At 61.3% G+C, this 115,343-nt stretch carries 99 protein-coding genes, 11 tRNA genes and 2 pseudogenes (2 of these 112 cut by a window edge); 92 read left to right on the top strand and 20 right to left on the bottom strand.

Going from position 1 to position 115,343, the window contains the following annotated elements:
- The 9 genes and pseudogenes from CAY82_RS18280 to CAY82_RS18240 form a co-directional block, all read left to right on the top strand.
- Positions 1 to 927 carry the 3' end of a DNA internalization-related competence protein ComEC/Rec2 gene (locus CAY82_RS18280; RefSeq protein ID WP_087502505.1) on the top strand. The gene continues 1,287 nt to the left of window position 1, outside the view, so 927 of the gene's 2,214 nt are visible here — the last part of the coding sequence; its start codon lies beyond the left edge, outside the window; its stop codon occupies positions 925 to 927.
- A 160-nt stretch (positions 928 to 1,087) separates the two neighbouring features.
- Positions 1,088 to 1,723 (top strand): MotA/TolQ/ExbB proton channel family protein, encoded by a 636-nt coding sequence (locus CAY82_RS18275; protein WP_170931100.1) that lies wholly within the window; start codon positions 1,088 to 1,090, stop codon positions 1,721 to 1,723.
- Positions 1,720 to 2,154 (top strand): biopolymer transporter ExbD, encoded by a 435-nt coding sequence (locus CAY82_RS18270; protein WP_087502476.1) that lies wholly within the window; start codon positions 1,720 to 1,722, stop codon positions 2,152 to 2,154. The genes CAY82_RS18275 and CAY82_RS18270 overlap by 4 nt, the downstream gene beginning before the upstream one ends.
- On the top strand, positions 2,154 to 3,155 hold the full coding sequence (gene lpxK, locus CAY82_RS18265; RefSeq protein WP_087502475.1) for a tetraacyldisaccharide 4'-kinase: 1,002 nt from the start codon (positions 2,154 to 2,156) through the stop codon (positions 3,153 to 3,155). The genes CAY82_RS18270 and lpxK overlap by 1 nt, the downstream gene beginning before the upstream one ends.
- 44 nt (positions 3,156 to 3,199) lie before the next feature.
- Positions 3,200 to 3,385: a Trm112 family protein gene (locus tag CAY82_RS18260; protein WP_003247142.1), complete on the top strand. Its 186-nt coding sequence runs from the start codon at positions 3,200 to 3,202 to the stop codon at positions 3,383 to 3,385.
- Positions 3,382 to 4,146, top strand: coding sequence for a 3-deoxy-manno-octulosonate cytidylyltransferase (gene kdsB, locus CAY82_RS18255; RefSeq protein WP_087502474.1), 765 nt, complete (start codon positions 3,382 to 3,384; stop codon positions 4,144 to 4,146). The genes CAY82_RS18260 and kdsB overlap by 4 nt, the downstream gene beginning before the upstream one ends.
- A complete protein-coding gene (locus CAY82_RS18250; RefSeq protein ID WP_087502473.1) occupies positions 4,146 to 4,610 on the top strand; it encodes a low molecular weight protein-tyrosine-phosphatase in 465 nt (154 codons plus the stop codon). Before kdsB ends, CAY82_RS18250 begins: the two co-directional genes overlap by 1 nt.
- Entirely contained in the window at positions 4,607 to 5,626 is a 1,020-nt protein-coding gene (gene murB / locus CAY82_RS18245; protein WP_087502472.1) for a UDP-N-acetylmuramate dehydrogenase, read from the top strand. The genes CAY82_RS18250 and murB overlap by 4 nt, the downstream gene beginning before the upstream one ends.
- Before the next feature lie 84 nt (positions 5,627 to 5,710).
- Positions 5,711 to 5,893 (top strand): annotated as a pseudogene (locus CAY82_RS18240) (UDP-N-acetylenolpyruvoylglucosamine reductase); the annotation flags it as partial.
- Positions 5,894 to 6,076: 183 nt separating this feature from the next.
- On the opposite strand, the gene rne reads toward CAY82_RS18240, so the two are convergent.
- Positions 6,077 to 9,352 carry a ribonuclease E gene (rne, locus tag CAY82_RS18235; protein WP_087502470.1) on the bottom strand — a complete coding sequence of 1,092 codons (3,276 nt, stop codon included), beginning with the start codon at positions 9,350 to 9,352 and terminating at the stop codon, positions 6,077 to 6,079.
- A gap of 798 nt (positions 9,353 to 10,150) precedes the next feature.
- On the opposite strand from rne, the gene rluC reads away from it, so the two are divergent.
- The 3 genes from rluC to sppA are packed head-to-tail and all read left to right on the top strand — an operon-like array spanning position 10,151 to position 12,781.
- Complete coding sequence (gene rluC / locus CAY82_RS18225) at positions 10,151 to 11,107, top strand: 23S rRNA pseudouridine(955/2504/2580) synthase RluC (protein ID WP_013971570.1); 957 nt, start codon at positions 10,151 to 10,153, stop codon at positions 11,105 to 11,107.
- A 3-nt stretch (positions 11,108 to 11,110) separates the two neighbouring features.
- A complete protein-coding gene (locus CAY82_RS18220; RefSeq protein WP_087502469.1) occupies positions 11,111 to 11,785 on the top strand; it encodes an HAD family hydrolase in 675 nt (224 codons plus the stop codon).
- Positions 11,786 to 11,791: 6 nt separating this feature from the next.
- Complete coding sequence (gene sppA / locus CAY82_RS18215) at positions 11,792 to 12,781, top strand: signal peptide peptidase SppA (protein ID WP_087502468.1); 990 nt, start codon at positions 11,792 to 11,794, stop codon at positions 12,779 to 12,781.
- A 541-nt stretch (positions 12,782 to 13,322) separates the two neighbouring features.
- Here the strand turns inward: sppA and CAY82_RS18210 are convergent.
- On the bottom strand, positions 13,323 to 13,901 hold the full coding sequence (locus CAY82_RS18210) for a nucleoside triphosphate pyrophosphatase (RefSeq protein ID WP_087502467.1): 579 nt from the start codon (positions 13,899 to 13,901) through the stop codon (positions 13,323 to 13,325).
- Positions 13,902 to 13,997: 96 nt separating this feature from the next.
- On the opposite strand from CAY82_RS18210, the gene CAY82_RS18205 reads away from it, so the two are divergent.
- The 30 genes from CAY82_RS18205 (at position 13,998) to CAY82_RS18065 (ending at position 45,902) form a co-directional block, all read left to right on the top strand.
- A complete protein-coding gene (locus CAY82_RS18205) occupies positions 13,998 to 14,525 on the top strand; it encodes a YceD family protein (protein WP_012313431.1) in 528 nt (175 codons plus the stop codon).
- Between the two features lie 13 nt (positions 14,526 to 14,538).
- On the top strand, positions 14,539 to 14,721 hold the full coding sequence (gene rpmF, locus CAY82_RS18200; protein ID WP_003247154.1) for a 50S ribosomal protein L32: 183 nt from the start codon (positions 14,539 to 14,541) through the stop codon (positions 14,719 to 14,721).
- Positions 14,722 to 14,724: 3 nt separating this feature from the next.
- Entirely contained in the window at positions 14,725 to 15,735 is a 1,011-nt protein-coding gene (gene plsX / locus CAY82_RS18195; RefSeq protein WP_016715138.1) for a phosphate acyltransferase PlsX, read from the top strand.
- A 127-nt stretch (positions 15,736 to 15,862) separates the two neighbouring features.
- Positions 15,863 to 16,801: an ACP S-malonyltransferase gene (gene fabD / locus CAY82_RS18190; protein WP_087502466.1), complete on the top strand. Its 939-nt coding sequence runs from the start codon at positions 15,863 to 15,865 to the stop codon at positions 16,799 to 16,801.
- Between the two features lie 15 nt (positions 16,802 to 16,816).
- Complete coding sequence (fabG, locus tag CAY82_RS18185; protein WP_003247160.1) at positions 16,817 to 17,557, top strand: 3-oxoacyl-ACP reductase FabG; 741 nt, start codon at positions 16,817 to 16,819, stop codon at positions 17,555 to 17,557.
- A gap of 203 nt (positions 17,558 to 17,760) precedes the next feature.
- Positions 17,761 to 17,997, top strand: coding sequence for an acyl carrier protein (gene acpP / locus CAY82_RS18180; protein ID WP_043214413.1), 237 nt, complete (start codon positions 17,761 to 17,763; stop codon positions 17,995 to 17,997).
- 188 nt (positions 17,998 to 18,185) lie between these two features.
- Positions 18,186 to 19,430: a beta-ketoacyl-ACP synthase II gene (gene fabF / locus CAY82_RS18175; protein WP_010952938.1), complete on the top strand. Its 1,245-nt coding sequence runs from the start codon at positions 18,186 to 18,188 to the stop codon at positions 19,428 to 19,430.
- Positions 19,430 to 20,245 (top strand): aminodeoxychorismate lyase, encoded by an 816-nt coding sequence (gene pabC / locus CAY82_RS18170; RefSeq protein WP_087502465.1) that lies wholly within the window; start codon positions 19,430 to 19,432, stop codon positions 20,243 to 20,245. Before fabF ends, pabC begins: the two co-directional genes overlap by 1 nt.
- Before the next feature lie 4 nt (positions 20,246 to 20,249).
- Entirely contained in the window at positions 20,250 to 21,446 is a 1,197-nt protein-coding gene (gene mltG, locus CAY82_RS18165; RefSeq protein ID WP_087502464.1) for an endolytic transglycosylase MltG, read from the top strand.
- Between the two features lie 9 nt (positions 21,447 to 21,455).
- Positions 21,456 to 22,088, top strand: coding sequence for a dTMP kinase (gene tmk / locus CAY82_RS18160; RefSeq protein ID WP_087502463.1), 633 nt, complete (start codon positions 21,456 to 21,458; stop codon positions 22,086 to 22,088).
- Positions 22,081 to 23,067, top strand: a complete 987-nt coding sequence (locus CAY82_RS18155) for a DNA polymerase III subunit delta' (RefSeq protein ID WP_087502462.1) — start codon at positions 22,081 to 22,083, stop codon at positions 23,065 to 23,067. The genes tmk and CAY82_RS18155 overlap by 8 nt, the downstream gene beginning before the upstream one ends.
- 30 nt (positions 23,068 to 23,097) lie before the next feature.
- The gene (locus CAY82_RS18150) at positions 23,098 to 23,880 is read left to right on the top strand and encodes a TatD family hydrolase (RefSeq protein ID WP_087502461.1); all 783 of its coding nucleotides are present in this window, start codon (positions 23,098 to 23,100) and stop codon (positions 23,878 to 23,880) included.
- A 1,382-nt stretch (positions 23,881 to 25,262) separates the two neighbouring features.
- Positions 25,263 to 26,180: a radical SAM protein gene (locus tag CAY82_RS18145; protein WP_218190839.1), complete on the top strand. Its 918-nt coding sequence runs from the start codon at positions 25,263 to 25,265 to the stop codon at positions 26,178 to 26,180.
- Positions 26,181 to 26,216: 36 nt separating this feature from the next.
- A complete protein-coding gene (locus tag CAY82_RS26740) occupies positions 26,217 to 28,172 on the top strand; it encodes a radical SAM protein (RefSeq protein WP_170931099.1) in 1,956 nt (651 codons plus the stop codon).
- Positions 28,162 to 29,337 carry a cupin-like domain-containing protein gene (locus CAY82_RS18140; RefSeq protein ID WP_170931098.1) on the top strand — a complete coding sequence of 392 codons (1,176 nt, stop codon included), beginning with the start codon at positions 28,162 to 28,164 and terminating at the stop codon, positions 29,335 to 29,337. The genes CAY82_RS26740 and CAY82_RS18140 overlap by 11 nt, the downstream gene beginning before the upstream one ends.
- Before the next feature lie 11 nt (positions 29,338 to 29,348).
- Positions 29,349 to 30,752, top strand: a complete 1,404-nt coding sequence (locus CAY82_RS18135) for a cytochrome P450 (protein ID WP_218190838.1) — start codon at positions 29,349 to 29,351, stop codon at positions 30,750 to 30,752.
- A gap of 8 nt (positions 30,753 to 30,760) precedes the next feature.
- Complete coding sequence (locus tag CAY82_RS18130) at positions 30,761 to 31,132, top strand: hypothetical protein (RefSeq protein WP_087502457.1); 372 nt, start codon at positions 30,761 to 30,763, stop codon at positions 31,130 to 31,132.
- 2 nt (positions 31,133 to 31,134) lie between these two features.
- Entirely contained in the window at positions 31,135 to 32,013 is an 879-nt protein-coding gene (locus CAY82_RS18125) for an ester cyclase (protein ID WP_087502456.1), read from the top strand.
- The gene (locus CAY82_RS18120; protein ID WP_087502455.1) at positions 32,010 to 32,654 is read left to right on the top strand and encodes a glutathione S-transferase family protein; all 645 of its coding nucleotides are present in this window, start codon (positions 32,010 to 32,012) and stop codon (positions 32,652 to 32,654) included. The genes CAY82_RS18125 and CAY82_RS18120 overlap by 4 nt, the downstream gene beginning before the upstream one ends.
- A 69-nt stretch (positions 32,655 to 32,723) precedes the next feature.
- Positions 32,724 to 33,695 (top strand): RimK family alpha-L-glutamate ligase, encoded by a 972-nt coding sequence (locus CAY82_RS18115; RefSeq protein ID WP_218190837.1) that lies wholly within the window; start codon positions 32,724 to 32,726, stop codon positions 33,693 to 33,695.
- A gap of 49 nt (positions 33,696 to 33,744) precedes the next feature.
- Entirely contained in the window at positions 33,745 to 34,536 is a 792-nt protein-coding gene (locus tag CAY82_RS18110) for a gamma-glutamyl-gamma-aminobutyrate hydrolase family protein (RefSeq protein ID WP_087502454.1), read from the top strand.
- Positions 34,526 to 35,734, top strand: a complete 1,209-nt coding sequence (locus tag CAY82_RS18105; RefSeq protein ID WP_087502453.1) for a hypothetical protein — start codon at positions 34,526 to 34,528, stop codon at positions 35,732 to 35,734. Before CAY82_RS18110 ends, CAY82_RS18105 begins: the two co-directional genes overlap by 11 nt.
- Before the next feature lie 42 nt (positions 35,735 to 35,776).
- Positions 35,777 to 36,988: an aminotransferase class V-fold PLP-dependent enzyme gene (locus CAY82_RS18100; RefSeq protein WP_087502452.1), complete on the top strand. Its 1,212-nt coding sequence runs from the start codon at positions 35,777 to 35,779 to the stop codon at positions 36,986 to 36,988.
- A 14-nt stretch (positions 36,989 to 37,002) separates the two neighbouring features.
- A complete protein-coding gene (locus CAY82_RS18095; protein WP_087502451.1) occupies positions 37,003 to 38,358 on the top strand; it encodes a glutamate-cysteine ligase family protein in 1,356 nt (451 codons plus the stop codon).
- A gap of 79 nt (positions 38,359 to 38,437) precedes the next feature.
- Complete coding sequence (locus CAY82_RS18090; RefSeq protein WP_087502450.1) at positions 38,438 to 39,472, top strand: IS630 family transposase; 1,035 nt, start codon at positions 38,438 to 38,440, stop codon at positions 39,470 to 39,472.
- A gap of 175 nt (positions 39,473 to 39,647) precedes the next feature.
- The gene (gene leuS / locus CAY82_RS18085) at positions 39,648 to 42,452 is read left to right on the top strand and encodes a leucine--tRNA ligase (protein WP_087502449.1); all 2,805 of its coding nucleotides are present in this window, start codon (positions 39,648 to 39,650) and stop codon (positions 42,450 to 42,452) included.
- Positions 42,453 to 42,856: 404 nt separating this feature from the next.
- Entirely contained in the window at positions 42,857 to 43,492 is a 636-nt protein-coding gene (locus tag CAY82_RS18080; protein WP_003260720.1) for a TetR/AcrR family transcriptional regulator, read from the top strand.
- Positions 43,493 to 43,690: 198 nt separating this feature from the next.
- Entirely contained in the window at positions 43,691 to 44,659 is a 969-nt protein-coding gene (locus CAY82_RS18075) for a GTP 3',8-cyclase MoaA (protein WP_087502448.1), read from the top strand.
- Positions 44,660 to 44,725: 66 nt separating this feature from the next.
- Positions 44,726 to 45,331, top strand: coding sequence for a DUF4823 domain-containing protein (locus CAY82_RS18070; protein WP_063911729.1), 606 nt, complete (start codon positions 44,726 to 44,728; stop codon positions 45,329 to 45,331).
- A 10-nt stretch (positions 45,332 to 45,341) separates the two neighbouring features.
- Positions 45,342 to 45,902 (top strand): DUF1285 domain-containing protein, encoded by a 561-nt coding sequence (locus CAY82_RS18065; protein WP_087502447.1) that lies wholly within the window; start codon positions 45,342 to 45,344, stop codon positions 45,900 to 45,902.
- Between the two features lie 79 nt (positions 45,903 to 45,981).
- Here CAY82_RS18065 and CAY82_RS18060 read toward each other — a convergent pair.
- Positions 45,982 to 46,057, bottom strand: a tRNA-Asn gene (locus CAY82_RS18060).
- A 62-nt stretch (positions 46,058 to 46,119) separates the two neighbouring features.
- Positions 46,120 to 47,316 carry an amino acid aminotransferase gene (locus CAY82_RS18055; RefSeq protein ID WP_087502446.1) on the bottom strand — a complete coding sequence of 399 codons (1,197 nt, stop codon included), beginning with the start codon at positions 47,314 to 47,316 and terminating at the stop codon, positions 46,120 to 46,122.
- Positions 47,317 to 47,604: 288 nt separating this feature from the next.
- Between CAY82_RS18055 and uvrB the strand changes: the two genes are divergently transcribed.
- Positions 47,605 to 49,620, top strand: a complete 2,016-nt coding sequence (gene uvrB / locus CAY82_RS18050) for an excinuclease ABC subunit UvrB (RefSeq protein ID WP_087502445.1) — start codon at positions 47,605 to 47,607, stop codon at positions 49,618 to 49,620.
- Positions 49,621 to 49,751: 131 nt separating this feature from the next.
- Here uvrB and CAY82_RS18045 read toward each other — a convergent pair.
- Positions 49,752 to 50,168, bottom strand: a pseudogene (locus tag CAY82_RS18045) (EmrB/QacA family drug resistance transporter); the annotation flags it as partial.
- A gap of 88 nt (positions 50,169 to 50,256) precedes the next feature.
- On the opposite strand from CAY82_RS18045, the gene gltX reads away from it, so the two are divergent.
- The 12 genes from gltX to CAY82_RS17985 all read left to right on the top strand — a co-directional run bounded on the left by gltX (position 50,257) and on the right by CAY82_RS17985 (position 56,565).
- Entirely contained in the window at positions 50,257 to 51,738 is a 1,482-nt protein-coding gene (gltX, locus tag CAY82_RS18040; RefSeq protein WP_025338230.1) for a glutamate--tRNA ligase, read from the top strand.
- A 289-nt stretch (positions 51,739 to 52,027) separates the two neighbouring features.
- Positions 52,028 to 52,103, top strand: a tRNA-Ala gene (locus CAY82_RS18035).
- Between the two features lie 72 nt (positions 52,104 to 52,175).
- Positions 52,176 to 52,251 (top strand) — tRNA-Glu (locus tag CAY82_RS18030).
- 52 nt (positions 52,252 to 52,303) lie between these two features.
- Positions 52,304 to 52,379, top strand: a tRNA-Ala gene (locus tag CAY82_RS18025).
- Between the two features lie 42 nt (positions 52,380 to 52,421).
- Positions 52,422 to 52,497: transfer RNA gene (locus CAY82_RS18020), tRNA-Glu, on the top strand.
- A gap of 61 nt (positions 52,498 to 52,558) precedes the next feature.
- A tRNA-Ala gene (locus CAY82_RS18015) sits at positions 52,559 to 52,634 on the top strand.
- 42 nt (positions 52,635 to 52,676) lie between these two features.
- A tRNA-Glu gene (locus CAY82_RS18010) sits at positions 52,677 to 52,752 on the top strand.
- Between the two features lie 173 nt (positions 52,753 to 52,925).
- Entirely contained in the window at positions 52,926 to 53,465 is a 540-nt protein-coding gene (locus tag CAY82_RS18005) for a TetR/AcrR family transcriptional regulator (protein ID WP_087502444.1), read from the top strand.
- Between the two features lie 15 nt (positions 53,466 to 53,480).
- Entirely contained in the window at positions 53,481 to 54,314 is an 834-nt protein-coding gene (locus tag CAY82_RS18000; RefSeq protein WP_087502443.1) for an alpha/beta fold hydrolase, read from the top strand.
- A 116-nt stretch (positions 54,315 to 54,430) separates the two neighbouring features.
- A complete protein-coding gene (locus CAY82_RS17995; RefSeq protein ID WP_087502442.1) occupies positions 54,431 to 54,865 on the top strand; it encodes a thioesterase family protein in 435 nt (144 codons plus the stop codon).
- A gap of 51 nt (positions 54,866 to 54,916) precedes the next feature.
- Positions 54,917 to 55,888 carry a tRNA-dihydrouridine synthase gene (locus CAY82_RS17990; protein WP_087502441.1) on the top strand — a complete coding sequence of 324 codons (972 nt, stop codon included), beginning with the start codon at positions 54,917 to 54,919 and terminating at the stop codon, positions 55,886 to 55,888.
- Positions 55,889 to 56,121: 233 nt separating this feature from the next.
- Complete coding sequence (locus CAY82_RS17985) at positions 56,122 to 56,565, top strand: Hsp20 family protein (RefSeq protein WP_087502503.1); 444 nt, start codon at positions 56,122 to 56,124, stop codon at positions 56,563 to 56,565.
- Between the two features lie 99 nt (positions 56,566 to 56,664).
- On the opposite strand, the gene CAY82_RS17980 is transcribed toward CAY82_RS17985, so the two are convergent.
- The gene (locus CAY82_RS17980; protein WP_087502440.1) at positions 56,665 to 59,961 is read right to left on the bottom strand and encodes a PAS domain S-box protein; all 3,297 of its coding nucleotides are present in this window, start codon (positions 59,959 to 59,961) and stop codon (positions 56,665 to 56,667) included.
- Positions 59,962 to 60,023: 62 nt separating this feature from the next.
- Positions 60,024 to 60,902 carry a LysR family transcriptional regulator gene (locus CAY82_RS17975; RefSeq protein WP_087502439.1) on the bottom strand — a complete coding sequence of 293 codons (879 nt, stop codon included), beginning with the start codon at positions 60,900 to 60,902 and terminating at the stop codon, positions 60,024 to 60,026.
- 130 nt (positions 60,903 to 61,032) lie between these two features.
- Here CAY82_RS17975 and leuC point away from each other — a divergent pair, with 130 nt between their 5' ends.
- From leuC to CAY82_RS17870, 21 genes are all read left to right on the top strand, one after another.
- Positions 61,033 to 62,466 carry a 3-isopropylmalate dehydratase large subunit gene (leuC, locus tag CAY82_RS17970; RefSeq protein ID WP_087502438.1) on the top strand — a complete coding sequence of 478 codons (1,434 nt, stop codon included), beginning with the start codon at positions 61,033 to 61,035 and terminating at the stop codon, positions 62,464 to 62,466.
- Positions 62,463 to 63,107, top strand: coding sequence for a 3-isopropylmalate dehydratase small subunit (gene leuD, locus CAY82_RS17965; protein ID WP_087502437.1), 645 nt, complete (start codon positions 62,463 to 62,465; stop codon positions 63,105 to 63,107). Before leuC ends, leuD begins: the two co-directional genes overlap by 4 nt.
- A gap of 148 nt (positions 63,108 to 63,255) precedes the next feature.
- The gene (locus tag CAY82_RS17960; RefSeq protein ID WP_087502436.1) at positions 63,256 to 64,020 is read left to right on the top strand and encodes a class I SAM-dependent methyltransferase; all 765 of its coding nucleotides are present in this window, start codon (positions 63,256 to 63,258) and stop codon (positions 64,018 to 64,020) included.
- A gap of 54 nt (positions 64,021 to 64,074) precedes the next feature.
- On the top strand, positions 64,075 to 65,157 hold the full coding sequence (leuB, locus tag CAY82_RS17955; RefSeq protein ID WP_087502435.1) for a 3-isopropylmalate dehydrogenase: 1,083 nt from the start codon (positions 64,075 to 64,077) through the stop codon (positions 65,155 to 65,157).
- A gap of 63 nt (positions 65,158 to 65,220) precedes the next feature.
- Positions 65,221 to 66,333 carry an aspartate-semialdehyde dehydrogenase gene (gene asd / locus CAY82_RS17950; protein WP_087502434.1) on the top strand — a complete coding sequence of 371 codons (1,113 nt, stop codon included), beginning with the start codon at positions 65,221 to 65,223 and terminating at the stop codon, positions 66,331 to 66,333.
- Positions 66,334 to 66,846: 513 nt separating this feature from the next.
- Positions 66,847 to 67,851, top strand: a complete 1,005-nt coding sequence (locus CAY82_RS17945) for an aspartate-semialdehyde dehydrogenase (RefSeq protein WP_087502433.1) — start codon at positions 66,847 to 66,849, stop codon at positions 67,849 to 67,851.
- A 71-nt stretch (positions 67,852 to 67,922) separates the two neighbouring features.
- Positions 67,923 to 70,628: a FimV/HubP family polar landmark protein gene (locus tag CAY82_RS17940; RefSeq protein ID WP_087502432.1), complete on the top strand. Its 2,706-nt coding sequence runs from the start codon at positions 67,923 to 67,925 to the stop codon at positions 70,626 to 70,628.
- 139 nt (positions 70,629 to 70,767) lie between these two features.
- Entirely contained in the window at positions 70,768 to 71,622 is an 855-nt protein-coding gene (truA, locus tag CAY82_RS17935; protein ID WP_218190836.1) for a tRNA pseudouridine(38-40) synthase TruA, read from the top strand.
- A 61-nt stretch (positions 71,623 to 71,683) separates the two neighbouring features.
- Entirely contained in the window at positions 71,684 to 72,304 is a 621-nt protein-coding gene (locus tag CAY82_RS17930) for a phosphoribosylanthranilate isomerase (protein WP_087502430.1), read from the top strand.
- A gap of 221 nt (positions 72,305 to 72,525) precedes the next feature.
- Positions 72,526 to 73,419 (top strand): acetyl-CoA carboxylase, carboxyltransferase subunit beta, encoded by an 894-nt coding sequence (gene accD / locus CAY82_RS17925; RefSeq protein WP_087502429.1) that lies wholly within the window; start codon positions 72,526 to 72,528, stop codon positions 73,417 to 73,419.
- On the top strand, positions 73,419 to 74,726 hold the full coding sequence (gene folC / locus CAY82_RS17920; protein ID WP_087502428.1) for a bifunctional tetrahydrofolate synthase/dihydrofolate synthase: 1,308 nt from the start codon (positions 73,419 to 73,421) through the stop codon (positions 74,724 to 74,726). The genes accD and folC overlap by 1 nt, the downstream gene beginning before the upstream one ends.
- On the top strand, positions 74,710 to 75,390 hold the full coding sequence (locus tag CAY82_RS17915) for an SPOR domain-containing protein (RefSeq protein WP_087502427.1): 681 nt from the start codon (positions 74,710 to 74,712) through the stop codon (positions 75,388 to 75,390). The genes folC and CAY82_RS17915 overlap by 17 nt, the downstream gene beginning before the upstream one ends.
- 158 nt (positions 75,391 to 75,548) lie before the next feature.
- A complete protein-coding gene (locus tag CAY82_RS17910) occupies positions 75,549 to 76,106 on the top strand; it encodes a CvpA family protein (RefSeq protein ID WP_087502426.1) in 558 nt (185 codons plus the stop codon).
- A 42-nt stretch (positions 76,107 to 76,148) separates the two neighbouring features.
- Positions 76,149 to 77,654, top strand: a complete 1,506-nt coding sequence (gene purF / locus CAY82_RS17905) for an amidophosphoribosyltransferase (RefSeq protein WP_087502425.1) — start codon at positions 76,149 to 76,151, stop codon at positions 77,652 to 77,654.
- Between the two features lie 16 nt (positions 77,655 to 77,670).
- Positions 77,671 to 78,882, top strand: coding sequence for an O-succinylhomoserine sulfhydrylase (locus CAY82_RS17900; protein WP_087502424.1), 1,212 nt, complete (start codon positions 77,671 to 77,673; stop codon positions 78,880 to 78,882).
- Positions 78,879 to 79,652, top strand: coding sequence for an SDR family oxidoreductase (locus CAY82_RS17895; RefSeq protein WP_087502423.1), 774 nt, complete (start codon positions 78,879 to 78,881; stop codon positions 79,650 to 79,652). Before CAY82_RS17900 ends, CAY82_RS17895 begins: the two co-directional genes overlap by 4 nt.
- Positions 79,653 to 79,891: 239 nt before the next feature.
- Positions 79,892 to 79,967, top strand: a tRNA-Val gene (locus tag CAY82_RS17890).
- A gap of 66 nt (positions 79,968 to 80,033) precedes the next feature.
- A tRNA-Asp gene (locus tag CAY82_RS17885) sits at positions 80,034 to 80,110 on the top strand.
- A 100-nt stretch (positions 80,111 to 80,210) separates the two neighbouring features.
- Positions 80,211 to 80,287, top strand: a tRNA-Asp gene (locus tag CAY82_RS17880).
- Positions 80,288 to 80,428: 141 nt separating this feature from the next.
- Positions 80,429 to 80,505, top strand: a tRNA-Asp gene (locus CAY82_RS17875).
- 199 nt (positions 80,506 to 80,704) lie between these two features.
- Positions 80,705 to 81,535: a DUF2242 domain-containing protein gene (locus CAY82_RS17870; RefSeq protein WP_087502422.1), complete on the top strand. Its 831-nt coding sequence runs from the start codon at positions 80,705 to 80,707 to the stop codon at positions 81,533 to 81,535.
- 40 nt (positions 81,536 to 81,575) lie between these two features.
- Here the strand turns inward: CAY82_RS17870 and CAY82_RS17865 are convergent, their stop codons facing one another.
- The 6 genes from CAY82_RS17865 to CAY82_RS17840 form a co-directional block, all read right to left on the bottom strand.
- A complete protein-coding gene (locus CAY82_RS17865) occupies positions 81,576 to 82,568 on the bottom strand; it encodes a LacI family DNA-binding transcriptional regulator (protein ID WP_087502421.1) in 993 nt (330 codons plus the stop codon).
- Positions 82,569 to 82,643: 75 nt separating this feature from the next.
- Positions 82,644 to 84,146: a glycoside hydrolase family 32 protein gene (locus tag CAY82_RS17860; protein ID WP_170931097.1), complete on the bottom strand. Its 1,503-nt coding sequence runs from the start codon at positions 84,144 to 84,146 to the stop codon at positions 82,644 to 82,646.
- A complete protein-coding gene (locus CAY82_RS17855; protein WP_087502419.1) occupies positions 84,143 to 85,288 on the bottom strand; it encodes an ABC transporter ATP-binding protein in 1,146 nt (381 codons plus the stop codon). Before CAY82_RS17855 ends, CAY82_RS17860 begins: the two co-directional genes overlap by 4 nt.
- Positions 85,289 to 85,315: 27 nt before the next feature.
- Complete coding sequence (locus CAY82_RS17850) at positions 85,316 to 86,158, bottom strand: carbohydrate ABC transporter permease (protein WP_087502418.1); 843 nt, start codon at positions 86,156 to 86,158, stop codon at positions 85,316 to 85,318.
- Entirely contained in the window at positions 86,155 to 87,117 is a 963-nt protein-coding gene (locus CAY82_RS17845; RefSeq protein WP_087502417.1) for a carbohydrate ABC transporter permease, read from the bottom strand. Before CAY82_RS17845 ends, CAY82_RS17850 begins: the two co-directional genes overlap by 4 nt.
- 21 nt (positions 87,118 to 87,138) lie before the next feature.
- Complete coding sequence (locus CAY82_RS17840; protein ID WP_087502416.1) at positions 87,139 to 88,413, bottom strand: ABC transporter substrate-binding protein; 1,275 nt, start codon at positions 88,411 to 88,413, stop codon at positions 87,139 to 87,141.
- Between the two features lie 166 nt (positions 88,414 to 88,579).
- On the opposite strand from CAY82_RS17840, the gene CAY82_RS17835 reads away from it, so the two are divergent.
- The gene (locus CAY82_RS17835) at positions 88,580 to 90,142 is read left to right on the top strand and encodes a carbohydrate porin (RefSeq protein ID WP_087502415.1); all 1,563 of its coding nucleotides are present in this window, start codon (positions 88,580 to 88,582) and stop codon (positions 90,140 to 90,142) included.
- A 92-nt stretch (positions 90,143 to 90,234) separates the two neighbouring features.
- Positions 90,235 to 91,137, top strand: a complete 903-nt coding sequence (locus CAY82_RS17830; RefSeq protein WP_087502414.1) for a carbohydrate kinase — start codon at positions 90,235 to 90,237, stop codon at positions 91,135 to 91,137.
- Between the two features lie 296 nt (positions 91,138 to 91,433).
- Here the strand turns inward: CAY82_RS17830 and CAY82_RS17825 are convergent, their stop codons facing one another.
- The 3 genes from CAY82_RS17825 to CAY82_RS17815 all read right to left on the bottom strand — a co-directional run bounded on the left by CAY82_RS17825 (position 91,434) and on the right by CAY82_RS17815 (position 94,732).
- Entirely contained in the window at positions 91,434 to 92,474 is a 1,041-nt protein-coding gene (locus CAY82_RS17825) for an AraC family transcriptional regulator (RefSeq protein WP_087502413.1), read from the bottom strand.
- A 4-nt stretch (positions 92,475 to 92,478) separates the two neighbouring features.
- The gene (locus tag CAY82_RS17820; protein WP_087502412.1) at positions 92,479 to 93,597 is read right to left on the bottom strand and encodes a nitrilase-related carbon-nitrogen hydrolase; all 1,119 of its coding nucleotides are present in this window, start codon (positions 93,595 to 93,597) and stop codon (positions 92,479 to 92,481) included.
- A 169-nt stretch (positions 93,598 to 93,766) separates the two neighbouring features.
- Entirely contained in the window at positions 93,767 to 94,732 is a 966-nt protein-coding gene (locus CAY82_RS17815; RefSeq protein ID WP_087502411.1) for a GlxA family transcriptional regulator, read from the bottom strand.
- Positions 94,733 to 94,828: 96 nt separating this feature from the next.
- Between CAY82_RS17815 and CAY82_RS17810 the strand changes: the two genes are divergently transcribed.
- From CAY82_RS17810 to CAY82_RS17800, 3 genes are all read left to right on the top strand, one after another.
- Positions 94,829 to 95,278, top strand: coding sequence for a tautomerase family protein (locus CAY82_RS17810; protein ID WP_087502410.1), 450 nt, complete (start codon positions 94,829 to 94,831; stop codon positions 95,276 to 95,278).
- 204 nt (positions 95,279 to 95,482) lie between these two features.
- Positions 95,483 to 97,519 (top strand): NADPH-dependent 2,4-dienoyl-CoA reductase, encoded by a 2,037-nt coding sequence (locus tag CAY82_RS17805; protein WP_087502409.1) that lies wholly within the window; start codon positions 95,483 to 95,485, stop codon positions 97,517 to 97,519.
- Between the two features lie 51 nt (positions 97,520 to 97,570).
- Positions 97,571 to 98,464 carry a 1-aminocyclopropane-1-carboxylate deaminase/D-cysteine desulfhydrase gene (locus CAY82_RS17800; RefSeq protein ID WP_087502408.1) on the top strand — a complete coding sequence of 298 codons (894 nt, stop codon included), beginning with the start codon at positions 97,571 to 97,573 and terminating at the stop codon, positions 98,462 to 98,464.
- On the opposite strand, the gene CAY82_RS17795 is transcribed toward CAY82_RS17800, so the two are convergent.
- Positions 98,455 to 99,000 carry a cytochrome b gene (locus CAY82_RS17795; RefSeq protein WP_087502407.1) on the bottom strand — a complete coding sequence of 182 codons (546 nt, stop codon included), beginning with the start codon at positions 98,998 to 99,000 and terminating at the stop codon, positions 98,455 to 98,457. The genes CAY82_RS17800 and CAY82_RS17795 overlap by 10 nt on opposite strands.
- Before the next feature lie 221 nt (positions 99,001 to 99,221).
- A complete protein-coding gene (locus CAY82_RS17790; RefSeq protein ID WP_087502406.1) occupies positions 99,222 to 100,154 on the bottom strand; it encodes a DUF1853 family protein in 933 nt (310 codons plus the stop codon).
- A gap of 88 nt (positions 100,155 to 100,242) precedes the next feature.
- Here CAY82_RS17790 and CAY82_RS17785 point away from each other — a divergent pair, with 88 nt between their 5' ends.
- The 11 genes from CAY82_RS17785 (at position 100,243) to CAY82_RS17735 (ending at position 112,279) form a co-directional block, all read left to right on the top strand.
- Positions 100,243 to 101,133 (top strand): NAD(+) kinase, encoded by an 891-nt coding sequence (locus CAY82_RS17785; protein WP_025338255.1) that lies wholly within the window; start codon positions 100,243 to 100,245, stop codon positions 101,131 to 101,133.
- Positions 101,133 to 102,104 (top strand): metallophosphoesterase, encoded by a 972-nt coding sequence (locus CAY82_RS17780; RefSeq protein WP_087502405.1) that lies wholly within the window; start codon positions 101,133 to 101,135, stop codon positions 102,102 to 102,104. The genes CAY82_RS17785 and CAY82_RS17780 overlap by 1 nt, the downstream gene beginning before the upstream one ends.
- A complete protein-coding gene (locus CAY82_RS17775) occupies positions 102,101 to 102,979 on the top strand; it encodes a rhomboid family intramembrane serine protease (protein WP_087502404.1) in 879 nt (292 codons plus the stop codon). Before CAY82_RS17780 ends, CAY82_RS17775 begins: the two co-directional genes overlap by 4 nt.
- A 13-nt stretch (positions 102,980 to 102,992) precedes the next feature.
- A complete protein-coding gene (locus tag CAY82_RS17770) occupies positions 102,993 to 103,253 on the top strand; it encodes a YeaC family protein (protein WP_003260154.1) in 261 nt (86 codons plus the stop codon).
- Positions 103,250 to 104,080, top strand: coding sequence for a DUF2797 domain-containing protein (locus CAY82_RS17765; RefSeq protein ID WP_087502403.1), 831 nt, complete (start codon positions 103,250 to 103,252; stop codon positions 104,078 to 104,080). The genes CAY82_RS17770 and CAY82_RS17765 overlap by 4 nt, the downstream gene beginning before the upstream one ends.
- Before the next feature lie 13 nt (positions 104,081 to 104,093).
- Positions 104,094 to 106,751, top strand: a complete 2,658-nt coding sequence (gene pepN, locus CAY82_RS17760) for an aminopeptidase N (RefSeq protein WP_087502402.1) — start codon at positions 104,094 to 104,096, stop codon at positions 106,749 to 106,751.
- A 264-nt stretch (positions 106,752 to 107,015) separates the two neighbouring features.
- Positions 107,016 to 108,044 carry a YCF48-related protein gene (locus tag CAY82_RS17755; protein ID WP_087502401.1) on the top strand — a complete coding sequence of 343 codons (1,029 nt, stop codon included), beginning with the start codon at positions 107,016 to 107,018 and terminating at the stop codon, positions 108,042 to 108,044.
- A gap of 20 nt (positions 108,045 to 108,064) precedes the next feature.
- A complete protein-coding gene (locus CAY82_RS17750; protein ID WP_087502502.1) occupies positions 108,065 to 110,440 on the top strand; it encodes an RND family transporter in 2,376 nt (791 codons plus the stop codon).
- Between the two features lie 150 nt (positions 110,441 to 110,590).
- On the top strand, positions 110,591 to 110,881 hold the full coding sequence (locus CAY82_RS17745) for a DUF5629 family protein (protein WP_087502400.1): 291 nt from the start codon (positions 110,591 to 110,593) through the stop codon (positions 110,879 to 110,881).
- Positions 110,847 to 111,977, top strand: coding sequence for a lactonase family protein (locus tag CAY82_RS17740; protein WP_087502399.1), 1,131 nt, complete (start codon positions 110,847 to 110,849; stop codon positions 111,975 to 111,977). Before CAY82_RS17745 ends, CAY82_RS17740 begins: the two co-directional genes overlap by 35 nt.
- Before the next feature lie 122 nt (positions 111,978 to 112,099).
- A complete protein-coding gene (locus CAY82_RS17735; protein WP_087502398.1) occupies positions 112,100 to 112,279 on the top strand; it encodes a hypothetical protein in 180 nt (59 codons plus the stop codon).
- An 85-nt stretch (positions 112,280 to 112,364) separates the two neighbouring features.
- On the opposite strand, the gene CAY82_RS17730 is transcribed toward CAY82_RS17735, so the two are convergent.
- Positions 112,365 to 112,958, bottom strand: a complete 594-nt coding sequence (locus CAY82_RS17730) for a glutathione S-transferase (RefSeq protein ID WP_087502397.1) — start codon at positions 112,956 to 112,958, stop codon at positions 112,365 to 112,367.
- Positions 112,955 to 115,343: the 3' portion of an AAA family ATPase gene (locus tag CAY82_RS17725; protein ID WP_087502396.1), read on the bottom strand. The gene runs 1,256 nt beyond the window's last position; the window shows 2,389 of its 3,645 coding nt (coding positions 1,257-3,645); the start codon falls outside the window, past its right edge; the stop codon is at positions 112,955 to 112,957. Before CAY82_RS17725 ends, CAY82_RS17730 begins: the two co-directional genes overlap by 4 nt.

Below are 115,343 nucleotides of genomic sequence, written 5' to 3'. Positions count from 1 at the left end.
CTGGCGCTGGTGGCGCAGCAACAGCCGGCATGGGTACCGCCGGCCTTGCCGTTGTGGGCCTGGCTGCTGGTCTGCCTGGGTGCGCTGCTGGTTCTGATGCCCCATGGCGTACCACTGCGTGGGTTGGGTGGAGTGATGTTGCTGGCGCTGTGGGTACCCCGGGAGACGGTGCCGTTCGGCGAGGTCGAGGTCTGGCAGCTGGACGTCGGCCAAGGATTGGCAGTGCTGTTGCGCACCCGCCATCACAACATGCTTTACGACGCCGGGCCGGCCAAGGGAGAGAGCGACCTGGGCGAGCGGGTGGTGTTGCCGAGCTTGCGCAAGCTGGGGGTTGGCAGCCTGGACCTGATGCTGATCAGCCACGCCCATGCCGACCACGCCGGTGGTGCTGGCGCAATCCTGCGTGGTCTGCCGGTCAAACGGGTGATCGGCGGCGAAGTGCTGGATGAGATGCAACTGCAACCTTGTGTCAGCGGCGAGCAATGGACGTGGGATGGCGTGCGCTTTTCGCTGTGGCGCTGGGCTGATGGGCAGAGCAGCAATGACCGTTCTTGTGTGCTGTTGGTCGAGGCGCAGGGTGAGCGGTTGTTGCTGGCGGGTGATATGGAGGCCGGTGCCGAACGGGCCTGGATGGCGGCTACCGAGGCGCCGCGTATCGACTGGTTGCAGTCGCCGCACCATGGCAGCCGCAGTTCGTCCAGCGAGGTCTTCATCCGCGCCACGGCGCCGCGCGGGGTACTGATTTCGCGGGGGCGCAACAACAGCTTCGGGCACCCGCATGCGCAGGTGGTCGAACGTTACAGGCGGCATGGGGTGGTGATGCATGACACGGCGGAACAGGGGGCGTTGCGGTTGGTGCTGGGGAGGCAAGGGGAGGTCGAGAGTGTGCGGGGGCAGCGGCGGTTTTGGCGGGTTTGGGTGCAGTGAGGTGTAGTGGCTTGCAGGCGCTGCAACTGTCATGGCGAACCCTCACCCCTCACCCCTCACCCCCCGCAACCCCTCGCAACCCAATTCCCTGACCTCCGGCAGATGAGCCCCCGGCGCGCCTATGGTAGAGTGGCGGCCTTTTTCCGAAGGGGCGTTTACTGTGTGGGAATTGGTCAAGTCCGGTGGTTGGATGATGCTGCCGATCATTCTGAGCTCCATCGTTGCCATGGCTATCGTCGTCGAGCGCCTGTGGACCTTGCGCGTCAGCCGCGTCACCCCGCCGCACCTGCTCGGCCAGGTGTGGATATGGATCAAGGACAAGCAACTGACCAGTGACAAGCTCAAGGCCCTGCGCGCCGATTCGCCACTGGGCGAAATCCTCGCCGCCGGCCTGGCCAACTCGCGCCATGGCCGCGAAATCATGAAGGAATGCATCGAGGAAGCCGCTTCGCGCGTCATTCACGAACTGGAGCGCTACATCAGCACGCTCGGCACCATCGCCGCCATGGCCCCGCTGTTGGGCCTACTGGGCACCGTGCTGGGCATGATCGACATTTTCAGCGCCTTCATGGGCTCGCAGATGACTGCCAACGCCGCAGTGCTGGCCGGTGGTATATCCAAGGCCCTGGTCACCACCGCGGCCGGCCTGATGGTTGGTATCCCGGCGGTGTTCTTCCACCGCTTCCTGCTGCGCCGCATCGATGAGCTGGTGGTGGGCATGGAGCAGGAGGCGATCAAGCTGGTGGAAGTGATCCAGGGCGACCGCGAAGTGGAAGTGGCCGGAGGCAAGGCGTGAAGTTCCGGCGCAATCGCCAGCGGGAGAACGTCGACATCAACCTGGCGTCGCTGATCGACGTGGTGTTCGTCCTGCTGCTGTTCTTCGTGGTCACCACCACCTTCACCCGCGAGACCCAGCTGCGCGTCGAGCTGCCCGAAGCCGCCAGCGCCGAACAGGCGCCGCCCGACCAGGGCAAGCTGGTGGAAATCACCATCAGCGCCGAAGGCGTGTACTCGGTGAACAATCACCTGCTGCCCAAGAGCGACCTGGCCACCCTGAGCGAAGCGATCGAGCGTGAGTCGGGCGGCGACAACAAGCTGCCGCTGGCCATCAGCGCCGACGGCAAGACCCCGCACCAGGCTGTGGTCACCGCAATGGATGCCGCCGGCAAGCTCGGTTTCAGCCAGTTGCGCATGACCACCGTCGAGGCGGCCCAGGACACGCCTTGATGGCCTTCGCCGACCGTCTGCTCGCCGCCTGGTACGCCGGGCATCCGGCCTTGGCGCTGCTGCGCCCGCTGGAGGCGTTGTATCGCCGCGTGGTCACGCGCAAGCGAGCGCGTTTTCTAAGAGGCGAAAGTGCCAGCTACCGGGCCCCGGTGCCGGTCATCGTGGTGGGTAACATCACTGTCGGTGGTACCGGCAAGACGCCGATGATCCTCTGGCTGATCGAGCACTGCCGCCAGCAGGGGCTGAAGGTGGGTGTGGTCAGCCGTGGCTATGGCGCCAAGCCGCCGCAGCTACCCTGGCGCGTGCAGGCCGACCAGGCTGCCGAGCAGGCCGGCGATGAACCGCTGCTGATCGTGCAGCGCACCGGCGTGCCGCTGATGATCGACCCCGACCGCTCTCGCGCGGTGCAGGCACTGCTGGCCAGTGAACCACTCGACCTGATCCTGTGTGACGACGGTATGCAGCACTACCGCCTGGCCCGCGACCTGGAGCTGGTGCTGATCGATGCCGCCCGCGGCCTGGGCAATGGTCGCTGCCTGCCGGCGGGGCCGTTGCGTGAGCCGGCCGAGCGCCTGCACGAGGCTGATGCGGTGCTGTTCAACGGCGCCAGCGCAGACCGTACCGATGGCTTCGGCTTCCGCCTGCAGCCGTCCGCCCTGGTCAACTTGCGCACTGGCGAGCGCCGCGCGCTTGACCATTTTCCGGCAGGCCAACGCCTGCACGCGGTGGCCGGTATCGGCAATCCGCAGCGTTTCTTCAATACCCTGCTGGGGCTAAACTGGCAGCCGGTGCCGCATCCCTTTGCCGACCATGCACAGTTCAGTGCCCAGAGCCTGGCCTTCAGCCCGCCGTTGCCACTGGTCATGACCGAGAAGGATGCGGTGAAATGCCGGGCCTTCGCCGCTGACGACTGGTGGTACCTGGCCGTCGAGGCGCAGCCCACGCCGGCCTTCAGCGCCTGGTTCGACAACCAGCTGCAACGCTTGCTCCGCAAGCCCTGAGCCCGTTTTCAATTTCCGGCCACCTGGCCTAAAGGAAGCCTCCCATGGACACCAAACTGCTCGATATCCTGGCCTGCCCGATCACCAAAGGCCCGCTCAAGCTCAGTGCCGACAAGACCGAGCTGATCAGCAAGGGCGCTGGCCTGGCCTACCCGATCCGCGACGGCATCCCGGTCATGCTGGAAAGCGAGGCGCGCACCCTGACCGACGACGAGCGTCTGGACAAATGAGCCTGAACTTTACCGTGGTGATCCCCGCCCGGCTGCGCTCCACACGCCTGCCAGGCAAGCCATTGCTGCCGATTGCCGGCAAGCCGATGGTGCAGCATGTGTGGGAACAGGCCCGCAAGAGCGGTGCAAGCCGCGTGGTCATCGCTACCGACGACGCCAGCATCTTGGAGGCCTGCCAGGCCTTCGGCGCCGAAGTGCTGATGACTCGTGCCGACCATGAGTCCGGCACCGACCGCCTGGCCGAGGTGGCCACACACCTGGGCCTTCCGGCTGATGCCATCGTGGTCAACGTGCAGGGCGACGAACCGCTGATTCCGCCGGTTATCATCGACCAGGTCGCAGCCAACCTGGCGGCGCATCCGGAGGCCGGTATCGCCACTTTGGCCGAGCCGATCCATGAGCCGGAAACCGTATTCAACCCCAACGCGGTCAAGGTGGTCAGCGACAAGAGCGGCCTGGCCCTGACCTTCAGCCGTGCGCCGCTGCCGTGGGCCCGCGATGCCTTCGCCAGGGAGCGAAACGTGCTGCCAGAAGGCGTGCCGTATCGCCGTCACATCGGCATGTACGCCTATCGCGTCGGCTTCCTGCAGGACTTCGTCAGCTGGGGCCCGTGCTGGCTCGAGCAGACCGAAGCGCTGGAGCAACTGCGCGCCCTGTGGCACGGCGTACGCATCCACGTCGAAGACGCCATCGAGGCGCCTGCCGTGGGCGTGGATACCCCTGAAGACCTGGAGCGCGTACGGCGCTTGCTGGAGGCCTGATGCGTGTCCTGTTCGTCTGCCTCGGCAATATCTGCCGCTCGCCTACCGCCGAAGGCGTGCTACGTCATCAATTGCAGGTTGCCGGGCTTGCCGACCGAGTGCATGTGGCCTCGGCCGGCACCGGCGACTGGCATGTCGGCAAGGCGCCTGACAGCCGCACCTGCAAGGCAGCGCTGGCGCGTGGCTATGACCTGTCGCAGCAACGCGCCCAGCAGGTCAAGGCGGTGCACTTTGCCGAATATGACCTGATCCTGGCCATGGACGAGAGCAACCTTGGCCACTTGCGCGCGATGCGCCCGCACACGGCAGTGGCGGAACTCGACCTGTTCCTGCGCCGCTATGGCGCAGCGCTGGATGAAGTGCCAGACCCGTACTACGGCGGCGCCGACGGCTTCGAGCAGGTGCTCGACCTGGTGGAAGCGGCGTGCCAGGCGCTGGTGCTCGAAATCAAGGGGCGGCTATGACAGTGCGATGGCAGGAGCAGGTATCGCTCAAGCCGTACAACACCTTTGGCATCGACGTGAAGGCACGGTATTTCAGCCAGGCACATGATGACCAGGAGGTGCGCCAGGCGCTGGCCCAGGCACAGCAAGGCGGCGTGCCGGTACTGGTGATTGGCGGCGGCAGCAACTTGCTGCTGACTCGCGATATCGATGCGCTGGTACTGCATATGGCCAGCCGTGGCAGGCGCGTGCTTAGCGATGATGGCGAACGTATTGTGGTCGAGGCCGAGGCCGGTGAGCCATGGCACCCGTTCGTGCAGTGGACACTGGCGCAGGGGTATTGCGGGCTGGAGAACCTCAGCCTGATCCCAGGGACCGTGGGCGCCGCGCCGATGCAGAACGTGGGCGCCTATGGCGTGGAAATCAAGGACGTGTTCGCCGGCCTGACCGCCCTGGACCGCGAGACCGGCGAGCTGCGCGACTTCGGTTTGGCGGAGTGTGCCTTCGGGTATCGCGACAGCTTGTTCAAGCGCAGCCCCGGGCGTTGGCTGATCCTGCGTGTGCGCTTTGCCTTGAGCCGCACGCTGCAGGCCCACCTGGACTACGGCCCGGTGCGCCAGCGCCTGGTGGAGCAGGGCGTGACCGAGCCGACCGCACAGGCGATCAGCGAGGCGATCTGCAGCATTCGCCGCGAGAAGCTGCCAGACCCGGCTGAGCTGGGTAATGCCGGGAGCTTCTTCAAGAACCCGGTGGTATCGGCTGAACAGGTCGAGCGTATTCGTGCGCAATACCCGGGGGTGGTGGCTTATCCCCAGGCCGATGGCCAGGTGAAGCTGGCGGCGGGCTGGTTGATCGAGCAGGCTGGCTGGAAGGGCCATCGCGAGGGGGATGCCGGGGTGCATCGTTTGCAGTCGCTGGTGCTGGTCAACTATGGCCAGGCGAGCGGGGCACAGATGCATGCGCTGGCGCGGCGGATCCAGGCCGATATCCTCGAGCGGTTCGGGGTTGAGCTGGAGATGGAGCCTAACCTCTACTGATTCATTGCCTGGGCTGGCCCTTTCGCGGCTAAAGCCGCTCCCACAGGGACCTCACAGGGCCTGAGGGTAGTGAGGTCTCTGTGGGAGCAGGCTGGCTGGAAGGGCCATCGCGAGGGGGATGCCGGGGTGCATCGTTTGCAGTCGCTGGTGCTGGTCAACTATGGCCAGGCGAGCGGGGCACAGATGCATGCGCTGGCGCGGCGGATCCAGGCCGATATCCTCGAGCGGTTCGGGGTTGAGCTGGAGATGGAGCCTAACCTCTACTGATTCATTGCCTGGGCTGGCCCTTTCGCGGCTAAAGCCGCTCCCACAGGGACCTCACAGGTGAGGGTAGTGAGGTACCTGTGGGAGCGGGTTTACCCGCGAAGAGGTTGGTACAGGCAAAACGCCTAGCCAAGAAAAAGCCCCGCCAGTTCGCACTGGCGGGGCTTTTTCATTCAGCCTTGGCTATCAACCGTGATGAGGCTTGTGCTCATCGGTGGCTTCCAGGGCTGGCTCTTCGGCGGCTGCGGCAGCTTCCTGCGCGGCTTTGGCGGCAGCCTCGGCCTCGCGCTTGCGGCGGCGCACTTCACGCGGGTCGTTCGGTGCACGGCCGTTGGCCAGCATGACAGTGGCAGGCTCCACCGCCGCAGGGGCTTCGACCGGTGCAGGCTCGACGGCCACTGGGGCAGGTTCGGCCACCACTTCTGGCTGGGCTTCGACAACCGGGGCGGGTTGCTCGGCCACCGGAGCGGCTTCGACCACGGCCGGGGCCTGCTCGATTTCACCGGCCTCGACGGCAGGCGCTTCTACCGGTGTTTCGGCAACCACTACCGGCTCGGCAGCAGGTGCTGCCTCGACCACTGGCTGCGGAGCGACTTCGACCACTGGCTCGGCAGTTGCCTCGACCACGGCCACAGGCTCGCTGATCGGCTGCTCGACCACTGGGGCCACGGCCACTTCTTCAGCCTTGGCGGCAGCTTCGACCTGCTCGACCTTCTCTGCCTGCTCGACCGGCTGGGCGGCTTCGCTGTTGTCGGTTTCCGCAACGGCGGTGACTTCGGCGGTAGCGCGCTCTGCCTGCTGGTTGGCCTGGGCTTCGGCGCTGGCGCTGATGTTGCTGCTGGCGACAGCGGCAGTCACGGCCAGGCCTGCGGCCAGTTCGGCCCCCAGCTCGGTGGCCTGGTGCGGTTGTGGCTGCTCTTCGCTGCCTTCTTCTTCGCTGCCGTCGATCAGTTCGCCGTTGGCGTTGCGCTGGCGCTCACGACGGTTGCTGCGACGACGCTGGCCACGGGAGCGGCGACGCGGGCGCTCGCCATCGGTGCCTTCCTGTTCGTCCTGCAGCAGCTCTTCGTTCGGCAGTTGCTCTTCGGCCAGCTCGGTGGCTTCTTCGGCTACGCGTGGCTGACGCTCTTCGCGTGGTGGGCGCGGAGCACGTTCTTCGCGAGGAGTACGTTCTTCACGCGGTGCGCGCTCTTCACGTGGAGCACGTTCTTCACGCGGTGCACGTTCTTCACGCGGTGCACGTTCTTCACGCGGAGCACGCTCTTCGCGAGGTGCGCGCTCTTCACGCGGAGCACGCTCTTCACGTGGAGCTCGTTCCTCGCGAGGTGCACGCTCTTCACGTGGGGCGCGCTCTTCGCGTGGAGCACGTTCTTCACGGGCTACACGTTCCTCGCGCGGCTGACGTTCTTCACGCTCGGCAGGGGTGGCATCCAGTGGTTCACGCAGTTCGCGCACGCGCTCTTCGCCACGGTTGCCGCGGCGGTCTTCGCGTGGCTGGCGTGGTGCACGCTCTTCGCGTGGGGCGCGTTCTTCACGTGGCGCACGCTCCTCGCGTGGCTGGCGCTCTTCCCGAGGGGTACGCTCGGCACGCTCTTCACGCGGCTTGCGCTCTTCGTCGCGGCGGCCGTTGCGGTTGCGGCTCTGCTGGCGGCTGTTGCGGCGTTCTTCGTTGCGTGGGCTGCGCTCGGCGATAGGTTTCTCGGCGGCGGTGACAACCGGTGCGGCGGCAGGCTCTTCCTTGCCGGCGAACAGGCTTACCAGCGATTTTACCAGGCCCTTGAACAGGCTCGGCTCCGGAGCGACCGGGGCAGGGGCGACCGGTGCGGCAGGCTGCGGCTCTTCAACAGCGGCCGGTACCGGCGCATTGGCGCGGGCCGGGGCGGTCTTGACTGCAGCTTCCTGGCGTACCAGGGTGCGAGTGGCGGTCGGCTGCGGCGCCTCTTCGGCTTCGGCTGCGGCGATCTCGTAGCTGGACTGGTTGCTCAGCACTTCCGGGTTGTCGTCGCGCAGGCGCTGGACTTCGAAGTGCGGGGTTTCCAGGTGATCGTTCGGCAGGATGATGATGCGCGCACGGGTGCGCAGTTCGATCTTGGTAATCGAGTTGCGCTTCTCGTTGAGCAGGAACGCGGCCACCGGGATCGGCACCTGGGCACGGACCTCGGCGGTGCGGTCTTTCAGGGCTTCTTCTTCGATCAGGCGCAGGATGGCCAGCGACAGCGACTCGACGTCACGGATGATGCCGGTGCCGGAGCAGCGTGGGCAGACGATGCCGCTGCTTTCGCCCAGCGACGGGCGCAGGCGCTGACGAGACATTTCCAGCAGGCCGAAGCGCGAGATGCGGCCGACCTGGACGCGGGCGCGGTCGGCTTCCAGGCACTCGCGAACACGTTCTTCGACGGCGCGCTGGTTTTTCGCCGGGGTCATGTCGATGAAGTCGATGACGATCAGGCCGCCGATGTCACGCAGGCGCAGTTGGCGGGCGATTTCCTCGGCCGCCTCCAGGTTGGTCTGCAGGGCGGTTTCTTCGATGTCGCTGCCTTTGGTGGCGCGCGCCGAGTTGATGTCGATGGACACCAGGGCTTCGGTCGGATCGATCACGATCGAGCCGCCGGACGGCAGGTCGACCACGCGCTGGAAGGCGGTTTCGATCTGGCTTTCGATCTGGAAGCGGTTGAACAGCGGCACGCTGTCTTCGTACAGCTTTACCTTGCTGGCGTACTGCGGCATCACCTGGCGGATGAAGGTCAGGGCTTCTTCCTGGGCATCGATGCTGTCGATCAGCACTTCGCCGATGTCCTGGCGCAGGTAGTCGCGGATGGCGCGGATGATGACGTTGCTTTCCTGGTAGATCAGGAATGGCGCGGCGCGGTCCTGGGATGCCTCCTTGATGGCGGTCCACAACTGCAGCAGGTAGTCGAGGTCCCACTGCATTTCTTCGCTGCTGCGGCCAAGGCCGGCAGTGCGTACGATCAGGCCCATGTCGCCCGGCACGGTGAGGCCGTTCAGGGCTTCACGCAGTTCGTTGCGCTCTTCGCCTTCGATGCGGCGGGAGATGCCACCGGCACGCGGGTTGTTCGGCATCAGCACCAGGTAGCGGCCGGCCAGGCTGATGAAGGTGGTGAGGGCGGCACCTTTGTTGCCGCGCTCTTCCTTCTCGACCTGGACGATGACTTCCTGGCCTTCGCTCAGCACTTCCTTGATGTTGACCCGCCCTTCGGGGGTTTTCTTGAAGTATTCGCGGGAGATTTCTTTCAGCGGCAGGAAGCCGTGGCGTTCGGAACCGAAGTCGACGAAGGCGGCTTCGAGGCTGGGTTCGATGCGGGTGATCTTGCCTTTGTAGATGTTGGCCTTTTTCTGCTCACGCGCGCCAGACTCAATGTCCAGGTCGTAGAGACGTTGGCCGTCCACCAGGGCTACACGCAACTCTTCGGGTTGAGTCGCGTTAATCAGCATTCTTTTCATGTTGTACCGTCGGTTTCCGGGCTGCCGGAAACGGCGTTCGGCACACACGACGTCTCATGGTCGGTGCCAAGGTGCGCAAAGGGTGGCCGGGCCACCCCCGTGTCGAGCAACGTTCGGCACCAGCCGGTTGCCCAGCCTGCCGTTGTCGCGACGACGCGTCCTGTTTGCTGCGGTGCCAACAAGGCCCCGGTGGTTTCGAATTGTAATCCGAATCAACCAAGCGGGCCTTGTGCACTCAGTCAGGAGGAGGAATCAACCGTCAGCCGTGGACGCCCGGGGGCATCTGTTCAGGACCTTATCCGCTCGCCAGCCGTTCAGTGGGCTGGTGGGCCGGACGCGGTGCTACACGGTCCGAGGGCTGTGCATCTCCACCCTGCACGTATCCCTGATAATTCGGGTGCTGCCGCGCGCTGAATCCGCAACGGGTTGCATTTTTCGCCAGCGCAGGTTCTGCGCTGGCGCCATTCATGTCCAAGGCAGGTATTTCCGAAGCATTCGCCGGGCGTTGCGTGGAAGCGACGGGCGGGCAGAGGTGCAGCGAAAAGAATCGGGTAAGCAGGTGAAACACCGCACTTGTCGTTTTTTTTCGGTCTTCTCTACACAGCGCTGGTGGCGATTCCAGGCAATTCGGTAAACTGGCGAAAACCCCGTAGGACGGCCTCGCGTCCTGGAGAATTGCGTTGGTCAGGGGCCGGCTAGGAGCCTGGTGCCGCTGGCCTGCCGCTTTTGGCGGCGTTCGCGACTATAGCAGCAATGATTAAGTGCTTCAATTCCATAAAAAATTGTTATGATCCCGCCATGACGACCAATACCCCTCCGACTTCCGGCGTTCAGCTGATCGAAGTCGCGCCGGAGCTTGCCGGCCAACGCATCGACAATTTCCTCATCACGGCCCTCAAGGGCGTGCCCAAGACCTTGGTTTACCGCATCCTGCGCAAGGGTGAAGTGCGGGTCAACAAAGGTCGCGTCAAGCCGGAGTACAAGATCCAGGCCGGCGACATCGTGCGAGTACCGCCCGTCCGGCTGCCGGAGCGTGACGAGCCGGCGCCGGTCGCCCAGGGCCTTCTGCAGCGGCTGGAGGCCGCCATCGTCTACGAAGACAAGGCGTTGATCGTGATGAACAAGCCGGCCGGCATCGCCGTGCATGGCGGCAGCGGCCTGAGCTTCGGCGTGATCGAGGCGCTGCGTCAGCTTCGCCCGGACGCCAAGGAACTGGAGTTGGTGCACCGCCTGGACCGCGACACATCCGGCCTGCTGATGATCGCCAAGAAGCGCAGCATGCTGCGCCACCTGCACGCGGCGCTGCGCGGCGACGGTGTCGACAAGCGTTACATGGCGCTGGTGCGCGGCCACTGGCCGACCTCGAAGAAGCAGGTCAGCGCGCCTTTGCTCAAGAGCAACCTGCGCTCCGGCGAGCGCATGGTCGAGGTGAACGACGAGGGCAAGGAGGCGTTGACCCTGTTCCGCGTGCTGCGCCGCTTCGGCGAGTTCGCCACTATTGTCGAGGCGCGCCCAATCACCGGCCGTACCCACCAGATCCGCGTGCACACCCTGCATGCCGGGCATATGATCGCCGGTGACAGCAAGTACGGCGACGAAGACTTCAGTCGCGAAATTCGCGACCTGGGCGGCAAGCGCCTGTTCCTGCATGCCTACGCGCTGACCGTACCGCTGCCGGACGGTGGCGAGTTGAAGCTCGAGGCGCCGGTGGATGAAGTCTGGGCGAAAACCGTTGAACGTCTGAGTGCGTCCTGATCTATGAAAAAGGGCTATGAGCTACTGATCTTCGACTGGGACGGCACCCTTGCCGACTCGATCGGGCGAATCGTCGAGGCCATGAATGCCGCCGCCGAGCGTGCCGGTGAGGCGCAAAGCAGCGAGGACGCGGTCAAGGGCATCATCGGCCTGGCCTTGGCCGAGGCGATACAGACCTTGTACCCGCACCTGGCGCCAGCTCAGGTCGAAAGCTTTCGTCAGCACTATGCCGATATCTACATGGCGCTGGACCAGCAGCCTTCGCCGCTGTTCGATGGCGTGATCGAGTCGCTGGATGCCTTCCGGGCCGAGGGTTATCGCCTGGCGGTGGCCACCGGCAAGGCGCGTCGCGGGCTGGATCGCGTGCTCAAGGCCAATGGTTGGGAGCAGTTCTTCGACATCACTCGCGCCGCCGACGAGACCCGTGGCAAGCCGCACCCGCTGATGCTCGAGGAAATCCTCGGCCATTGTGGTGTCGAACCGGGGCGTGCGCTGATGGTTGGCGACTCGGCATTCGACCTGCAGATGGCCAGCAATGCCGGCATGCACTCGGTGGCCGTGGGCTATGGTGCCATGTCGCTGCAGGCGCTGGCCGAGTTTGGTCCGCAGGTGTGCATCGATCATTTTTCCCAGTTGCGTGAGTGGCTGGGTGGTTCCGCAATTCCACTTCCAAGGTAGGTAAGCATGGCAGACGAATGGAAAGCCCCCGAGGCCGAACCCGAGGAGCGTGAAGAGCGCAAGAGCTGGAAGCTGCTGGAAAAGACCCTGCTGGCAGGCGTAGAGGAGCGGCGCCGGGCTCGACGCTGGGGGATCTTCTTCAAGTCGCTGACCTTCGTCTACCTGTTCGGCATCCTGGCCTTGTTCACGCCGCTGATGGACATGGACAAGGCGGCGTCGCGCAGTGCCAACCATACCGCGCTGGTCGAGGTGCGCGGGATGATTGCTGACCAGGAGCCCGCCAGTGCCGACAATATCGTCAAGAGCCTGCGCGATGCGTTCAGGGACAGCAAGACCAAGGCTGTGGTGATGCGCATCAACAGCCCGGGCGGCAGTCCGGTGCAGTCGGGTTACGTGTATGACGAAATCCGCCGACTGCGCGCCGAATACCCCGCTATCAAGCTGTATGCGGTCATCGCCGACCTTGGCGCTTCTGGTGCTTACTACATCGCCAGTGCGGCGGACGAGATCTATGCCGACAAGGCCAGCCTGGTGGGCTCGATTGGTGTGACGGCGGCCGGTTATGGTTTTGTCGGCACCATGGAGAAGCTGGGCGTGGAGCGGCGTACCTACACAGCAGGCGAGCACAAGGCCTTCCTCGATCCGTTCTCGCCACAAAAGCCGGAAGAGACCGAGTTCTGGCAGGGTGTGCTGAATACCACGCACCAGCAGTTCATTGCCATGGTCAAGCAAGGGCGGGGCGAGCGCCTGAAGGACAAGGAACATCCGGAGCTGTTCAGTGGCCTGGTCTGGTCGGGCGAGCAGGCCAAGGAGTTGGGTCTGGTGGACGGGCTGGGTAGTGCCAGCTATGTGGCGCGCGAGATCGTAGGTGAGAAGGAGCTAGTGGACTTCACCGTGCAGGAGTCGGCGCTCGATCGCTTCTCCAAACGTGTGGGGGCCAGTGTGGCCGAGCGCCTGGCGATGTGGATGGGGTTCCAGGGGCCGCAGTTGCGCTGAGGTTCGTTGCGGGTTTTGTGGTGTCTGTGAGATCGAGCGCCGCCCGCGCGGCGCTTCGCGGGGCAAGCCCGCTCCCACATCTGTTTCGGGCCAGTCCCTCCTGTGAGGCCACCTCTATCCGCCTTGTTTGTTCCATTCGATATCGAAGGGGGAGGCAAAGCTGCTCTTCATCCATCTCCAGCCATGCACCAAGGCTGCAACCCACCTGGCACAGGAATAATTGGCCCGAAACAGATGTGGGAGCGGGCTTGTCCCGTCGGTGAGATCGAGCGCCGCCCGCGCGGCGCTTCGCGGGGCAAGCCCGCTCCCACATTTGTTTCGGGCCAGTCACTCCTGTGAGGTCACCTCTGTCCGCCTTGTTTGTTCCATTCGATATCAAGGGTGGGCAACTGCTCCTCATCCATCTCCAGCCATGCACCAAGGCTGCAACCCACCTGGCACAGGAATAATTGGCCCGAAACAGATGTGGGAGCGGGCTTGTCCCGCGAAGCGCCGCGCGGGCGGCGCTCGATCTCGCAGGCGCTAAAAATCTCAAGGCGGGTTACGGAATCACCACCCCCTCCTTGGTCAACATATCCACCAGCCGAATCAGCGGCAGCCCGATCAGGCTGGTCGCATCGCACCCATGTGTGCTCTGAAACAAACTCACCCCCAGCCCCTCCGCCTTGAAGCTGCCGGCACAGTCCAGCGGCTGTTCCGCTGTCACATAGCGCTCCACCCGCTCCCGGTCCAGTTCGCGCAGGGTCACGGTAAACGGCACGCAGTCCACCTGGCAGTGCCCGGTGGCGCTGTTCAGCAATGCCAACCCGGTCAGGAAGCTCACCTGCTGCCCGCTGCACTCCAGCAGCTGCTCGCAGGCCCGCTCGAACGTATGTGGTTTGCCCAGTACCTGTTCGCCCAGCACCGCAACCTGGTCCGAGCCGATGATCAGGTGCTCGGGGTGGCTGCCCGCCAGGGCTTCGGCTTTTTGCCTGGCCAGCCGGCGCACCAGCTCCGCGGCCGGTTCTTCATCCAGGCGCCGCTCGTCTATGTCGGGGCTTGCCCAGGTGAAGGGCAGGCGCAGGCGCGCAAGCAGTTCGCGGCGATAGGCAGAGCTGGAAGCCAGTAACAGAGGAAGCATGGTAGACTCCTGAATCAGTTGGATAAATTCTATCACGCACGATGCCGCCGAATTTCCTTTGACAGGGGCAGGGGGCATCCCTAGAATGCTGCGCCTATGTTGAATGACCCGATTCCACCTCACGTTGACCCGCGCAAATTAGCCGATCGTGGCGTAACCCTTAACGGTTCGCTGCAACTCGCTGATTTGGAAAGACTCTGCGACCCGCTTTCCGACAATGTCGGTACGGTGCAGGCGAAGTTCGATTTTGAACGAGATGAACAGCACGTGGTGGTTATCCACAGCGAACTGGACGTCGAAGTCAAGATGGTTTGCCAGCGTTGTCTTGAGCTGGTCACCCTGCCGATCCATAGCGAATGTACATACGCCGTGGTAAAGGAGGGTGCGAATACCCAGTCGTTGCCGAAAGGCTATGACGTGCTGGAACTGGGCGAAGATCCTTTGGATCTGCAGGCATTGATCGAGGAAGAGCTTCTGCTCGCCTTGCCAATCGTGCCTGCTCATCATCCGGAAGAATGCCAGCAGCCGGCGGGCGCAGACGAGCCCGAATCGAGCAAGGACGAGGTATCGCGGTCCAACCCGTTCAGTGTTTTGGCGCAGTTAAAGCGTGACCCAAACGTTTAGGAGTTAATCAATTATGGCTGTTCAGCAGAACAAAAAATCCCGCTCTGCCCGTGACATGCGCCGTTCGCACGACGCTCTGTCGGAAAACGCGCTGTCGGTAGAGAAAACCACCGGTGAAGTTCACCTGCGTCACCACGTTTCGCCAGAAGGCGTATACCGTGGTCGCAAAGTGGTCGACAAGGGCGCTGACGAGTAATCCTTGTCCGCTCAGATCATCGCGATCGACGCAATGGGCGGGGACTTCGGTCCCCGCAGCATTGTCCAGGCTAGCATTGCCTGCCTTTCGGCTACCCCCTCGCTGCACCTGACCCTCGTCGGTCAACCCTCCCTCCTTGAAGATCTTGTCAGTGGCCTTGCGGCTGCGGATCGCGCGCGCCTGCAAATCGTGGCCGCAAGCGAGGTGGTCGGCATGGATGAGCGGCCCTCCCAGGCATTGCGGGGCAAGCCGGATTCGTCGATGCGCATCGCCCTCGAACTGGTGCGTGACGGCAAGGCTCAGGCCTGCGTCAGTGCCGGCAATACTGGCGCGCTGATGGCGCTGTCCCGTTTCGTGCTCAAGACCTTGCCAGGTATCGACCGGCCCGCCATGGTGGCGGCGATTCCGACTCAGGCGGGTTACTGCCAGTTGCTCGACCTGGGGGCCAATGTCGATTGCAGTGCCGAAAACCTCTACCAGTTTGCCGTGATGGGCTCGGTGGCTGCTCAGGCCCTGGGTGTGCATCGGCCGCGAGTAGCGCTGCTGAACATCGGCACCGAGGACATCAAGGGCAATCAGCAGGTCAAGCTGGCTGCCAGCCTGTTGCAGAATGCCCGTGGGCTTAACTACGTGGGCTTTGTCGAAGGTGACGGGCTGTATCGTGGTGAGGCCGATGTGGTGGTGTGCGATGGGTTCGTCGGCAATATCCTGCTCAAGTCCAGCGAGGGGTTGGCGACGATGATCGCTGCGCGCATCGAGCAGTTGTTCAAGGGTGGCGTGTTGTCGCGGGCGGCCGGGGCGGTGGCCATGCCGCTGCTCAAGCGTCTGCAGGCCGACCTGGCGCCGGCGCGGCACAATGGTGCCAGTTTTCTGGGGTTGCAGGGCATCGTCATCAAGAGCCATGGCTCGGCGGGCGTGCAGGGCTTCCAGAGTGCCATCCAGCGGGCGCTGATCGAGATACAGGAAAACCTGCCGCAGCGCTTGCATGGGCGCCTCGAAGACCTGTTGCCTTAGGCATTTTGCCCATGAAGTGCTTAAATGTGACCGCTTGGTCTGTGTATCCATCCAAGTTTTCAGATTCCGCGCCTGGCCCAGGGCCTGGCGCACCCTATCCGACGACAAGATCATAAGGGCTTGTTCAATGTCTGCATCTCTCGCATTCGTCTTTCCCGGTCAAGGTTCCCAGTCGCTGGGCATGCTCGCCGAGCTCGGCGCCGAGAAGCCAGTGATCATCGAAACCTTCAAGGAAGCGTCCGAGGCACTCGGTTACGACCTGTGGAAGCTGGTTCAGGAAGGCCCGGAAGATCAACTCAACCAGACCGACAAGACCCAGCCGGCCATTCTCACCGCGTCCATCGCGCTGTGGCGCCTGTGGCTGGAAGAGGGCGGTGCGAAGCCGGCCTTCGTCTCCGGTCACAGCCTGGGTGAATACAGTGCCCTGGTTGCCGCCGGTAGCCTGAGCCTGAAAGATGCCGTGCGCCTGGTCGAGCGCCGTGGCCAGTTGATGCAGGAAGCCGTGCCGGCCGGTCATGGCGCCATGGCCGCCATTCTTGGCCTGGACGACGCCGTGGTCGTGGAAATCTGCGCAGAAGCGGCCGAAGACCAGGTGGTCAGCGCGGTCAACTTCAACTCGCCAGGCCAGGTGGTCATCGCCGGCAACAAGGCCGCCGTCGATCGCGCCATCGAGTTGTGCAAGGCCAAAGGGGCCAAGCGCGCCCTGCCGCTGGCAGTCAGCGTGCCGTCGCACTGTGCGCTGATGAAACCGGCTGCCGACCGCTTTGCCGAGGCGGTCAACGCCATCGAATGGCACGCCCCGCAGATTCCTGTGGTGCAGAACGTCACTGCCGCCGTTGCAGCTGATCTCGACGCCCTCAAGCGCGACCTGCTGGCGCAGCTGTACCAGCCGGTACGCTGGGTCGAGTGCGTGCAGACCCTGGCTGCGAACGGTGCCGTCAACCTGGTCGAGTGCGGCCCGGGCAAGGTCCTGGCTGGCCTGAACAAGCGTTGCGCTGACGGCGTGACCACCTACAACCTCAATACCCCTGACGCCGTCGCCGCCACCCGCGCGGCGCTGGCCTGATTTGGAGAAGCTTGCATGAGCCTGCAAGGTAAAGTTGCACTGGTTACCGGCGCCAGCCGTGGTATTGGCCAGGCCATCGCCCTCGAACTGGGTCGCCAGGGCGCGACCGTGATCGGCACCGCCACTTCCGCTTCCGGCGCCGAGCGCATCGCGGCGACCCTGAAAGAACACGGCATCACCGGTACTGGCATGGAGCTGAACGTGACCAGCGCCGAGTCGGTCGAAGCTGTCCTGGCCGCAATCGGCGAGCAGTTCGGCGCGCCAGCCATCCTGGTCAACAACGCCGGTATCACCCGCGACAACCTCATGCTGCGCATGAAGGACGACGAGTGGTTCGACGTGATCGATACCAACCTGAACAGCCTCTACCGTTTGTCCAAGGGCGTGCTGCGTGGCATGACCAAGGCACGTTGGGGTCGTATTATCAGCATCGGCTCGGTCGTCGGTGCCATGGGCAACGCCGGTCAGGCCAACTACGCGGCCGCCAAGGCCGGCCTGGAAGGCTTCAGTCGCGCCCTGGCGCGTGAAGTGGGCTCGCGCGGCATCACCGTCAACTCGGTGACCCCGGGCTTCATCGACACCGACATGACCCGCGAGCTGCCGGAAGCGCAGCGCGAAGCCCTGCAGACCCAGATCCCGCTGGGCCGCCTGGGTCAGGCCGACGAAATTGCCAAGGTGGTTTCGTTCCTGGCATCCGACGGCGCAGCCTACGTAACCGGCGCCACCGTGCCGGTCAACGGCGGGATGTACATGTAACACTGCAACTCAATGTGACGGATTTCGTAAAAAAAGAGTCATACTGCGAGCCTAAAATCCGTTATAAAGCTGCAACCAGATTCCAGGCAGCGGGTGTAGTGACTGGTGTGAAGGTGCGTTTAGCTTGAAAAGCGAACGTCTTTCTATAAAATTAGCCACCGGCCAGCTGCCTGACATATGTCCATTAGGAGTGAAAACTAGGTATGAGCACCATCGAAGAACGCGTCAAGAAAATCGTCGCCGAGCAACTGGGCGTCAAGGAAGAAGAAGTGACTGCTGAGAAGTCCTTCGTCGATGACCTGGGTGCCGATTCGCTTGACACCGTTGAGCTGGTGATGGCTCTGGAAGAGGAATTCGAGACCGAAATCCCTGACGAAGAAGCCGAGAAGATCACTACCGTTCAAGCTGCTATCGACTACGTCAAAAGCCACCAGGCCTAAGACGCTCTAGTCGACGCTTCTTGTCGGGAAAAACCGCACTGCCTTTGCCGGCGTGCGGTTTTTTCTTTGCGAGCGTCCTGCGTTTTGCAGGCCGGCCTCGTTTACCGCGCACCAAGAGCCTGTTGCCATTTCATTCCAGCGCTTGAATGCAATGGCAAGAGACTCTGTTATTAGAAAAGGAGAGTACTGTGTCGCGTAGACGCGTCGTGGTCACCGGTATGGGTATGCTGTCGCCACTGGGTACCGATGTACCGAGCACCTGGCAGGGCATTCTGGCTGGCCGCAGTGGCATCGGTCCGATCGAACACACGGACCTGTCTGCCTACTCCACCCGTTTTGGCGGCTCGGTGAAAGGCTTTGAGGTTGAGCAATACTTGTCGGCGAAAGAGGCCCGCAAGCTCGACCTGTTCATCCAGTACGGCCTGGCTGCGGGCTTCCAGGCGGTGCGTAATGCCGGCCTGGAGGTCACCGACGCCAACCGCGAGCGCATTGGCGTCGCCATGGGTTCGGGTATCGGCGGCCTGACCAACATCGAAGAAACCAGCCGCACCCTTCACGATTCGGGGCCGCGCCGCATTTCGCCGTTCTTCGTCCCGGGCTCGATCATCAACATGATCTCGGGCTTCCTGTCGATCCACCTGGGGCTGCAAGGGCCGAACTACGCCATTGCCACTGCCTGCACCACTGGCACCCACTGCATCGGCATGGCCGCGCGCAACATCGCATACGGTGAAGCCGACGTGATGATCGCCGGCGGCGCCGAAATGGCCGCCTGCGGCCTGGGCATGGGCGGTTTCGGTGCCTCGCGTGCACTGTCCACCCGCAACGACGAGCCAAGCCGGGCCAGCCGCCCATGGGACAAGGGGCGTGACGGCTTCGTGCTGTCCGACGGTGCCGGTGCCCTGGTACTCGAAGAGCTGGAGCATGCCAAGGCCCGAGGCGCGACCATCTATGCCGAGCTGGTCGGCTTCGGCATGAGCGGTGATGCCTACCACATGACTTCGCCACCTGACTCCGGCGAAGGCGCTGCCCGTTGCATGGCCAACGCCCTGCGCGATGCCGGCATCCAGCCGGAAGAAGTCAGCTATATCAACGCCCATGGCACCTCGACCCCTGCGGGCGACGTGGCCGAAGTGGCGGCGATCAAGCGTGTGTTCGGTGAGCATGCCTACAAGCTGGCGGTCAGCTCGACCAAGTCGATGACCGGCCACCTGCTGGGCGCCGCCGGTGCCGTGGAAGCGATCTTCAGCGTGCTGGCGATCAACAGCCAGATGGCTCCGCCGACCATCAACCTGGACGAGCCGGACGAAGGCTGTGACCTCGACTTCGTGCCGCACCAGGCGCGCAGCATGCCGATCGATGTGGTGCTGTCCAACTCGTTCGGCTTTGGCGGCACCAACGGTTCGCTGGTATTCCGCCGGTTCGCCGGTTGATGCACAGTTGGATCGATGGCCAGCCAGCGGTTGCAGTCAACCTGCAGAACCGCGGTCTGGCCTACGGCGATGGCCTGTTCGAAACCATCGCCGTACGTGGCGGCCGGCCCAGCCTGCTGGACGGCCATCTTGCACGCCTGGCGCTGGGTTGCCAGCGCCTGGCGATCAGCGCCGACCTGGCGCTGGTGCGCGACGAACTCCTGCGCTATGCCAGCCAGCTCGGTGATGGCGTAGTCAAACTCATCATTACCCGTGGCGACAGCCAGCGCGGTTACGCCCCGGTTGCCGATGCCGCGCCGCGACGTATCCTGCAGGGCAGCCCGTTGCCCAGCTATCCTGTCGAACATGCCGAACACGGCGTGCGCTTGTTCCCCTGCCAGACCCGGCTTGGGGAACAACCGCTGCTGGCTGGCCTCAAACATCTCAACCGCCTAGAGCAGGTACTGGCCCGTGCCGAATGGCAGGACAGCGAACATGCCGAAGGCCTGATGCGTGACGGGCAGGGCAGGGTGATCGAAGGGGTGTACAGCAATCTGTTCCTGGTGCGCGATGGCGTACTGCTCACGGCCGATCTCAGCCGCTGTGGCGTCGCTGGCGTGATGCGGGCTGCGTTGCTGGAGCAGGCAGCGCTGCAGGGCATCCCGGTGAAGGTCTGCGACTTGCCGTTCGACGCGCTGGAGCAGGCAGAAGAAGTATTTGTTTGCAATAGCGTCTACGGTGTCTGGCCTGTGCGTGGCGTTGCCGCGCTAAACTGGTCGCCGGGCCCGCTCACCCGTAAACTGCAGGCCGTTGCCCGTACGTTACTGGAAACCTGAATTCGTGAGACGTAAATTCCTGCTGCTGCTGGAAATGGGCTTGATCCTCGCCGGCCTGGCTATGGGTTGGTCGGCCTGGAAGGTCAACTCGGTCCTGGAGCAGCCCCTGCACGTTACGCAGGAGCGCCTGCTCGACGTGCCCAATGGCACCACCCCCAACCGCATGTTCTATCGCATGCAAAACGAAGGGTTGCTCGACGACGCCGTCTGGTTGCGCCTGTACTGGCGCTTCAACATGGCCGGCACGCCCCTGCACACCGGTGAGTACCGCCTGACCCCCGGCATGACCGTGGAGCAACTGTTCGATGCCTGGCGTCGGGCTGATGTGGTGCAGTACAACCTGACCCTGGTCGAAGGCTGGACCTTCCGCCAGGTGCGCTCGGCTGTGGCCAAGCATGAAAAGATCAAGCACACCCTGGACGGCCTGTCCGACGCGGAAGTCATGGATAAGCTCGGCCATACTGGCGTGTTCCCCGAGGGGCGCTTCTTCCCGGACACCTACCGCTTCGTGCGCGGCATGAGCGATGTCGAGTTGCTGCAGCAGGCCTATATGCGCCTGGATGAAGTGCTGGCCAAGGAGTGGGCCGAACGCACCACCGACCTGCCATACCGTGACCCGTACCAGGCGCTGATCATGGCCTCGCTGGTGGAGAAGGAAACCGGCATTCCCCAGGAGCGCGGGCAGATCGCCGGGGTTTTCGTACGGCGCCTGCGCCTGGGCATGATGTTGCAGACCGACCCTACGGTGATCTACGGCATGGGTGAGCGCTACAACGGCAAGATCACCCGCGCCGACCTGCGCGAGCCGACGCCGTACAACACCTACACCATGACCGGCCTGCCGCCGACACCCATCGCCATGGTCGGTCGCGAGGCGATTCACGCGGCGCTCAACCCGTCCGATGGCACCAGCCTGTACTTCGTCGCCCGTGGCGATGGCAGCCATGTGTTTTCCGACGACCTCGACGACCACAACTCGGCGGTGCGCGAATTCCAGCTCAAGCGCCGTGCGGACTACCGCTCCAGCCCCGCGCCGCAATCGCAGCCAGAGCCACAGCCGGGTGCCGGCGAGGCCGAACTGCCCGAGGCGCCTGCGGACGAGTCCACTGCGCAGCCAGCGACCGATCAGCCGCCTGTGCAGGATGCTCCTGCCGGCGGCGCGCAAGCGGCCGAACGGCCGATGCCTGACGAACAACATTAAGGACTGCCTGTGAGCGGCTTGTTTATTACTTTGGAAGGCCCCGAAGGCGCGGGCAAGAGCACCAACCGCGACTACCTGGCTGCGCGCCTGCGTGAGCAAGGCCTGGACGTGGTGCTGACCCGCGAGCCTGGCGGCACGCCGCTGGCCGAAAAGGTGCGTGAGCTGCTGTTGGCGCCCAGCGATGAAAGCATGGCGGTCGACACCGAGCTGCTGCTGGTGTTTGCTGCACGTGCCCAGCATCTGGCGCAGGTGATCCGGCCGGCGCTGGCCCGCGGGGCCGTTGTTTTGTGTGACAGATTTACCGATGCCACATACGCCTATCAGGGCGGCGGGCGTGGTTTGCCAGTCGAGCGTATCGCCACCCTGGAGCAATTTGTCCAGGGCGATCTGCGCCCGGACCTGACCCTGGTATTCGACCTGCCGGTCGAAGTGGGCCTGGCCCGTGCCGCCGCCCGTGGCCGCCTGGACCGTTTCGAGCAGGAAGGCCAGGCGTTCTTCGAAGCGGTGCGCCAGGCCTACCTGCAGCGCGCTGAGCGTGAACCGCAGCGCTATCACCTGCTCGATGCCGCCCAACCTCTGGAGGCCGTGCAGCGTGCCATCGATGCGCTGCTGCCAGGCATCGTGGAGCGTTGCCGTGGCTGAGGCCTATCCTTGGCAGCAGGCCCTCTGGCAGCAACTGGCCGGCCGTAGCCAGCACGCTCACGCCTACCTGCTGCATGGGCCGCAGGGTATTGGCAAGCGCGCCCTGGCCGAGCGCCTGATGGCCCGCCTGCTGTGCCAGCACCCACAAGCCCTGGAGGCCTGTGGCGAGTGCAAGTCCTGCCTGCTGCTCAAGGCCGGCAGCCACCCGGACAACTTTGTCCTCGAGCCCGAAGAAGCCGACAAGCCGATCAAGGTCGACCAGGTGCGAGAGCTGGTGGCCTTCGTGGTGCAGACCGCGCAGTTGGGGGGGCGCAAGGTGGTGCTGATCGAGCCGGTGGAGGCGATGAACGTCAACGCCTCCAACGCTCTGCTCAAGAGTCTCGAGGAGCCCTCTGGCGATACCGTGCTGCTGCTGGTCACCCACCAGCCCAGCCGCCTGTTGCCAACCATCAAGAGCCGCTGTCAGCAAGTCGCTTGCCCGCAGCCAAGCCTGGCCCAGAGTCAGGCTTGGTTGGCTGGCGCGTTGCCCGACAGTGACGAGGTCGAGCGCGACGAGTTGCTGGCCCTGGCTGCCGGTTCGCCGTTGATGGCGGTCAGTCTGCAGGCGCAAGGCGTGCGCGAGCAGCGCGCGCTGGTCACCGACGGGGTGAAGAAGTTGCTCAAGCAACAGCAATCGCCCAGCCAGCTGGCTGACGCCTGGAACGGCGTGCCGCTGTTGCTGCTGTTCGACTGGTTCTGTGATTGGGCGCACCTGATCCTGCGCTACCAATTGACCCAGGACGAGGAGGGGCTAGGCTTGGCCGATATGCGCAAGGTGGTGCAGTACCTGGCGCAGAAGAGCCGCCAGGCCAAGGTGCTGGAGGTGCAGGCGTGGATCCTGGAACAGCGCCAGAAGGTGCTGGGCAAGGCCAACCTCAACCGTGCCCTGCTGCTTGAATCGCTGCTGGCCCACTGGCTACAGTTGCCGGGTGCCCGCTGATTTTCTTTTTTTCATGTGTGCCGTCATCCCATGCTCGTAGATTCCCATTGCCACCTCGACCGTCTTGACCTGAGCGCCCACCAGGGCTCCCTCGATGCTGCCCTGCAGGCGGCGCGTGAGCGCGGGGTCGGGCATTTCCTGTGTATTGGCGTCAGTGCCGAGAATGCTGGTGCGGTGAAGGCGCTGAGCGAGCAGTACGCTGATGTCGATTGTTCGGTGGGCGTACACCCACTGGACCTGGCACCGGGCGAAACACCGGCGCTGGAATGGCTGCTGCGCGAGCTGGCTCATCCACATGTGGTGGCGATTGGTGAAACCGGGCTGGATTATCACTACGAACCGGAGGCTGCCGAGTTGCAGCAGGCTTCGTTCCGCTTGCACCTGGAAGCTTCGCGGCAGACCGGCAAGCCGGTGATCGTGCACACGCGCGCGGCGCGCGCCGACACCCTGGCGTTGCTGCGCGAGGCTAATCTGCCGCAGGCGGGCGTGTTGCACTGCTTCACCGAAGACTGGGAGATGGCCAAGGCTGCGCTGGACCTTGGCTACTACATTTCGCTGTCTGGCATCGTCACTTTCCGCAATGCCGATGCCCTGCGGGAGGTGGCGCGGCAAGTGCCGGTCGATCGGCTACTGGTGGAAACCGATTCACCGTATCTGGCGCCGATTCCGCACCGCGGCAAGCCTAACCTGCCGCAGTATGTGCGGGAGGTGGCGGAATATGTGGCTTCGTTGCGGGGGGCCAGCTATGAGCAGTTGGCCGAACAGACTACGATCAACTTCAAGCGCCTGTTCCCGCTGGCACGCGTGGCCTGACAACATCCATCACAGTGTCGAAGCCTGAGCGTTCTTGCTTCTCCTCCAGCGCCTGCTTTTGAGCGTGCGAAGGTTCAAACGCCCCCTTTAGCGGCGTGCGTTTCGGCTTCGTAGCCCTTGTCGGCAAGCAACCCTTTACAGTGTTTACGTGGGTGCTCACGTTGACTGGATGGGGATATTGACCTCGTCCAACAGTGGTTTGGTGTGGCTGACGCCAATGATCTGATAGCCGGAAAGCAGGCGCAACGGTGACTGACGGCGCATAGCATGTTCCAAGCGCCAGATGAGGCTCGGGGTGCGCGTACTGCGGTTGAGTCGACCATTCAGCTCTGCGGGATTTTACAAAATCTTAGCGTAGCAGGGGTGACGATCGAGCTCCCCGGGATTTCGCACAGAACCTGGGAGTATCGAGTGTTCTGTCTCGGATAAAACGTTCTCGCTAATCGCGCCTGCCATACCTCTTGGGTGCGTTGAATCTTGCATGGGTATCTTCATCTTTCGTGTTCCCAAGGCACGGGCGGCTTAGTGCCGTGCTGAACGAAAACATGGCCATGGCGCTTGCCACTTCGTATGTTGAGTTGACGCTGCCGCCGCTTTGGTTCAAGGGCCTATTGACCCAGCCGGTTAAACTCGCCTGCTCGTTGTCAATGAACACGACATGTTATGAATTAATATCTGCACCCGCGTTCGGGTAAATTGGGTAAGCATATTTAAATGGGATATTTATTTTTGAGACAGCACGTCATGGTGCCACCGCATAAAAAGATATTTATTTGTGAGACAGAACATTGGGGCGCTGGTTAAGCATCATTCGGGTAGTGCCAGATGTCCGCGTGTGCTGAGAGTGTGCGCAGATTAAATTTTCCAGACGGCGGTTGACATGCTCATCCTGGAGCATGTAAAAAATCCATCGTCATGTTTTGGCCAGTTGGGCCGCTAGGCTAAAGTTAAAAGGAATTAACTATGACACAGCGCTATACGTGTTACATCCATTCAGAGTTTTTTCCTGTTCTTGGGCCACTTTTCCCCTCTTTGATGTCTGCTGCTGCAGCGTTTAATTCTGTTTGCGTGGAGTTATCGTCAGGATAGCGGTAGGGCATGGAGTTGTACTTCAGCTCCGGGGCTCTCGTTGTGCACCTCATGCGTTACCCGAGTTGAATACTTTCCGGAGAGTCGAAAGCCTCCTGAATGTAATGTTACATCCGTGAATCGCTATGACGCTTTTATCGTTTGGCGCCAATTGAGGCGTTGAACCAGGCGCGCATATTTCAAATGACGGAAGGTAATGGGGTGGCCGAAGAGCGGATAGGCTGAGTTGTTTGGATGCGCCGGCAGTCCGGGGGCTCCATAAGGAATATAAATATCAATGGAGGGAACAGTCCGTGCTCAAGAAAGTACTTGTTAATGTCGAAGCGACGCCTTCGTGCCCGGCGGCATGCAGTATGTGCCCCCGCTCAGTGATTAAAGACTATGGCTTTATTTCGCTGGAAACCATGGACAAAATAGTTTCGCAAATAGACCCTTCCTATGTCTGGGAGCTGGACTTGGCAGGTAGAGGTGAGCCGACCATTCACCCAGAATTTCATGAGCTCTTACGAATGATGCGCCGCTCAGGCGTTCTGACAGATGTGACGACAACGGCGGTCACCTTCAATCAACGGAATATCGATGCCTGTGTACAAAATGTTGATGTTATCAGGCTGTCTGTCAGCTCAATAGAGAAATCGGTTTTCGACAAGGTCCACATTGGTCTGAGCTACGAGAAAATATGGCGCAACATCGCGGCATTGGCCGAGGCGGCGGCGGATAAGGTAATTGTCCATCTGACAGGTGGTCCCGTGATTTACAGCACCTTGCCAGAAACTGTCGCACACCTGCGCAGCCTGGGCTTCAAGCGCATCTACCTGTTCCCACTCTGGAATAGAGGCGGGGATATCAACGCTAAACTCGAAAGTGAATATCGTCAGAAACTCGTACGTGAGCTGGGCTTGAACCTGTCTGAGAGTGAATACAAAACAGGCATGGGCAAGGTCAAGTTTATGCTGAATGCGCTGCTGGGTACGCTGGAAAATCGAAATTTCTGCGCCGTCGGTGATGGCAGTGTCAGTATCAGTTATAAGGGAGAGATACTTGGTTGTTTCCAGGATTTCGGTCATCTCTCCAATATAGGTCATATTGATCATGACAACCTTAAGAAGGTTGTTAAGAGCAGGGTGAAGCAGCTTGGTAATATGGAGATCTGTAGGGGTTGTAATTCGCGCAAAGCTGTTTTCAAGTTGCCAATGTTTTTGGCTGGCTAAATAGCGTTCTGCATTGTTGCACAGGGATGATACGCCGTGAATGCGCAGGAAACCGATTTTTTGTTGCTGAACTGTTGTAACTTGCCGTGGCGTCCAATATATCCGTATGCCTTCGTTCAGATCAGTGAAATTGCTCGGCGGTTCGATATCAGCGTGACACGTATTGATTTGCTGTACGTGGAACACTGGTACGAGCACCTGAAAAACGTGATAAAGAGCCAGCGTCCAAAGATGATTGGTATACATCTCAGGCAAGGGGATTCTCTTGATCTTTCCAACTATGATGTCGTGGACGGTAAGCCTGGGAGCTACTTTAGAACCTATTATCCTGTTGAAGACAGCAGGCGCTTGATTCGCCTGATTAGGGAGCTGACGGATGCACCGATCATCATGGGCGGGTTTGGCTTCACCACGCATGCGCGAAAGCTGGCAAATTATCTGGAAATTGATCTTGGCTTGCAGGGCTGCCCGGATGGTTTCTTTCACGCCTTTAACGACACACTTTCTGGCCGCAATCTGGGCGCCGTGCCAGGCCTGATTCATAAAAACGGATCGGAGTATATATATAACGATGTCGGTTTCTACAAGCCGGCTGAAGCGACGGAGTATCGGCTTGACATCGTTAATGAAATCAAGGCCTTTTATGGTCCGGCATTACAGTCGAAAACACCACCGACCATTGCCGTAGAGGTGTCCCGCGGATGCCCGTTTCAGTGTTATTTCTGTGTCGAGCCCGATGTCAAGGGCAAGCGTATAGACAGACGCAATCTGGACGTGGTCGAGGCCGAGCTGGAATTTTTGTTAGAAAACGATCTTTATGATTTTTGGTTTATCTGCTCTGAGCTGAATATCGGAGGGGCTGGTTTCGCGTTGGAGTTGGCCGAGCGGGTCATCCGACTCAATGAGCGCTATAAGAAACGTCCAATTAAATGGTCAGGCTACTCGTTGCCTTCGCTGGGGCATGATGAATTGAAGACTATGATGCGTGCCGGTTATACCGGGGCGATGAACGATATTCTTTCGTTGGACGAAGATAACCTGAAACGGGCGAAGGTCCCGTACAAGCGGGAGCAGGCTGTTACGTTTCTCAGCAGTCTATCTTCGATACGTGCGGAAATTCATGAGGAGCAAATTCGCACACTGGATGAACAGGCGAAGTTCACCGCCAGTGCGCCGATTGAATACGCTAATCTTATTTCGTTATTCCTGGGGAACGCGCATGCAGACAGGAAAACCCTCGCACGTACGCTGGATTTTCTGGAAGAAAAGGGGCTGACCAATAACTACGAGGCAGGTTATGTAATTCCCAGTACCCGTGTATTTGGTATTGGCAGAACTCAGGACTTTGTTGCGCGAGACACTACATATTCCTTTGGTCCTGATGGTGTCATCGTCACGGACTCCAAATGGCCGACTTTCCACTTTCCGGAGTTTCTCGTAGAGCACTTGGGTGGGCGAGAAGAAATTTATTGCTTCTTTAACTATGTGTCCAATACCTTGATGAGCCGAGCGCACCGGAAAAACAAGTCGTTCAGTCATTTCATTGCACGCTATCTGGAGCAATATCTCGATGATTGCTCGGAACTATGGGCAGACTTGGCAAGGCAGTTCGATAGTCGTCATCACACGGGACTGTTGCCCGGTGATGTCAGAGCTTTGTTGGATCAGGTGGCGGCGGAAGACAGAGTCGTGCAGGAAGAAGTTTATCACGCGTGGTTGCTTGAGTTGTTTTCGCGTAATTCAAGTTGCTTGCAGCCGATTATTTCTTTTTTTGGTGAGCAGCATTTTTCCGGTGTCCGTCTTGCCTCCAGTGATTATGTGTTTACTCGGCTGTTTTATGCGAATTTTTCCAAGGCTGGGGAGTGGTTGGTACTGGCTGAAAAATTGTCACCTGAAGGCGATGGTGTCCCCGCATTTTTTATGCGTTATATCGAGTATGCAATCGGTCTTGTGTTTAGAGACGAATATAAGGATCTGTTGTTTGAGTTTTGATCTTGCCTGGCAAGGAGCCCATGCGATGTTGGTAAATACTGTTTCCAACCTTCGACTGATCGAGACCTTGAGTGAGCATGTGCCTAATTGGGCACTTCGTGGCCTACAAGGGCGCTATCACTGGCAGCTGGAATCCGGAGCTCACCTGGGGTGCATGGATGTTTCTGAGACGCTGAGCTGGTCCTTTGCTGCGCCGGAGCACAAACCGCGCGCCACCATCACCCTTAGCGATACGACGCTTGAGGTTTTGGCTCGTAAGGTCAATGACCCGTTGACACTATTCAATACCGGGAAATTGCTGATTAGCACAGATCACGATTACGCCGCGATTGCTGTCGATGTGATGAAGTTGTTGAATTTTATCTTCAATAGTGCCTTGGTGGACACGCAGCGCATTGAACAACTGGAAGCCAGAAGTGTCCAGGGTAAAGATTTTCTGGGTTGCCGGGTGGTGGCGGATGAACAGGATATCTTACCGTATTTGAGGCGCGGTGAGCCGGTTATTGTAAGGTATGCCGCTGCTTTATGGCCGATTTTTTCGATGTCTGTCGAGAGTATAGTGAGTCGACTTGAAGGCCTGGATATCAGTCTTCTTCTTCAAGAATACGATCTGGAAAATGCTCAGCCGCCCAAGTATCAGAAAAGCTCGTTTTCCGACTATGTAAAGTCTTTGTATGCCCCGGAGGCGTCTGTCAACGGGTATATGGCTGCCAATACCGTGCCGCCTGCGTTGGATGATACCTACTGTTTTCCGAGCGTGTTCGAGCGCGCTGTGTTTAACACGCCAAGGTGGTGGATCGGTCCGGCTGGCACGGGGCTGAGGCTGCACAGGGATATGGTTGATAATTTTCTGGTGCAATTGAAAGGGCGAAAAAAGGTACGCCTGTATGCACCCAGTGAAACAAGATTTCTCTACCCGGCACCTGTCGGCGGGAACTTGATGTATGAGCCGAGTCGCGTGGATCCGGAAAATTATCAGGCAGAAAAGTTCCCGGATTATCGACACTCGGTATCCACTGTTTGCGAGTTGCAACCTGGCGATATGTTGTATTTGCCGGCCGGTTGGTGGCACCACGTCCTGAACCTTGAAGTGTCCTGGTCGCTAAATTTTTTTGCTGTAAATGGTGAGCCAAGCGTCTTATCTGTCAACCGTAATAACTGTTAGGGTGTGTCGCTATGAGTGATTTGAAAGACTTTAGGGGAAGCGATTTTTCAGGCGCAACGGAGGCGGAACGTTCAGTAAGTTCCAGCTTTGATCTGGTGCCCGGCAGCGATGATACTTCTCCCGAGTTCAATGACCCCTCTTATATGTTGAAGGACCCTTTGGGTCTGACCACGCAGGCGTTGGAGAAGTACGGAAACATTGTTTACTTGCGGGGTATCAACGGCTATCTCGTTGCCGATGCCCCTTTTATCGAGAGTATGTTAATTGGTGACGAACGGTTTTTTTCCAAAAGTGCCGAGACCATGGAAAAGATCAGTCCAGCTATTGGCAATGGACTGTCGACGCTGATCGGTGACGAATGGAAACGTCAGCGCAAGATCGCCAACCCCTCTTTCAGCAAGCGTAGTGTCGACGCGTTTGGCCCTGTCTTCCACGAATGCATTGACGAAATGTTCGATGAGTGGGATGCGCGATCAGAGGGCATGCTTGATGCCACGCAGGAGATGAAGAAGCTTACGCTGCGGATTGTCATCAAGTGCCTGTTTTCGACGGATATCCAGCGTTTCACCAGTGATGTCACGGCAGCACTCGAGGTCTTGCAGGAGTACTCACTGCTGAAGTTGTGGTCGCCAGCTAGCATCAGTGCTGCTGATGAGAAAGCATACGAGAATGCTAAGGAGAAGATCGATACGATCATCTACAGGATCATCCAGGATCGTCGTCAGAACAAAGGGATCCAGCATAACGACCTGTTGTCGATGTACATGTCCGCAGTATACGAGGATACCGGAGAAGGGATGACAGATATCCAACTCCGTCACGAGGTCATGAACCTGTTTCTGGCCGGGCATGAAACAACCGCCAACGGCGTGGCATTTGCACTCTATCTGTTGGCCAAAAATGCCGATGAACAAAAAAAGTTACATGCGGAAGTCGAGGCTGAGCTCGGTGATGCAATCTGTACCCTAGAAGACTTGAAGCGCCTTGATTATACCGACTGGGTATTCAAGGAATCTCTCCGGCTCTACCCGTCGTCTTGGGGCATGAGCAGAGTTGCGGTTGCAGACTATCAATATAAAAACTACCTGTTCCCCAAGGGGGCGGATTTTATTGTTGCCCAGTGGGGGCTGCACCGAAATCCGGAATATTGGCAGGAGCCTTTGAAGTTTGACCCGGAACGCTTTGCGCCTGAACGTATCAAGCAAGTGCACAAGTACGCCTATCTACCTTTTGGTGCGGGCGCGCGAAAGTGCATCGGTGTCCATTTGGCCGAGGCCGAGGGCAAGACGATCTTGGTGCGTATTGCACAACGTTATGCATTGCGCACGGTGAACGGTAATGAACCAACATTGAAGGCGCGGTTGTTCATGACTTCCGAGCCGGGTGTGTGCCTGGAGTTTATCAAATACGATTAAGGTGATTTATGCAGACGATTGCTTTCGCTGTCTCGTTACCCAGTGACAAAAAGGAGCGCTTTCTCTCCTTCGCCAAGTTGCTGCGTACTGATCGCAATGCCGAGTTTCGTCAGTTTTTGGAGCGTCTCGATACCGTTGAGGAGAATTGGTTCCTGCAACCCTGTGGCGAGACGGACCTCTTTATCTGTTACTTGGCTGCGTCCGATTTGCAAGCAGCATTCGGAAAGTTGGCGAGTTCCCAGCATCCCTTTGATAAGTGGATAAAGCAGGAGAATAAGGAGATTTTCGGCATGGACTTCGAGTCCCCCAGTGATGGTCCAATGCCCGAAGTGCTACTGCAGTGCAAACTTGAACCCACTCAATCAAACACTTGGAAATAACGATGAGCCTGACTCAATTTCGTGAGCGCTACCTGACTGCGATCCGTACCCAAGACTACGCGTCGTTGGCATCTTTATACGCAGCCGATGCCATTCGCAAGTCTCCCGGGCATCCTGACCGCATTGGTTTAACACAGATCCTTGATCACTATCAGCAGTGGCAGGGCACGTTCGCCGACGTGCAGTTGGCCGACCGCATCCTGTTTCTCAAGGACAACGTGCTGATCGCCGTTTGGGGCTGGAAGGGGCGACATGCCCAGACTTACATGGGCGTTGAGCCGAGCGATAAGGAGGTCGGCCTAATTGCTGCCAGCCTGTTCTGGTTCGACAGCGATTTCCGTGTCACCAAGGAACACACCTATGAGGACCCCTATACCCTGCTGATTCAGCTCGGTGTGATCGATGATCAGGGGCGCGGTGTTCCCTCGCTGACCGAGCCGTGTGAGATCTATGACTGCAAGACTCTGAAACCGCGCTTCGAGAACCTGGCCAGAATGCGCCATTACAACGAGTTGCTGTTGAGCAAGCAACTTGAGCCGTGGCTCGACTGCATGAGCGACGATATCGAATGGGACGACCAGATGGTACCTGGGTTGGCAGTGGGCAAAGAGCATTCTCGGGACGACTTCGTGATGCTTGCTGAAGCTTTCCCCGATGCTTCCATCAACATGACCAATATGTGGTCGATTGGTGACTTCGTGATTCATCAGGGGATTTTCACCGCGACACACAAAGGGCCTCTCAAAGGTATTCCTGCGTCCAACCGGGTAGTTAATGTGGACAACATGGATATTGCCTATTTTGACGGTGATGTGATCCGCAAGGGCTGGACCTTCGGCAATACCCTGGACATGGGGTCACAAATGGGGTTGGGTAAATGACTGTGCGCAACTTGAAATTGATCGGCAACGAAAACAGCGCCTGTACCCGTAGTGTGTTGATGCTCCTCAAGGAAAAGAACACGCCGGTGGAGTTTGTCAGCATCGATCTGGGAACGGGGGCGCACAAGTCGGATGAGCACTTGGGCCTCAATCCGTTCGGCAAGGTGCCGGTGCTGATCCATGATGACCTGACCCTTTACGAGTCTCAGGCAATCAACCGTTATCTGGAGGCGATTCTGCCCGGCACTCCATTGATTCCGCAGAGCCTGCAAGACGTTGCGCGTATGGATCAGTGGTTGAGCGTGGATGCCTGTTACTTCACGCCTCAAGCCTACACCTTGGTCTGGCAAAAGCTGTTCTTGCCCATGTTTGGCGGGCAAACCGACCCTGCGTTGGTAAAGGAGGCGGAGGAGAAACTCAACGTGGTCTACGCGGCTATGGATCATGCCATCGGCGAGGAGGGGCAGTTCCTGGTGGGCGACTCGCTGTCCCTGGCTGACCTGGCGTTTGTCCAATACACCGATTACATCCTGAAGGCGCAGAGCGAAAGCATCGTATTCAACTATGAGAACGTGCGTCGCTGGTGGTACGGGTTGACCCAACGCGAGTCTTACAAAGATCCGCTCTCAGTCATTCTCTGAATCACACATGGCGTGCCCTTGGCACGCCATGCCCACCTTCGGTAGCAGTTAAACACGCGGGGATTCGCGATGAGCACTTCAGCCAGAAGTCGTCGTTCGGTAGTACTGTGGATGTATGAAAACGACAACGGATTTATTCCCAGGCAGCAGCTCTGCGAGTTGCTTGAGGAAAAGGGGTTTGTAGTTTTTTCCGATTTCGACATGCGCAAATGTCATGTTATTTCCGGTAAAGTCTATACCGCCTGCGGGCGCTGCCTAAGTGAGTTTGATGCACTGTTTCATATGAACGCCGACGAGCAGTCGCCTTATCAGGCCGATATCCTTCGTGCGTTGCAGGATAGTGGTGTTGCAGTGGTTAACGAGTGTTTTTCGTTCTTCAATTGTCGCGACAAGTTCAAGGCTAACCAACTGTTGCGCCTGCACGGCGTGAACGTGCCGGACTCCGCGTTGCTCGGTGCTCAGGTTGACCACGCAGTCATTCATCAACTTTTTGCGCGCTGGGGCAGCCTGGTTTACAAGCCGCGTTCCGGTCATGGGGCTGTCGGTGTCATACGCTTCGGGACGGCTGAGCAGTTCGTTGACTTCATCCAGGCCACATCACACTTTCTCGGTGATTACTATGTTGAACAATTTATCGAGTTTGGTGATTACGATTGCCGGGTCGAGATTTTCAATGGCGAGGTTATGGGCGGCTACAGCCGCAAGAAGAAGCACAGCTTTAAAACCAACATCTCCGCTGGCGGTGAAATGACTCCGCGGGACCTGGGTGAAGAAGTTGAGGTCGCCCTTAAGGCCGCCCAAGTGCTGGGTATCAACGGGACTATCGTCGACATGGTTCAATCGACTGCCGACGGCCAGTTCTATGTCCTCGAGGTCAATCCTCTCCTGGGTATTTTCGTCGAGTCGGCCATGCGTGCCGGTACCAAGATGCCCGATACCGAGCCGGACGAACGCTATTCCTATGATCGATTGAAGCTGAGTTCGATCGCCAGCTACATCGACGCGCTGCCTGCGCGTCCGGCATTGATACAGACGGTATGAAAATGCGCACTAGCGTGTGCGCAGTGCCTGTACCTCTCAAGGGAATTGAATGATGCAGCCCGTAATTCTCATAAGTGCAGCACGCCAGCGGCTGGCTATCAATCACTCTGCTGCCCTGGCGATGAACGTGCTCAATTGCAGCTTTACCGAACTTCTCATCAGACTGGGTTGTGTTCCGCTGATCGTCGTACCAGGAATGTCTATCGAGGCGGTGCAGCGCCTGTTCAATATTTCCGATGGGTTGTTGTTGGGCTCTGGTCAGGATCTTTGTCCGAGCACGTACGGCGATAACCCCGAGGTCAGCTATTCGGCGCAACTGTCGGGAATCGGTGAACCTTACAAGCGGCCATTAATGCTCAAGCCCGACAAGGACCGTGATGTGCTAGAGCTGGCTTTGTATCGGCAGGCCAAGTCTTTGCGGCTACCGATTCTCGGGGTCTGTCGTGGCATGCAGTTGATCAACGTTGCCGAAGGGGGCACGTTGCATCAGGAGATCCCCGATCGAGGAGTCGATCATTGCATCGATTCAGACGGGTGGATCAACTATCACCCTGTGGAAGTTGATCCGCAGAGCCAGCTTTATCGGCTTATCGATAAGCGCACCTTCAGTGTTTCCTCTGTGCACCACCAGGCAATCAAACGGCTGGCGCCCGGCTTGAAAGCCAGCGCGATGGCGGCTGATGGGCTGATCGAGGCGGTGGAGCTGGACAGTCGTGAGCATTTTGTCATGGGGCTGCAAGGGCATATTGAAAAGACCCTGAACAATCATCCCGAGCACCTAGAGATATGGAAAGCATTTGCCAGTGAGGCGGCCAGAAGGAGTCGGCAACATGTCAATTGAATACTTCCAGGTTCCCCTTTATCAGCCCTTGCTGGAGAACTTAGCGTATTTTTTCAAGACCGGCGATTCGGGTGACATTCCGCTTTTGACCAAAAAAGAAATCATTTCCGGTTTTCCCGAAAACTTCATGACCCCAGCAATGCGTCTCGGCATCGAAGGCGATGACGTGGAGTTCGCCAGCACTTCCGGTAGCAGTTCTCAGATCCTCCAGATCATTCGCTACAAGGGCTGGTGGGGGCGTGAGTTCAAGCGCGCCTACCAGTGTGTCGCAGATATGGCCGGTTATTCCATGGAGCGCGACAAGAAAGCGGTACTGACGACGGCGACCTGTTCCGCAGTTTCCTGTTTCCTTGATGACCCGGACTACCAGCAGCGCATCCATAACGGAGTGTTGAGTCTTAATACTCATCCCGACCCTACGCGCTGGACGCTCACCGACATTCAGCGCATTGATGCCGAACTGCGGATGTTTTCGCCCAAATTGCTGGAGGTAGACCCGACCTATCTCGCGATCTTCCTGGCCAAGCGCGCGGAATATCAGATAGCCGAGCCTCTTTACATCCCTGACTACTTGGCCGCGTCCTATGAGTACATGACGGGCAATGTTCGCCGGTTGATTGAGAGTGCTTTCGGTCTGCCAGTACTCAGCATGTATGGCTCGACGGAGTTGGGCGTGTTGTTCATGCAGGATTGCAGCGGAACCTTTGTCCGCTGTGGGCATGACACGTTTATCGAACTCAGGCCGTATCTAGCCCAGCGAAACCTGTTCGAGTTGATAGTCACGTCTTGGAAAAATCCGCTGATGCCTCTGCTGCGTTATGCCACTGGTGATCTTGTCGAAGTGGCGCATGGCGTGTGGTCCGACAAGGTTTTCGGCTCCAGTGATGATATCCCGCTGCTGAAATTACATGGCCGGATCAGGGACTGCATTGTTACCGACAGTGGAGAGATCAAGACCCTCGCCGATCTTGATGAACTGTTTACAGCTTCCGCGCCGTGGGCCCGACAATATCAACTGCAGATTACCGAGCATAAGGTCACTTTGTTTTACGTCGTGGATGCGCAGGATCGAGACGCTGAGATGGCGATGGTCGAGCAGTGTCTACGTGACTGGCTTGGCCGCTCGCGTACGGTTGAGTCAATGACTGTTCCAAGTATTGCGCCCGAAGCATCAGGAAAGTTTGCAATTGTTAAATAGCCGGTCCGTGAATACCACCCATTATTAAAAAGAGAGAGTGTGATGCAGGCCTTGAATGAGAAGTGTGCCGGGTTGCCCGCTGTGCGCAACGATTTTCCGTTCTTTCGGAATAATCAGAGAATTTACTTGGACAGTTCATCCACGGCGCTGAAGCCGCAGTCGGTGATTAATGCCATTACCGATTTTTACATACAGGCCGGTAGCAATGTCGGGCGCTCGAACCATCAGTATGCTCAGCTGGCCACTCAACTTTTCGAGTCGTCTCGCAATAAGTTGGCCTGTTTCCTGGGTTGTAGCGCCGATGAAGTAATCTTTACAGCCAACTGCACGGACTCGATCAATCTAATTGCTCATGGGTTGGCGTTGGGTAAGGGCGATCATGTCGTGGTTTCACCCTTGGAGCACCACTCCAACCTTCTGCCTTGGTTGTCCAGATGTCGAGTCTCGGTAGCCCGGCTTGATCAAAACGGTTGTATTGATCTGGATTACCTGGATTCATTGCTGGCCTCCGATCCGGCCAGGTTGGTCGCTGTCTGCCATGCATCGAATGTCACCGGCAACGTCCAACCTGTCAGGCAGATCTGTGAGATCGCGAAGGCGCGAGGAGCGTTGAGTCTGTTGGATGCGGCGCAGACGGTTGGCCATATACCCGTCACTGTCGATCAGATCGGCTGCGATTTTCTCGCGCTCTCTGGACACAAGATGTTCGGCCCATCGGGGATTGGCGCGCTCTACATGCGACGTGACCTGCAAGCATCGATGCAGAGCTACCGCTATGGCGGTGGCATGGTCAACAAGGTGCAGCATGGCGACATCAGTTACCAATCCGGGCCGGGTCGATTCGAGGCCGGAACGCCGAATATCGAAGGGGCTATCGGGCTCGGGGCGGCAGTCGACTATATCAACGGTTTGGGGGGGCAATGGGGGCAAGATCATGACCGCGACCTGGAAAGTTACTTCAGGTCGCAGATTCAATTGGTACGCAATGTCGAAATCGCCTTCCCAGTCGCATCACACCACCTGCCTATTTTCCCTTTGGTACCTGTCGGAAAAGTAGACATCGGCTTTGTCTCGAGGATTCTTTCCGATCGTTACGATATTGCGCTGAGTTCCGGATATCAGTGCAACCAACCGCTCTATCGGAATAATGGAATTAAGGGTGCCCTGCGTGTCTCGATGCATTTTTACAATACCCGAGAAGATATCGACACGCTAATGATGGCACTCACTGATCTTCAAGATCTGCTGGCATAGTAGGGAGCACCAATATGGCCAATGAAGAGGTGGAAGTGGCAGAGGCGGGAGCCATAACCAAAGAGGATTGCATAGCCTATTTTCATCGACACATAAAACGCCGGTCGTCGGCGTTGCTCGGACTTGAATACGAGTTAATCCTGATCGACAAGGTCACATCACTGAGTGTGCCGTTCTTTGGCTTGCGAAGCCTGTCGAGCATTTTCAAGGGCTTGCTGGTATATGGCTACTCACCGATTCATGATAATGGCCTGATAATCGGTTTGAAACGAGGCGGCACGATCATAAGTCTGGAACCTGGTGGCCAGGTGGAGTTTTCTTCGTCAGCGCTGCGGCTGGTGTCTGATATAGCGGTCGAACTCGATGTTTTTCTGCGGGAACTTGAACAGGTTTGCCAGTGTCTGGCTATTCAATTGTTGCCGATCGGTTACCGGCCATACGGGGGCGTAGCATCAGTGGCGACTGTGCCGCGTACTCGCTACCTGCACATGATGCCTATCCTGGAAAAAGTGTCGGGGGCTTCGGCCGGTCAAAAGATGACCGCTTCGATGCAGGTGTCCGTCGACTATTTCTCCGAGCAGCATGCGGGCAAGTTGTTGCAGTTGGGGGTTGCCTGTCAACCGTACATCGTCGCGCTATTTGCCAACTCCCCGTATGTTTCGTCTGCTACCAGTCGCTATAAAAGTCATCGGATGCATGCTTGGACCTTGTTCGATCAGCAACGCTCCGGAATTCCCGACTTCATGTTGCGTGCACAGTTCAGTGCCGGCACCTTTGAACACTATGTTGACTGGGCCCTGGAGAAACCGCTGTTATTTATTCAGCGTCAAGGGCAGCTGATAGATATGAACGGCATGAGCTTTCGTGACTATTTGCGCCTGGGTGCTGCATCGGGCGCAGCCACGCTTCAGGACTGGATCATGCATTTGGGTACCCTCTACCCCGAGGCTCGGCTGAAAAACATAGTCGAGTTTCGCTCGGCCGACACTTGTGCGCCTCCCTTCGCCGCTTCACTCGCCGCGTTCTGGAAAGGGTTGGCCTATAGCGAAGATGCTCTTGATGCTGCACTGGATAGGCTGGGCCGGCAGGTGTCCTCTGAGTTGAGCCGCCTGTATGCACAGGCCGCAGAATTCGGCATGTCCGGCGTCGATGCGCAGGGGAACTCGATGGTTGAAGGTATCCGGTGTCTGGTTGAACTGGCCGCCCAAGGTTTGTCGGATCAGGGCGCTTCCAAGATTGAGAGTGGTTACCTACAGCCGCTGAACGAGATGATTGCAGTAGGGAAATCCGCAGCAGATCTGATGCTCAATTTTGGGGGGGCTACAGGCTTGGATGTCACTTCGGAAATCCCGTACCCAAACATTAAGTAGATGGCTTGATGTGCTGTCTCAAAAATAAATTTCTCCTTTGAGTTGCGCTCCCATAGTTGGCCTGAGCGTGGGTGCAGATATGAATTCCCTAGACATTTTGCTCACTGACGAAGAGCAGGCTGAGCTGACCCGTCGTGTTCGTTCGGCCACCATTAGCCAACGCGATGGTCGCCGAGCACGTGTGATCCTGCTGGCAGCCCAAGGTCATTCACGTAAGGAAATCGCCGAATTAACGGCGCTTTCCGTTGTTTCCGTTACTCGGTGGTGCAAACGTTTCAAAGCACTGGGTCTTCAAGGCTTAGTGGATTTGCCAGGGCGAGGTCGCAAATCATCGTTACCGGCCGAGGCCCTGAAGCGAACGCTTGAGCAAGTTTCTCAGCCGAGTGTTGGTCAACGGCGTTGGAGCTGCCGTAGCATGGCGCGTGTCGCTGGCATTTCGCCGGCAAGCGTTCAGCGGATCTGGGCCGCCAATGGCATCAAGCCGCACCTGACCCGTACCTCCAATGACTTGCCACTCGAAGAGAGATTCTGGGACGTTATGGGTCTGTACCTGGCGCCTCCTCATAAAGCGCTGGTGCTTTGCTGTGATGAAAAAAATCAAGGTCAAGCGCTGCCAGTCACGCAGCCGGGTCGGCTCTTGGACATTGGTCATATACATTTGCGAACCCATGACCGTGTTCGTCATGACACGCTAATGCTGCTCGAGACCATGGACTATATGCAAGGTCGATTGATCAATAGCATCGAGAACCAGCAGCGGCATCAGCAGTGGTTGACTTTCCTGAAAGAGATGAACCGGAGAAAAACCAAAAGCCTTCAAATACATGTGATCGTGAGTAACTCCGCCCCCTGCAAGCATCCGCGCGTCAAGGAATGGCTCAAACGCCATCCGCGATTTCGCCTGCACCTAGCCCCGACCTCAAGCGCCTGGATGAATACGGTCGAGCGCTTTTTTCAAGAGATTACAGTTGACTCATGCGACGGTAGCTTCAACTCAGCACGCGATCTGACCAGCGCCATCACCACATGTCTGGCGCAGCATAATGCTCCGCCTCGCCAGTTCGTCTGGAGCGCGCCAGGCGAAGACATCTTATGCAAGATTCAACGTGCGTAAGCTGGGGGCTGCAAGCGCGATTAGAGAGAACGTTTTATTTGAGACAGAACATAAGTACTACTGGCTATTCTGCTGCAGCGCTCTAAACCAGTCCCTTGCGCGTTGCAAAGGGTAGTCGACTGTAATACATTCGCCTTTGGCAAATTAGTGCGTGCGGCCTTTGCAGGAGTTGTTTATGAACACGGAAGCTATCAAGAAGATAGAAAGAAAATGGCTTACTCGCTGGGAGAATGAGCAGCATTACTCCGTCAAACTAGATACCTCTTTGCCTAAATATTATTGCCTTGACATGTTTCCTTATCCTTCGGGCGCCGGTCTGCATGTGGGGCATCCTCGTGGTTATATTGCAACTGACGTCTACAGCCGTTTCAAGCGAATGGCGGGTTTCAATGTCTTGCACCCCATGGGCTTCGATTCTTTCGGGTTGCCTGCAGAGCAGTACGCAATCGAAACCGGACAGCACCCACGCGTCACCACTGACAAGAACATTGCTACGTTCAAGTCGCAGTTGAGAAAACTGGGTTTTTGTTATGACCCGGACCGCGAGATCAAGACGTCCGATGCCCAGTACTATCGCTGGACTCAGTGGATATTCACCCAGCTGTTCGATAGTTGGTACTGCCTCGATACGGGCAAGGCCATGCCTATCGATGCGCTGATCCAGTGTCTTGAACGGTCCGGCAACGCAGGCGTGAATGCCTGGTCTGATCCGCGGACGTCGATTGTCAGCGCGCAACAGTGGGCCGAGTTTTCGCCTTTGCAGCAGTCGGAGTTCTTGATGAATTACCGATTGGCTTATCGCGCCGACTCCTATGTAAATTGGTGTCCGGCCTTGGGCACGGTGTTGGCCAACGATGAAATCAAGGACGGTTTCTCCGAGCGTGGTGGCTACCCCGTCCAGAAAAAAATGTTGAAACAGTGGATGCTGCGTATTTCCGCGTATGCCGATCGTTTGCTGGAAGGGCTTGATAGCCTGGATTGGCCGGAAGCCCTGAAGGACATGCAGCGCAATTGGATTGGCAAATCCCAAGGCGCGGAAATTGATTTTCAGGTGCGTGGTTCGCAGATCTCGATCAACGTCTTCACCACTCGGCCTGATACGCTTTATGGCGCGACGTTCCTGGTGCTGGCGCCTGAGCATGGTGCAGTTGAGGAGATTACTTCACCGGCGTTCAAGTCTGCGGTGGCGAGCTATTGTGAAGAAGTGGCCTTGCGTTCTGAGCGTGAACGGATGGCCAAGGCCGATCGGATTACCGGCCAGTTCACTGGTGCCTATGCCATCCATCCGTTGACTGGGGAAAACCTGCCGATCTGGATTGCCGACTACGTCCTGGCTGATTACGGCACGGGCGCAATCATGGCGGTACCGTCTGCGGACTTGCGGGATTTCAACTTTGCCCAGGCCTTTGCTCTGCCTGTATTGCAGATCTATGAGGGGGCAGAACAGGTCAACAAGCCTTTCCCAGGCAAGGAGGGCTCCCGCCTGATAAATTCCGGGGAAGCCAGTGGCATGCTGCGTACCGAGGCTGCTGAGTGGATTCTTGAGCGCCTGGTGATGACTGGCACCGCCAAGCGCACCTTCAATTACCGTATCCGGGATGCGATATTTGGCCGCCAGCGCTACTGGGGCGAGCCGATCCCGGTGTACTACGACGAGGAGGGCATTGCCAATGTGGTTCCCGAACAGGATCTGCCGGTAACCCTGCCAGATGTCGAGGCCTTCTTGCCGACCAGCGAAGGCGAGCCGCCGCTGGAGCGGGCTCGCAGCTGGCGCTATGGCGGTTACAAGTATGAAACCACTACCATGCCCGGATGGGCTGGGTCGAGCTGGTACTTCCTCAGGTACATGGACCCAGCCAACAGCAGCGCGCCAGTCTCCAGAGAGGCCATGGCCTATTGGCAAGCAGTGGATCTGTATGTTGGTGGTTCCGAGCATGCCACCGGCCACTTGCTGTACGCGCGCTTTTGGACTCACTTCCTCAAGGATCGTGGCTTGCTGAGTTTTTCCGAGCCCTTCAAGCGGGTTTTGTGCCAAGGGATGATCTTGGGCGTCTCGGCGATTATTTACCGGGACAAGGCAACTCACGAGTACGTATCTGCCGACCTCAAGGAAGGGCGGGACGTTCAGCCACTCTATGTCGATATCAGCATGGTCAATGACAAGAACCAGGTCGATATCGACGCGCTTCGGGCCTGGCGCCAGACCTACAGCAATGGGGTTTTTATCCGCTCCAACGGCGTCTTCCTGTGCGATCGATTGTCGGAAAAGATGTCCAAGTCCAAGTACAACGTGGTCAACCCCGATGACTTGATCGATATCTACGGGGCCGACACCTTCCGCCTGCATGAAATGTTCCTTGGGCCTATCGATCAGACCGCCATCTGGTCCACGCAATCGATCGATGGCCCGCACAAGTTCCTGCAGAAAGTCTGGCGTCTGTTCTTGAGCGAGCAGGGGGAGGCGATCGTTGAGGATCTTGAACCAACCGCCGAGGAGCTCAAGGTGGTGCACACGGCGATTGCAAAGGTCGGCCGTGCAACCGAAGACATGTCCTACAACACGGCGATTGCAGCCTTGATGATCTGTGTTAACCAGCTCGGTGTACTCCACTGTCATAAGCGCAGCGTACTGGAGCTGTTGCTCAAGCTGTTGCATCCCTATGCGCCGTTCATTACCGAAGAGTTGTGGTACGAGGCCCTGGGGTACTCGCATTCGATCCTGGACAGTGGGTACCCCGTCGCCGACCAGCGCTTGCTGTACGAGGCGCAATTTGAATGCCCTGTCTCCATCAATGGCAAGTTGCGGACCCGCATCATGCTGCAGCGAGGGATGACTGAGGAGGCAGTGAAGGCCCACGTGCTGGGGGACGCGACGGTGCAGCGCTGGCTGTCTGGCGGGAGTTTGCTGAAGTTCATCTTTGTGCCGGACCGGATCATCAACATCGTGTGCGCCTTGAACACTGATCCTGAACGCCTCTAGCTGTTAAGCCGGACCGGGACATATCACCCCGGCCGGCTTGATTTCGTGCCTCAACGCGGCCGCTTTGCGGCCCGGCGCGCAAGCAAAAAAAACCCGGGTTCTGGGGGGGGAATCCGGGTTAAGACCATTAGGAGTAAAACAAAGGTACGCGGTCCCTGAGCACCTTTATCGGCGCGCCACTTGGGGGGGATGCGCCGCGCCAACACTTCAAGTATTGGTCAGGTTTGGCGCAGTGCCAGTGCATATTGGTCGTTTTTTAAACAGATTTGGAATACGCCGAGGTTTCATTCCTCCCGCAGCGCATGGCCGTATGCATCGTGAAACACAGACATGCTCGGATGATCCGTGCAATTTCCCGCAAGTTAGGCATAATAAACCGCTTCGATTGTCATCCAGTCCTTCCTATGCAGAAAGAACCTCGTAAGGTCCGTGAGTTTCGCCGTCGCGAACAGGAAATCCTCGACACCGCGCTCAAGCTGTTTCTCGAACAGGGTGAAGACAGCGTCACCGTCGAGATGATCGCTGACGCAGTGGGCATCGGCAAAGGCACGATCTACAAGCACTTCAAGTCCAAGGCGGAGATCTACCTGCGCCTGATGCTCGATTACGAGCGCGACCTGAACGCGCTGTTGCATTCGGCCGATGTCGACCGCGACAAGGAAGCCCTGTCGCGAGCCTACTTCGAGTTCCGCATGCGCGACCCGCAGCGCTACCGGCTGTTCGACCGTCTGGAAGAAAAGGTGGTCAAGGGCAACCAGGTGCCGGAAATGGTCGAGCAGTTGCACAGCATCCGTGCCTCCAACTTCGACCGCCTGACCCAGTTGATCAAGGGCCGTATCAGCGAAGGCAAGCTTGAAGACGTGCCGCCGTATTTCCACTACTGCGCCGCCTGGGCGCTGGTGCACGGCGCTGTGGCGCTGTACCACTCGCCGTTCTGGAGCAATGTGCTGGAGGATCAGGAAGGCTTCTTCCAGTTCCTGATGGATATTGGCGTGCGCATGGGCAACAAGCGCAAGCGCGACCCGGAACCCTCGAACTGAACAGGTAGTACCCAGTACCTGTAGGAGCAGCCTTGTGCTGCGAAATGGCCGGTACAGCCAGCACACCTCTGCATGGCTGTGCCGGCCATTTCGCAGCACAAGACTACACCTGCAGGATTCGGCGATGAGCAGGGGCTTGCAAAAACCTGATTTATGAGTCAGGTTTTACCGGCCCCATCATCCATGCCGGAGTCATTCATGATCGTCGATCGTCAAGGCAGGCGTTTTCGCAATCTGCGCGTCAGCCTGACGGCAGCCTGTAATTATGCCTGCACCTACTGCGTTCCAGACGGCAAGCGCCTGGTGGCGGCACAGGACGAACTGCCGGCGGATGCCTTGGCCCGTGGCGTGGCCTACCTGATCGAAGCCGCTGGTATCGAGCGCTTGCGCATCACCGGCGGTGAGCCATTGGTCAGTCCGCGCCTGGATGCGTTCCTGGCCGCCTTGGCCAAGCTTGACCTTGACGATATCTCGCTAACCACCAACGGCCAGTTGCTGGCGCGCAGGTTGCCCCGGTTGCAAGCGGCAGGCATCCGCCGGTTGAACGTTTCTCTCGATACCCTTGACCCACAGGCCTTCCGGCGCATTGCCCGGGGTGGCGACCTGGCCAGCGTGCTGGCTGGCATGGAGCAGGCCAGCGCCCTGGGCATGCAAGTCAAGGTGAACATGGTGCCGATGCGCGGGCATAACCTCGACCAGGTGCTGCCGCTGCTGGATTACTGCCTCGAGCGCGGCTTTGAGTTGCGCTTCATCGAACTCATGCGCATGGGCCACCTGGCCCGTGACCATAACGCCTTCCTGCAGCAGTTTGTCGGCATCGACCAACTGCTCGCACTGATCGCTGGCAAACATGCCTACGCCCAGGTCGACGCGCCACTGGACGCCACCGCCTTGCGTTATCAGATCCCGGGCAAAGGCCACTTCGGTGTGATTGCCAATGAAAGCGTGCCGTTCTGCCGCACCTGCTCGCGGCTGCGCCTGTCCTCCACGGGTTGGCTGCATGGCTGCCTGTCGTCGGGTAGTCGCCATTTCGTCGGCGACCTGCTGGAAAAACCGCGTCATCAGGCACTGCCAGCGCTACAGCGCTTGCTGGTCAAGGCCTTGGCTGACAAGCAGGACCTGGCGTTCTCCGGCGATGTGATGGTCATGAAGGTGATCGGTGGCTGAAGCTGGCGCAAAAGCTGCATCCGCCGGCTATTCGCCGGTTTTTCGTCGCCGGTCACTGGAGGAAAGATGCGTAGCCTGGTTTTGCTGCTGGCGCTGATGGCGCTAGGCGGCTGCATGAATGTCAGCGATATGGGTGAGGGCGTTCGTTATCACATGAGTGACGCCGGTCTGCTGGACCACAGCGATACCCGTCGCACCCTTTCGATCCGCCTGCAGCCCGATTCGTTCATCTTCATCGGCCAAGGCGCCTTCGTGCCGCCGGGCAAGGGGCCGGTGCCACGGCAGAACGTGGTGGCCGAGCAGGCCTTCAAGAGCTTCGTCGAGTATTTCCCGCTGGTGCGCCGCGCGCAGGGCCCGCTGGGCCTGGAAGAGGCCATCGCCCAGGCGCGCTCGGTGGGCGCAGACTACGTGCTGTACACCCGCTTCGCCCGCACCGACGACCGTATTGGCAATGGCGACGAATGGTATGACGAACAGGCGGTCGACCGTCTGGGCTGGGACACTGGCGTGGTGCAGATGATGCTGATAGAAACCAGCACCCGCTACCTGATCGACACTGCGCGTATCAAGAGCCGTGGCGGTTTGTTGACGTTCCACGACAACACCCCGGAGGATTTGCTTGGCGCGCCGATGCGCGAGTACGCTCGTAGCCTTCTGGGTGTGAGTGAATGAGGCAAGCGTGATGAGCGATTCCGGCAAGGCCAATGATCTTCTGGCGCAGATACCCAAGGCCAAGGGCCTGCCGCCGGTACATCTGTGGAACCCGGACTTCTGCGGTGACATCGACATGCGCATCGCCCGTGATGGCACCTGGTACTACCTGGGTACGCCGATCGGGCGCAAGCCGATGGTGCGGCTGTTTTCCACCATCATCCGGCGCGATGGCGATGACTACTTCCTGATTACCCCGGTAGAGAAGGTGGGCATACGCGTCGATGATGCGCCGTTCGTGGCCGTAGCGCTGGACGTGGAGGGGAGGGGGGAGCAGCAGGTACTGCGCTTCACCAGCAATGTCGAGGACCAGGTCGAGGCCGGGCCGGCCAACCCGCTGCGCGTAGTGATCGACCCGGTGACGCAGGAGCCATCACCGTATGTGCTGATGCGCAGCAACCTCGAGGCACTGATTCATCGCAATGTGTTCTACCAGCTGGTAGAGCTGGCGGTGCCGCGTGAGATCGAAGGGGAAGAGTGGCTTGGGGTCTGGAGCCACGGTGAGTTTTATCCGATCGGGCGTAGTAGCTGAGGCCCGGCAGCGCAAAGCTCCCCGTCCCATAACGAAAAAGCCCCCGGTTGCTTGCGCACCCGGGGGCTTTCTCAGTGTTTGGCTCCGCGACCTGGACTCGAACCAGGGACCCAATGATTAACAGTCATTTGCTCTACCGACTGAGCTATCGCGGAATCTGTGCGTATCTTACTGATTGCCTAGGGAAAGTCAAGCCACCCCTAGGCAAAACAATAAGTTACAGCACCTGCACGATAGCTTTGGTCACCACGTGGATGTTGCTCTGGTTCAGCGCGGCCACGGCGATGCGGCCAGTGTCCAGCGCATAGATGCCGAACTCGTTCTTCAGGCGGGCGACCTGTTCGACGGTCAGGCCCGAGTACGAGAACATGCCAACCTGGCGGCCAACGAAGCTGAAGTCGCGGTTGGCGCCATATTCGGCCAGCAGCGAAACCATCTGCTTGCGCATGCCGTGAATGCGCTCGCGCATTTCGGCCAGCTCGGTTTCCCACATCTGGCGCAGTTCGGCGCTGTTCAACACGGTGGCAACGATGGTTGCACCGTGGGTCGGCGGGTTGGAGTAGGTGGTGCGGATCACGCGCTTGACCTGCGACAGCACGCGGGTGCTCTCGTCCTTGGAGGCGGTGACGATCGACAGCGCGCCGACGCGCTCGCCGTACAGCGAGAACGACTTGGAGAACGAGCTGGACACGAAGAATTCCAGGCCCGACTCGGCGAACAGGCGCACGGCGAAGGCGTCTTCGGCGATGCCGTCACCGAAGCCTTGGTAGGCCATGTCCAGGAACGGCACGTGGCCCTTGGCCTTGACTACTTCCAGAACGTTTTTCCAGTCGTCCAGGCTCAGGTCGACGCCGGTCGGGTTGTGGCAGCAGGCGTGCAGCACCACGATCGAGCCGGACGGCAGGTTGTTCAGGTCTTCGAGCATGCCGGCGCGGTTGACGTCGTTGGTCGGCGCGTCGTAGTAGCGGTAGTTCTGCACCGGGAAACCGGCCGATTCGAACAGCGCGCGGTGGTTTTCCCAGCTCGGGTCGCTGATGGCAACCACGGCGTTCGGCGACACACGCTTGAGGAAGTCGGCACCAATCTTCAGCGCGCCGGTACCGCCGACGGCCTGTACGGTAACCACGCGGCCAGCGGCCAGCAGCGGCGACTCGGCGCCGAACAGCAGCTTTTGTACAGCCTGGTCATAGGCGGCGATGCCGTCGATCGGCAGGTAGCCGCGCGAGGCGTGCTGGGCGGCACGCTGGGTCTCGGCTTCGATGACGGCGCGCAGCAGCGGAATGCGGCCTTCCTCATTGCAGTACACGCCTACGCCCAGGTTGACCTTGTCGGTACGTGGGTCGGCGTTGAATGCTTCGTTGAGGCCCAGAATAGGGTCGCGGGGTGCCAGCTCGACAGCGGAAAACAGGCTCATTGTTACCTTGGCTCTGATTGGAGTGTGATAGGACGTACCCGCTCCAGCCCGAATGCACTGAAGCGGTGCACAAACGGGGAGTCAGTATAGTGATACCGACCGGTCACCGCGACAGTCTGGCGCCGCTTTTCCGGTCATTTGCGCAAATATTTTTCGACCATTGGTCGAATTGCCGGGTCCACCGTAACAAGCGCTCACGGCAGTGCCTTGAAAGCGCCCCCCGACGGGCGCATTTGGGTATAGACTACTGGCTAAATTTACAGTTGCTGCAGCACTGCGAGGTCCGTCATGTCCGAGTTCCAGCTCGTCACCCGTTTCCAGCCGGCCGGCGACCAGCCCGAGGCCATCCGCCAGATGGTCGAAGGTATCGAAGCGGGGCTGTCGCACCAGACGCTGCTCGGGGTGACCGGTTCGGGCAAGACCTTCAGTATCGCCAACGTCATCCAGCAGGTGCAGCGCCCGACCCTGGTGCTGGCGCCGAACAAGACCCTGGCGGCGCAGCTGTATGGCGAATTCAAGGCGTTCTTCCCCAACAATGCGGTGGAGTACTTCGTTTCCTACTACGACTACTATCAGCCTGAAGCCTACGTACCGTCGTCCGACACTTTCATCGAGAAGGACGCTTCGATCAACGACCACATCGAGCAGATGCGCCTGTCGGCGACCAAGGCGCTGCTGGAGCGCCGTGACGCAATCATCGTCACAACCGTGTCGTGCATCTACGGCCTGGGTAGCCCGGAGACCTACCTGAAAATGGTCCTGCACGTGGATCGCGGCGACAAGCTCGACCAGCGCGCCTTATTGCGCCGCCTGGCCGACCTGCAATACACCCGCAACGAGATGGATTTCGCTCGCGCAACCTTCCGCGTGCGCGGCGACGTGATCGACATCTTCCCGGCCGAATCGGACCTCGAGGCCATCCGCATCGAGCTGTTCGATGACGAGGTGGAGAACATCGCCGCCTTCGACCCGCTGACCGGTGAGGTCTTCCGCAAGCTGCCGCGTTTCACCTTCTACCCCAAGAGCCACTATGTCACCCCGCGGGAAACCCTGCTGGAGGCTGTTGAGGGCATCAAGGAAGAGCTCAAGGAGCGCCTGGAATACCTGCAGAAGGCCAACAAGCTGGTCGAAGCCCAGCGCCTGGAACAACGCACCCGCTTCGATCTGGAGATGATCCTGGAGCTTGGCTACTGCAACGGCATCGAGAACTACTCGCGCTACCTGTCCGGGCGCCCGGCCGGGGCGCCGCCGCCCACCTTGTACGATTACCTGCCGCCCGATGCGCTGCTGGTGATCGACGAATCCCATGTCAGCGTTCCGCAGGTTGGCGCCATGTACAAGGGCGACCGCTCACGCAAGGAAACCCTGGTCGAATACGGCTTCCGCCTGCCTTCGGCGCTGGATAACCGGCCGATGCGTTTCGACGAGTGGGAAGATGTCAGCCCGCAGACCATTTTCGTGTCCGCCACCCCGGGCCCTTACGAGGCCGAGCACGCCGGGCGCGTGGTGGAGCAGGTGGTGCGCCCGACCGGCCTGGTCGACCCACAGGTGGAAGTGCGCCCGGCGCTCACCCAGGTGGATGACCTGCTGTCGGAAATCCGCAAGCGCGTGGCGCAGGGTGAGCGGGTGCTGGCCACCACGCTGACCAAGCGCATGGCCGAAGACCTCACCGACTACCTGGCCGACCACGACGTGCGGGTGCGTTATCTGCACTCGGACATCGACACCGTCGAGCGGGTGGAGATCATTCGCGACCTGCGCCTGGGTACTTTCGACGTGCTGGTGGGCATCAACCTGTTGCGTGAGGGCCTGGACATGCCCGAGGTGTCGCTGGTGGCGATCCTCGATGCCGACAAGGAAGGTTTCCTGCGTTCCGAGCGCTCACTGATCCAGACCATCGGCCGTGCTGCGCGTAACCTCAATGGCCGGGCCATCCTGTATGCCGACAACATCACCGGTTCCATGCAGCGCGCCATCGACGAGACCGAGCGTCGTCGCGAGAAGCAGATCGCCTTCAACCAGGCCAATGGCATCGTGCCCAAGGGCGTGGTCAAGGACATCACCGACATCATGGAAGGCGCCACCGTGCCCGGCGCGCGCAGCAAGAAGCGCAAGGGCATGGCCAAGGCGGCGGAGGAGAGCGCCCGCTACGAGGCCGAGCTGCGCACGCCGGGCGAGATCACCAAGCGCATCAAGCAGCTGGAAGAGAAAATGATGCAGTTCGCCCGCGACCTGGAGTTCGAGGCGGCGGCGCAATTGCGCGATGAGATTGCCCAACTGCGTGAGCGGTTGATTACCAGCTGATGTTTTACTGCCTGCACTGGCCTCTTCGCGGGTAAACCCGCTCCCACAGGATTGCTGCGATCCTTGAGCTCTACGCAGTACCTGTGGGAGCGGGTTTACCCGCGAAGAGGCCAGTACAGGCGACAACCCATTCAGTGGTTTTCCCCGGCCTTTAACCCCTCGGGCAACTTGTGGGTCAGGAGTACCGCCGCCGCGCTCACCGCCAACCCGATCCCGACAAAGTGGAAGGCATCGTTGTAGGCCATGATCAGCGCCTGCTGGTGAGTAATCTCGCTCAGCTTGCCCGGCGCCGCATTGTCATTACCCAGCCGCTCCGCCACCTGCGAGTTGTTCGGCACCACCACCTCCCTCAGGTAATCGAAATGCACCTTGGTCCGTGCATCCAGCAGTGTGGCCAGCAGCGCAATGCCAATCTCACTGCCCAGATCACGCAGGATGTTGAACAGGCTCGACGCCGAACCCGCATCCTGCGCCTGGAAATACGCCGTGGCGATCTGCGAGATGGTCACCATGATCATTAGCTGGCCGATGGCACGGATGATCTGGATACAAGTGACCTTCGCGCCATTGCTGGAGCCCGGTGCCTGCCTCCTGCTAACATCCCGCCTTTGTTTCATCTTTCGTTCGAGACTCTCCATGACCACCGTACGCACGCGTATCGCGCCATCGCCTACCGGCGACCCCCATGTCGGCACTGCCTACATCGCCCTGTTCAACTACTGCTTTGCCAAGCAGCACGGCGGTGAGTTCATCCTGCGCATCGAAGACACCGACCAGTTGCGCTCCACGCGCGAGTCGGAGCAGCAGATCTTCGATGCCCTGCGTTGGCTCGGCATAGAATGGAACGAAGGCCCGGACGTCGGCGGTCCGCATGGCCCGTACCGGCAGAGCGAGCGTGGCGAGATCTACGCCAGGTACGCCAAGGAGCTGGTTGACGCCGGCCATGCCTTCTACTGCTTCTGCACCGCCGAAGAGCTGGAGCAGATGCGCGCCGAGCAGCAAGCCCGTGGCGAAACCCCGCGCTACGACGGCCGCGCGCTGCTGCTGAGCGCCGAGGAAGTGCAGCGCCGTCTGGACGCCGGCGAGCCGCACGTGATCCGCATGAAAGTGCCGAGCGAAGGCGTTTGTGTGGTGCCGGACATGCTGCGTGGCGATGTCGAGATCCCGTGGGACCGCATGGACATGCAGGTGCTGATGAAGAACGACGGCCTGCCGACGTACTTCCTGGCCAACGTGGTCGACGACCATCTGATGGGTATCACCCACGTGCTGCGCGGCGAAGAGTGGCTGCCATCGGCACCCAAGCTGATCAAGCTGTACGAGTACTTCGGCTGGGAACAGCCCAAACTGTGCTACATGCCGCTGCTGCGTAACCCGGACAAGTCCAAGCTGTCCAAGCGCAAGAACCCGACCTCGGTGACGTTCTACGAGCGTATGGGCTTCATGCCCGAGGCGATGCTCAACTACCTGGGCCGCATGGGCTGGTCTATGCCGGACGAGCGTGAGAAGTTCTCGCTGGCCGAGATGGTCGAGCACTTCGACCTGTCGCGTATCTCGCTGGGTGGCCCGATCTTCGACATCGAGAAACTGTCCTGGCTGAACGGCCAGTGGCTGCGCGAACTACCGGTCGAGGAGTTCGCGGCGCGCCTGCAGAAGTGGGCGTTCAACAGCGACTACATGATGAAGATTGCCCCGCACGTGCAGGGCCGGGTAGAAACCTTCAGCCAGGTTGCCCCGCTGGGGGGGTTCTTCTTCGAAGGCGCGCTGAAGCTGGATGCCAAGCTGTTCGAGAGCAAGAAACTGTCGGCTGACCAGGTGCGCCAAGTGATCCAGCTGATCCTGTGGAAGCTCGAAAGCCTGCGTCAGTGGGAGAAAGAGCGCATCACCGGTTGCATCCAGGCGGTGGTCGAGGCGCTGGAGCTGAAGCTGCGTGACGCCATGCCGCTGATGTTTGCTGCCATTACCGGCCAGGCCAGTTCGGTTTCGGTACTGGACGCGATGGAAATCCTTGGCCCGGACCTGACCCGCTACCGCCTGCGCCAGGCCCTGGACCTGCTGGGTGGTGTGTCGAAGAAAGAAAACAAAGAGTGGGAAAAGCTGCTGGCTTCCATCGCCTGACAGTGGTCCTGGGGCTATAAGCCGAACTTGTGGGAGCGGGTTCACCCGCGAATACGATGGTGCGTGTAACGGCGCATTCGCGGGTAAACCCGCTCCCATATGGTTCACTGTTCAGTTTTGCTAAGGGCAGGGCAGTAAGTGATTGTTATCTGTGAAAATTTTTTTGAATATTTTGAAAAATTCGTTTGACAGCCCTGCAATCCGATCTTAATATGCGCCCCGTCCACAGCGATGAACGAAAACGAAACGCCAGGCACCCAGCCAGCGCTTCGGTTCAAAGCGACATTGTGGGGCTATAGCTCAGCTGGGAGAGCGCCTGCATGGCATGCAGGAGGTCAGCGGTTCGATCCCGCTTAGCTCCACCAAATTCCGCTTGGCAGCCAAGGCTGTCGGGCAAGATCAGGTCCAGTAACCGGGTCTTGAAGGTAAGAAGGTTCGTCCCCTTCGTCTAGTGGCCTAGGACACCGCCCTTTCACGGCGGTAACAGGGGTTCGAGTCCCCTAGGGGACGCCAGTTTTGCACAAGCGATGTTTCATATGTCGCTGGGCCGAGAGGCTAGAAATCCGGGGCTATAGCTCAGCTGGGAGAGCGCCTGCATGGCATGCAGGAGGTCAGCGGTTCGATCCCGCTTAGCTCCACCAATTCTGCCAGGGTTCGCATAAGCGAATCTTTGCGAAGGTTACGTCCCCTTCGTCTAGTGGCCTAGGACACCGCCCTTTCACGGCGGTAACAGGGGTTCGAGTCCCCTAGGGGACGCCACTTTTCCTGCATTTTGCAGGGCTTTAAAAGGCTCGTCGATTGCTGATGAGTCTTTTGTTTCGGGGCTATAGCTCAGCTGGGAGAGCGCCTGCATGGCATGCAGGAGGTCAGCGGTTCGATCCCGCTTAGCTCCACCATTTCTGCCAGGGTTCGCACAAGCGAACCTTCGCGAAGGTTACGTCCCCTTCGTCTAGTGGCCTAGGACACCGCCCTTTCACGGCGGTAACAGGGGTTCGAGTCCCCTAGGGGACGCCACGTTTACCCGCGTTTTGCGGGACTTTTAAGGCTCATTCGATTATTGAATGGGCCTTTTGTTTTTCTCCCCTCCCCAAAATTCTGCGACTGACAAGCGGCTGCAGATTCTGCTTGTCAAAAAATATTATGAGAATAATATTTCAGTCATCATATTTTTATCAGCGAGTGCCCTGATGAGCGACAAGAAGAGCAGAACCCGCGAACGCATTCTCGAGGCGGCGCGAAATGCACTGATCCAGCACGGCCCGGCCGAGCCTAGCGTCAGCCAGGTCATGGGTGCGGCTGGTCTGACCGTTGGCGGCTTCTATGCCCACTTCGACAGCAAGGACGAGTTGATGCTCGAAGCATTCCGCCAGTTGCTGGGCGAGCGCCGCGCCTTGCTCGCCCAGATCGACCCCAGCCTCGATGGCGCAGAGCGGCGGGCGCTGGCCAGTGCCTTCTACCTGTCGCGCAAGCACCGTGATGCCGAAGTGCACGCCTGTCCGCTGCCTAACTCGCTGGGCGAGATGCAACGCCTGCCGGAGGCCTTTCGCGAGGTGCTGGCCGAGCACATCGAGCTGATGGCTGCCGCCATGGTCGACCGCCCCGAGGATGCCGACAAGGCCTTGGCCGACCTTGCCCTGATGGTTGGCGGCCTGGCGCTCGCTCGTGCCTTGGGCACCAGCGAGCTGTCTGATCGTATTCTGCGCGCCGCCAAATCGGCGGTGCTTTAACCCTGGAGCATGGCGATGACTACCCTGAGCTGGATTCGTGGTGTCAATGGCACCCTGGGCCATCTGGTCCCCGAGCACGTCGCGGCCAAGATGCGCCGAGCCTTCATGACCCCGCGCAACCTGCCGCCGCGGGATTGGGAGTTGCCCGTGCTGGCCAGCGCCGAGCGCATCACCCTGCGCTTCGGCCTGTCGGCCCTGCGCTGGGGCAAAGGGCCGACCGTGCTGCTGATGCACGGTTGGGAAGGGCGTCCGACCCAGTTTGCCGCGTTGATCGAAGCCTTGGTGCAGGCCGGGCACACAGTGGTGTCGCTGGAGGGGCCGGGGCATGGGCGTTCCCCCGGCGAGCAGGCAAATGTGGTGCTGTTTGCCCGAGCGCTGCTGGAGGCTGCCGCCGAACTGCCGCCACTGCGCGCGGTTATTGGCCATTCCATGGGCGGCGCCAGTGTATTGCTGGCGCTGCAGATGGGGCTGCGCACAGAGGCAGCGGTCAGTATTGCAGCCCCGGCGCGACTGTTGGGCGTACTGCGAGGCTTTGCCCATCGTCTGGGGCTGCCGGCAAGGGCGCGGGCGGCGTTCATTCGACAGGTGGAGCGGGACGTGGGTATGCAGATTGCGCGGCTGGATGTGACTGGTTACCAGTTGGAGTTGCCGGGGCTGGTGGTGCATGCCGCCGATGATGCCTTGGTGGCAGCCGACGAGGCCCAGGTGATCCACAAGGCCTGGTTCGATAGCCGCCTGATGCTGCTGGAGGCGGGTGGCCACCAGCGGGTGCTGTCCGATCCGCGCCTGGGTGAAGCGGTGCTGGAGCTGCTGGCCCGGGCTGGTGCTCCAGCGCGGCAAAGCGCCTGACTTACCGGGCTGACGCGGTCCCTGCAGGAGCGCGTAGCCCCGCAGGCAAGTGCAGAAGGGCTGGACTTTCCCCCGCCGGTCCCTGCTAAATCCACTTTTGCTCCAAGGAAGCGAACATGAGCTGGGACCTGGCAACACCCTTCGTCATTGACCTGCGCGTCGGCAGCGAGGACATCGACGGCCTAGGCCACGCCAACAACGCGGTCTATGTCACCTGGCTGGAGCGCTGCGCCTGGCGCCACTCCCAGCGCCTGGGTCTGGACCTGGCCGAATACCGCCGGCTGGACCGGGCCATGGCCGTGGTGCGCCACGAAATCGACTATCTGGCCGCTGCCTACGAAGACGACGAACTGCAACTGGCCACCTGGATCATCGACTGGGACCAGCGCCTGCGCATGACCCGGCGCTTCCAGCTCAAGCGCCCGCAGGATGGCATGACTTTACTGCGCGCCCAGACCACTTTTGCCTGCATCGAGCTGTCCAGCGGCAAGCCCAGGCGCATGCCGGCGGAATTCCTCGACGGCTACGGCCCGGCGCTGATCGACGCCTGAAACACCGGCAGTTTTTGTTAGACTGTCGGCTTTTTCCGCCGAGACCCCGACATGCAAATTGCCCTGGCCCCCATGGAGGGGCTGGTCGACAACATCCTGCGCGACGTGCTGACCCGCGTGGGCGGTATCGACTGGTGCGTCACCGAGTTCATTCGCGTGTGCGATCGCCTGCTGCCGCCTTCCTCGTTCGACAAGTTGGCGCCTGAGTTGCGCAATGGCGCGCGGACCGCCGCCGGGGTGCCTATGCGTGTGCAGCTATTGGGCTCGGACCCCGTGTGTCTGGCGGAAAACGCCGCGCTGGCTTGTGAGCTGGGGGCGCCGGTGATCGACCTGAACTTCGGTTGCCCGGCCAAGACCGTGAACAAGTCGCGTGGTGGAGCGGTGCTGCTCAAGGAGCCGGAGTTGCTGCATGCCATTGTGCGCGAAGTGCGCCGTGCCGTGCCGGCGGATATCCCGGTCACCTCGAAGATGCGCCTGGGCTTCGACAGCCCCGATGGTGCGCTGGAGTGCGCCACGGCGCTGGCCGAAGGCGGCTCGGCGCACCTGGTGGTGCATGCGCGGACCAAGGTCGAGGGCTACAAGCCACCGGCGCACTGGGAGTGGGTGGCGCGGGTGCAGGATGTGGTCAAGGTGCCGGTGTTCGCCAATGGCGAGATCTGGACAGTGGACGACTGGCGGCGCTGCCGTGAGGTCAGTGGCGCCGAAGACATCATGCTGGGCCGTGGGCTGGTCTCGCGCCCTGACCTGGGGCTGCAGATTGCCGCGGCGCGTGACGGGCGGGAGTACCAGCCGATGAGCTGGGATGACCTGCTGCCGCTGCTGCGCGAGTTCTGGCGTCAGGCCCAGGCCAAATTGTCGCCGCGCTACGCGCCGGGGCGGATGAAGCAATGGCTGGCGATGCTGACCCGCAGCTATCCCGAAGCGGTGGTGCTGTTTGCCGAGTTGCGGCGGGAGGATGACTGTGCGCGGATCAGCAGGTTGCTGGGGGTTGAGGTGCAGGCGCTTGAGGCTTGTGTTGCCTGATCCGGCCACTTCGCGGGTGAACCCGCTCCCACAGGCACCGAGCAGGTCTCAAGGCCTGTGGTGATCCTGTGGGAGCGGGTTCACCCGCGAAAGGGCCATTGAATCCAGTACAAAAATCGGATTTTTTTTGCTCGCCCCTTGAAAGCATTTCCCTCGGCCATATCTCTTGAGTACGCGATGCCGAAGTCGGGTCGCGTGATGACTTACTTGCTGAATCTCAGGAGTTTATGACCATGACTACCGCTTTCTCTCTCGCTCCACTGTTCCGCCATTCCGTTGGTTTCGACCGGTTCAACGACCTGTTCGAATCCGCGGCACGTAACGAGGCCGGTAGCAGCTACCCGCCCTACAACGTGGAAAAGCATGGCGATGACCACTACCGCATCGTGGTTGCCGCAGCCGGTTTCCAGGAGGACGACCTCGACCTGCAGGTTGAAAAAGGTGTCCTGACCGTGACCGGTGGCAAGCGCGACAATGGCGCTGCTGAAGTGACCTACCTGCATCAGGGTATCGCGCAACGCGCCTTCAAGCTGTCGTTCCGCCTGGCCGACCATATCGAAGTCAAGGCCGCCGGCCTAGCCAATGGCCTGCTCAGCATCGACCTGCTGCGCATCGTGCCTGAAGAAGCCAAGGCCAAGCGCATTCCGATCAACGGCGACCAGCCAGCGTTGAACTGATCGCGCGGATGTGAAGAAGGGCACCCTCGGGTGCCCTTTTTTGTGCCCCTCACACGGCCGTTCCTACAGGGGGCCGCCTAAGTGTCACCAGGGGCGTGATCAGTAATCTGCCGGCGCCTCCAGCAACAGCTGCCGAAACTCCGGTAACGGCAGCGGCCGGCTGTGCAAGTACCCCTGGTACAAGTGGCACCCCAGTCGTTCGAGGAACTCCAGTTGTTCGGTCAGCTCCACCCCTTCGGCAATCACAACCAGGTCCAGGCTGCGGGCCATGGCGACGATGGCGCGGACGATTTCGGCGTCGTTGGGGTCCTCCGGTGCATCGCGCACGAAGGTCTGGTCGATCTTCAGCGCATCCACCGGCAGGCGCTTCAGGTAGGTCAGGGAGGAGTAGCCGGTGCCGAAGTCATCCATGGCAAAGCTCACCCCATAGCGTTTTAATTCACGCATTTTGCTGATGGTGTCCTCCAGGTTCTGGATGACGATGCCTTCGGTAATTTCCAGCTTCAACATCTGCCGTGGCAGGCGGTAATCGTCCAGGCTGCGCAGCACTCGCCCTACAAAGTCGTTCTGGCGGAACTGCCGCGGGCTGATGTTCACGCACAGGCTGAAATCATCGGCGTCGATCAGCCCGTCGCCGAGCATGCGCGCGCAGGCATCGCAAGCTTCGTCGAGAATCCAGCTGCCAACTTCCAGGATCAGGCCGCTTTCTTCCAGTACCTGAATGAACTGTGCGGGCGGCTGCTGACCCAGTTGCGGATGATGCCAGCGCAGCAGTACCTCGGCGCCGACGATGCGGTTGTCGCGGGCATCCACCTGTGGCTGGAAATGCAGCGCCAGTTCGCCGCGGGCCAGGGCCATGCGCAGGTCGTTTTCCATGCGCAGGCGCTCGCTGGCGGCTTTCTGCATGGTGGTGTGGAACAGCTGGGTGGTATTTCGCCCGGAGTCCTTAGCCCGGTACAGGGCGATATCGGCACGCTTGAGCAGGTCGGCCGGGGTGGCACCGTGGTCGGGGATCAGCGCCACGCCGATGCTGGGCGTTACCTGCAGGCGCTGGCCGTCCAGTGACATCGGCTCGGCCAGCAGTTCGCGCAGGGTGTCGGCCAGCCCGCGAACTTTTTCTTCGACCAGCTCGCGGCTGCCTTCCAGGCCGCTGAGCAATACCACGAACTCGTCGCCACCCAGGCGTGCCACGGTATCTTCCAGGCGCACGCTGGCTTCCAGGCGCGCGGTGATAATCTTCAGCACCGTGTCGCCTACCGGGTGGCCCAGCGAGTCGTTGATGTGCTTGAAGTGATCGAGGTCGAGGAACAGCAGCGCGCCGCGCAGGTTATGGCGCTTGAGCAGGGCGATCTGCTGGCTCAGGCGGTCCATCAGCAAGGCGCGGTTGGGCAGGTTGGTCAGCGGGTCGTGGTAGGCCAGGTGGCGAATCTGCGCCTGGGCGTTCTTCAGCTGGCTGACATCGCGGGCGGTCAGCAGCAGGCAGTCCACCTCGTTGAGGGTGATCGGCTCCACCGACACCTCCACGGTGAGGATATCGCCACGTTTGTTGCGCCCGAGCATCTCGCGGTGGTGCACCCGGCCACGCTCGCGCAACTCGGCCAGCAGGGCGCTGCGCTGCTTGTCGTCGGCCCAGATGCCGATCTCGTATACCGTGTGGCCGACTACTTCGGCGGCGTCGTAGCCGGTCAGACGGCAAAAGCCGTCGTTGATTTCCAGATAACGACCGCTGTGGCGTTCGGTGATGGTGATCGCATCTGGGCTGGAGTGGAAGGCCTTGGCAAACTTCTCCTCGCTGGACTTGAGCGCCGCCTCGGCGCGCTGCTGCTGGGTGATGTCGCGCAGGGTGGTGACGCTGCAGGGCTGGTCGTCGACGGTGATAAGGCGACTGGAAATCACGCAGGTCAGCGGTGCGCCATTGCGGTGGTTGACCACCACGGCAACGTTGCTCAGGGCCTGCTCGCGGATTACCCGCTCGATGCGTTGCGCGCGCTCGATGGACTCCGCCCACAGGCCGATTTCCTCGGCAGTGCGGCCGATCACCTGATCGGTGCCCCAGCCGAAGGTCTGGGTGAACGCCGGGTTGATCTCGATGAACTGGCCGGTGTCCTGGCGGGTGACGCAGATCGGGTCGGGGCTGACCTGGAACAGGCTGGCAAACTTCTCTTCCGAGGCGCTCAGGCGCTGTTCTCGCTCAACCTGGTCGGTGATGTCGAGCAAGGTACCGGCCATGCGCAGCGGCTTGCCCTGTTCATCGCGATACAGTCGGGCGCGGCTTTCAATGTAGCGCGAGATGCCGTTTTCCAGTTGCACCCGGTAGGTGATCTGGTAGTTGCCGGCAGGCCCTTCGCGCAGGCTGCGGTAGGCCTGGCGCATCGAGTTGCGCTCTTGCTCCGGTACGCCTTCGAAAAACGCGTCAAATGATTCGTGAAAAGGGATGGGCGGCAGGCCATGCAACTGCGCGGCGCGGGCCGAGCCGTAGAGCATGCCGCTTGGGATATGCCAGTCCCAGGTGCCCAGTTGGGCCGAATCCAGGGCCAGGTCCAGGCGCTCCTGGCTGTCCTTCAGGGCCTGCTCGGCGCGTTTGCGTTCGGTGGTGTCGATAAAGGTGCTGAGGAGGAAGGTCACGCCCTCCAGCTCGATGCCCTGGGTGCAGAGGATGCCATCATGCACCTTGCCGCTGGTGGCGCGGAACTGCACTTCCAATATCAGAGGGCCGTTGTTGTTCCTGGTCGACTCCAGCAACTGGTGGCGTTGTTCAGGGTTTACCCACAGGCCAAGCTCCAGGCTGGTCTTGCCGATCACCTGGCTGCCGGGCCAGCCGAACATGTCTTCGAAGTGCTGGTTGACCTCGAATATCATGCCGTCGTGACGGCGGGTCAGCAAAATGGCGTTGGGGCTGAGGTGGAACAGGGTGGCGAAGCGTTTTTCCGAATTGATCAGTGCCGTTTCGCGCTCGCGCTGGCGGGTGATCTCACGGATCACCCCGATCATCTGCGGCCGGCCATTCGGGTCATGGGTCAGGCTGCCGTTGATTTCCAGCCAGTGCAGGCTGCCGTCCGGCCAGCGGATGCGGTGGCGCATGGCCTGTTCCACCGGTTCGCCGTTGAACACTGCCTGGAATACCTGGCGGGTGCGTGCGCGGTCTTCCTCGGGCAGCAGGTCGAGGTAGTCGATATCGGCGGGTAGCGGGCGCTGTGGGTCGAAGCCGAACAGGGCCTGGGTACCCCGTGACCAGCTGACCCGGCCGCTGTCGATATCCCATAGCCAGGCACCCAGCCGCGCGCCGTTGAGTGCGGCCAGCAGTTGCGGGGCGTTTTGCCAGGCCTGTTCGGACTCCTGGGGGTCGGCCGCAGGTATACGCGGCAGGCGCAAAAAGCGGTTTGCTGATTTGGGCATCGGTACCAGACCTTTGGCGTATGACGCGTCCTTGGAGGTGGCAATACCGGGCTGACGACCGGTCAGGTGGGCCCCGCGTGGCTGTCGAGCAGGGCCATGAATGCCCTGGCCGCGTTCGATAGCGTACGCTCCGTGTGCAAAATGTAGCCTAGCTGGCGCGACAGCTGTATGCCCGGCAAGGCGATGGGTGCAACCTGTTCGTCGAGCATGGTGCGCGGCAGCACGCTCCAGGCCAGGCCGATCGACACCATCATCTTGATGGTTTCCAGATAGTTGGTGCTCATGGCGATGTTCGGGGTCAGGCCCTGGCTTTCGAACAGGCGCTGGACAATATGATGGGTAAAGGTATTGCCGCCGGGGAACACGGCCGGGTGGCGGGCGACGTCGGCCAGGCTGACTGCATGGTTGCTGGCCAGCGGGTGCTCGGGGGCGGCGACGAAGTCCAGGGCGTCCTCCCACACCGGCACGGCCTTGACCAGGTGGTGCGGCTCGGGCGCCAGGGTGATCACGGCAATCTCGGCGCGGCCATGCAGAATCTCGTCATAGGCTTGCTCCGAATCCATGAACTGAATGTCCAGCGCCACGGCCGGATACTGGCGGGTGAAGGCCCGTAGCAACGGGGGCAGGCGGTGCAGGCCGATATGGTGGCTGGTGGCCAGAGTCAGGCGACCGCTCACTTCCCCGGTCAGATTGGTCAGCGCCCGACGGGTGTCATCGAGCACATTGAGAATCTGGTAGGCCCGTGGCAACAAGGCGCGTCCGGCTTCGGTCAGTGTCACCTCGCGGCCCAGGCGGTCGAACAGGCGCACGTCCAGCTGCTGCTCCAGGCCGGCGATGCGTTTGCTGATGGCTGGCTGGGTCAGGTGCAGCCGCTCGCCGGCGCCAGAGAAGCTGCCGGTTTCGGCGATGGCGATGAAGGCGCTGAGGTTGGCCAGGTCCATTGCTTGAATTCCTGATGGTTATGCAAAGCATGAAAATTATGAATTTGAGTTATTCAATCTATCGCCATAGCATCGTCCGTACAAGCCAAGGGGTCTTTGGCATAGAAAGACGCTGATGAGGAACAGTCTGATGGCTGGCAAAACGCTCTACGACAAACTCTGGGAAGCCCATGAGGTCAAGCGCCGTGATGACGGCTCGTCCTTGATCTACATCGATCGCCACATCATCCACGAAGTGACGTCGCCCCAGGCCTTCGAAGGCCTGCGCCTGGCCAACCGCAAACCCTGGCGCATCGACGCCAACATCGCCACGCCGGACCACAACGTGCCGACCACGCCAGAGCGCAAGGGCGGTATCGAGGCCATCGTCGACCAGGTGTCGCGCCTGCAGGTGCAGACCCTCGACGAGAACTGTGACGAATATGGCATCGTCGAATTCAAGATGAATGACGAGCGTCAAGGTATTGTCCATGTCATCAGCCCCGAGCAGGGTGCCACCTTGCCTGGCATGACCGTGGTCTGCGGTGACTCGCACACCTCCACCCATGGCGCATTCGGTGCCTTGGCCCACGGCATCGGCACCTCCGAGGTAGAGCATGTGCTCGCTACCCAGTGCCTGGTCGCCAAGAAGATGAAGAACATGCTGGTGCGCGTGGAAGGCCGGTTGCCTGTCGGCGTTACCGCCAAGGACATCGTCCTGGCCGTGATCGGCAAGATCGGTACCGCCGGTGGTAACGGCCACGCCATGGAGTTTGCTGGCAGCGCCATCCGCGAATTGTCGATGGAAGGCCGCATGACTATTTGCAACATGTCCATCGAAGCCGGTGCCCGCGTAGGCCTGGTGGCGGTGGACGACACCACTGTTGCCTATGTCGAAGGCCGCCCGTACGCGCCGAAGGGCGAACAGTGGAAGCAGGCGGTCGAGGCCTGGAAAGGCCTGGTTTCCGACGCTGACGCGGTGTTCGACACCGTGGTTGAACTCGACGCTGCGCAAATCAAGCCGCAGGTCAGTTGGGGCACTTCGCCGGAGATGGTCCTCGCCGTCGACCAGCGCGTGCCGGACCCGGCAGCCGAGCCTGACCTGATCAAGCGTGGCTCGATCGAGCGTGCCCTCAAGTACATGGGCCTCGCCGCCAACCAGGCGATCACCGATATCAAGCTCGACCGCGTATTCATCGGCTCGTGCACCAACTCGCGCATCGAAGACCTGCGTGCCGCCGCCGAAATCGCCAAGGGCCGCAAGGTCGCTGCCAACGTCAAGCAGGCGCTGGTGGTACCTGGCTCAGGCCTGGTCAAGGCCCAGGCCGAGCGTGAAGGCCTGGACAAGATCTTCCTCGAAGCCGGTTTCGAATGGCGTGAACCAGGCTGCTCGATGTGCCTGGCGATGAATCCGGATCGCCTGGAGAGCGGCGAGCACTGTGCGTCCACCTCCAACCGCAACTTCGAAGGCCGACAGGGCGCCGGTGGCCGTACCCACCTGGTCAGCCCGGCCATGGCCGCCGCCGCCGCGGTGACCGGCCACTTCATCGATGTCCGCGAGTTGATCCAAGGGAGCGCAGCATGAAAGCCTTTACCCAGCACACTGGCCTCGTCGCGCCGTTGGACCGTGCCAACGTCGACACCGACCAGATCATCCCCAAGCAGTTTTTGAAGTCGATCAAGCGCACCGGCTTCGGCCCCAACCTGTTCGACGAGTGGCGTTACCTGGACGTGGGCCAGCCTTACCAGGACAACAGCAAGCGCCCGCTGAACAAGGAGTTCGTGCTCAACCACGAACGCTACCAGGGTGCCAGCGTGTTGCTGGCACGGGAGAACTTCGGCTGCGGCTCCAGCCGTGAGCACGCCCCATGGGCGCTGGACGAGTACGGCTTCCGCAGCGTGATCGCGCCGAGCTTTGCCGACATCTTCTTCAACAACAGCTTCAAGAACGGCTTGCTGCCGATCATCCTCAGTGACGAGGAAGTCGACGAGCTGTTCAGGCAGGTCGAAGCCAATCCGGGCTACCAGCTGACCATCGACCTGCAGGCGCAGGCGGTGACCCGCCCGGATGGCAAGGTGCTGCACTTCGAGATCGATGCGTTCCGCAAGCACTGCCTGCTCAACGGTCTGGACGACATCGGCCTGACTCTGCAGGACAGTGATGCGATCAAGGCCTTCGAAGGCAAGCACCGCGCCGGGCAGCCTTGGCTGTTCCGTGATGCCTGAAATTTGCAGGTGACAGTACCGGCCTCTTCGCGGGTGAACCCGCTCCCACAGGTACAGCGCAGGATTCGAAACCTGTCGAGGTCCTGTGGGAGCGGGTTTACCCGCGAAAGAGCCGGTACAGGCAGCAAAAAACCAAAAGGATCGAAACATGACCAGCACCACCCATACCGACGTGGTCCAACGCCAGTTCGGCGAACAGGCCAGCGCCTACCTCAGCAGCGCCGTGCACGCCCAGGGCAGTGAGTTTGCCCTGCTGCAGGCCGAGCTGGCAGGGCAGGGCGCTGCCCGCGTGCTGGACCTGGGCTGCGGTGCCGGGCATGTCAGCTTTCATGTCGCCCCGCTGGTCGCCGAAGTGGTCGCCTACGACCTCTCGCAAGCCATGCTCGACGTGGTCGCCAGTGCCGCCGCCGAGCGTGGCCTGGCCAATATCACCACCGAGCGCGGTGCCGCCGAACGCCTGCCGTTCGCCGACGCCTCGTTCGACTTCGTCTTCAGCCGTTACTCGGCCCACCACTGGAGCGACCTGGGCCTGGCCCTGCGCGAAGTGCGTCGGGTGCTCAAGCCGGGTGGCGTGGCGGCGTTCATCGACGTGATGTCGCCGGGCAGCCCGCTGCTCGACACCTACCTGCAAACGGTCGAAGTACTGCGTGACACCAGTCATGTGCGCGATTATTCGGCCGCCGAATGGCAGCGCCAGGTCAGCGAGGCCGGTCTGCACGTGCGCAGCCACACCCGCCAGCCGCTGCGCCTGGAGTTTTCCAGCTGGGTCGAGCGCATGCGCACGCCCGAGCCGATGCGCGTGGCCATCCGCCAATTGCAGCAAGCCATGGGTGAAGAAGTGCGGCAGTATTACCAGATCGAGGCCGATGGTTCGTTCAGCACCGATGTGCTGGTGTTGTGGGCCAAGCGTTAAGAATTTTTCGGTGGGGCCCGCTTGGCCGCACCGCGTGAATGGATAGAGGAAAGCATGAGCAAGCAGATTCTGATTCTCCCAGGTGACGGTATCGGCCCGGAAATCATGGCCGAGGCAGTCAAGGTGCTGGAACTGGCCAACGACAAGTTTCAGCTCGGCTTCAGCCTGGAGCACGACGTGATTGGTGGCGCTGCCATCGACAAGCACGGCGTGCCGCTGGCCGACGAGACCCTGGAGCGTGCGCGCAAGGCCGATGCCGTGCTGCTGGGCGCCGTGGGCGGGCCGAAGTGGGACAAGATCGAGCGTGACATCCGCCCCGAACGCGGCCTGCTTAAAATCCGTTCGCAACTGGGCCTGTTCGCCAACCTGCGCCCGGCCATCCTCTACCCGCAACTGGCCGATGCCTCGTCGCTCAAGCCAGAGATCGTTTCCGGCCTGGACATCCTCATCGTCCGTGAGCTGACCGGCGGTATCTACTTCGGTGCCCCGCGCGGCCAGCGCGAGCTGGAAGGCGGCGAGCGCCAGGCCTACGACACCCTGCCGTACAGCGAAAGCGAAGTACGCCGCATTGCCCGTGTCGGCTTTGACATGGCCCGCGTGCGTGGCAAGAAGCTGTGCTCGGTGGACAAGGCCAACGTCCTGGCTTCCAGCCAGCTGTGGCGTGAAGTGGTCGAGGACGTGGCCAAGGACTACCCGGATGTGGAACTGAGCCATATGTACGTCGACAACGCCGCCATGCAACTGGTGCGCGCGCCCAAACAGTTCGATGTGATGGTGACCGACAACATGTTCGGTGACATTCTGTCGGATGAAGCTTCCATGCTGACTGGTTCCATCGGCATGCTGCCTTCGGCGTCGCTGGATGCCGATAACAAGGGCATGTACGAGCCGTGCCACGGTTCGGCCCCAGACATCGCAGGCCTTGGCATCGCCAACCCGCTGGCGACCATCCTGTCGGTGTCGATGATGTTGCGTTACAGCTTCAATCAGTCGGCTGCCGCCGAGGCAATCGAGAAGGCTGTGAGCGTGGTCCTGGACCAGGGCCTGCGCACCGGCGACATCTTCTCGGAAGGTTGTCGCAAAGTAGGTACGCAGGAAATGGGCGACGCAGTAGTCGCAGCGCTGCGGAATCTGTAATCTCTCTGGCCCGCCACCCAAAATTCCCGGTGGCGGCCCACTTTTAGCAAAGGTGTAGTTGCGATGAAACGTGTAGGTCTGATCGGTTGGCGCGGTATGGTCGGTTCCGTGCTCATGCAGCGGATGCTGGAGGAGCAGGATTTCGACCTTATCGAGCCGGTGTTCTTCACCACCTCCAATGTTGGCGGCCAGGGCCCGAACGTGGGCAAGGATACAGCTCCGCTCAAGGACGCTTATTCGATTGAAGAACTCAAGACCCTCGACGTGATCCTGACCTGCCAGGGTGGCGACTACACCAACGAGGTCTTCCCCAAGCTGCGTGAAGCTGGCTGGCAGGGTTACTGGATCGATGCCGCCTCGTCCCTGCGCATGCAGGATGACGCGGTGATCATCCTTGACCCGGTCAACCGCAAGGTCATCGACCAGCAGCTGGATGCGGGTACCAAGAACTACATCGGCGGCAACTGCACCGTTAGCCTGATGCTGATGGGCCTGGGCGGCCTGTTCGAAGCCGGCCTGGTCGAGTGGATGAGCGCCATGACCTACCAGGCGGCCTCGGGTGCCGGCGCGCAAAATATGCGCGAGCTGATCAAGCAGATGGGGGCTACCCATGCTGCCGTTGCCGATGACCTGGCCAACCCGGCGAGCGCCATCCTCGACATCGACCGCAAGGTTGCCGAGGCCATGCGCAGCGAAGCGTTCCCGACCGAGAACTTCGGCGTGCCGCTGGCTGGCAGCCTGATCCCGTGGATCGACAAGGAACTGCCGAACGGCCAGAGCCGTGAAGAGTGGAAGGCCCAGGCCGAGACCAACAAGATCCTCGGCCGCTTCAAGAGCCCGATCCCGGTCGACGGCATCTGCGTGCGCATCGGCGCCATGCGTTGCCACAGCCAGGCGCTGACCATCAAGCTGAACAAGGACGTACCGCTGGCCGACATCGAAGGCATGATCAGCCAGCACAACCCTTGGGTGAAGCTGGTGCCGAACCAGCGTGAAATCAGCATGCAGGAGCTGAGCCCGACCAAGGTTACCGGTACCCTGAACATCCCGGTTGGCCGCCTGCGCAAGCTGAACATGGGTTCGCAGTACCTGGGCGCGTTCACCGTCGGTGACCAGCTGCTGTGGGGCGCGGCCGAACCGCTGCGCCGCATGCTGCGGATTCTGCTGGAGCGTTGATCGCTCCGGTCTGACCGAAAACCCGCGCTGGTGACAGCGCGGGTTTTTTTAGGTCTGAAGAAGCATTTTGGCTGCAAGGTGCTCGCCACGGCATTTTCAGTGCCTGTGAGATCGAGCGCCGCCCGCGCGGCGCTTCGCGGGACAAGCCCGCTCCCACATCTGTTTCGGGCCAGTCTCTCCTGTGCCAGGTGGGTTGCAACTTTTGTGCATGGCTTGAGGTTGATGAAGTGCAGCGGGGCAACCTTCAATATCGAAGGGAACAGAAAAAGGCGGACAGAGGTGACCTCACAGGAGTGATTGGCCCGAAACAGATGTGGGAGCGGGCTTGTCCCGCGAAGCGCCGCGCGGGCGGCGCTCGATCTCACAGGCGCTGAAAATGCTGCGACAAGCCTCCGTCAGCCATCGCGCAATCTACTGTAGAACTTGCCCGGCGAAGGTAAGGCCAGCACAGACAAAACTCTACAATCCAAGTAAAGTGCCGCCCCCGCCGTTTTCAGCAAAAGGATCCCTTCCATGACACAACCATTGGACATCGCCGTCGTCGGCGCTACCGGCAGCGTCGGGGAAGCCCTGGTGCAGATTCTCGAAGAGCTGGATTTCCCGGTCGCCACCCTGCACCTGCTGGCCAGTATGGAATCGGCGGGCAGCAGCGTGATGTTCGCCGGCAAGAAGCTGAAGGTGCGTGAAGTGGACAGCTTCGACTTCGCCCAGGTCAAGCTGGCCTTCTTCGCCGCAGGCGCCGCAGTCAGTCGCAGCTTTGCCAGCAAGGCGCTGCAGGCAGGCTGCACCGTCATCGACCTGTCCGCTGGCCTGGACGACGCCCTGGCCCTGGTGCCCGAAGCCAACGCCGAACGCCTGGCCGACCTGGCATTGCCCGCGCGCATCGTAAGCCCATGCTCGGCCGCGGTTGCCCTGGCCGTTGCGCTGGCACCGCTCAAGGGCCTGCTGGATATCGAGCGGGTGCAGGTGATGGCCGCGTTGGCGGTGTCCGCGCAAGGCCGTGAAGCGGTCAACGAACTGGCCCGGCAAACCGCCGAGCTGCTCAATGCTCGACCGCTGGAACCGCGCTTTTTCGACCGCCAGGTGGCGTTCAACATGCTGGCTCAGGTCGGCGCTGCCGATGAGCACGGCCACACGGTTCTGGAGCGCCGCCTGGTCAGCGAGCTGCGTGTACTGCTGGGCCTGCCTGAACTGAAGATTTCCGTGAGCTGTGTTCAAGTCCCGGTGTTTTTCGGCGATAGCTTCAGTGTGGCGGTGCAGAGCCGTCGCCCGGTGGACCTGGAAGCAGTCAACCAGGCCCTCGAGATGGCCGACAGCGTTGAACTGGTGGAGCGCGATGATTATCCGACCCCGGTAGGTGACGCAGTGGGCCAAGACGTGGTCTATGTTGGTCGTGTACGGCATGGTGTTGATGAAGACCAGCAGCTCAACCTCTGGCTGACCACCGACAACGTGCGCAAAGGTGCCGCGCTCAACGCGGTGCAAGTGGCGCAATTGTTGATTAAACACATGCCGTAAAAGATACTGGCGAGTACTTTTGTCCTGCTCCGCATGCAGGTTTCAGGACGCTTCATACAAGGGAAGAGGTCATGCTTCGAATTCGCAAACTGGTTCTGGCCATGGCTGCAGCATCGGCGCTGTCGTCGGGCATGGCGAATGCCCTGGGCCTGGGGGAGCTGACCCTCAAGTCGGCACAGAATCAGCCGCTGGACGCCGAGATCGAGCTGCTCGACGTGCGCGATCTCACCGCCGCCGAAGTGGCGCCGAGCCTGGCGCCGCCGGAAGAGTTCAGCAAGGCCGGGGTGGCGCTGCCGACTTACCTCGAAGACCTCACCTTCACGCCGGTGATCAACCCCAACGGCAAGAGCGTGCTACGGGTAACCTCCAAACAGCCGCTGCCGGGGCCGGTGGTCAAGTTTCTGGTCCAGGTGATGTGGCCTCAGGGCCGCCTGCTGCGTGACTACAGCGTTCTGCTTGACCAGGCCAAGGCCCAGGGCGACAAGCCGGCGGCGGGCAAGGTTGCGCCGGCGGTGACCGGTGCCGGCAGTTACACTACCCAGCGCCGCGACACCTTGTGGCAGATTGCCGCGCGTAACACCCAGGGTGGCTCGATCCAGCAGACCATGATCGCGATCCAGGCACTGAACCCGGACGCCTTCATCGGCAACAATATCAACCAGTTGAAGGTTGGCCAGGTGCTGCGCCTGCCCGACCAGCAGCAGATCCAGAATATCCCGCAGAGCGAGGCGACCGCCGAGGTGGCCGAGCAGTATGCCGCCTGGCGTGAAGGCCGCCGTCTGGGCCCGCGTGCCCGCCAGCTGGACGCCACCCGTCGCGGTGCCGCCGAGGCAGCGCCGGCGCGTATCGCCCAGGGGGACAACCTGCGCCTGGTCAACCCGGGCAACCAGGCCGGTGCCGACCAGGCCAAGGCCCTCAACGACAAGCTCGCGGTAGCCCAGGAAAGCCTGGACACCAGCCGTCGCGACAACGAAGAACTCAAGAGCCGCATGGCTGACCTGCAGAGCCAGCTGGACAAGCTGCAGCGTCTGATCGAGCTGAAGAACAACCAGCTGGCCCGCCTTGAAGCCCAGGGTGCGGCTGCTCCGGCCCAGCCGGTAGTCAAACCTGCGCCTGCCGCCGTCGATACCGCGCCCAAACCGGCACCAGCCGCTGGGGGCGCACCTGTCGGCCAGCCTGGTAGCGTGGTCGACGAAATCATGGGCAATCCGCTGCTACTTGGGCTGATTGCCGGTAGCGCTTTCCTCGTGCTGCTGCTTCTGCTGGTGCTGCTGGCGCGCAAACGCAAGGCTCAGCAGGAGGCTGAAAAGCACCTGCGCATGGCGCGGGCGTTGGAAGAAGAGCAGGGCGCAGGCTTCGACAGCGATAACGCAAGCCTGGATGGTGTTGAGGTCTCGGCACCGAGCGTGACTCTTTCGCCGGCCGTGGTCGCCGCGTCGGCTGCTGCCGCTGCCGCTGCGGAAAAACCGGCGGCAGCCGCCGCCGAAGTGCAGCCTGAACCGCAAGCCGACCCATACGCCGCGCTGCTGGCGGAGGTCGAGCAATGCGTGGCTGGAGGCCGCCTGAACCGCGCTACCGACCTGCTGGAACCTGCCGTGGCCGCCGCGCCGCAGCGTGATGACCTTCGCTTGAAACTGATGGAAGTGTACGCCCGCCAGGGTGACCAGAGCGCGTTCGTCGAGCAGGAGCGCAAGCTACCGGCCAGTGAGCAGAACAGCGCAGCGGTTGCCGGGCTGAAAGAGCGCTACCCGGGCATGCTCGGCCTGGCCGCTGCCGGCCTGGGAGCCGCCGCCCTGGCTGCCGAGATGGACGAGCAGTACGTGCAGGAACTGCTGAAGGATCAGGTTGCAACGCCAGTGGTTGGCGATGTGGAGCCCGAGGAGCTGCCAGCGTTCGAGCCAAAAGAGGCGGTTGAACCCGTCGTCCAGGCGGAACCTGGGGCAGTGCTCGAGCCTGAGATTGAGCTGGACGCTTTCGACGAAGTGCCTACCCTCGATGCCTCGGGCCTGGACGAGCAGGATCCGGACAGCACCTTCGACCTGAGCCAGGCTGACGACCTGCCCGAGGAAGACCCGCTGGCAGCACCGCTGCTGGACGAACCGATGACGCAGCAACCTGTGCTCGACGAGCCGGTACTGGATGAGCCCGTGCTTGAAGCGGCTCAGCCGGAAGCAGAGCCGTTTGCCGTGGATGCCGAACTACAGGCCGACGCCGACGCCGATTTCGAGGCCATGCTGGCTCAGGCAGAGCCACAGCCTGCCGTTGACTTGTCCGATTTCGACCTCGATATCAGCGAGCCGGTTGCCCCGGTCGCACCGGCTGCGGTCGACGAAGCCCCGGTGGATGTCGCTGCCGAGCTGGCTGCGTTCGACAGCGAGCCAGCGTTCGACCCGCTTTCCGAGTTCGACCTGCCGTCCGACTTCGATCTGTCGCTGTCGCTGGAAGACGATTCGCCGGCGGCCAAGAGCTTTGCTTCGGAACTGAATGACGTCAACGCCGAGCTGGACAAGCTGTCGCAGAGCCTCGAGTCGCCGTCGCTGGAGCCGCACTTCACCAGCGAAGACGCGGTTGCCCAGCCAGAGCCCGAGCCACTGGATGACCTGGACTTCGACTTCTTCTCCGGCAGTGATGAAGTGGCCACCAAGCTTGACCTGGCTCGCGCCTATATCGACATGGGTGACAACCAGGGCGCGCGCGACATTCTCGATGAAGTGGTCAAGGATGGCGACGACAGCCAGCGCCAGGAAGCCGAGGACATGCTTTCCCGGTTGGTCTGATGTTGCCTGCTCCGGCCTCTTCGCGGGCGCGCCCGCGAAGAGGCCCTCAAGCGCGACACGCGTTCAACGGCAGCCCAATACGGCTGCCGTTGTCGTTATAATCCCCGCCACTCCGTACACCCCCACAGGTTTCATGCTCTTGGACATCATCGACACCGCCGCCGCCGAGTCTGCGGCCGAAGGCTACTCCCGCATCGCCCTGGGCGTGGAATACAAAGGCGCGCGTTATCGTGGCTGGCAGCGCCAGGCCAGCGGCGTGCCCAGTGTCCAGCAGGCCCTGGAGCAGGCGCTGTCCAAGGTGGCCAACGAGCCGATCTCGGTCATCTGCGCCGGGCGCACCGACGCCGGCGTGCATGGCTGCGGGCAGGTCGTGCACTTCGACACCCGCGCCGTGCGCGACGAACGCGCCTGGACCATGGGCACCAACTTCAACCTGCCCCATGACATCAGCGTGGTCTGGTCGCGGCCGATGCCGGCCGACTTCCATGCTCGCTTCAAGGCCTGCGCCCGGCGTTACCGCTACGTTATCTACAACGACCCGATCCGCCCGGCGCACCTGGCCGAGGAAGTTACCTGGAACCATCGGCCACTGGACGTCGAGCGTATGGCCGAAGCCGCGCAGTGCCTGCTCGGGACCCATGACTTCAGCGCCTTCCGCGCCAGCCAGTGCCAGGCCAAGTCGCCGATCAAGCACATCTACCACCTGCGCGTCACCCGCCATGGCCAGATGATCGTGCTGGACGTGCGCGCCACGGCCTTCCTGCACCACATGGTGCGTAACATTGCCGGTGTGCTGATGACCATTGGTGCCGGCGAGCGCCCGGTTACCTGGGCGCGTGAGGTGCTGGAAGGGCGCAACCGCCGCGAAGGTGGAGTCACGGCGCACCCGTACGGGCTCTACCTGGTGCAGGTGGAGTACCCCGAGGAGTACGCGCTGCCCAAGCGTTACATCGGCCCACACTTTTTGACCGGCTATGAGGCGTTGGCAGACTGACGGGCGAAAAGTCATTTGCTAACATCCGGCCTTTCACCGTAACAAGCAGGGTTCGCTGTCCATGAGCAATGTTCGCAGCAAGATCTGCGGGATTACCCGCATCGAAGACGCAGTTGCCGCTGCCGAAGCGGGTGCCGATGCCATCGGCCTGGTCTTTTATGCCAAGAGCCCGCGCGCGGTGGACGTGCGCCAGGCGCGAGCGATCATTGCCGAGCTGCCGCCGTTCGTGACCACGGTCGGGCTGTTCGTCAACGCCTCGCGTTGCGAGCTGAACGAGATCCTCGAAGTGGTTTCACTGGACCTGCTACAGTTCCACGGCGACGAAACCCCGCAAGACTGCGAAGGCTACCATCGCCCCTGGATCAAGGCCTTGCGCGTGCGCCCGGGCGACGACCTGGAGGCGGCCTGCCAGCTTTATGCCGGTGCCCGCGGCATTCTGCTGGACACCTATGTGTCGGGCGTACCTGGCGGCACCGGCGAAGCGTTCGACTGGTCGCTGGTGCCGGCACGCCTGAGCAAGCCGATCATCCTGGCGGGTGGGCTGTCTGCCGGCAATGTCGGCCAGGCCATCGCCCAGGTGCGGCCATACGCGGTGGATGTCAGCGGCGGGGTGGAGCAAGCCAAGGGCATCAAGGACGCGGCAAAGATCGAGGCCTTCATACGTGCAGTGAAACAGGCGTGACGGCAGATGTGACGGCTGGCTGCGCGCCATCGTCCATAGCTTTCGCAGCCCTGTGGGGCAGCCGCCCGTGCCTGTGGCGGCAAAAAAACACATTAGCGGTGGGGTGGCGCGCCGGAAGTCCTGGCGGCCGGTCCATCATCGTTTCATAAAGATTTTGAGCTCAAGGGCAGGGCAGGGCCGGCGACACCGGCCCCCGCCTGCCAATACTGGAGAAAGAAAGCATGAGCAACTGGTTAGTCGACAAACTGATCCCTTCGATCATGCGTTCCGAGGTGAAGAAGAGCTCGGTGCCTGAAGGCCTGTGGCACAAGTGCCCCGCCTGCGAGGCCGTGCTGTATCGTCCGGAGCTGGAAAAGACCCTGGATGTCTGCCCCAAGTGCAACCACCACATGCGCATCGGCGCACGTGCGCGCATCGACATCTTCCTCGACGCCGATGGCCGTGCCGAACTGGGTGCCGACCTGGAGCCGGTCGACCGCCTGAAGTTCCGTGATGGCAAGAAGTACAAGGACCGACTGACTGCTGCACAGAAGCAGACTGGCGAGAAGGACGCCCTGATCTCCATGAGCGGCACCCTGATGGGCATGCCGATCGTGGTCAGCGCCTTCGAGTTCTCGTTCATGGGCGGCTCAATGGGTGCCATCGTCGGCGAGCGCTTCGTGCGCGCGGCCAACTATGCCCTGGAGCACCGCTGCCCGATGGTCTGCTTCTCCGCCTCGGGCGGTGCGCGCATGCAGGAAGCGCTGATCTCGCTGATGCAGATGGCCAAGACCTCGGCCGTGCTGGCGCGCCTGCGCGAAGAAGGCATCCCGTTCATCTCGGTACTGACCGACCCTGTGTACGGTGGTGTTTCCGCCAGCCTGGCCATGCTCGGTGACGTGATCGTCGGCGAGCCGAAGGCGCTGATCGGCTTCGCCGGTCCACGCGTGATCGAGCAGACTGTGCGCGAGAAGCTGCCTGAAGGCTTCCAGCGCAGCGAGTTCCTGCTGGAGCACGGCGCCATCGACCTGATCATCGCCCGTGGCGAACTGCGCCCGCGTCTGGCCCGCCTGCTGGCGCAGATGACCGGCCAGCAAACCCCTGAGCAAGCGCGTGAGGCGGCTGCCGTCGCGTGATGAAACAACGATCCCTGGGCGAATGGCTCGCCTACCTTGAGCAGTTGCACCCCTCGGCCATCGACATGGGCCTGGAGCGGTCGCAAAAGGTGCTTGCCCGGCTGGCGCTGGGCAAGCTGGCGCCACGCGTGGTGACGGTGACCGGCACCAACGGCAAGGGCTCGACCTGCGCCTTCGTGGCCTCTCTGCTGCGCGCCCAGGGGCTGAGGGTCGGCGTGTACAGCTCGCCGCACCTGTTGCGTTACAACGAGAGGGTGCTGATCGATGGCCAGGAAGCCAGCGATGAGCGTCTGTGCGAAGCCTTCGCCGCCGTCGAGGCGGCGCGGGGCGATATTTCCCTGACCTATTTCGAGATGGGCACCCTGGCCGCGTTCTGGTTGTTCTACCAATCGCAACTGGATGCCGTGGTACTGGAAGTGGGTCTTGGTGGTCGCCTGGATACCGTGAACGTGGTGGATGCCGACCTGGCCCTGGTGACCAGTATCGGCGTTGACCATGTCGATTACCTGGGTGACACCCGCGAGCTGGTGGCCTTCGAGAAGGCCGGCATCTTCCGTCAGGGCAAGCCGGCACTGTGTGGTGATCTGGATCCGCCCCGACCGCTGCTGGACAAGGCCGCCGAACTGGCTGCGCCCTTGTTCCTGCGCGGGCGTGACTTCGACCTGGCCAGTGCCGATGGCAGTTGGAGCTGGCGGGGTACTGCGGCTGATGGTGCGCAGGTAGAGCTGGCTGACTTGCCTTTGCTCGACCTGCCCATGGAGAACGCCACGCTGGCCCTGCAGGCCTACCTGTTGATGGGCCTGCCTTGGGACGCCGGGCAGATTCGCCAGGCGCTGCTGGCTACCCGCATCACTGGTCGCCTCGACCGCCGCCTGCTGAGCTGGCAGGGCCGGCCGGTGGAGCTGTTGCTGGATGTTGGGCACAACCCGCATGCCGCGGAGTACCTGGCACGGCGCCTGGCGGCCCGGCCGCTCAAGGGGCGCCGCCTGGCGGTGTTCGGCCTCCTCGCCGACAAGGATCTGGACGGCGTTGTCGCGCCGCTGCAGGGCCTGGTCGACGACTGGGCGGTGGCGCCGCTGGATACCCCGCGTAGCCGCCCGGCTGCAGAGCTGGTCATGGCCTTGACGAACGTCGGCGCCGCGGTGAAGTCTTACGCCAGCGTTGACGCCGCCCTTGAAGGGCAATGCGCGCAGGCGACGGCGGATGACCAGATCCTGCTGTTCGGTTCGTTTTTCTGTGTTGCCCAGGCACTGGAATGGCTGGAGCGGCACGCCCAGGAGGGTGGAGTAGATGGCAGTGCTGGATAAAGGGATGAAACAGCGCATGGTAGGTGCGTTGGTGCTGGTGGCGCTGGCGGTGATTTTCCTGCCGATGCTGTTTACCCGCGAGGACGAGATGCGCCAGGTGCACGTCGAGGCCCCGCAGGCACCGGCCATGCCAAGCCTGCCGGAAGTGAAGGTGGAGCCGGTCGCCGTGCCGGAGCCGCAGGCCATCCCGGAAGAGCCGCAACAGCCACCGGTGGTGGTGGACGAGTCCACTGTGCCAGCGAGCACGCCCAGCCAGCCGATTACACCGTCGCCGCAGGTCCAGCCTCAGGCACAGGTGCAGCCCGCCAAGCCGCAGGCGCCTGTGGCCAAGGTCGAGCCCAAGGCTGTTGCTACGCCAGCGCCGGTCGCGCCTGTGGCCAAGCCGGCTGCTCCGGCAACACCGTCGAAGATCGACGTCAATGGCCTGCCGGTCAGCTGGTCGATCCAGTTGGCCAGCCTGTCCAATCGCGCCGGTGCCGAAAAACTCCAGCAAACCTTGCGTAGTCAGGGTTACAACGCCTATATCCGTTCGGCGGGTGGCATGAACCGCGTGTACGTGGGGCCGCTGATCGAGCGCGCCGAGGCCGAGCGCGTGCGTGACGCCATCAACCGCCAGAACAGCCTCAAGGGCTTTGTGGTGCGCTTCCAGCCCGAACGCAGCTGATATGGCAGGGGGGGGCGGCTTTGCCGCCCATTCGCGGGTAAACCCGCTCCCACAAAAATCGCGTAAGCCCGGGTGGCGCTAATCACCTGACATTCCGCTTACCCAAGCCCCCGTCGCTCTGGTAAAATGCGCCGCCTCAAACGTATGCAGGCAGCACCGTGGCATTTACCTTGGTTGATTGGGCGATCATCGCGATCATCGCCGTCTCCACACTGATCAGTCTCAAGCGCGGCTTCGTCAAGGAGGCCTTGTCCTTGCTCATCTGGATCATTGCCGGTGCGGTTGCCTGGATGTTCGGCGGTTCGCTCTCGGTGTATCTTGAAAGCTATATCCAGACGCCGTCGATGCGCGTCATTGCCGGCTGCGCCATTCTTTTCGTCGCCACCTTGCTGGTGGGGGCCATGATCAACTTCCTCATCGGTGAGCTGATTCGCGTGACCGGGCTGTCCGGCACTGATCGTTTCCTGGGCATGGCCTTCGGCGCTGCGCGGGGGGGCTTGCTGGTGGTGGTGGCCATCGGGCTGATAAGTCTGGGGCCGGTTCAACAAGACACCTGGTGGCAGGAATCACGCCTGATACCACAATTTCTCTTGGTCGCCGACTGGTCAAAAAACCTGATCCTGGGTTTTACCGGCCAGTGGACGCCCAGTGGGCTGATCGGCACTCCGGCTGATCTTCCGTTCAAGGAACAGTTGCTCGGGCCGGCAAAGCCCTGAGCGCTATTCACTCAAGTTTCGTCAAAGTAGGGGTTGCGTCGCATGTGTGGCATCGTCGGTATCGTCGGTAAGTCGAACGTCAATCAGGCGCTGTATGACGCGCTTACGGTCCTCCAGCACCGCGGCCAGGACGCTGCCGGTATCGTGACCAGCCATGACGGCCGGTTGTTCCTGCGCAAGGATAATGGCCTGGTGCGCGATGTTTTCCAGCAGCGCCACATGCAGCGCCTGGTCGGCAACATCGGTATTGGCCACGTGCGCTACCCGACCGCGGGCAGCTCGACCTCGGCCGAGGCCCAGCCGTTCTACGTCAACTCGCCGTACGGCATCACCCTGGCGCACAATGGCAACCTGACCAACGTCGAGCAGTTGGCCAAGGAGATCTACGAGTCCGACCTGCGCCACGTCAACACCAACTCCGACTCGGAAGTGCTGTTGAACGTGTTCGCCCATGAGCTGGCGGTACGTGGCAAGCTGCAGCCGACCGAAGAAGACGTGTTCGCTGCGGTTTCCCACGTGCACAGCCGCTGCGTCGGCGGTTACGCCGTGGTGGCGATGATCACCGGCTACGGCATCGTCGGCTTCCGTGACCCCAACGGCATCCGCCCGGTGGTGTTCGGCCAGCGTCACACCGACGAAGGCGTGGAATACATGATCGCCTCGGAAAGCGTTGCTCTGGACGTGCTCGGCTTCACCCTGATCCGCGACCTGGCGCCGGGCGAAGCGGTGTACATCACCGAAGGCGGCCAGCTATACACCAAGCAGTGCGCCGAAGCACCGAAGCTGCAACCGTGCATCTTCGAGCATGTCTACCTGGCCCGCCCGGACTCGATCATGGATGGTGTGTCGGTGTACAAGGCCCGTCTGCGCATGGGTGAGAAGCTGGCCGACAAGATCATGCGCGAGCGCCCGGAGCACGACATCGACGTGGTCATCCCGATCCCGGACACCAGCCGCACCGCAGCCCTGGAACTGGCCAACCGCCTGGGCGTGAAGTTCCGCGAAGGTTTCGTCAAGAACCGCTACATCGGCCGTACCTTCATCATGCCCGGCCAGGCCGCGCGCAAGAAATCGGTACGCCAAAAGCTCAACGCCATCGAGCTGGAGTTCCGCGGCAAGAACGTGATGCTGGTGGACGACTCGATCGTGCGCGGCACCACCTGCAAGCAGATCATCCAGATGGCCCGCGAAGCCGGCGCCAAGAACGTCTACTTCTGCTCCGCAGCCCCTGCGGTACGCTATCCCAACGTCTACGGCATCGACATGCCGAGTGTTCACGAACTGATCGCCCACAACCGTACCACCGAACAAGTGGCCGAGTTGATTGGCGCCGACTGGCTGGTCTACCAGGACCTGCCGGACCTGATCGACTCGGTCGGTGGCGGCAAGATCAAGATCGACCACTTCGATTGCGCGGTATTCAACGGTGAGTACGTCACCGGCGATATCGACGAAGCCTACCTCGACCGCATCGAGCAGGCTCGTAACGACCTGGCCAAGGCTAAGAACCAGGCGGTCAGCGCGATCATCGACCTCTACAACAACTGATTTCGGGAGCGACGGCATGACGGATCAATGGGATGCCGGGCGACTGGACAGTGACCTCGAGGGTGTCGGTTTCGACACCCTGGCGGTACGCGCCGGTCAAAACCGTACACCGGAGGCCGAGCACAGCGAAGCGCTGTTCCTGACCTCCAGCTATGTGTTCCGCACGGCTGCCGACGCCGCCGCGCGCTTTGCCGGTGAAACGCCGGGCAACGTCTATTCGCGCTACACCAACCCGTCGGTACGTGCGTTCGAGGAACGCCTGGCGGCCATGGAAGGTGCCGAGCAGGCCGTGGGTACCTCCACCGGCATGGCGGCGATCCTCGCCGTGGTGATGTCGCTGTGCAGTGCCGGTGACCATGTGCTGGTGTCGCAGAGCGTGTTTGGCTCGACCATCAGCCTGTTCGAGAAGTACTTCAAGCGTTTTGGCCTGCAGGTGGACTACGTGCCATTGGTCGATCTCGCCGGCTGGGAAAAGGCCATCAAGGCCAACACCAAGCTGCTGATCGTCGAATCGCCGTCCAACCCGCTGGCCGAGCTGGTCGACATCACCGCCCTCAGCGAAATCGCCCATGCCCACGGTGCCATGCTGGTGGTGGACAACTGCTTCAGCACCCCGGCGCTGCAGCAGCCGCTGAAGCTGGGTGCCGACATCGTGTTCCATTCGGCCACCAAGTTCATCGACGGCCAGGGCCGCTGCATGGGAGGCGTGGTTGCCGGCCGTGCGGAGCAGATGAAAGAAGTGGTGGGCTTCCTGCGTACCGCAGGCCCGACCCTCAGCCCGTTCAACGCCTGGATCTTCACCAAGGGCCTGGAAACCCTGCGCCTGCGCATGCGTGCGCACTGCGAAAGCGCCCAGGCACTGGCCGAATGGCTGGAGCAGCAGGAGGGCGTGGAGAAAGTGCATTACGCCGGCTTGCCGAGCCACCCGCAGCACGAACTGGCCAAGCGCCAGATGAGTGGTTTTGGTGCGGTGGTCAGCTTCGAGGTCAAAGGTGGCAAAGAGGGCGCCTGGCGCTTCATCGACGCTACCCGGGTGATTTCCATCACCACCAACCTGGGTGACAGCAAGACCACCATCGCCCACCCGGCCACCACCTCCCACGGTCGCCTGACGCCGCAGGAGCGTGAAGCCGCCGGTATCCGCGACAGCCTGATCCGCGTTGCCGTGGGCCTGGAAGACGTGGCCGACCTGCAGGCCGACCTGGCGCGCGGGTTGGCGGCCCTGTGATCGAAATTGGCGGCAGTACGCCCGGCCACAACGGCCGGGTAGCCCTGGTGACCGGTGCCGCGCGCGGTATCGGCCTGGGCATTGCTGCCTGGTTGATCTGCGAAGGCTGGCAGGTAGTGCTCAGCGACCTCGACCGCCAGCGCGGTGCCAAGGCGGCCAAGGCCTTGGGTGACAATGCCTGGTTCATCACCATGGACGTTGCCGACGAGGCTCAGGTCAGTGCCGGGGTGTCCGAGGTTCTGGGGCAGTTTGGCCGCCTGGATGCGCTGGTGTGCAATGCGGCCATCGCCAACCCGCACAACCAGACGCTGGAAAGCCTGAGCCTGGCACAGTGGAACCGGGTGCTGGCGGTCAACCTCAACGGCCCGATGTTGTTGGCCAAGCATTGTGCGCCGTATCTGCGCGCGCACAACGGGGCGATCGTCAATCTTACCTCTACCCGGGCGCGGCAGTCCGAGCCCGATACCGAAGCCTACGCGGCGAGCAAGGGCGGCCTGGTGGCCTTGACCCATGCCTTGGCCATGAGTCTGGGCCCGGAGATCCGCGTCAATGCGGTGAGCCCAGGCTGGATCGATGCCCGTGACCCGTCGCAGCGACGCGCCGAGCCGTTGACCGAGGCCGACCATGCCCAGCACCCGACGGGCAGGGTAGGGACGGTGGAGGACGTGGCGGCCATGGTCGCCTGGCTGCTGTCTCGGCAAGCGGCGTTCGTTACCGGCCAGGAGTTCGTGGTTGACGGCGGCATGACCCGCAAGATGATCTACACCTGAGCATTTTGCATATCCTGTACCGGCCCTTTCGCGGGTAAACCCGCTCCCACAGGTGCAACACAGTTATCAAAACCTGTGCAGTACCTGTGGGAGCGGGTTTACCCGCGAAGAGGCCGGCACAGGCAACCGCACCGCTTTTGGTTTTTTTGAAAAAAATCCAACGGGGCTATTGACTTAGCTTCGCCATCTGCGTAAATTTCGCGGCCTCAGCGAAGCAAACGCAACAAGCAACATCGCGAGGGTGATTAGCTCAGCCGGGAGAGCATCTGCCTTACAAGCAGAGGGTCGGCGGTTCGATCCCGTCATCACCCACCACTTCCTGAGATGTTCCTGGTGCATCAGGTTTCGCAAGAAGCCGATAGCCAGAGAGGAACGCACTGCGCAGCGGTAGTTCAGTCGGTTAGAATACCGGCCTGTCACGCCGGGGGTCGCGGGTTCGAGTCCCGTCCGCTGCGCCATTTTTCAATAACAGATGGGTGCCTGGCACCGGTCTGAAGCCACAAGGCAAAGCGCCTTGGGCTGATCCCAGTTTCAATCAGGCGCAAGCCTGAACGATACGCAGCGGTAGTTCAGTCGGTTAGAATACCGGCCTGTCACGCCGGGGGTCGCGGGTTCGAGTCCCGTCCGCTGCGCCATCTTCGCTTCAAGGTCCCTTGAACACCTTGAAGCAAACACAAGAGAAGCGATCACGTTATCGCTTTTTTTGTGCCTGTCCTGAGGCCGTCGCGCCGGAAGGGTAGACCCAGGTTTCAATCGGGCGAAAGCCTGAATGATACGCAGCGGTAGTTCAGTCGGTTAGAATACCGGCCTGTCACGCCGGGGGTCGCGGGTTCGAGTCCCGTCCGCTGCGCCATCTTCGCCTCGAGGCCCCTTGAACACCTCGAAGCTACGAGAAAGCGACCTTCCGGTCGCTTTTTTCGTTTTTGTACCTGGCAATTACCGCTCTTGACCCAGATTTACACGAACCTGACAGACTCTTCACCGATCAGCGGTTCCTGTGCCTGCCTGCTGTGTTGCACAATAGGCACTTCTCGACTTACCCGGAATTCGCAATGACCAGATCTTCCGTCTTTGGTGCGCTCGGGCTGGCCCTGGTGCTGGCGGGCGTGACCGGTTGTTCCTCGAAAAAAGCCGCCATCTACGAGCACGAGAACTTTGATGACTCGGGTACCTTCTCGCGCAGCTTCCCGGTGAGCGATGCCGGCTCCTGCGAGGCCGCCCGGCGCGCCTTGCTCAGCCAGGGCTACATCATCACCAGCAGCGGTGCCAACCAGGTTGTGGGCAACAAGAGTTTCCAGCAGAACAGCGAGAACCACCTGCAGATCAGCTTCAACGTCACCTGTGCGCCGGATGTGAGCGACGAGCAGCGCTCGACCATGTTCGCCAACGCCTTGCAGGACCGCTACGCGCTGAAAAAGTCCAATACCTCCGCCAGCCTGGGCGTGGGGGTGCTGGGGTCGGTGTCGATGCCGATCGGCTCCAGCGATGACTCGATGGTCAAGGTGGCCAGCGAGACGGTGACGGCGGCGCAGTTCTATGACCGCTATTTCGCCCTGGTGGAGAGCTACCTGCCCAAGCCCAAGCCGAAGCAGGAGAGCAAGGCCAAGGTCGAGGAGCCCGCACCGAAAGTCGAAGCGCCGGCGGCTGCTCTGGGGCTGCCGGAGCAAGCTACGGCGGCGTCGGTGGCACCGGCCCCGGCAGCGGAACCTGCGGCTGAGGTTGCCCCAGCGCCTGCAGCCGTTGCCCCGGCCAGTGAAGCGGTGGTGGCGCCGGTAGTGGATGACAGCCAAGGTTCACAGCCGGTGGCACCGCCGGCCGACTCTGCGCCGATCGAGGTGCAGCAGGAAGCCCAGCCTGTTGAGGTTGCGCCCCCCTCTCTTTGAGGGGGTGCCTTTACCGGCATCTTCACGGGCAAGCTCGCGCTTATAGTGATGCCCTGATCACCAATGGGCAATCTACTGGCTGAGCTCCCGATTCCTCTAGGGTGTCGATCAAGTGCCGGGTGGCCTTGTGACCGATCTCGTAGTACGGCAGTTGCACTGTGGTCAGTGGCGGGATGAACAGCTCGGCAATTCCGATCATGTTGTCGTAGCCGAGCACGGCAACATCGTCGGGAATTTTCAGACCACGACCCAACAACACCTGATAGGCACATAAAGCAATGCGGTCGTTGCCACAGATCAGAATGTCGAATTGGGGGCGACCATCAGTGATGTGCCGGTCGAGGATGGCTGCGGTTTCACCATAGGCGTCATGATCGGACAGGTCGTACTGAAGGAGTGCGTCAGGCGTCAGTCCGAATGCCTGACAAGCACGCAGCATGCCTTTTTGACGTAGTCCCCAGGCCAGGCTCTGTTTTGGCAGATTGATAAACAGGGGGCGCTGATAGCCTTGGCTCAATGCGTGATGTACGGCTCGATACTGCCCTGTTTCGTCGTCGGGCACATAACTGGCCAGGTGACGGTCATCCGCCAGGCAATTGGCGAGTACCAGGGGTTTGCTCTTCAATCGGTCGGGAATGCACACCTGGCGCAATCCCATGGCACTGAAAATCAACCCGTCAGGGCGGTGCGACAACATAAGGTCGATGTTCTGGTCGGTAGGCGGGTTGCTTAGCAGGTTAAGGATAAAGACATTCCAGCCTGCTTGCTGCGCAGTCTGTTCGATGGACAGCAGCAGCTCGACGGCAAACGGTGTGGTCGCTGTGTCCAGAGCGAACACACCGATGGTTCGTGTCTGGAGGTTGTCGCCGCGAATCTTGCGCGCCGACAGGCTCGGTACGAATTGCAGTTCATCAATGGCGCGACGTACCCGCTGATAGGTTTCGGGGCTCAATTTTTCCGGATTGTTGAGCGCTCTGGAAACCGTCATCAAGGACACACCGGCCAGTTGTGCAACGTCTTTCACTGAAGTCATACGAGGCGAGACCGGTCAGGTTTACGGAGAATCATGACACATGACCTTCGCTTTTTGCGACCCGAATGATGCTGCTCATAGCCATCCCGAGGCGAGAGGCCATGCTCTGGGAATGGAGACACGCCCGCCGTTCCCGCTTGCAAGGAGCTTCACCCCCAGGCTGTCGGGCTGTGGATAGAGGCGACTGCTGAGGCTAAAGCACCCGCTTTCATCGAACACCTCAATGGACGAGCGATCCAGGAATACGCGCAATTCGAGTCGCTCCTGCCTTGCGTCTATCGCCACGCTGCGCTGACCGGTGACTTGCGCACCCGAGTGGCTGCGGTCAAGAACCAGACGACGTAACGACGCATCATAGTAGAGCAGGGTTTCTTCACGGCCATCGTCGCTGCAGCGCAGGGCGATTCCCAAATGCCCATCGGTGCAGCCGAGCAAATCCAGATGCACATGGATTTCGAGCATATCGCCACTCACTTGTGGCACCCACCGGGTTCCCGACTCATCCCACCATGGTGTACTCGGTAATGGCGCCAAGCGTAGAGCGCTGAGCTCCCGTGCCGGATACACGCACAGACGGTCTGCGTGCAGCTCAAGTTCGCGCGGTAAACCAAGCATGCCGCACCAGTGATGGGCTCGGCTCGGCATCGGGCTTTCCCACATGTCGAGCCAGGCCCACAAAAGCCGTCGACCATCGGCAGCTATCAACGTTTGCGCTGCATAGAAATCGTGGCCGTTATCCAGCTCGATAAAAGGCCCGCCAGTGAAGTGCCACTCGCTGTTGAGTCGGCCCACTCGATAACCGGTCTGGTACTTGTTGAGCCGTTCATAACCTTGGGGTTGCATGCCTTGGGGGGAGTACAGCAGCACATCGCGCCCATTCAGTCGGAACAGATCCGGGCACTCCCACATGTAGCCATCCCCCTCGCTGCCACTGGACACGTAATCGAGGAACTCCCAGGTGAACAGGTCTGTAGAACGGTACAGTGGGAGCAGCGGCCGATCGCCCAGACGTGCGCCGGCAATGAGGTACCAATAGTCATCCTCTTTCCATACCTTGGGATCACGAAAGTGCATTATCGCGTCGTGCGGCGCGGTCTCGATGATGGCCCCTTGCTTGACGAACCGGATGCCGTCAGTACTGGTGGCCAGGCACTGTACCTGACGGATCGAACGTTCATCACCCACTTCCCCCAGCCAGGTGTGTCCGGTGTAGATCAGTGCGAGGGTATCCCCGTTCACCACGGCACTACCGGAAAAACATCCGTCACGGTCGAAGTCATCGCCGGGTGCCAGTGCAATGGGCATGTGCTGCCAATGAACCAGATCGGTGCTCTTGGCGTGCCCCCAATACATCGGGCCCCATTTCGCTTCGAAAGGGTAATGTTGATAGAAAACGTGATATTCGCCACGAAAGTACACGACCCCGTTAGGGTCATTCATCCAGCCTGCAGGGGGGGCGATATGATAACCGGGCCGATAATCCTGGATGACACGAGACAGGCCGTCACTCAGTGCCTGCTGCGCAAGGTCAAGGGGAGAAGACATTGGATCGCTCATGTTGTTCGGAGACAAGGTCATAGGGCTTGTACTCGCTCTGAGCGCAAAGAGACTTCATTCGGAAGGCTTTCAATGGCTTGTGGATGACGTTCCAGGGCTGTGCCGTCGACGTCGAACAGGTGCAGGTTGTCGATGTCCAGCTGCAGTTCGACCCGATCGCCCGCCTGCCATCCGGCACTGACCTCACAACGACAGATCAGTGGCTCCTCCTGGCCTGTTTCGAGGTGCACATACGTTTCACTGCCAAGGTACTCGACCCCGGTCACGACGATCCCGACCGCTCCCCCTGCCGCTTTGAGCGAAATGTGCTCTGGGCGAACCCCAATGCTCAGTAGCGCGCCTGGTGCCAGGTGTGAGCTGTCGAAGGGGAGGGCGGTCATACCCAGAACGGGGGAATCGACCTGGCTGGTTTCGCCCGGGGTATGCAGGCGTGCTGCCAGAAAGTTCATTTTCGGCGAACCGAGAAAGCCGGCGACAAAGCGGCTCGCTGGCCGTTCATAGAGTTCGCGTGGTGAGCCGATCTGCTCTACATGACCGCCATTGAGTACAACAATTTTGTCGGCAAGGGTCATCGCTTCCACTTGATCGTGGGTGACGTAGATCATGGTCGAGCCCAGTCGATCATGCAGCCGGGCGATTTCATTGCGCATCTGCACCCGTAAGGATGCATCCAGATTGGAAAGGGGCTCATCGAACAACAAAATGTCCGGCTCCCGCGCCATGGCTCTGCCCATTGCTACACGCTGACGCTGCCCTCCGGACAGTTCCTTTGGTTTGCGTTGCAGCAGTTTGTCCAATTGAAGGATTTGCGCTGTTTTCATCACGCGTTCGCGTAGGGTGCTCTTTTCTGTCTTGGCCAGTTTGAGGCCAAAGCTGATGTTGTCGTAGACGCTCATGTGCGGATACAGCGCATAAGACTGAAACACCATGCCGACGCCGCGCTCGCGCGGTTCCAGGTCGTTGACCCGTTTCCCGTCGATCAGCAGGTTACCCTCGCAGATTGAATCCAGCCCGGCGATCAGTCGTAGCAGGGTTGATTTTCCGCAGCCCGAAGGGCCAACGAACACTACGAATTCCCCCGCAGCGATCTCCAGGTTGACGTCGCGAAGTATCTGCATGCCGCCCAGTTGTTTGTTCACGTTGTCCAGTTTCAATTTGATCATGATGCTCTTCCTTGTATTTGTTGGGCATCAACCCTTTAACGCGCCGGCAGTGAGACCAGATACGATTCGGCGCTGGAAGATCAGCACCAGAATCACCAGAGGGACAGTGACCAGCACCGATGCGGCCATCAACAACCCCCACGGCAGCTCATGGGAGCTACCGCCAGAAATCAAGGCGATGGCGACCGGCACCGTGCGTTGCGTGTCAGTGAGGGTGAAGGTCAAGGCAAACAGGAACTCGTTCCATGCCGCAATAAAAGCCAACAACCCGGTTGTGACCAGTGCAGGCCATAGCAGCGGCAACAGCACTCGGGTAAGCGTTACCCAGGGCGAAGCGCCATCCATGATTGCCGCTTCTTCCAGTTCATGTGGCAGTTGGCCCATGAACGTGGTCAGCACCCAGACGGTGAACGGCAGAGTGAAAATCGTGTAGCTCAGAATCAATGCCCAAGACGTGTTGTACAGGCCCAGGGCGCGTATCACTTCGAACAGCCCCGACAGTACGGCAACCTGGGGAAACATCGACACGCCGAGAACCATCATCAAGACCGTGCCACGCCCACGGAATTTCACCCTTCCCAAGGCATAGGCGGCGCTCACACTGAGGAACAGCGCCAGGGTCACCACGCAAAGCGCAACCACCAGCGAGTTGCTGATCGCTCGCAGGAATGAGGCTTGGTGGAGTACCGCTGCGTAATTGGAGAAGTCGGGGCGTTCGACCCAGTAGCTCACCTCGAACAAGGCACCGGACGGCTTTAGCGAAGTCACGATGGCGTAATAGAAAGGGAAGACCGCATACAGCAGCAAAACCACGATCAGACACCAGAACCCGAGACGTAACAGCGTTTTTTTCAGTAGGCGCAGGCTCATGACCGAACCTCCATTTGACGGCGTCCGAGGTAGAGATAAAGCATGGCAATTACCGCAACGACCAGAAACAGCAGGGTCGAGGCCGCGCTGCCATAACCGACGTCCTGGAACTCCACCAGGTGTTGGCGGGCATAAACTGACATGCTCATGGTGCTCGAAGAATTCGAGGTCAACACATAGATCACGTCGAACACTCGCAGGGAATCGAGGATGCGGAAAATCGCCGCCACCAACAATGCAGGCATCAGCAGAGGAAGCGTGACTCGCCAGAACACCTTCAGCGGGTGAATGCCATCGACCCTGGCGGCTTCGTAGCAATCGCTCGGCAACATCTGCAAGGCCGCCAGCATCAGCAGCGTGACAAACGGGACGGTCTTCCAGACATCGACGATGATCACCGCCCACATCGACAGATCCGCATCGGCCGTCCAGGCCAGGGGGGCGTCAATCAGGCCGACGCTCAGCATCAGGTGATTGAAGATGCCGAACTGGTCGTTGAGCATCCACGACCAGATCTTTGCCGAGACGATGGTAGGAATCGCCCAAGGAATCAGAATCAAGGCGCGTACCAAGGAACGGCCGGTGAACTTGATGTTCAACAGCAACGCCACCAGTAGCCCCAGGACGACCTCCAGTCCCACCGACACCACAGTGAAATGCAAGGTGTTGCGAACAGCGTTCCACCACTGAGGATCAACCAGGATGCCTGACCAGTTGGAACCGTCGTGGAACAGATAATTGCTCAAGCCTACGAAGGATCCATCACTGGTCTGCGCAAGGTTGGCGTCAGTCAGGCTGAACCAGAATGTACGCATTAGCGGCCAGGCCGCCACCAGAGCCAGACACAGCAACATCGGTGTCAGAAACAACCAGGCGGCGCGTACTCGTCGGCGCTGTACAGGCGTTTCCCGGGGGAGCAGGAGCTGCTCACGGGGGGCATGGGTAGTAGAGACAGGCATGGTGATTTCCTTCCTTGGGGCTTACCAGCTCCGACGTTTGATGCGAGTGAGCTCACTTTCCAGTTCGGTCAGCGCCTGATCGACAGGCTGCTCGCCCGCCAGCACGCCATGCACTCGATCGAAGAACGCATTGGAGACTCGTGGATAACGATCGGCGGTTATTGAGGCGGGGCGCATGACGCCATCGTTGAGAATGCTGTGCAGCTGACTGTAATAAGGCATTGCCGCGAGCAGGTCGGGATCTTGATACAGCGACTCGATAACCGGGTTATAGGCGCCAACCAGCGCACGATGTTTCTGCTGCTGGGCACTGCTCAAGTAGCTCACTAGCTCTGCGGCGAGTTCTGGATGGGCGCTGTAACGTGATACTGCCAGGCCCCACCCACCGAGTGTGGAGGCATGGGTGCCGGTTATGCCCCCACGGGGCAGGGGGGCGACCCCGACCTTGTCTTTTACGGCGCTGTCCGGGCTTTGTACCAAGGCCCAGACATAAGGCCAGTTACGCATGAACAACGCGTTTCCCGATTGGAATACGCCACGTCCTTCTTCCTCGGTGTAGTTGAGTACGCCTTGCGGGGAGATGTCTCCCACCCAGCTTTTTGCCAGGGTCAAAGCCGCCCTTGAGGCCTGAGTGTTGACCACGATGTCACCGCGAGGGTTGACCAGTCCGCCTTCCGGTTGGCTGCTGATCCACTCCAGCGCGTTACACGTCAGGCCTTCGTAGGCGCGTCCCTGAAAGATGTAACCCCAGGCATTGGCGTTCCCGGCAGTGCGCTCGGCCTGCTGAATGTACCTGGCGGTAGCGGTCATTTCCTCCCATGTCTGGGGAACCTGCCGGTTGTATTTATCGAGCAAGTCTTTGCGGTAATACAGCAGGCCCGAGTCAGTGAACCATGGCATCGTCACCAGCCGCCCGTTCACCGTGGCGTTATCCACCTGTGCCTGGAAGTAGCCTTGGGTAGCGTTGGCAGGAAGCACCTCGCGCAGATCCACCAGGTGTTTGGCCAGCATCCCTGGCCACACCATATCGATCTGGATGATGTCGATGTCGCTGGACTGCGCACTGAGGATCTGTTGGTAGAACGACAGCCTCTCGGTCGCCGAATTCGGCGTGGACACCACCTCGACGTTATTGCCGGTCTGTTTCGACCACGCGTCGACAGCCTCCTTGCACAGTGCTAGCTCCGCACCCACCGCACCGCACGAAATCGTCAAATTTGCTGCGATCGAGGCGGATGGCAGGCCGGCGCAGAGGGTAAGGAGTGCTGCTGGAAGGAGAGATTTCAGCTGTTTCATTGAGGACCCTTTATTTTTGTTTTTAGAAAAGTTAACGTTAACATCGTCGAATGTAGCAGCCTCTTTGCGATGAGGCATCCTTTTTTTCGTTGAACGCGATAATTCGAAGCGCACGTAGAAAGGGCTGGTCGCAGGAGCGAACAATAAAAACAAGACAGGAATCCACATGCAGAAAGCATCAAGCTGGCTACTTGCAGGTGTGCTCGGCACATCGGCGGCGACCTCTGAGGCCGCGACTCTGGAAGAACGCATGGCAGCATTTGAAGCCCGTGCCAGTGCAGCGGAAAAGCGTGCAGCCGCCGCCGAACAGCAGACCCAGGCACTCGCCAGGGAACTGCAGCAGCTCAAACTTGCAACTTCCACGTTGCAGCCTGTGTCTACTTCAACAGCGATTGCAGCGCCCACTTTGGATGCCCGGTTGGCAACACTGGAAGCCCGTCAGCAAAGCATGGAGAAGCAGCGCAGCAGCGGACACTTCACTGACGGCTTCAGCTTCAAGGGCTACGCCCGTTCCGGACTGCTGATCAACGATGGACTTGGCGGCGGTCGTGGTGGCCCTTATACAACCCCTGCCGGTTCGGTTGGCGGGGCCGTCGGGCGACTCGGTAACGAAGACGACACCTACATGCGCATAGACCTCTCGAAAGAAGCCTATGCGCAAAACGGCACCCGTTCCAAATTCACGGTTTCCATTGCCGATGGAGTGGAAAGCTCCAACGACTGGACGGCCGATGAAAGTAACCTGAACGTGCGTCAGGTATTTACAGAGCTCGACCATCTCGCTGCATTCAAGGGTAATTCAGTGCTTGAGAACGCCACCCTGTGGGCAGGCAAGCGATTCGACAGGGATAACTTCGACATCCACTGGCTGGACTCGGATGTCGTCTATCTGGCCGGCACCGGGGGGGGAATTTACGATATTCAGATGAACAAGAATTGGCGCTCGAATTATTCCTTGATCGGGCGTAACTATGGGGATTTCAGTGAGGGCGGTATCAACGCCGATGTGGAAAGCTACATCCTGACCTCTAACCAGTTCTTTGATAATGGTCAGTGGCAGTGGATGTTCAATGCCATTGGCTCAAAGAAAAACGACATTGGCATCCGCAGCAATGAAGCGGGCCTGACGCCTGCGGACTCAGGCTTGCACAGCATGCTGGCCAATCACCAGAAAAACTTCCTCGGCAGGGAAGGCTTCTTCAAGTCGGCACTGCTCTATGGGCAAGGTCTGGGGGCAGAGGTCAAGAACATCGGTTCGGATGGCGAACTGATCGACGATGCCCGCGCTTTGCGTCTGGCGCTTTACGGCGAGACGCCCATTGCACCGGGCTGGCGCATCGGTCCCAGCTTGCTGGCCGAACAAAGCAAGGACAGGTACGTCAAGGGTGACGACTACCGTTGGATGACCCTGAACGTTCGCTTGGCCAATGAAATCAACAGCAATTTCGAGATGGCCTACGAAATGAGCTGGCAAACCATGGACCTCGATCCCCAGGGCTATATGCAACGCAATGCGGTTGACGGCAACTTCTGGAAATTCACGGTTGCCCCGACATTCAAACCTGACGTTGGAGACCTTCTTACACGTCCCGAATTGCGAGTGTTCGCAAGTTTCATGAACTGGTCTTCGGATCTGGACAGATACAGCGCCACAGACAACTTCGGCAAGACGGACTTCAACGCCGGAGGTGTATGGCAATACGGCATACAGATGGAAACCTGGTTTTAATATTTTGAACGCGTCGGCCACCACGCCTTCAGCCATTGAAGCCGGCTTTTCACCCTGCAGTTATCCCTACGGCAAAAACTGAGGAAATGACGATGGTATTGCCTCGCGCAGTAGTATTTGGCGAAGCCCTGACGGACCTTGTCCAAGGCACCCCGGGACAGTGGAAGGGCTACCCAGGTGGGGCTCCTTGGAACGTTGCACGAGCACTGAGCCGCTTGGGGGTTAGCAGCGCTTTTGCCGGGGCAGTGAGCAAAGATTCAACGGGTGACGAGATAGTCTCGCAGTCGCAAGCTGCAGGGCTGGATATGAACTTCATCCAACGGGTAGATCGAGATCCTTTGGTCGCCATTGTTCTATCGAGCCGTCCTCCACGTTACTTTTTTGCGGGAGATGCCGATCTTTTTTTCGATCCAGATCAGATGCCCGAAGGATGGGTCAACCAAGCAGAGCTGTGCCACTTCAGTTGCATCAGTTTGGCTCGACAACCACTCGCAGACAGGTTGGTTAAAATCGCTCAGGAGGCCAAGGGGGCCGGTAAACGGATTAGCTATGATCCCAATTGGCGCACGTTAATGGATCGCCATTACCGGGAGCAGACCTTCATTACGATGGTCACCCTTGCTGACATGATCAAGCTTTCCGACGAAGACCTCCGGCATATTTATCCAGGGCTGACCGAATGCCAGGCAATGGATGAGCTGCGAGCTCTGAATGCTCAGGCGCAGATCCTTTTCACCCGAGGGGAGCACGGAATGATTCTCCACATGCCGGACAGCCAACTCGAACAGCCAGCTATTGCCGTGGAAGTGGAAGACACGGTGGGAGCAGGAGACGCTTGTATGGCGGGTTGGTTGGCTGCGCAGATGCTGGGGATCGCAGACTTGAAGGAGCGCCTGCGATTTTCAGCGGCCTGCGCATCCATATCGTGCCGTTATGCCGGAGCCCATGCACCTGCACTCGCTGATGTAGAAAGTTTACTGAAGCTGCTAAGGTAACTCTGAAGAAGAGTTCTGCAAGGAATTGTCCCTGACCGAGATGGATCCGGTCAGGCACGCGCCAAGGTCGAGCCCCCGCTCCGGGTGATCAAGCGCAAGTTCATTCCTAACCGTTGCTACGCACCGGATCATAAGCTTGTCATCATTCCTTCATCCCACCGGCTTAGGTTGAAGGCGACACTGATAAAGAACATGAAAAAAGAGGACGCAGGTATGGATGAGTACCAGGAAGAACTTCTCGAATTCCAGGCTTATGAACTGGACACCCCGGAACCGGCTGACGACGCCACCGAGCTCTAGCCTACCCGCCGCTGGCTGCGGCGAAACTCCCCCGGTGTAAGGCCCGTCCAGCGTTTGAATGCGCGCTGGAAGGCCTCGGCCGAAGCAAACCCCAGCAGGTAGGCAATCTCGCCAAAGGCCAGTTCCGTATCGCGGATGTAGGTCTCGGCCAGGTCGCGCCGTGTTTCGCTGAGCAGGTCGCGAAAACGGGTGCCTTCCTCGGCCAGCTTCCGGCGCAAGGTCCAGGTCGGAAGTTGCAGGTGCAGCGCCACTTCTTCCAGATCCGGCTCACGACCGCCGTTGAGCAATGGGCCCAGCAGGTGGGTGATGCGCTCACCCAGGCTGCGTACCCGCGTGCGTTGCAGCATTTCCGCCTCGCACAGCTGCAGCAGGTGGTGCCAGGTGCTTGGGCAATGCCTGGGATTGGCCAACTGCAGCGTGGCGCGGCTCAGGCGCAGCTGATTGCTTTCGGCGGAAAATTGCACGGGTGCGCTGCACAACAGCTGGTAATGCGCGGCGTAGGCGGGGGCGGCAAATTCGATTTCCAGGCGTTCGGCCTGCACCGTTGTACCGGCAAGGTCGGCCAGTTGGGCCAGCCAGCCAGCGAGCAGTGAATCGACGACAAAGCGGTTGTAGGCATTGTAGGGGCTGATGGAGTAAAAGCGCAGCCAGGCGCCCTGGGCGTCTTCGTGGAAACTGGAATGGCCACGGTAGTTGGATGCATACAGCGGCTCGAAGCGCAGCAGGGTGCGCGCAGCGTCGCCCACGGTGGGCGCCTGGGCCGCAGTGACCCCGGCCAGGCCGGCATGCGCCAGACGGCTCAGGCGCCCCATGTGCAGGCCCAGCGCGGCTTCGCCGCACAGTTCGACGGCGGCGTGACCCAGGTGCATGTAGCGCGGGATCGACAAGCGCGCGCCGGCTTCGCCCAGGCGCGCCGCATCCAGGCCATAGCGGCGCAGCAGTGGTTCGGGGTCATGGCCCAGTTCGCGCAGGGCTTCGGTCAGCGGCTGGACAAAGCCAACCGACAGGTCGCCCAGGCGCACGCGGGGGCGGGTCATGGGCTTACAGCCACAGGTTCAGCAGGCGGGCGCCAGGGCTGGGGGTACCCGCCAGCAATTCACCCGCGTGGTGGGCAAAGCCCTGGCCGTCGCTGCCCTGTTCCCAGAACTGCCCACGCATGAACACGCTCATGCTGCTGACGCCGGCCCCGGCGGCTTCGGTCAGGCGTTGCCAGGCGGCTTGTTCGCTGACTTCGCCGCGCTGCAAGGCCAGCCCGGCGCTGGCATCCTGGTGGCGATTGCCGCGCCAGGGCGCTTGCCAGCTGCCCTTGCCGCTGAGGAATACCGGGTTGGCGATCAGTTGTACCGCCTGTTGTGCCAGTTGCTGGTGGTTTTCCGGGTACCAGCTGTCACTGCCCACCAGCACGCCCAGGCGCCCGGCAGGGGTTTGCAATACCTGCAGTGGGTGCTGGCGGCCATCGTGGACATAGCGGCGCATTTCGCTGTCGGGGAATTGTTGACGCTGTGGCTGGCCCAGCAGCGAGCCGTCGCCGGCGAACACCATGCTGCTGTTGAACAGCGGGCCGCTGCCGGCATGCAGTACGCCCTGTTTCACATAGGGCGCGGGCAGCACAATGGAGCCGGCCACCAGAGTGACGTTGAACTCCTTGGCCAGGCCGCCGAACAACTGCTGGTAATCTGCGGCCATCTGCTCGGCCTTCATGCGCAGGTGCGCGTCAGCGCGTCGGTCGTCGCCGTCGGCACCGAGCATGGCCAGGCCATAGCGCAGCGGGTTGCTCAGCTCCAGCCATTGCAGGGCTTCTCGGCTTTGCGTGACCTGGTATAGCTCGTTCTTTTCGCCGCGCGCCCACAGCCAGGTACCAATGTGCTCGGGCAGCACCACCACCGTGCGCGGGCCCACCAGGCCCTGGGTACGGGCCTGTTCCAGGTAGGCTGCGAGCTTGCGGTGCAGGCGTTGAAGGTTCTGGTAATCGCCTGGGTAGAGCAGCGGTTCGACGCCGAGCAGGTTGCCGTGCTCGCCCGGCACGCCATGGTTCAACGCCAGTTCGATGCGCAGGTCGGACAGGTAGTGGCCTTCCGGGCGCTGCTGGGTCCAGAAACCGTAGCCGCAGAGGGCGGCGATCATCACCAGCGCCAGGGCGCTTGCCAGGATTTTTCGCATGAAGCCTTCAGCTTTCGAAGAAAAATGAAGTTGCCATGAAGACAATCAGGGGCATAGTGCGGCCGTATTCATCAGCTTGGGAATCCTTGTTGCACTGTTTTTGCAAAATCGCGTTTTTTGATCATACCAAAGCACTATCCGGGTCTGCAGCGTCCGCTGCGGTTCCCGGTCAGCGCTGGCGCAACTGTCGCGGGGTTGCGTTCAGCAGGCGGCGCATCAAGCGCCGGAGAGCCGTCGGGTCCTGGTAGCCGACCCGCGCCGAGACCGCTTCGACCGAATATTCGCCAGACTCGAGCAGCGCCCTGGCCTTGTGCAACTGCACCCGCTGAATGAGTTGACGGGTCGAGTGCCCCGTTGCCTTGTGAACATGACGCGACAGGGTCCGCTCAGACATGCCGACGCTTGCGGCCAGTGTCTTGACGCTCGTAAGTTCAGGCAGCGACTTCTCGATATCTGCGATCAGGCGCGAGATCAGTGCATTGCCTTGCACCAGTACGGCAGGGATGACGAAAGGCGACTGCAGTTGCCTGCGGTCGAGCAGCAGCGCCCTGCCCACCGCGTCGGCGATTTCAGGCGAAAGGCGCCGGCGTAGCAGGTGCAGCATGAGGTCGGTTTGAGCGAAGGCAGCTCCTGCCGTGGTCAGTGGATGATCGGCCAGCACCATGAAGTCAGGGTCGACACGGCAGCCTGGTGCGAGCTTCTGCAGGTGCGGTGCCAGCCACCAGGAGGTTGTCACCCTCCTGCCGTCCAGCAGCCCGGCTGCATGCAACAGAAAGACGGCCGAGCATGACGCGGCAATTTCCTTGCCGTTGGCGATGTGATCGCTCAGTGCACAGAGAAAGGGAGCTGTCCATGGTTCCGCGAGGCGGCTCTCGAGCAGGTCGATGTCACTGACGCCGATTCCCGGTATGACCCAGCAAGACTGGTCATCGGTGCTTTGCTCGATCGGTTGCACATGCAGTTGCAGGCCATGGCCCAGCGCTACCGGTCCCGGCTGGGGGCCGCAAACCCGCCAGCGTGGTGCGGCCAGGCCGAGTCGCTCGCTAACGGTTGTTGCGGTGGCGAGGATGTCCAGGGTGGAGGCTACGCTTGCGGCGAATGCCCCAGGTACGACCAGGATGGTGAAATCGTGCATTGTCGGATTATGCTCGAAAGAGGACGGATCCGACACTTTTGCATGAAGGGAGCGCCAGGCCTAATGGCGCTTCAACTCACCACAAAGGTATCAGCAATGCCCAATATCCTGATCAAGGTACCGACCGGGGCTTTCAACGAGCAGCAACGCGAGCATCTGTTGAAGCGCGTCAGCGAGGCCGCAATCGCGCATGAGCACATAGGTGACGCTCTGCCGCAGCGCAGCCTGTGCTGGGTGCTCATCGAGGAGGTGCGGGGCAGTGATTGGCTATGTGGCGGGGTGAACATGCACGCCCACGCCATCCCCTGCATCGTCATGGTAAAGGTGCCTGCCGGCGTCCTCGATGAACAGATGCGCAAGGACTACGTACTGGGCCTGCACCAGGCCATCGAACAATGCGTCGGGAAGGATGACGGGAGGATGCTGATGACTTCGATACAGCTGGTCGACATCGCCGATGGCACTTGGGGTGCGAACGGGAGTCTCTGGCATCTTGCCGATTTCACTGGTGCTGCCGGTTACCGGCATCTTCTCGCTCGCACTTAGGCGAACATGCCCAGCTGGAACCTGCGGGGCCAAGGATTCGTGAGTCCTCGGGTGGTGTCGCTGTACGCCAGGATCAATAACTTGTCAGTTTCGATCATTGAGCCGCTTCAAACGGCTGTTTAATGTCGCAGGCAGACAAACGACGGGGCCCGCCGGCTGGTGAGGTACCCGCGTCCCGTGAATACGCCACCTGGGGACCTTTCCATGGCCACCGACCGCTACCCGCACCTGCTCGCCCCGCTGGACCTGGGCTTCACCACCTTGCGTAACCGCACTCTCATGGGCTCGATGCACACCGGCCTCGAAGAGCGCCCGGGCGGCTTCGAGCGCATGGCGGCGTACTTTGCCGAGCGCGCCCGCGGTGGCGTCGGCCTTATGGTTACCGGCGGCATCGCGCCCAACGATGAGGGTGGGGTGTATTCCGGGGCGGCCAAGCTCAGCACCGAGGAAGAGGCCGACAAGCACCGCATCGTCACCAAGGCGGTACACGCTGCCGGTGGCAAGATCTGCCTGCAGATCCTGCATGCCGGGCGCTATGCCTATAGCCCGCGTCAGGTGGCGCCCAGCGCGATCCAGGCGCCGATCAACCCGTTCAAGCCCAAGGAACTGGACGAGGCGGGTATCGAGAAGCAGATCGCCGACTTCGTCAATTGCGCGGCGCTGGCTCAGCGCGCCGGTTATGACGGCGTCGAGATCATGGGTTCGGAGGGATACTTCATCAACCAGTTCCTCGCCGCCCACACCAACCACCGTACCGACCGCTGGGGCGGCAGCTATGAAAACCGCATGCGCCTGGCGGTGGAGATCGTCAGCCGGGTGCGCGGTGCGGTAGGGCCGAACTTCATCATCATCTTCCGTCTGTCGATGCTCGATCTGGTCGAGGGCGGCAGCACCTGGGACGAAATTGAGCTGCTGGCCAAGGCAATCGAGAAAGCCGGCGCGACCCTGATCAACACCGGCATCGGCTGGCACGAAGCGCGTATCCCGACCATTGCCACCAAGGTGCCGCGCGCGGCGTTCAGCAAGGTCACCGCCAAGCTGCGTGGCGCGGTGAACATTCCACTGATCACCACCAACCGCATCAACACCCCGGAAGTGGCCGAGGTGGTGTTGGCCGAGGGCGATGCCGACATGGTCTCGATGGCCCGGCCGTTCCTGGCCGACCCGGACTTCGTCAACAAGGCTGCCGCCGGCCGCGGCGATGAGATCAACACCTGCATCGGCTGCAACCAGGCCTGCCTCGACCATACCTTTGGCGGCAAGCTGACCAGTTGCCTGGTCAACCCGCGCGCCTGCCACGAGACGGAGCTCAACTACCTGCCCGTGCGCACAGTGAAGCGCATTGCCGTGGTCGGCGCAGGCCCGGCTGGCCTGGCGGCAGCCACGGTGGCGGCCGAGCGCGGCCACGCAGTGACCCTGTTCGATGCTGCCGGCGAAATTGGCGGGCAGTTCAACGTGGCCAAGCGGGTGCCGGGAAAGGAAGAGTTCCATGAAACCCTGCGTTACTTCCGCAACAAGGTCAAAAGCACGGGCGTGGACCTGCGCCTGAACACCCGGGTCAATGTGCAGGCCCTGGTGGACGGTGGCTATGACGAGATCATCCTGGCCACCGGCATCGCCCCGCGCACGCCTGCCATCCCGGGTGTCGAGCATGCCAAGGTGCTCAGCTACCTGGACGTGCTGCTGGAGCGCAAGCCGGTGGGCAAGTCTGTTGCGGTGATTGGCGCGGGTGGCATCGGTTTCGACGTTTCCGAGTACCTGGTGCATCAGGGCGTGGCCACCAGCCAGGACCGTGAGGCGTTCTGGAAGGAGTGGGGCATCGATACCCATCTGCAAGCTCGTGGTGGCGTGGCCGGGATCAAGGCCGAGCCGCATGCCCCGGCGCGGCAGGTGTACCTGCTGCAGCGCAAGAAATCCAAGGTGGGTGATGGTCTGGGCAAGACCACCGGCTGGATTCACCGTACCGGGCTGAAAAACAAGCGGGTGCAGATGCTCAACAGCGTCGAGTACCTGGGCATCGACGATGACGGCCTGCACATCCGCGTGGCCGATGGCGAGCCGCAGGTGCTGGCGGTGGATAACGTGGTTATCTGTGCCGGGCAGGAGCCGCTGCGCGAGCTGCAGGACGGGCTGGTGGCGGCGGGGCAGTCAGTGCACCTGATTGGTGGGGCCGATGTGGCGGCGGAGCTGGATGCCAAGCGGGCGATCAACCAGGGTTCGAGATTGGCGGCTGAGCTCTGAGATAGCAGGGGGCGCAACGCGCCCCCAAGGTTTCCCTGTAAACTGCGATTCATGCATGCACTCGACCTTCCCCAAGCCCCTCTACACCCCCTGAATCTGCCTTGGCTGCAAAACACCAGGCTCGAAGCCGCCATCCTGCGCCTGGACCTGATCGATCCGCTGATCAGCGGCAACAAATGGTTCAAGCTGCGCCATCACCTGCAGCAAGCCACGGCCAGTAATGCCCCGGGCCTGATCAGCCTCGGCGGCAACCATTCCAACCACCTGCACGCCCTGGCCGCCGCTGGCAAGCGCTTCGGCTTCGCCACCGCCGGCCTGCTGCGTGGCCACGCCCAGGACACGCCAACGGTGCGTGACCTGGAGGCGCTGGGCATGGAACTGCACTGGCTGGGCTATGGCGGCTACCGCGCGCGCAACCAGCCAGGTTTCTGGGAGCCCTGGCAGGCGCGCTATCCGGGCTGGCACTGTATCCCCGAAGGCGGTGGCGGGCTGGCCGGTGCGCAGGGCTGTGCCCTGATCATGGAACAGGCCCGGGCACAAATCGCAGCACTTGGCTGGGGCGACTACGACGCCTGGTGGCTGGCCGCCGGAACAGGGACTACCTTGGCCGGCCTGGTGTTGGCCGAGGAGGGGGGGCATGTGGTACATGGCGCATTGGCCGTCCCCGGTGATCACGGGGTAGCGCAAGCGGTGACGGAACTGGTGGGTACGCGCGGCTACCAGCTACACGACGCCTGCCGTGGCGGTTTCGGCAAATTCGACGCTGAGTTGCTGGCGTTCATCGCCGACTTCGAGCGGCACACCGGCGTGCCGCTCGAAGCCCTGTACACCGGCAAGGCCCTGCTGGCTCTGCGTGAGCAGGTCAAGGCCGGGCTGTTCGCGCCCGGCACCCGCCTGATCATCGTGCACACCGGCGGCCTGCAGGGCCGGCGCGGTTACTTGTAGGGCAGCATGCGCAGCAGCGTGTTGTCGCGTTTTACATAGTGGTGATACAGCCCGGCCAGCGCATGCAGGCCGATCAGCCAGTAGCCCCAGCTGCCGATGCGTTCATGCCAGCCTTTGATGAACTTGGCCTGGTCCGGGTTCGGGCCGATCAGGTGCGGCAGCTCCAGGCCGAAGAACGGCACCGGCTTGTCGGCGGCGCTGAGGATCAGCCAACCGGCCACCGGCAGGATGATCATCAGCAGGTACAGCGCCAGGTGCATCAGGTGCGCGAAGCCGGTCTGCCAGGCCGCAGGTTTGGGCACGATGGGTGGAGTCGGGCGGCTCAGGCGGATGGCCAGGCGCAGCCAGACCAGCACGAACACGGCGAGCCCGAGCATGAAGTGCAGGTCCTTCATCAGGTTACGTTCGACGCTGTCCTTGGGGAACAGGCCACGCAGTTCGATAAGGGCATAGACAGCGGCCAGCAGTACCAGCATCAGCCAATGCAGGGCGATGGACAGGCGTGCGTAATGGGTCGCGGGTGTGGATGAAACCATGATCGTTCCTCGTCATCAGGTCGGAATGGCGCTCTTGCTGGCGCTCAGGTAGTACTTTAAAGGCTACGGGGAACAAATCTTTGCGCCAGGTCTGTGAAAATTGTGTTGTCTGCACCGGCCTCTTCGCGGGCTTGCCCGTACACAGGCACAGCGCTGAGTCAGAGACCTGTGCAGTACCTGTGGGAGCGGGTTTACCCGCGAAGGGGCCAGCACAGACAACATCAGACATCGGGCAGATGCGGCCAATCATCAGCCACCATAAACACCCGCTCGGCCTCCTGCCACGCCCCGTCAGCCTCTTGCTCCAACCTCACCAGCAACTGCGCCGGCGCCTGTCGCTCCAGCACATGTAGCCACGCCGCAAACTGCTCCACCATCCAGCACTCATGCGCCTCGACCCGCGCCGGCGCCAGCCAGGCATGCCTCTGCAGCGGCTGCCAACGTTCGCCTTCAGCCTTGGTCCAGTCCCGCCGCCGCACCCAGCGCCCGCGCAAATGCTGCGGGTTGGCACCCCGTGGTGGCTGCGCCTGCCCAGGCCATGGGTAGAACAGATAGCCACCCAGCCACACATGGGCCTGAACCCGCTCCACCCCCAGCCGCGTCAGCACCTCGCGGCTGTGCGCCCCGGCCGACATGGGCAACTGGTGCCGCGCCAGGTGCGCCAGCTTGCTGCCCAGCCGGTCATGGCAGCCCGGTCCCAGCCAGGCGGCGGGGTCCTGCCCGGCGTGCTCCGGGCCCAGGTACAGCTTGATGGCCAGTTCCAGGTGGTGCACGCCGTCACGGTCGCGCAGCACCACGTCCAGCTCGCCCAAGGTGCGACCGCTGTCGCGAATCGCCACGTTGGCCGCCAGCAGTTCGATGCCTGGCGCCTGGCTCAGGGCGAATTGCCAAAGGCGTTCGTAGTAATGCCCCAGGCGCCGGCTGCCCAGTTGCGCCAGCCAGTCGCGCAATGGGCGGTCATCGTCATCCAGCGCCCGCAGCCAGTCTGCCAGGCGCTGCGGCTGGTCCGCCCACAGGCTGCCCGCCAGCGGGTGGCGCTGGGGGCAGGGTGGGTTGCTGAGCAACGGGGGCGACAGCAGGGCCCAGGCGAGGTCGCGCACGCTGGGGCGGCGTAGTTGCCGGGGCAGGTCGTGGAGCAGGGCGAATGGCATCATCCAGCGAGCATAGCCGGTTTGCCGCTACCCGGTGGTTTCGCCCATAATCGCGGCATAGTCACCCGCCGCAGAGCCTCGCAGGAGCCCCATGGAGCAATTTCGCAATATCGGTATCATCGGCCGCCTTGGCAGCTCCCAGGTGCTCGACACCATTCGCCGACTGAAAAAATTCCTCCTCGAGCGCCACCTGCACGTGATCCTCGAGGACACCATCGCCGAAGTGCTGCCCGGCCATGGCCTGCAAACCTCCACCCGCAAGCTGCTGGGCGAGGTCTGCGACCTGGTCATCGTGGTCGGCGGCGACGGCAGCCTGCTGGGCGCCGCCCGCGCCCTGGCCCGGCACAACATTCCGGTGCTGGGCATCAACCGTGGCAACCTGGGCTTCCTCACCGACATCCGCCCCGACGAGCTGGAAGAGAAGGTCGCCGAAGTGCTCGATGGCCACTACCTGGTGGAAAACCGCTTCCTGCTGCAGGCCGAGGTACGTCGCCATAACGAAGCCATTGGCCAAGGTGATGCACTGAACGATGTGGTGCTGCACCCCGGCAAGTCCACGCGCATGATCGAGTTCGAGATCTACATCGATGGCCAGTTCGTCTGCAGCCAGAAGGCCGACGGCCTGATCGTCGCCACCCCCACCGGCTCCACTGCCTACGCGCTGTCGGCCGGCGGCCCGATCATGCACCCCAAGCTCGACGCCATCGTCATCGTGCCGATGTACCCGCACACCCTGTCGGGTCGACCGATCGTGGTCGACGGCAACAGCGAGCTGAAGATCGTGGTGTCCAAGGACTTGCAGATCTACCCGCAAGTATCCTGTGACGGCCAGAACCACTTCACCTGCGCCCCCGGCGACACCATCACGGTGAGCAAGAAACCGCAGAAACTGCGCCTGATCCACCCGCTGGACCACAATTACTACGAGGTCTGCCGCACCAAGCTCGGCTGGGGCAGCCGCCTGGGAAGCAGGGACGACTGATGCTCGATCCGGCGCGAAGTTTCGACATCATCGGTGACGTGCACGGTTGTGCGCTGACCCTTGAACGCCTGCTCGACGCCCTCGGTTACAAGCGTGTGGCCGGCATGTGGCGCCACCCGTGGCGGCAGGCGCTGTTCCTCGGCGACATCGTCGACCGCGGGCCACGCATTCGCGAGGCGCTGCACATCGTCCACGACATGGTCGAGGCCGGGCAGGCGTTCTGCATCATGGGCAACCACGAGTACAACGCCCTGGGCTGGGTGACGCCGGCACTGCCCGGCAGCGGCAAGGCCTATGTACGCGAGCACACGCCGCGGCATGCCCGTCTGATTGACGAAACCCTGACCCAGTTCGCCCACCATCCTGCCGACTGGCATGACTTCGTCAACTGGTTCTACCAGTTGCCGCTGTTCATCGACGCCGGGCGCTTCCGCCTGGTGCACGCCTGCTGGGACAAGCGGCTGATCGAGCCGCTGCGCCAGCAATACCCTGACGGGTGCATCGACGAGCACTTCATCCAGGCGTCGGCGGTGAATGGCAGCTTCGCCGCCAATGTGTGCAACCGGCTGTTGCGCGGAACCGACATGCGCTTGCCGGATGGGCTGACCCTGACCGGCGGCGATGGCCTGACCCGGGCGTTTTTCCGGACCAAGTTCTGGGAAGAAGACCCGCAAACCTACGGCGACATCGTCTTCCAGCCAGACGCCCTGCCGGCGGAAGTGGCCAGTACACCACTGAGCCACAGCCAGAAGAACGCCTTGCTACGCTATGCCGAGGACGAGCCCATGCTGTTCGTCGGCCATTACTGGCGCAGCGGCCGCCCGGCGCCGATCCGCGCCAACCTGGCCTGCCTGGACTACAGCGCCGTGCTCTACGGCAAACTGGCCGCCTACCGGCTGGATGATGAAACCCGCATCGACCCGCACAAGTTCGTCTGGGTTGACGTCGACCGCCCACAGGCCAACCAATGAACATTATCGAAGTGATGCGCCTGCCGCTGTCGGTCGACCTCAGCGGCTTCGTGCAACTGCTGCAGCGTCTGCAGGTGCCACACCGGGTCAGTGAGGAGGGCGAGGTACAAGTCCTCTGGGCCCCCGACACCCTGGCTGCAGACGTCCGCGAACTCTACCAACGCTACCCCGACGGCAACGCCGATCTGTCAGCCACCGCCGCCCCTGTGGGAGCGGGTGTGCCCGCGAAAGGGCCCTCCCTGGCGGAACAGGCCCGCGCTTGCAAAGTCACCACCCTAATCCTGCTGTTGTGTTTCATCGTCGCCGGCCTTACGGGCCTGGGCGACAACTTCACCACCATCAGCTGGCTCACCTTCCTCGACTTCCGTGTCCAGGGCGACTACCTGTACTTCAGCCCGCTGGCGCAAAGCCTGGACGAAGGCCAGTGGTGGCGCCTGGTATCGCCCATGCTGCTGCACTTCGGCGTGCTGCACCTGGCCATGAACAGCCTGTGGTACTGGGAACTGGGCAAACGCATCGAACTGCGCCAGGGCCCGTGGGCGCTGCTTGGCCTGACCCTGCTGTTCAGCCTGGTGTCCAACCTGGCCCAGCACTACACCAGCGGGCCGAGCCTGTTCGGTGGCCTGTCCGGCGTGCTGTACGGCCTGCTCGGGCATATCTGGCTGTACCAGTGGCTGGCGCCCGACCGTTACTTCACCCTGCCCAAGGGCGTGCTGGTGATGATGCTGATCTGGCTGGTGGTGTGCCTGACCGGCGTGATCGACACCCTGGGCCTTGGCCAGATCGCCAACGCCGCCCACGTCGGCGGGCTGCTCATCGGATGCCTGACCGGGCTCTTGGGTGGGGCGCTGGCCCGGCGTAAACTGTCGGCTTGAATCAGGAGACTCTATGTCCACTTTCGCGCAAATGATCGAAAACATCACCCCGGAAATCTACGAGAGCCTGAAACTGGCCGTGGAAATCGGCAAATGGTCGGATGGCCGCAAGCTCACCGCCGAGCAGAAAGAGCTGTCGCTGCAGGCGGTAATCGCCTGGGAGATGAAAAACCTGCCCGAAGACCAGCGCACCGGCTACATGGGCCCGCAGGAATGCGCGTCCAAGTCCGCACCGATCGCCAACATTCTGTTCAAGTCGGACTCGGTACATTGATCGAACTCGCTCGTGGCTCGTTGAGCAAGATGGCGGTAAGCCTGGAGGCACCAGTGGTGCAGTACAGCTTCCGCCTGGATGACACCCAGGTGCCGGTCAATCCGCTGATCGGCCAGCGCCTGCGCCTGGAATACCTCGGTGCCATTCACTGCAGTCATTGTGGCAAGCGCACCAAGACCAGCTTCAGCCAGGGTTACTGCTACCCGTGCATGACCAGGCTGGCCCAGTGCGACGTGTGCATCATGGCCCCGGAAAAGTGCCACTACGACGCCGGCACCTGCCGCGAGCCGTCGTGGGGCGAACAGTTCTGCATGACCGATCACGTGGTCTACCTGGCCAACTCGTCGGGGATCAAGGTCGGCATCACCCGCGCCACCCAGCTGCCCACCCGCTGGCTCGACCAGGGCGCCAGCCAGGCCCTGCCGATCATGCGCGTTGCCACCCGCCAGCAGTCCGGCCTGGTCGAAGACCTGCTGCGCAGCCAGGTGCCGGACCGCACCAACTGGCGCACCCTGCTCAAGGGCGATGCCGAGGAGCTCGACCTGGTCGCCATTCGTGAGCAGGTCTTCGACGCCTGCGCAGATGGCCTGCGCGAGCTGCAGGGCCGCTTCGGCCTGCAGGCGATCCAGCCGCTGGCCGATGCCGAAGTGGTGCAGATGAAGTACCCGGTCGAGGCCTACCCGGCGAAGATCGTCAGCTTCAACCTCGACAAGGACCCGGTAGTGGAAGGCACGCTGCTGGGCATCAAGGGCCAGTACCTGATCTTCGACACCGGTGTGATCAATATTCGCAAGTACACGGCCTACCAGTTGGCCGTGCTCCAGTAAAAAGGACCTGCACATGCGTACCGAACAACCGCAAGTGATCTACCTCAAGGATTACCAGGCGCCCGAGTACCTGATCGACGAGACGCACCTGACCTTCGAACTGTTCGAGGACCACACCCTGGTCCACGCACAACTGGTCATGCGCCGCAACCCGGCACGCGGTGCCGGCCTGCCGCCACTGGAACTCGATGGCCAGCAGCTGGAACTGCTGCGTGCCTCGCTGGATGACCAGGAACTGCAGCCGGGTGACTACCAGCTCGACGCCGACAGCCTGACCGTGCATCCCAAGGCCGATCGCTTCACCCTCGACACCAGCGTGAAGATCCACCCGGAAAGCAACACCGCGCTGGAAGGCCTGTACAAGTCGGGCAAGATGTTCTGCACCCAGTGCGAGGCCGAAGGCTTCCGCAAGATCACCTACTACCTCGACCGCCCGGACGTGATGAGCACCTTCACCACCACGGTCATCGCCGAACAGCATCGCTACCCGGTGCTGCTGTCGAACGGCAACCCGATCGGCAGCGGGCCGGCGGAAGACGGCCGCCACTGGGCGACCTGGGAAGATCCGTTCATGAAGCCGGCCTACCTGTTCGCCCTGGTGGCTGGTGATCTGTGGTGCGTTGAAGACAGCTTCACCCGCCAGTCTGGCCGCGACGTGACCCTGCGCATCTACGTCGAGCCCGAGAACATCGACAAGTGCGACCACGCCATGGTCAGCCTGAAGAAGTCCATGCGTTGGGACGAAGAAGTCTATGGCCGCGAGTACGACCTCGACATTTTCATGATCGTCGCGGTCAACGACTTCAACATGGGCGCCATGGAAAACAAGGGCCTGAACATCTTCAACTCCAGCTGTGTGCTGGCCCGTGCCGAAACGGCCACCGATGCTGCCCACCAGCGCGTCGAAGGTGTGGTTGCCCACGAGTATTTCCACAACTGGTCGGGCAACCGCGTCACTTGCCGTGACTGGTTCCAGCTGTCGCTGAAAGAAGGCTTCACGGTGTTCCGCGATGCCGAGTTCAGCGCCGACATGAACTCGCGAACGGTCAAGCGCATCGAAGACGTGGCCTACCTGCGTACTCACCAGTTCGCCGAAGACGCTGGCCCCATGGCCCACCCGGTGCGCCCGGACAGCTTCATCGAGATCTCCAACTTCTACACCCTGACCGTGTACGAGAAGGGCGCCGAAGTGGTGCGCATGGTTCGTACCCTGCTGGGTGCCGATGGCTTCCGCAAGGGCAGTGACCTGTACTTCGAGCGCCACGATGGCCAGGCGGTAACTACCGACGATTTCATCAAGGCCATGGAAGACGCCAACGGCGTCGACTTCACCCAGTTCAAGCGCTGGTACAACCAGGCCGGCACCCCGCGCCTGGAAGTCAGCGAGGCCTATGACGCGACCGCGCAGACCTACAGCCTGACCTTCCGCCAGAACTGCCCGCAGACCCCGGACAAGGCCGAAAAACTGCCGTTCGTGATCCCGGTGGAACTTGGCCTGCTGGATGCCGCAGGCAACGACCTGCCGCTGCAACTGGCCGGTGAAGCGACGGCGCAGGGCACCAGCCGCGTGCTGTCGGTGACCGAGGCCGAGCAGACCTTCACCTTCCAGGGCATCCAGGCCAAGCCGCTGCCGTCGCTGCTGCGCGGTTTCAGCGCACCGGTCAAGCTGAGCTTCCCCTACGACCGCGACCAGCTGATGTTCTTGATGCAGCACGACAGCGACGGCTTCAACCGCTGGGAGGCGGGGCAGCAACTGTCGGTGCAGGTGCTGCAGGAGCTGATCGGTCAGCATCAGCGTGGCGAAGCACTCACGCTCGATCAGCGCCTGATCACCGCCCTTGGCACCGTGCTCGGCAACGAGTCGCTGGACCCGGCCATGGTTGCCGAAATGCTCTCGCTGCCGGGTGAGGCCTACCTCACCGAGATCAGCCAGGTGGCCGACGTGGACGCCATCCACGCCGCCCGCGAGTTCGCCCGCCAGCAGATCGCCGAGCAGCTGTTCGACGCCCTGTGGGCGCGCTACAAGGCCAACCGCGAAGTGTCGCGCAGCACCGCCTACGTAGCCTCGGCCGAGCACTTTGCCCGCCGCAGCCTGCAGAACATCGCGCTGTCGTACCTGATGCAAAGCGGCAAGCCGCAGGTGCTGCAGGCGACCCTGGAGCAGTTCGAGCACTGCGACAACATGACCGAGCGCCTGACCGCCCTGGCCGTGCTGGTCAACTCGCCGTTCGAGGCTGAGCGGGCCAAGGCCCTGGAAGCCTTTGCCGAGCACTTCAAGGACAACCCGCTGGTCATGGACCAATGGTTCAGCGTGCAGGCGGCCAGTACGCTGCCGGGCGGGCTGGCGCGGGTCAAGGCGCTGATGCAGCACCCGGCGTTCACCCTGAAGAACCCGAACAAGGTACGTGCATTGATCGGCGCTTTCGCCGGGCAGAACCTGGTCAACTTCCATGCGGCGGATGGCTCCGGCTACCGCTTCCTGGCGGACCTGGTGATCGAACTCAATGCCCTGAACCCGCAGATCGCCTCGCGGCAACTGGCGCCGCTGACCCGCTGGCGCAAGTATGACGATGCGCGTCAGGCCCTGATGAGGGGCGAGCTGGAGCGGATTCTGGCTTCTGGTGAGCTGTCCAGTGATGTGTATGAGGTTGTCAGCAAGAGCCTGGCTTGAGTTTTCCGTAGCCTGAGCCGACCTCTTCGCGGGTAAACCCGCTCCCACAGGTACTGCACCGCTTTCATGGGCTGTGGAGGACCTGTGGGAGCGGGTTTACCCGCGAAGCTTTTACAGCCGATAACAAAACATAACACCCCGCCCGTTGTGTTCCCGCAAATATCCCCGCTACGATCCCCTCAAGCCATTGCAGGCCTCTAGATCAGGCTTTTCGCAGTACCTGCAATGCATTGACCCACCAGATAAGAACAACAGGGGACAGTCATGAGGGAACAGAACAGGCGTTTTGCCTGGCCATTGGCAGCCGGCGTGGTACTGGCGCTGGGGCTTGGCGTATGGGCTGACAGCGTGCAAGCCGCTGCCGCCGATGAGTATTCCACCGAATCGGCCAAGGCCAGCCAAAGCCTGCTGATCGATGCCACCCATGCCGGCAAGCGCCTGGTGGTGGTGGGCGATCGCGGTCATATCCTGTTCTCCGACGACCAGGGCAGCACCTGGACCCAGGCCCGGGTGCCCACCCGGCAACTGCTCACCGCAGTGTTCTTCCTTGACGACAAGCGCGGCTGGGCCGTCGGCCATGATGCGCAGGTCCTTGCCAGCAGCGATGGCGGGGCAACCTGGAGCAAGCAGTTCGAAGACCTGTCCCGTGAAGCACCCTTGCTCGATGTCGCCTTCCTCGATGCACAGCGCGGCTTTGCCGTAGGTGCCTATGGCGCATTGCTGGAAACCACCGACGGCGGCCAGCACTGGCAGGATGTGGCCGAGCGCCTGGACAACCCTGACCAGCTGCACCTGAACGGTATTGCCCAGGTGCGTGATGCCGGCCTGTTCATCGTCGGCGAGCAGGGCGGCATGTTCCGCTCCACCGACAATGGCCAGACCTGGGCCAAGGTCGACAGCCCCTACGAGGGCTCGCTGTTTGGCGTGATCGGCACTGCACAGCCGCGCACCCTGCTGGCCTACGGCCTACGCGGCAACCTGTTCCGTTCCACCGACTTCGGCGACAGCTGGCAGCCGATCGAGCTCAAGGCCGCACGTGGCACACTCGAATTCGGCCTGGCAGGCGCTACGCTTGTCGAAGACGGCAGCCTGGTGCTGGTCGGCAATGGCGGCAGCGTGCTGCGCAGTACCGATGATGGCCAGACCTTCAGTGTCTACAACCGCTCCGACCGCATCGCCCTGGCCGGCGTCAGCGGCCTGGCCAATGGCGGCCTGCTGCTGGTAGGGCAGGGTGGCGTGCACCTGGCTGACCCGCAGGGTGCAGGCCCGGCTGACCAGGAGGTGCGTCCATGACCAGCAGGGAGAGCATCACCATGCACCCGCATCACCAGGATAAGGCCACGCTGCTCGAACGCCTGATCTTCAACAACCGCCCTGTGGTCATCGCCCTGTGCGTACTGGTCAGTATCTTCCTGTTCTGGCAGGCCACGCAGATCCGCCCGTCCACCAGCTTCGAGAAGATGATCCCGCTGCAGCACCCGTTCATCGAGCAGATGATGGCGCACCGCAACGACTTGGCCAACCTCGGCAACACGGTGCGCATCTCGGTGGAGGCGGTCAATGGCGACATCTTCGACAAGGACTACATGGAGACCCTGCGGCAGATCCATGATGAAGTGTTCTACATCCCCGGCGTCGACCGAGCCGGGTTGAAGTCGCTGTGGAGCCCCAGCGTGCGCTGGAGCGAGGTCACCGAAGAAGGCTTTTCCGGTGGCGAGGTGATCCCCAACACCTACAACGGCTCGCAGGACAGCCTCGATACCCTGCGCGACAACGTGCTCAAGTCAGGCCAGGTCGGGCGCCTGGTGGGCAACAATTTCAAGTCCAGCATCGTCGACGTGCCGCTGCTGGAAAGCTACCCCGACCCGCAGGACCCGGGCAAACAGGTGAAGCTGGACTACCAGCAGTTCTCACACCAGCTGGAAGAGAAGATCCGCGAAAACTTCCAGGCGCAGAACCCGAACGTGAAGGTCCACATCGTCGGCTTCGCCAAGAAGGTCGGCGACCTGATCGACGGCCTGGTGATGGTGGCGATGTTCTTCGGCGTCGCCCTGGCCATCACCTGGGTGCTGTTGTACTGGTTCACCTGGTGCATCCGCAGCACCATCGCCGTGCTCATCACCACCCTGGTGGCGGTGGTCTGGCAATTGGGCCTGATGCATGCGGTGGGCTTTGGTCTGGACCCGTACTCGATGCTGGTGCCGTTCCTGATCTTCGCCATCGGTATTTCCCACGGTGTGCAGAAGATCAACGGCATTGCCCTGCAGTCGAGTGATGCCGACAACGCCCTGACCGCCGCCCGGCGCACCTTCCGCCAACTGTTCCTGCCAGGGATGATCGCCATCCTCGCCGACGCCGTGGGCTTCATCACCCTGCTGATCATCGACATCGGGGTGATCCGTGAACTGGCCATCGGCGCTTCCATCGGTGTGGCGGTGATCGTGTTCACCAACCTTATCCTGCTGCCGGTAGCCATCTCCTACGTCGGCATCAGCAAGAAGGCCGTCGAGCGCAGCAAGAAGGACGCCACCCGCGAGCACCCGTTCTGGCGCCTGCTGTCGAACTTCGCCAGTGCCAAGGTGGCGCCGGTGTCGGTGGTTCTGGCGCTGGTCGCCTTCGCCGGTGGCCTGTGGTACAGCCAGAACCTGAAGATCGGCGACCTCGACCAGGGTGCGCCGGAGCTGCGCCCCGACTCGCGCTACAACCAGGACAACAATTTCATCATCAGCAACTACTCGACCAGTTCCGACGTGCTGGTGATCATGGTCAAGACCCCACCGGAAAGCTGCTCGATCCACTCGACCATGGCACCGATCGACGAGCTGATGTGGACCATGCAGAACACGCCGGGCGTTCAGTCGGCGATTTCCCTCGTGACCGTGTCCAAGCAGGTGATCAAGGGCATGAACGAGGGCAGCCTGAAATGGGAAACCCTGTCGCGCAACCCGGACATCCTCAACAACTCCATCGCCCGCGCCGATGGCCTGTACAACGGCGACTGCTCGCTGGCGCCGGTGCTGGTGTTCCTCAACGACCACAAGGCCGAAACCCTTGAGCGGGTCACTGCCGTGGCCAAGGCCTTTGCCGACAGCCACAACAAGGAAGGCCTGCAGTTCCTGCTGGCGGCGGGCAATGCCGGGATCGAGGCGGCGACCAACGAGGTGATCAAGTCGGCCGAGCTGACCATCCTGATCCTGGTGTACATCTGCGTGGCGGTGATGTGCCTGATTACCTTCCGCTCGTTCGCCGCAACCCTGTGCATCGTCCTGCCGCTGGTCCTGACCTCGGTGCTGGGCAACGCGCTGATGGCCTACATGGGCATCGGGGTCAAGGTGGCGACCCTGCCGGTGGTGGCGCTGGGTGTGGGCATTGGCGTGGACTATGGCATCTACATCTACAGCCGGCTGGAAAGCTTCCTGCGCGCCGGTCTGCCATTGCAGGAGGCGTATTACCAGACCCTGCGCTCGACCGGCAAGGCGGTGCTGTTCACCGGCTTGTGCCTGGCCATTGGTGTGTGCACCTGGATCTTCTCGGCGATCAAGTTCCAGGCGGACATGGGGCTGATGCTGACCTTCATGCTGCTATGGAACATGTTCGGTGCGCTGTGGCTGCTGCCGGCGCTGGCGCGGTTCCTGATCAAGCCGGAGAAGATGGTGGGCAAGGAGGGGGGCTCCATTTTCGCTCATTGAATCGTTGGGGGCCGCTCTGCGGCCCATTCGCAGCACAAGGCTGCTCCTACAGGCGACCGCGAACCTTCTGTAGGAGCAGCCTTGTGCTGCGAATGGGCTGCAAGGCAGCCCCAGGGCTATAATGCCGGTTCATTTCAGATTGGTACCCCCATGTCCCCCCTCGCCACCGCCCTGCAGTCCTGCGACATGCTCCTGATCGACGGCCTGCACGCCTTCGATTTCAGCTCCGACGAATCCGGCCTCACCATCGAGTGCATGGACGGCCGCCAACTCCGCCGCTGGTCCTTCACCCCCGATCAGATCACTGCTGCCGTCGCCGTGGGTGACGAGTGGCAACTCGACGATGCCAATGGCGCGCATCGACTAGTCTGTATGAGTGCCTTTCGCGCCCCGGACGATGACGAAGATGAACCGGATCTGGACGAGCCTGCTGACCGCTAGCCTGATGAGCGTGGCTATCAACGCCCATGCTGCCACCTTGCTGGTGGGCAGTTACACCGATGGCGCCAGTCAGGGCATCTATCGCTATCAGTTTGACGAAAAGACCGGCCATATCGACCCTGCGCCGCAGCAGGTAGTGAAGAGTGTCAGCCCTTCTTGGCTGGTACTGTCGGCCGATCAACGCCAGCTGTTCGCGGTCAACGAAGCCCCAAACGGCAATGTCAGCAGTTTCGGCGTCAGTGCGAAAGGCGAGATCAAGCCCCTCAGCCAGGTGCCCAGCCAAGGTGACGAGCCGACCCACGCCAGCCTCAGCCAGGACCAGCGTTATCTGTTCGTGGCCAATTACGCGGTCAAGCCCGACCCCGGCGGTAGCCTGGTGGTGGTCCCGGTGGCCAGGGACGGCAAGCTCAAGCCGGTGGTGCAGCAAGCCCGGCACAAGTCGAGCGGGGTCAACCCCGAGCGCCAGGCCAGCGCCCATGTGCATTCGCTGGTGCTGTCACCGGATGGTCGGCACCTGTATGCCAGCGACCTGGGGGCCGACAAGGTGTTCATCTACCGCTACGACGGTGCCAGCACAGACCGTCCGTTGACGCCGGCGATCCCCGCGTCGGTGGACTTGCCGCCAGGCAGCGGGCCGCGCCACCTGCTGTTCGACGCCAAGGGCCGGCACGCCTACCTGACCCTGGAGATGACCGCCGAAGTGGTGATGTTCGACGTGCAGGACGGCAACCTGGTCGAACGCCAGCGCCTGCCCCTGACCGAGCGCCAGGAAGCCGCGGCGAAGGCGGCCGGCGGCTTGCACCTGTCGGCAGACGGGCGCTTCCTGTATGTGAGCAACCGCGGCACGGCCAACGAGATCGTGGCATTCAGCGTAGGCAAGCAGGATGGCCAGCTGACGTTCCTGCAACGCCGTTCGGTGGAGGGTGATCATCCTCGCGAGTTCGCCCTCGACCCGAGTGACAACTTCCTGTTGGTGGCCAACCAGAAGAGCAACCAGATCGTGGTGATACGCCGCGATCCGCGCAGTGGCAAGCTGTTGGAGACGGTGCAGACGCTGAAGCAGGATGCACCGTCGGACCTGAAGTTCATCGAGTGATATCGAACGACGTGATAATCGATACTGCCGCAATGAATTTTTGCCTGCGGCCTCGGCGGCGTAAGTTTGACCCAAGGCCCAAACGGGCCAACGTCAAACCACCGCCGTCGAGGTCAGCCCAGATGAACTTCAATCTCTTCCCGGTCATTGCCGCATCCGCCATTTCCGCTTCGGTCGTATTGCCAGCGCATGCCCATGCCGATAGCAGCGGCAAGGCGTCCGCTACCCATAGCTACACCGAGCAGTACCTGCGCCAGAGTGCCAATTTCCATGCGGCCTTGAGTGGCAAGCACCACCACTGACTCAAGCCTGGCACGGGCCCTGTGGGAGCGGCCTTTCGCGACACAAGGCCGCTCCCACAGGGTACCGTGCAATGCTGATAGTTGTTCACTTGGCCATGACTGACCTGAACAGGTCCGAAGCCAGCCACCCCTCCAGCCAGCTCCGCACCCGCGGATAAGCTGCCTCGGCGAACCACTGCGGTTCGACCCCGGCAAACTGGCGCATCAGGGGCAGCAACGCGGCATCGACAATGCTCGGGTGAGTGGCCAGCAAGTAGGGCCGGCCCGCCAGCAGGCCTTCGAGCTCCGCCAGCCAGGCCTCGGCCTGCTGGCGGTAATGCTCGCGGGTATGCTCTGGGTAGCGCTCGGCATACTTGTACAGGTTCACCTGTGCCTTGAACGTGCTGTCGTTGCGCGCAATCAGTGTTTCAGCCTGCTGAGCCGCCACAGGGTCGGCCTGCAGCCGCCAGTCCTGCGGGTCGTTTTGCGCCAGCGCCCAGCGCATGATGTCCAGGCTTTCCTCAAGCACCTCGGCACCGGTGTCCAGTACCGGCACCGTGCCCTTGGGCGACAAGGCCAACAGTTCTGCCGGCTTGTTCTTCATCGCCACCTCGCGAATCTCCACCTCGCAGCCTGCATAGCGCAAGGCCAGGCGCGCGCGCATGGCCCAGGGGCAGCGGCGGAACGAGTAGAGGATCACCCGCACACCTCCACGTCACTCAGGCCGTTGCCTTGGCGGCGCACCTGGATCTGCACCGGGATGCGTTCGTGCATTTCCTGCACGTGGGAAATCACCGCCACCTTGCGGCCCTGGGCCTGCAAGCCGTCGAGGGCATCCATGGCCAGTTGCAGCGACTCGGGGTCGAGGCTGCCGAAGCCTTCGTCGATGAACAGCGATTCGATGCGCAGTGTGCTGGAGGCCATCGAGGCCAGGCCCAGGGCCAGGGCCAGCGACACCAGGAAGGTTTCCCCGCCCGACAGCGAGTGTACCGAGCGCAGTTCGTCGCCCATCTCGGTGTCCAGCACCAGCAGGCCGAGGGCGCTGCCGCCGCGCTTGAGGCGGTAGCGGCGGGCCAGCTGGCGCAGTTGGGCGTTGGCGTGGTGCAGCAGCAGGTCGAGGTTGTAGCCCTGGGCGATCTTGCGGAACACATCGCCCGAAGCCGAACCGATCAGGGCGTTCAGGCGAGCCCAGCGTTGCCACTGCTGATGGGCCTGCTCGATTTCCGCCGCCAGTGCCTGGTGCGCCTGTTGGCGACGCTGGTCATCGGCCTGCTGTGCACGCAATTCGGCGCATTGCTGCTCGTGGCCGGCCAGGCGTTCGCGCAGTTCGGTCAGGGCTTGTTCCAACGCGTCGACCGAGGTATCCACGGTCATTTGCGCGGCATGTTGCTGCAGGCGTTGCTCACGTTCCTGCAGCAGCACGCGGCCCTGTTCGATGGCTTTTTCGGCGCCTTGCAGGCGCTGGCGCAGTTCATTGACCTGCGTGTCATCCATGCCCAGCAGGCGATCCAGGCCAGCGTCGTCCAATTCCGGGTGTTCACCACGCCACTGGGCGATCTGGCCCTGCAACTGCTGGCATTCGGCGTCCAGCGCCTGTTGCTGCTGGGTGTTGGCCCTGAGTTCGCTGGCCAGTTGCACGCCTTGGGTGCGCAGGTCCTGCAGGCGCTGGGCAGTGTCGGCATCGAGGGCGCGGGCCTGCTCCAGCGCGGCGTCCATGTGCTGTTGCCAGGCTTCGGCGCTGGCGTGCTCGCCCAGCAGTTCGCTGAGCGAAGCCTGGGCCTGTTGGCGCTGCTCGTCGAGGGCGGCAAGCTTCTGCTGCAACTGCTGCAGGGTCTGCACGCGCACCTGTTGCTGGTCGCGCAGTTTGTCCAGCTGGGCCTGGCGGGCTTGCTGTTCTTCCTGTTCGTCCTTGCGCTGCTCCAGTTGTTGCAGGCGCTGGGCGATCTGCTGGTCCAGGGCGAGGAAGGCATTGGCCGGGTCGTCGTTCAAGGCCTTGAGGGCCTCTTCGGGCAACACGCCTGCCAGGTCGTCAAGGCTTTGCTGCAACTGCTGCTCGTCGCTGGCCAGGGCCTGGTGCTGTTGCTCCAGGTGGCGCTGGGCCTGCTGTTGCGCCTGCTGGGCGGCCTGCAGTTGCTGGTTGAGACGGGCTGCATCTTTTTGCAGGGCGAGCAGGGCGCTCTGGCGTTTCTCGTCCTGGCCGATTTCTTCGTCCAGGCGTCGCAACTGGCTGTCGAGCCAGGCACTGCGGGCCCTGTCGTCCTGCGGGGCGAGGGCAGGCCACAGGCTGTGTGCCTGCACCTGGGCCACCAGCGGTTGCAGCTGTTCGCTCAGTTGCTGCTGTTGCTGCTGGTAGTCCTTGAGCTGGGCGTTGACCACACCCAGCTGGGTGCGCAGCTCCACCAGCTTGCTGTTGAGGGTTTCGACCTGCTTCTGTGCGGCGTCCTCCTCGGCCTGGTCATGGCGACCCAGGCTTTGCAGCAGTGCTTCAGGCTGGTGGAACGGGTGCTCGGCGCTGCCGCACACCGGGCAAGGTTCGCCGTCGCGCAACTGGCCGCGCAACTCTTCGACGCTGGTGTTACGTGCCAGGCGCTGGCGTTCCAGCAACTGGCGGGTGAGGTTGAGCGCCTGCTCGGCGGCTTCCAGTTCGGCCTTGGCGGCGGTGCCTTCGGCAATCAGTTGCTGGCGTTGCTGCATGGCCTGCTGCTGACGCGCGCGCACGGCCTCCAGCTGCTGGCGCAGTTCCAGTTCACGGCCATGCAGGCGTGACAGCTCTTCCACGGCGCGCTGCTGCTTGCGGTTGTCCTGCAGCATGCCACCCAGCAAGTCGATCTGTTCTGCCAGGGCCTGGGGTTCGGCCTTGGCCTCGCGGAACAGCAACTCGAAGGCATCGCGCTCGGCCTGCAAGTGCGCATTGGCCTGGCTGGCCTGGGCCTGCAGGCCGGGCAGTTCTTCACGGCCCTTGGCCAGGCGGCCACCGATCAGCATCACCTGCTTCAGTTGTGGCAGGTAGGCGTGCCAGGCATTTGCCAGGCCCGCCAGGTGCTGGCTGTCGGCGAGCGCGGTGTCGATCTGCGCCAGTTGCTGC

The organism is Pseudomonas sp. SID14000, from assembly GCF_002165135.1.
GTDB lineage: Bacteria > Pseudomonadota > Gammaproteobacteria > Pseudomonadales > Pseudomonadaceae > Aquipseudomonas.
Note: the sequence above shows the minus strand (reverse complement) of the source record. Positions and strands in the feature narration are given on the sequence as shown.

Excerpts from the sequence above, each read along its gene's own strand:
- CAY82_RS17995 (WP_087502442.1), top strand. The coding sequence starts at position 54,431 with ATGAGCTGGGACCTGGCAACACCCTTCGTCATTGACCTGCGCGTCGGC.
- CAY82_RS18150 (WP_087502461.1), top strand. The coding sequence starts at position 23,098 with ATGCTCGTAGATTCCCATTGCCACCTCGACCGTCTTGACCTGAGCGCC.
- CAY82_RS18125 (WP_087502456.1), top strand. The coding sequence starts at position 31,135 with ATGAGCCTGACTCAATTTCGTGAGCGCTACCTGACTGCGATCCGTACC.
- CAY82_RS18065 (WP_087502447.1), top strand. The coding sequence starts at position 45,342 with ATGAGCGATTCCGGCAAGGCCAATGATCTTCTGGCGCAGATACCCAAG.
- CAY82_RS17775 (WP_087502404.1), top strand. The coding sequence starts at position 102,101 with ATGAACATTATCGAAGTGATGCGCCTGCCGCTGTCGGTCGACCTCAGC.
- CAY82_RS17985 (WP_087502503.1), top strand. The coding sequence starts at position 56,122 with ATGACTACCGCTTTCTCTCTCGCTCCACTGTTCCGCCATTCCGTTGGT.
- CAY82_RS17785 (WP_025338255.1), top strand. The coding sequence starts at position 100,243 with ATGGAGCAATTTCGCAATATCGGTATCATCGGCCGCCTTGGCAGCTCC.
- murB (WP_087502472.1), top strand. The coding sequence starts at position 4,607 with ATGACAGTGCGATGGCAGGAGCAGGTATCGCTCAAGCCGTACAACACC.
- CAY82_RS17780 (WP_087502405.1), top strand. The coding sequence starts at position 101,133 with ATGCTCGATCCGGCGCGAAGTTTCGACATCATCGGTGACGTGCACGGT.
- CAY82_RS18090 (WP_087502450.1), top strand. The coding sequence starts at position 38,438 with ATGAATTCCCTAGACATTTTGCTCACTGACGAAGAGCAGGCTGAGCTG.
- CAY82_RS18000 (WP_087502443.1), top strand. The coding sequence starts at position 53,481 with ATGACTACCCTGAGCTGGATTCGTGGTGTCAATGGCACCCTGGGCCAT.
- CAY82_RS17870 (WP_087502422.1), top strand. The coding sequence starts at position 80,705 with ATGACCAGATCTTCCGTCTTTGGTGCGCTCGGGCTGGCCCTGGTGCTG.
- CAY82_RS18250 (WP_087502473.1), top strand. The coding sequence starts at position 4,146 with ATGCGTGTCCTGTTCGTCTGCCTCGGCAATATCTGCCGCTCGCCTACC.
- CAY82_RS17915 (WP_087502427.1), top strand. The coding sequence starts at position 74,710 with ATGGCAGTGCTGGATAAAGGGATGAAACAGCGCATGGTAGGTGCGTTG.
- CAY82_RS17900 (WP_087502424.1), top strand. The coding sequence starts at position 77,671 with ATGACGGATCAATGGGATGCCGGGCGACTGGACAGTGACCTCGAGGGT.
- rluC (WP_013971570.1), top strand. The coding sequence starts at position 10,151 with ATGACGACCAATACCCCTCCGACTTCCGGCGTTCAGCTGATCGAAGTC.
- CAY82_RS17845 (WP_087502417.1), bottom strand. The coding sequence starts at position 87,117 with ATGCCTGTCTCTACTACCCATGCCCCCCGTGAGCAGCTCCTGCTCCCC.
- CAY82_RS17980 (WP_087502440.1), bottom strand. The coding sequence starts at position 59,961 with ATGCCCAAATCAGCAAACCGCTTTTTGCGCCTGCCGCGTATACCTGCG.
- CAY82_RS18005 (WP_087502444.1), top strand. The coding sequence starts at position 52,926 with ATGAGCGACAAGAAGAGCAGAACCCGCGAACGCATTCTCGAGGCGGCG.
- CAY82_RS18115 (WP_218190837.1), top strand. The coding sequence starts at position 32,724 with ATGAGCACTTCAGCCAGAAGTCGTCGTTCGGTAGTACTGTGGATGTAT.
- folC (WP_087502428.1), top strand. The coding sequence starts at position 73,419 with ATGAAACAACGATCCCTGGGCGAATGGCTCGCCTACCTTGAGCAGTTG.
- uvrB (WP_087502445.1), top strand. The coding sequence starts at position 47,605 with ATGTCCGAGTTCCAGCTCGTCACCCGTTTCCAGCCGGCCGGCGACCAG.
- CAY82_RS18220 (WP_087502469.1), top strand. The coding sequence starts at position 11,111 with ATGAAAAAGGGCTATGAGCTACTGATCTTCGACTGGGACGGCACCCTT.
- fabD (WP_087502466.1), top strand. The coding sequence starts at position 15,863 with ATGTCTGCATCTCTCGCATTCGTCTTTCCCGGTCAAGGTTCCCAGTCG.
- CAY82_RS18055 (WP_087502446.1), bottom strand. The coding sequence starts at position 47,316 with ATGAGCCTGTTTTCCGCTGTCGAGCTGGCACCCCGCGACCCTATTCTG.
- CAY82_RS18205 (WP_012313431.1), top strand. The coding sequence starts at position 13,998 with ATGTTGAATGACCCGATTCCACCTCACGTTGACCCGCGCAAATTAGCC.
- CAY82_RS17805 (WP_087502409.1), top strand. The coding sequence starts at position 95,483 with ATGGCCACCGACCGCTACCCGCACCTGCTCGCCCCGCTGGACCTGGGC.
- CAY82_RS18130 (WP_087502457.1), top strand. The coding sequence starts at position 30,761 with ATGCAGACGATTGCTTTCGCTGTCTCGTTACCCAGTGACAAAAAGGAG.
- CAY82_RS18110 (WP_087502454.1), top strand. The coding sequence starts at position 33,745 with ATGATGCAGCCCGTAATTCTCATAAGTGCAGCACGCCAGCGGCTGGCT.
- gltX (WP_025338230.1), top strand. The coding sequence starts at position 50,257 with ATGACCACCGTACGCACGCGTATCGCGCCATCGCCTACCGGCGACCCC.
- CAY82_RS17770 (WP_003260154.1), top strand. The coding sequence starts at position 102,993 with ATGTCCACTTTCGCGCAAATGATCGAAAACATCACCCCGGAAATCTAC.
- leuS (WP_087502449.1), top strand. The coding sequence starts at position 39,648 with ATGAACACGGAAGCTATCAAGAAGATAGAAAGAAAATGGCTTACTCGC.
- rne (WP_087502470.1), bottom strand. The coding sequence starts at position 9,352 with ATGAAAAGAATGCTGATTAACGCGACTCAACCCGAAGAGTTGCGTGTA.
- CAY82_RS18105 (WP_087502453.1), top strand. The coding sequence starts at position 34,526 with ATGTCAATTGAATACTTCCAGGTTCCCCTTTATCAGCCCTTGCTGGAG.
- CAY82_RS17820 (WP_087502412.1), bottom strand. The coding sequence starts at position 93,597 with ATGCGAAAAATCCTGGCAAGCGCCCTGGCGCTGGTGATGATCGCCGCC.
- CAY82_RS18210 (WP_087502467.1), bottom strand. The coding sequence starts at position 13,901 with ATGCTTCCTCTGTTACTGGCTTCCAGCTCTGCCTATCGCCGCGAACTG.
- CAY82_RS17860 (WP_170931097.1), bottom strand. The coding sequence starts at position 84,146 with ATGACCTTGTCTCCGAACAACATGAGCGATCCAATGTCTTCTCCCCTT.
- rpmF (WP_003247154.1), top strand. The coding sequence starts at position 14,539 with ATGGCTGTTCAGCAGAACAAAAAATCCCGCTCTGCCCGTGACATGCGC.
- CAY82_RS17990 (WP_087502441.1), top strand. The coding sequence starts at position 54,917 with ATGCAAATTGCCCTGGCCCCCATGGAGGGGCTGGTCGACAACATCCTG.
- CAY82_RS17810 (WP_087502410.1), top strand. The coding sequence starts at position 94,829 with ATGCCCAATATCCTGATCAAGGTACCGACCGGGGCTTTCAACGAGCAG.
- CAY82_RS17975 (WP_087502439.1), bottom strand. The coding sequence starts at position 60,902 with ATGGACCTGGCCAACCTCAGCGCCTTCATCGCCATCGCCGAAACCGGC.
- CAY82_RS17790 (WP_087502406.1), bottom strand. The coding sequence starts at position 100,154 with ATGATGCCATTCGCCCTGCTCCACGACCTGCCCCGGCAACTACGCCGC.
- CAY82_RS17815 (WP_087502411.1), bottom strand. The coding sequence starts at position 94,732 with ATGCACGATTTCACCATCCTGGTCGTACCTGGGGCATTCGCCGCAAGC.
- CAY82_RS17825 (WP_087502413.1), bottom strand. The coding sequence starts at position 92,474 with ATGACCCGCCCCCGCGTGCGCCTGGGCGACCTGTCGGTTGGCTTTGTC.
- asd (WP_087502434.1), top strand. The coding sequence starts at position 65,221 with ATGAAACGTGTAGGTCTGATCGGTTGGCGCGGTATGGTCGGTTCCGTG.
- CAY82_RS17800 (WP_087502408.1), top strand. The coding sequence starts at position 97,571 with ATGCATGCACTCGACCTTCCCCAAGCCCCTCTACACCCCCTGAATCTG.
- sppA (WP_087502468.1), top strand. The coding sequence starts at position 11,792 with ATGGCAGACGAATGGAAAGCCCCCGAGGCCGAACCCGAGGAGCGTGAA.
- CAY82_RS18135 (WP_218190838.1), top strand. The coding sequence starts at position 29,349 with ATGAGTGATTTGAAAGACTTTAGGGGAAGCGATTTTTCAGGCGCAACG.
- fabG (WP_003247160.1), top strand. The coding sequence starts at position 16,817 with ATGAGCCTGCAAGGTAAAGTTGCACTGGTTACCGGCGCCAGCCGTGGT.
- CAY82_RS18260 (WP_003247142.1), top strand. The coding sequence starts at position 3,200 with ATGGACACCAAACTGCTCGATATCCTGGCCTGCCCGATCACCAAAGGC.
- leuD (WP_087502437.1), top strand. The coding sequence starts at position 62,463 with ATGAAAGCCTTTACCCAGCACACTGGCCTCGTCGCGCCGTTGGACCGT.
- CAY82_RS17755 (WP_087502401.1), top strand. The coding sequence starts at position 107,016 with ATGAGGGAACAGAACAGGCGTTTTGCCTGGCCATTGGCAGCCGGCGTG.
- CAY82_RS18075 (WP_087502448.1), top strand. The coding sequence starts at position 43,691 with ATGATCGTCGATCGTCAAGGCAGGCGTTTTCGCAATCTGCGCGTCAGC.
- leuC (WP_087502438.1), top strand. The coding sequence starts at position 61,033 with ATGGCTGGCAAAACGCTCTACGACAAACTCTGGGAAGCCCATGAGGTC.
- CAY82_RS17960 (WP_087502436.1), top strand. The coding sequence starts at position 63,256 with ATGACCAGCACCACCCATACCGACGTGGTCCAACGCCAGTTCGGCGAA.
- CAY82_RS18080 (WP_003260720.1), top strand. The coding sequence starts at position 42,857 with ATGCAGAAAGAACCTCGTAAGGTCCGTGAGTTTCGCCGTCGCGAACAG.
- CAY82_RS17855 (WP_087502419.1), bottom strand. The coding sequence starts at position 85,288 with ATGATCAAATTGAAACTGGACAACGTGAACAAACAACTGGGCGGCATG.
- CAY82_RS17930 (WP_087502430.1), top strand. The coding sequence starts at position 71,684 with ATGAGCAATGTTCGCAGCAAGATCTGCGGGATTACCCGCATCGAAGAC.
- leuB (WP_087502435.1), top strand. The coding sequence starts at position 64,075 with ATGAGCAAGCAGATTCTGATTCTCCCAGGTGACGGTATCGGCCCGGAA.
- CAY82_RS17750 (WP_087502502.1), top strand. The coding sequence starts at position 108,065 with ATGCACCCGCATCACCAGGATAAGGCCACGCTGCTCGAACGCCTGATC.
- CAY82_RS18070 (WP_063911729.1), top strand. The coding sequence starts at position 44,726 with ATGCGTAGCCTGGTTTTGCTGCTGGCGCTGATGGCGCTAGGCGGCTGC.
- CAY82_RS18100 (WP_087502452.1), top strand. The coding sequence starts at position 35,777 with ATGCAGGCCTTGAATGAGAAGTGTGCCGGGTTGCCCGCTGTGCGCAAC.
- CAY82_RS17940 (WP_087502432.1), top strand. The coding sequence starts at position 67,923 with ATGCTTCGAATTCGCAAACTGGTTCTGGCCATGGCTGCAGCATCGGCG.
- CAY82_RS18095 (WP_087502451.1), top strand. The coding sequence starts at position 37,003 with ATGGCCAATGAAGAGGTGGAAGTGGCAGAGGCGGGAGCCATAACCAAA.
- lpxK (WP_087502475.1), top strand. The coding sequence starts at position 2,154 with ATGGCCTTCGCCGACCGTCTGCTCGCCGCCTGGTACGCCGGGCATCCG.
- CAY82_RS17740 (WP_087502399.1), top strand. The coding sequence starts at position 110,847 with ATGAACCGGATCTGGACGAGCCTGCTGACCGCTAGCCTGATGAGCGTG.
- purF (WP_087502425.1), top strand. The coding sequence starts at position 76,149 with ATGTGTGGCATCGTCGGTATCGTCGGTAAGTCGAACGTCAATCAGGCG.
- CAY82_RS17840 (WP_087502416.1), bottom strand. The coding sequence starts at position 88,413 with ATGAAACAGCTGAAATCTCTCCTTCCAGCAGCACTCCTTACCCTCTGC.
- CAY82_RS17745 (WP_087502400.1), top strand. The coding sequence starts at position 110,591 with ATGTCCCCCCTCGCCACCGCCCTGCAGTCCTGCGACATGCTCCTGATC.
- CAY82_RS18120 (WP_087502455.1), top strand. The coding sequence starts at position 32,010 with ATGACTGTGCGCAACTTGAAATTGATCGGCAACGAAAACAGCGCCTGT.
- CAY82_RS17835 (WP_087502415.1), top strand. The coding sequence starts at position 88,580 with ATGCAGAAAGCATCAAGCTGGCTACTTGCAGGTGTGCTCGGCACATCG.
- kdsB (WP_087502474.1), top strand. The coding sequence starts at position 3,382 with ATGAGCCTGAACTTTACCGTGGTGATCCCCGCCCGGCTGCGCTCCACA.
- CAY82_RS17945 (WP_087502433.1), top strand. The coding sequence starts at position 66,847 with ATGACACAACCATTGGACATCGCCGTCGTCGGCGCTACCGGCAGCGTC.
- acpP (WP_043214413.1), top strand. The coding sequence starts at position 17,761 with ATGAGCACCATCGAAGAACGCGTCAAGAAAATCGTCGCCGAGCAACTG.
- pabC (WP_087502465.1), top strand. The coding sequence starts at position 19,430 with ATGCACAGTTGGATCGATGGCCAGCCAGCGGTTGCAGTCAACCTGCAG.
- accD (WP_087502429.1), top strand. The coding sequence starts at position 72,526 with ATGAGCAACTGGTTAGTCGACAAACTGATCCCTTCGATCATGCGTTCC.
- CAY82_RS17795 (WP_087502407.1), bottom strand. The coding sequence starts at position 99,000 with ATGGTTTCATCCACACCCGCGACCCATTACGCACGCCTGTCCATCGCC.
- CAY82_RS17830 (WP_087502414.1), top strand. The coding sequence starts at position 90,235 with ATGGTATTGCCTCGCGCAGTAGTATTTGGCGAAGCCCTGACGGACCTT.
- CAY82_RS17735 (WP_087502398.1), top strand. The coding sequence starts at position 112,100 with ATGAACTTCAATCTCTTCCCGGTCATTGCCGCATCCGCCATTTCCGCT.
- pepN (WP_087502402.1), top strand. The coding sequence starts at position 104,094 with ATGCGTACCGAACAACCGCAAGTGATCTACCTCAAGGATTACCAGGCG.
- CAY82_RS17850 (WP_087502418.1), bottom strand. The coding sequence starts at position 86,158 with ATGAGCCTGCGCCTACTGAAAAAAACGCTGTTACGTCTCGGGTTCTGG.
- CAY82_RS17865 (WP_087502421.1), bottom strand. The coding sequence starts at position 82,568 with ATGACTTCAGTGAAAGACGTTGCACAACTGGCCGGTGTGTCCTTGATG.